This is a genomic window from Mycobacterium paraseoulense, assembly GCF_010731655.1.
Taxonomy (GTDB): Bacteria; Actinomycetota; Actinomycetes; order Mycobacteriales; family Mycobacteriaceae; genus Mycobacterium; species Mycobacterium paraseoulense.
Genome location: NZ_AP022619.1, coordinates 5,824,449 through 5,937,160, shown reverse-complemented (window position 1 = coordinate 5,937,160; position 112,712 = coordinate 5,824,449). Strand labels below are relative to the sequence as shown.

General features: G+C 69.1%; 112 protein-coding genes and 8 pseudogenes (2 of these 120 cut by a window edge). 45 read left to right on the top strand and 75 right to left on the bottom strand.

The window, feature by feature from the left end; translation table 11 throughout:
- Together G6N51_RS27930 and G6N51_RS27925 are read right to left on the bottom strand one after the other, a co-directional pair.
- Positions 1–253, bottom strand: the start of a protein-coding gene (locus G6N51_RS27930) for an NAD(P)H-dependent amine dehydrogenase family protein (RefSeq protein WP_083173919.1). Its footprint begins 827 nt before the window's first position; 253 of the gene's 1,080 nt are visible here — the first part of the coding sequence; it begins with the start codon at positions 251–253; the stop codon falls past the left edge of the window.
- Between the two features lie 6 nt (positions 254–259).
- A complete protein-coding gene (locus G6N51_RS27925; protein WP_083173920.1) occupies positions 260–1,240 on the bottom strand; it encodes a Rieske 2Fe-2S domain-containing protein in 981 nt (326 codons plus the stop codon).
- A gap of 93 nt (positions 1,241–1,333) precedes the next feature.
- Between G6N51_RS27925 and G6N51_RS27920 the strand changes: the two genes are divergently transcribed.
- Entirely contained in the window at positions 1,334–1,984 is a 651-nt protein-coding gene (locus G6N51_RS27920) for a TetR/AcrR family transcriptional regulator (RefSeq protein WP_083173921.1), read from the top strand.
- Between the two features lie 71 nt (positions 1,985–2,055).
- Positions 2,056–2,574: a GNAT family N-acetyltransferase gene (locus G6N51_RS27915; protein ID WP_083173960.1), complete on the top strand. Its 519-nt coding sequence runs from the start codon at positions 2,056–2,058 to the stop codon at positions 2,572–2,574.
- On the opposite strand, the gene G6N51_RS27910 is transcribed toward G6N51_RS27915, so the two are convergent.
- Both G6N51_RS27910 and G6N51_RS27905 read right to left on the bottom strand, forming a co-directional pair.
- Positions 2,492–3,952: a flavin-containing monooxygenase gene (locus G6N51_RS27910; protein ID WP_083173922.1), complete on the bottom strand. Its 1,461-nt coding sequence runs from the start codon at positions 3,950–3,952 to the stop codon at positions 2,492–2,494. The two genes, G6N51_RS27915 and G6N51_RS27910, sit on opposite strands and share 83 nt — an antisense overlap.
- Before the next feature lie 9 nt (positions 3,953–3,961).
- Entirely contained in the window at positions 3,962–4,423 is a 462-nt protein-coding gene (locus G6N51_RS27905; RefSeq protein WP_083173923.1) for an SRPBCC family protein, read from the bottom strand.
- Positions 4,424–4,523: 100 nt separating this feature from the next.
- Between G6N51_RS27905 and ald the strand changes: the two genes are divergently transcribed.
- Positions 4,524–5,639: an alanine dehydrogenase gene (gene ald / locus G6N51_RS27900; protein WP_083173924.1), complete on the top strand. Its 1,116-nt coding sequence runs from the start codon at positions 4,524–4,526 to the stop codon at positions 5,637–5,639.
- On the opposite strand, the gene G6N51_RS27895 is transcribed toward ald, so the two are convergent.
- The 4 genes from G6N51_RS27895 to rpsO all read right to left on the bottom strand — a co-directional run bounded on the left by G6N51_RS27895 (position 5,636) and on the right by rpsO (position 10,918).
- Complete coding sequence (locus tag G6N51_RS27895; protein WP_083173925.1) at positions 5,636–6,661, bottom strand: nitronate monooxygenase; 1,026 nt, start codon at positions 6,659–6,661, stop codon at positions 5,636–5,638. The genes ald and G6N51_RS27895 overlap by 4 nt on opposite strands.
- 4 nt (positions 6,662–6,665) lie before the next feature.
- A complete protein-coding gene (locus G6N51_RS27890; protein ID WP_083173926.1) occupies positions 6,666–8,033 on the bottom strand; it encodes a M16 family metallopeptidase in 1,368 nt (455 codons plus the stop codon).
- Positions 8,020–10,302 (bottom strand): polyribonucleotide nucleotidyltransferase, encoded by a 2,283-nt coding sequence (locus G6N51_RS27885; protein WP_083173927.1) that lies wholly within the window; start codon positions 10,300–10,302, stop codon positions 8,020–8,022. The genes G6N51_RS27890 and G6N51_RS27885 overlap by 14 nt, the downstream gene beginning before the upstream one ends.
- Before the next feature lie 346 nt (positions 10,303–10,648).
- On the bottom strand, positions 10,649–10,918 hold the full coding sequence (rpsO, locus tag G6N51_RS27880) for a 30S ribosomal protein S15 (RefSeq protein WP_067199669.1): 270 nt from the start codon (positions 10,916–10,918) through the stop codon (positions 10,649–10,651).
- Positions 10,919–11,015: 97 nt separating this feature from the next.
- Here rpsO and G6N51_RS27875 point away from each other — a divergent pair, with 97 nt between their 5' ends.
- A complete protein-coding gene (locus G6N51_RS27875) occupies positions 11,016–11,309 on the top strand; it encodes an ArsR/SmtB family transcription factor (protein ID WP_083173928.1) in 294 nt (97 codons plus the stop codon).
- Positions 11,310–11,312: 3 nt separating this feature from the next.
- Positions 11,313–11,507, top strand: a pseudogene (locus G6N51_RS27870) (SRPBCC family protein); the annotation flags it as partial.
- 42 nt (positions 11,508–11,549) lie between these two features.
- Here the strand turns inward: G6N51_RS27870 and G6N51_RS27865 are convergent.
- The gene (locus tag G6N51_RS27865; protein WP_083173929.1) at positions 11,550–12,527 is read right to left on the bottom strand and encodes a bifunctional riboflavin kinase/FAD synthetase; all 978 of its coding nucleotides are present in this window, start codon (positions 12,525–12,527) and stop codon (positions 11,550–11,552) included.
- A gap of 126 nt (positions 12,528–12,653) precedes the next feature.
- Here G6N51_RS27865 and mntR point away from each other — a divergent pair, with 126 nt between their 5' ends.
- Positions 12,654–13,364: a manganese-binding transcriptional regulator MntR gene (gene mntR, locus G6N51_RS27860; RefSeq protein WP_083173930.1), complete on the top strand. Its 711-nt coding sequence runs from the start codon at positions 12,654–12,656 to the stop codon at positions 13,362–13,364.
- On the opposite strand, the gene G6N51_RS27855 is transcribed toward mntR, so the two are convergent.
- The 5 genes from G6N51_RS27855 to G6N51_RS27835 are packed head-to-tail and all read right to left on the bottom strand — an operon-like array spanning position 13,361 to position 18,409.
- The gene (locus tag G6N51_RS27855; RefSeq protein ID WP_083173931.1) at positions 13,361–14,617 is read right to left on the bottom strand and encodes an acyl-CoA dehydrogenase family protein; all 1,257 of its coding nucleotides are present in this window, start codon (positions 14,615–14,617) and stop codon (positions 13,361–13,363) included. The genes mntR and G6N51_RS27855 overlap by 4 nt on opposite strands.
- A gap of 4 nt (positions 14,618–14,621) precedes the next feature.
- Positions 14,622–15,812 (bottom strand): lipid-transfer protein, encoded by a 1,191-nt coding sequence (locus G6N51_RS27850; RefSeq protein WP_083173932.1) that lies wholly within the window; start codon positions 15,810–15,812, stop codon positions 14,622–14,624.
- A 46-nt stretch (positions 15,813–15,858) separates the two neighbouring features.
- Positions 15,859–16,758 (bottom strand): tRNA pseudouridine(55) synthase TruB, encoded by a 900-nt coding sequence (gene truB / locus G6N51_RS27845; protein ID WP_083173933.1) that lies wholly within the window; start codon positions 16,756–16,758, stop codon positions 15,859–15,861.
- Entirely contained in the window at positions 16,755–17,435 is a 681-nt protein-coding gene (gene pptT, locus G6N51_RS27840; protein WP_083173934.1) for a 4'-phosphopantetheinyl transferase PptT, read from the bottom strand. The genes truB and pptT overlap by 4 nt, the downstream gene beginning before the upstream one ends.
- Positions 17,432–18,409, bottom strand: a complete 978-nt coding sequence (locus G6N51_RS27835) for a metallophosphoesterase family protein (RefSeq protein WP_083173935.1) — start codon at positions 18,407–18,409, stop codon at positions 17,432–17,434. Before G6N51_RS27835 ends, pptT begins: the two co-directional genes overlap by 4 nt.
- A 147-nt stretch (positions 18,410–18,556) precedes the next feature.
- Here G6N51_RS27835 and G6N51_RS27830 point away from each other — a divergent pair, with 147 nt between their 5' ends.
- Positions 18,557–19,141 carry a DUF3558 domain-containing protein gene (locus tag G6N51_RS27830; RefSeq protein WP_083173936.1) on the top strand — a complete coding sequence of 195 codons (585 nt, stop codon included), beginning with the start codon at positions 18,557–18,559 and terminating at the stop codon, positions 19,139–19,141.
- Between the two features lie 27 nt (positions 19,142–19,168).
- On the top strand, positions 19,169–20,899 hold the full coding sequence (locus G6N51_RS27825; protein WP_083173937.1) for a CocE/NonD family hydrolase: 1,731 nt from the start codon (positions 19,169–19,171) through the stop codon (positions 20,897–20,899).
- On the opposite strand, the gene G6N51_RS27820 is transcribed toward G6N51_RS27825, so the two are convergent.
- A complete protein-coding gene (locus tag G6N51_RS27820) occupies positions 20,858–21,430 on the bottom strand; it encodes a DUF1802 family protein (protein WP_083173938.1) in 573 nt (190 codons plus the stop codon). The two genes, G6N51_RS27825 and G6N51_RS27820, sit on opposite strands and share 42 nt — an antisense overlap.
- Positions 21,427–21,696 carry a DUF2277 domain-containing protein gene (locus G6N51_RS27815; RefSeq protein ID WP_083173939.1) on the bottom strand — a complete coding sequence of 90 codons (270 nt, stop codon included), beginning with the start codon at positions 21,694–21,696 and terminating at the stop codon, positions 21,427–21,429. Before G6N51_RS27815 ends, G6N51_RS27820 begins: the two co-directional genes overlap by 4 nt.
- Before the next feature lie 43 nt (positions 21,697–21,739).
- On the opposite strand from G6N51_RS27815, the gene G6N51_RS27810 reads away from it, so the two are divergent.
- Both G6N51_RS27810 and G6N51_RS27805 read left to right on the top strand, forming a co-directional pair.
- Positions 21,740–22,489, top strand: coding sequence for an enoyl-CoA hydratase (locus G6N51_RS27810; RefSeq protein ID WP_083173940.1), 750 nt, complete (start codon positions 21,740–21,742; stop codon positions 22,487–22,489).
- Positions 22,490–22,524: 35 nt separating this feature from the next.
- On the top strand, positions 22,525–23,106 hold the full coding sequence (locus tag G6N51_RS27805; RefSeq protein WP_083173941.1) for a hypothetical protein: 582 nt from the start codon (positions 22,525–22,527) through the stop codon (positions 23,104–23,106).
- On the opposite strand, the gene G6N51_RS27800 is transcribed toward G6N51_RS27805, so the two are convergent.
- From G6N51_RS27800 to rimP, 6 genes are all read right to left on the bottom strand, one after another.
- A complete protein-coding gene (locus tag G6N51_RS27800) occupies positions 23,103–24,104 on the bottom strand; it encodes a DHH family phosphoesterase (RefSeq protein ID WP_083173942.1) in 1,002 nt (333 codons plus the stop codon). The genes G6N51_RS27805 and G6N51_RS27800 overlap by 4 nt on opposite strands.
- On the bottom strand, positions 24,079–24,537 hold the full coding sequence (rbfA, locus tag G6N51_RS27795) for a 30S ribosome-binding factor RbfA (RefSeq protein WP_083173943.1): 459 nt from the start codon (positions 24,535–24,537) through the stop codon (positions 24,079–24,081). The genes G6N51_RS27800 and rbfA overlap by 26 nt, the downstream gene beginning before the upstream one ends.
- Positions 24,537–27,305, bottom strand: coding sequence for a translation initiation factor IF-2 (infB, locus tag G6N51_RS27790; protein ID WP_083173944.1), 2,769 nt, complete (start codon positions 27,303–27,305; stop codon positions 24,537–24,539). Before infB ends, rbfA begins: the two co-directional genes overlap by 1 nt.
- A 64-nt stretch (positions 27,306–27,369) precedes the next feature.
- The gene (locus tag G6N51_RS27785) at positions 27,370–27,618 is read right to left on the bottom strand and encodes a YlxR family protein (protein WP_308205336.1); all 249 of its coding nucleotides are present in this window, start codon (positions 27,616–27,618) and stop codon (positions 27,370–27,372) included.
- Positions 27,619–27,815: 197 nt separating this feature from the next.
- Positions 27,816–28,871 carry a transcription termination factor NusA gene (gene nusA / locus G6N51_RS27780; RefSeq protein ID WP_083173946.1) on the bottom strand — a complete coding sequence of 352 codons (1,056 nt, stop codon included), beginning with the start codon at positions 28,869–28,871 and terminating at the stop codon, positions 27,816–27,818.
- Positions 28,872–29,001: 130 nt separating this feature from the next.
- Positions 29,002–29,529 carry a ribosome maturation factor RimP gene (gene rimP, locus G6N51_RS27775; RefSeq protein WP_083173947.1) on the bottom strand — a complete coding sequence of 176 codons (528 nt, stop codon included), beginning with the start codon at positions 29,527–29,529 and terminating at the stop codon, positions 29,002–29,004.
- A 205-nt stretch (positions 29,530–29,734) separates the two neighbouring features.
- On the opposite strand from rimP, the gene G6N51_RS27770 reads away from it, so the two are divergent.
- Together G6N51_RS27770 and G6N51_RS27765 are read left to right on the top strand one after the other, a co-directional pair.
- On the top strand, positions 29,735–30,271 hold the full coding sequence (locus G6N51_RS27770; RefSeq protein ID WP_083173961.1) for a hypothetical protein: 537 nt from the start codon (positions 29,735–29,737) through the stop codon (positions 30,269–30,271).
- Entirely contained in the window at positions 30,268–30,714 is a 447-nt protein-coding gene (locus tag G6N51_RS27765) for a ferritin-like domain-containing protein (protein WP_083173948.1), read from the top strand. Before G6N51_RS27770 ends, G6N51_RS27765 begins: the two co-directional genes overlap by 4 nt.
- A 19-nt stretch (positions 30,715–30,733) precedes the next feature.
- Here the strand turns inward: G6N51_RS27765 and G6N51_RS27760 are convergent, their stop codons facing one another.
- From G6N51_RS27760 to mqo, 8 genes are all read right to left on the bottom strand, one after another.
- Positions 30,734–32,491, bottom strand: coding sequence for a proline--tRNA ligase (locus G6N51_RS27760; protein WP_083173949.1), 1,758 nt, complete (start codon positions 32,489–32,491; stop codon positions 30,734–30,736).
- Between the two features lie 138 nt (positions 32,492–32,629).
- Entirely contained in the window at positions 32,630–34,222 is a 1,593-nt protein-coding gene (locus G6N51_RS27755; protein ID WP_083173950.1) for an MFS transporter, read from the bottom strand.
- A 33-nt stretch (positions 34,223–34,255) separates the two neighbouring features.
- On the bottom strand, positions 34,256–35,458 hold the full coding sequence (gene cobA, locus G6N51_RS27750) for a uroporphyrinogen-III C-methyltransferase (RefSeq protein WP_083173951.1): 1,203 nt from the start codon (positions 35,456–35,458) through the stop codon (positions 34,256–34,258).
- A gap of 13 nt (positions 35,459–35,471) precedes the next feature.
- On the bottom strand, positions 35,472–36,851 hold the full coding sequence (locus G6N51_RS27745; RefSeq protein WP_163750850.1) for a cobyrinate a,c-diamide synthase: 1,380 nt from the start codon (positions 36,849–36,851) through the stop codon (positions 35,472–35,474).
- Positions 36,848–37,462 carry a cob(I)yrinic acid a,c-diamide adenosyltransferase gene (gene cobO / locus G6N51_RS27740; protein WP_083172944.1) on the bottom strand — a complete coding sequence of 205 codons (615 nt, stop codon included), beginning with the start codon at positions 37,460–37,462 and terminating at the stop codon, positions 36,848–36,850. Before cobO ends, G6N51_RS27745 begins: the two co-directional genes overlap by 4 nt.
- Positions 37,463–37,477: 15 nt before the next feature.
- On the bottom strand, positions 37,478–39,367 hold the full coding sequence (locus tag G6N51_RS27735; protein ID WP_083172943.1) for a VWA domain-containing protein: 1,890 nt from the start codon (positions 39,365–39,367) through the stop codon (positions 37,478–37,480).
- Positions 39,364–39,888, bottom strand: a complete 525-nt coding sequence (locus G6N51_RS27730; RefSeq protein ID WP_083172942.1) for a GNAT family N-acetyltransferase — start codon at positions 39,886–39,888, stop codon at positions 39,364–39,366. Before G6N51_RS27730 ends, G6N51_RS27735 begins: the two co-directional genes overlap by 4 nt.
- On the bottom strand, positions 39,885–41,387 hold the full coding sequence (gene mqo, locus G6N51_RS27725; RefSeq protein WP_083172941.1) for a malate dehydrogenase (quinone): 1,503 nt from the start codon (positions 41,385–41,387) through the stop codon (positions 39,885–39,887). The genes G6N51_RS27730 and mqo overlap by 4 nt, the downstream gene beginning before the upstream one ends.
- A 111-nt stretch (positions 41,388–41,498) precedes the next feature.
- Between mqo and G6N51_RS27720 the strand changes: the two genes are divergently transcribed.
- Positions 41,499–42,515 (top strand): alpha/beta hydrolase, encoded by a 1,017-nt coding sequence (locus G6N51_RS27720; protein WP_083172940.1) that lies wholly within the window; start codon positions 41,499–41,501, stop codon positions 42,513–42,515.
- Positions 42,516–42,519: 4 nt separating this feature from the next.
- On the top strand, positions 42,520–43,899 hold the full coding sequence (mtr, locus tag G6N51_RS27715; RefSeq protein ID WP_083172939.1) for a mycothione reductase: 1,380 nt from the start codon (positions 42,520–42,522) through the stop codon (positions 43,897–43,899).
- A 1-nt stretch (position 43,900) separates the two neighbouring features.
- Here the strand turns inward: mtr and G6N51_RS27710 are convergent, their stop codons facing one another.
- The gene (locus G6N51_RS27710; RefSeq protein WP_083172953.1) at positions 43,901–44,392 is read right to left on the bottom strand and encodes a Fur family transcriptional regulator; all 492 of its coding nucleotides are present in this window, start codon (positions 44,390–44,392) and stop codon (positions 43,901–43,903) included.
- Positions 44,393–44,560: 168 nt separating this feature from the next.
- Between G6N51_RS27710 and nicT the strand changes: the two genes are divergently transcribed.
- From nicT to G6N51_RS27615, 20 genes are all read left to right on the top strand, one after another.
- Positions 44,561–45,676, top strand: coding sequence for a Nickel transporter NicT (gene nicT, locus G6N51_RS27705; protein ID WP_083172938.1), 1,116 nt, complete (start codon positions 44,561–44,563; stop codon positions 45,674–45,676).
- A gap of 85 nt (positions 45,677–45,761) precedes the next feature.
- Complete coding sequence (locus G6N51_RS27700) at positions 45,762–46,097, top strand: hydrogenase maturation nickel metallochaperone HypA (protein WP_083172937.1); 336 nt, start codon at positions 45,762–45,764, stop codon at positions 46,095–46,097.
- Positions 46,098–46,125: 28 nt separating this feature from the next.
- Positions 46,126–46,896, top strand: coding sequence for a hydrogenase nickel incorporation protein HypB (hypB, locus tag G6N51_RS27695; RefSeq protein WP_083172936.1), 771 nt, complete (start codon positions 46,126–46,128; stop codon positions 46,894–46,896).
- Between the two features lie 230 nt (positions 46,897–47,126).
- Positions 47,127–48,182: an NADH-quinone oxidoreductase subunit B family protein gene (locus G6N51_RS27690; RefSeq protein ID WP_083172935.1), complete on the top strand. Its 1,056-nt coding sequence runs from the start codon at positions 47,127–47,129 to the stop codon at positions 48,180–48,182.
- A gap of 81 nt (positions 48,183–48,263) precedes the next feature.
- On the top strand, positions 48,264–50,063 hold the full coding sequence (locus G6N51_RS27685; RefSeq protein ID WP_083172934.1) for a nickel-dependent hydrogenase large subunit: 1,800 nt from the start codon (positions 48,264–48,266) through the stop codon (positions 50,061–50,063).
- Positions 50,064–50,119: 56 nt separating this feature from the next.
- Entirely contained in the window at positions 50,120–51,025 is a 906-nt protein-coding gene (locus G6N51_RS27680) for a NifU family protein (RefSeq protein ID WP_083172933.1), read from the top strand.
- Positions 51,022–51,648, top strand: coding sequence for a DUF5947 family protein (locus tag G6N51_RS27675; RefSeq protein WP_083172932.1), 627 nt, complete (start codon positions 51,022–51,024; stop codon positions 51,646–51,648). The genes G6N51_RS27680 and G6N51_RS27675 overlap by 4 nt, the downstream gene beginning before the upstream one ends.
- Positions 51,645–52,295, top strand: coding sequence for a DUF6084 family protein (locus tag G6N51_RS27670; RefSeq protein ID WP_083172931.1), 651 nt, complete (start codon positions 51,645–51,647; stop codon positions 52,293–52,295). The genes G6N51_RS27675 and G6N51_RS27670 overlap by 4 nt, the downstream gene beginning before the upstream one ends.
- On the top strand, positions 52,292–53,617 hold the full coding sequence (locus G6N51_RS27665) for a hypothetical protein (RefSeq protein ID WP_083172930.1): 1,326 nt from the start codon (positions 52,292–52,294) through the stop codon (positions 53,615–53,617). Before G6N51_RS27670 ends, G6N51_RS27665 begins: the two co-directional genes overlap by 4 nt.
- Before the next feature lie 14 nt (positions 53,618–53,631).
- The gene (locus tag G6N51_RS29765) at positions 53,632–53,751 is read left to right on the top strand and encodes a DUF6893 family small protein (RefSeq protein WP_372510046.1); all 120 of its coding nucleotides are present in this window, start codon (positions 53,632–53,634) and stop codon (positions 53,749–53,751) included.
- Positions 53,752–53,769: 18 nt separating this feature from the next.
- Complete coding sequence (locus tag G6N51_RS27660) at positions 53,770–54,267, top strand: hydrogenase maturation protease (protein WP_083172929.1); 498 nt, start codon at positions 53,770–53,772, stop codon at positions 54,265–54,267.
- A gap of 1 nt (position 54,268) precedes the next feature.
- Positions 54,269–54,535: a HypC/HybG/HupF family hydrogenase formation chaperone gene (locus G6N51_RS27655; protein ID WP_083172928.1), complete on the top strand. Its 267-nt coding sequence runs from the start codon at positions 54,269–54,271 to the stop codon at positions 54,533–54,535.
- A gap of 1 nt (position 54,536) precedes the next feature.
- Entirely contained in the window at positions 54,537–56,903 is a 2,367-nt protein-coding gene (hypF, locus tag G6N51_RS27650) for a carbamoyltransferase HypF (protein WP_083172927.1), read from the top strand.
- 3 nt (positions 56,904–56,906) lie between these two features.
- Positions 56,907–57,626, top strand: a complete 720-nt coding sequence (locus G6N51_RS27645; protein WP_083172926.1) for a HypC/HybG/HupF family hydrogenase formation chaperone — start codon at positions 56,907–56,909, stop codon at positions 57,624–57,626.
- Positions 57,623–58,297, top strand: coding sequence for a D-sedoheptulose-7-phosphate isomerase (locus G6N51_RS27640; RefSeq protein WP_083172925.1), 675 nt, complete (start codon positions 57,623–57,625; stop codon positions 58,295–58,297). Before G6N51_RS27645 ends, G6N51_RS27640 begins: the two co-directional genes overlap by 4 nt.
- A 44-nt stretch (positions 58,298–58,341) precedes the next feature.
- The gene (gene hypE, locus G6N51_RS27635) at positions 58,342–59,454 is read left to right on the top strand and encodes a hydrogenase expression/formation protein HypE (RefSeq protein ID WP_083172924.1); all 1,113 of its coding nucleotides are present in this window, start codon (positions 58,342–58,344) and stop codon (positions 59,452–59,454) included.
- Positions 59,455–59,525: 71 nt separating this feature from the next.
- Positions 59,526–59,798: a HypC/HybG/HupF family hydrogenase formation chaperone gene (locus G6N51_RS27630; protein WP_083172923.1), complete on the top strand. Its 273-nt coding sequence runs from the start codon at positions 59,526–59,528 to the stop codon at positions 59,796–59,798.
- 15 nt (positions 59,799–59,813) lie between these two features.
- A complete protein-coding gene (gene hypD, locus G6N51_RS27625; RefSeq protein ID WP_083172922.1) occupies positions 59,814–60,944 on the top strand; it encodes a hydrogenase formation protein HypD in 1,131 nt (376 codons plus the stop codon).
- Positions 60,941–61,684 (top strand): DUF6390 family protein, encoded by a 744-nt coding sequence (locus G6N51_RS27620; protein ID WP_264052128.1) that lies wholly within the window; start codon positions 60,941–60,943, stop codon positions 61,682–61,684. Before hypD ends, G6N51_RS27620 begins: the two co-directional genes overlap by 4 nt.
- A gap of 20 nt (positions 61,685–61,704) precedes the next feature.
- Positions 61,705–62,847, top strand: coding sequence for an alkaline phosphatase family protein (locus G6N51_RS27615; protein ID WP_083172921.1), 1,143 nt, complete (start codon positions 61,705–61,707; stop codon positions 62,845–62,847).
- A 195-nt stretch (positions 62,848–63,042) separates the two neighbouring features.
- Here G6N51_RS27615 and G6N51_RS27605 read toward each other — a convergent pair whose 3' ends face one another.
- The 10 genes from G6N51_RS27605 to dxr form a co-directional block, all read right to left on the bottom strand.
- A complete protein-coding gene (locus G6N51_RS27605; protein ID WP_232078596.1) occupies positions 63,043–63,789 on the bottom strand; it encodes a gamma-glutamyl-gamma-aminobutyrate hydrolase family protein in 747 nt (248 codons plus the stop codon).
- Between the two features lie 138 nt (positions 63,790–63,927).
- The gene (locus tag G6N51_RS27600) at positions 63,928–64,479 is read right to left on the bottom strand and encodes an alpha/beta hydrolase (protein ID WP_083172919.1); all 552 of its coding nucleotides are present in this window, start codon (positions 64,477–64,479) and stop codon (positions 63,928–63,930) included.
- Between the two features lie 130 nt (positions 64,480–64,609).
- Positions 64,610–66,121 (bottom strand): cobyric acid synthase, encoded by a 1,512-nt coding sequence (locus G6N51_RS27595; RefSeq protein ID WP_083172918.1) that lies wholly within the window; start codon positions 66,119–66,121, stop codon positions 64,610–64,612.
- Between the two features lie 14 nt (positions 66,122–66,135).
- The gene (gene map / locus G6N51_RS27590) at positions 66,136–66,993 is read right to left on the bottom strand and encodes a type I methionyl aminopeptidase (RefSeq protein WP_083172917.1); all 858 of its coding nucleotides are present in this window, start codon (positions 66,991–66,993) and stop codon (positions 66,136–66,138) included.
- A gap of 50 nt (positions 66,994–67,043) precedes the next feature.
- Entirely contained in the window at positions 67,044–67,628 is a 585-nt protein-coding gene (locus G6N51_RS27585; protein WP_083172916.1) for a DUF1707 SHOCT-like domain-containing protein, read from the bottom strand.
- A gap of 142 nt (positions 67,629–67,770) precedes the next feature.
- The gene (locus G6N51_RS27580; RefSeq protein WP_083172915.1) at positions 67,771–69,597 is read right to left on the bottom strand and encodes a penicillin-binding transpeptidase domain-containing protein; all 1,827 of its coding nucleotides are present in this window, start codon (positions 69,595–69,597) and stop codon (positions 67,771–67,773) included.
- Between the two features lie 90 nt (positions 69,598–69,687).
- A complete protein-coding gene (locus tag G6N51_RS27575) occupies positions 69,688–70,542 on the bottom strand; it encodes a GNAT family N-acetyltransferase (protein WP_083172914.1) in 855 nt (284 codons plus the stop codon).
- A gap of 56 nt (positions 70,543–70,598) precedes the next feature.
- Entirely contained in the window at positions 70,599–71,765 is a 1,167-nt protein-coding gene (ispG, locus tag G6N51_RS27570) for a flavodoxin-dependent (E)-4-hydroxy-3-methylbut-2-enyl-diphosphate synthase (protein ID WP_083172913.1), read from the bottom strand.
- 22 nt (positions 71,766–71,787) lie between these two features.
- Positions 71,788–73,002 carry a M50 family metallopeptidase gene (locus tag G6N51_RS27565; RefSeq protein WP_083172912.1) on the bottom strand — a complete coding sequence of 405 codons (1,215 nt, stop codon included), beginning with the start codon at positions 73,000–73,002 and terminating at the stop codon, positions 71,788–71,790.
- Positions 73,003–73,021: 19 nt separating this feature from the next.
- Positions 73,022–74,218, bottom strand: a complete 1,197-nt coding sequence (gene dxr / locus G6N51_RS27560; RefSeq protein ID WP_083172911.1) for a 1-deoxy-D-xylulose-5-phosphate reductoisomerase — start codon at positions 74,216–74,218, stop codon at positions 73,022–73,024.
- Between the two features lie 96 nt (positions 74,219–74,314).
- Here dxr and G6N51_RS27555 point away from each other — a divergent pair, with 96 nt between their 5' ends.
- Positions 74,315–74,569, top strand: coding sequence for a DUF2631 domain-containing protein (locus G6N51_RS27555; protein ID WP_083172950.1), 255 nt, complete (start codon positions 74,315–74,317; stop codon positions 74,567–74,569).
- Positions 74,570–74,586: 17 nt separating this feature from the next.
- Here the strand turns inward: G6N51_RS27555 and G6N51_RS27550 are convergent, their stop codons facing one another.
- From G6N51_RS27550 to pyrH, 6 genes are all read right to left on the bottom strand, one after another.
- Positions 74,587–75,456 (bottom strand): cytochrome c biogenesis CcdA family protein, encoded by an 870-nt coding sequence (locus G6N51_RS27550; RefSeq protein ID WP_083172910.1) that lies wholly within the window; start codon positions 75,454–75,456, stop codon positions 74,587–74,589.
- 4 nt (positions 75,457–75,460) lie between these two features.
- Positions 75,461–75,970 carry a protein disulfide oxidoreductase gene (locus tag G6N51_RS27545; protein ID WP_083172909.1) on the bottom strand — a complete coding sequence of 170 codons (510 nt, stop codon included), beginning with the start codon at positions 75,968–75,970 and terminating at the stop codon, positions 75,461–75,463.
- Between the two features lie 125 nt (positions 75,971–76,095).
- On the bottom strand, positions 76,096–77,190 hold the full coding sequence (gene rlmN, locus G6N51_RS27540) for a 23S rRNA (adenine(2503)-C(2))-methyltransferase RlmN (RefSeq protein WP_083172908.1): 1,095 nt from the start codon (positions 77,188–77,190) through the stop codon (positions 76,096–76,098).
- Positions 77,191–77,213: 23 nt separating this feature from the next.
- Positions 77,214–78,137 (bottom strand): phosphatidate cytidylyltransferase, encoded by a 924-nt coding sequence (locus G6N51_RS27535; protein WP_372510045.1) that lies wholly within the window; start codon positions 78,135–78,137, stop codon positions 77,214–77,216.
- Positions 78,138–78,169: 32 nt separating this feature from the next.
- On the bottom strand, positions 78,170–78,727 hold the full coding sequence (frr, locus tag G6N51_RS27530; protein ID WP_083172907.1) for a ribosome recycling factor: 558 nt from the start codon (positions 78,725–78,727) through the stop codon (positions 78,170–78,172).
- Positions 78,728–78,818: 91 nt separating this feature from the next.
- Positions 78,819–79,625, bottom strand: a complete 807-nt coding sequence (gene pyrH, locus G6N51_RS27525) for a UMP kinase (RefSeq protein ID WP_083172906.1) — start codon at positions 79,623–79,625, stop codon at positions 78,819–78,821.
- A gap of 350 nt (positions 79,626–79,975) precedes the next feature.
- Between pyrH and mbp1 the strand changes: the two genes are divergently transcribed.
- Both mbp1 and G6N51_RS27515 read left to right on the top strand, forming a co-directional pair.
- Complete coding sequence (gene mbp1 / locus G6N51_RS27520; RefSeq protein WP_067901776.1) at positions 79,976–80,212, top strand: microaggregate-binding protein 1; 237 nt, start codon at positions 79,976–79,978, stop codon at positions 80,210–80,212.
- A 224-nt stretch (positions 80,213–80,436) separates the two neighbouring features.
- Positions 80,437–81,180 (top strand): winged helix family transcriptional regulator, encoded by a 744-nt coding sequence (locus G6N51_RS27515; protein WP_083172905.1) that lies wholly within the window; start codon positions 80,437–80,439, stop codon positions 81,178–81,180.
- A gap of 54 nt (positions 81,181–81,234) precedes the next feature.
- Here the strand turns inward: G6N51_RS27515 and G6N51_RS27510 are convergent, their stop codons facing one another.
- Together G6N51_RS27510 and G6N51_RS27505 are read right to left on the bottom strand one after the other, a co-directional pair.
- The gene (locus G6N51_RS27510; RefSeq protein ID WP_083172904.1) at positions 81,235–82,170 is read right to left on the bottom strand and encodes a lysophospholipid acyltransferase family protein; all 936 of its coding nucleotides are present in this window, start codon (positions 82,168–82,170) and stop codon (positions 81,235–81,237) included.
- Positions 82,171–82,270: 100 nt separating this feature from the next.
- Positions 82,271–82,825: an MPT63 family protein gene (locus G6N51_RS27505; RefSeq protein ID WP_083172903.1), complete on the bottom strand. Its 555-nt coding sequence runs from the start codon at positions 82,823–82,825 to the stop codon at positions 82,271–82,273.
- A 380-nt stretch (positions 82,826–83,205) separates the two neighbouring features.
- On the opposite strand from G6N51_RS27505, the pseudogene G6N51_RS29760 reads away from it, so the two are divergent.
- Positions 83,206–83,881 (top strand): annotated as a pseudogene (locus G6N51_RS29760) (SDR family oxidoreductase).
- Here G6N51_RS29760 and G6N51_RS27495 read toward each other — a convergent pair.
- Positions 83,789–84,118, bottom strand: coding sequence for a DUF2795 domain-containing protein (locus tag G6N51_RS27495; protein WP_083172902.1), 330 nt, complete (start codon positions 84,116–84,118; stop codon positions 83,789–83,791). The pseudogene G6N51_RS29760 and the gene G6N51_RS27495 sit on opposite strands and share 93 nt — an antisense overlap.
- A gap of 86 nt (positions 84,119–84,204) precedes the next feature.
- A pseudogene (locus tag G6N51_RS27490) lies at positions 84,205–84,384 on the bottom strand (ChaB family protein); the annotation flags it as partial.
- A gap of 64 nt (positions 84,385–84,448) precedes the next feature.
- On the opposite strand from G6N51_RS27490, the gene G6N51_RS27485 reads away from it, so the two are divergent.
- Complete coding sequence (locus G6N51_RS27485) at positions 84,449–84,868, top strand: MarR family winged helix-turn-helix transcriptional regulator (protein WP_142275038.1); 420 nt, start codon at positions 84,449–84,451, stop codon at positions 84,866–84,868.
- 5 nt (positions 84,869–84,873) lie between these two features.
- On the opposite strand, the gene G6N51_RS27480 is transcribed toward G6N51_RS27485, so the two are convergent.
- Genes G6N51_RS27480 through rpsB form a run of 3 tightly spaced genes read right to left on the bottom strand, consistent with a single transcriptional unit; the run spans position 84,874 to position 87,977 of the window.
- Positions 84,874–86,271, bottom strand: coding sequence for an amidase (locus tag G6N51_RS27480; RefSeq protein ID WP_083172900.1), 1,398 nt, complete (start codon positions 86,269–86,271; stop codon positions 84,874–84,876).
- A 34-nt stretch (positions 86,272–86,305) separates the two neighbouring features.
- The gene (tsf, locus tag G6N51_RS27475; RefSeq protein ID WP_083172899.1) at positions 86,306–87,121 is read right to left on the bottom strand and encodes a translation elongation factor Ts; all 816 of its coding nucleotides are present in this window, start codon (positions 87,119–87,121) and stop codon (positions 86,306–86,308) included.
- A gap of 1 nt (position 87,122) precedes the next feature.
- A complete protein-coding gene (gene rpsB, locus G6N51_RS27470; protein WP_083172898.1) occupies positions 87,123–87,977 on the bottom strand; it encodes a 30S ribosomal protein S2 in 855 nt (284 codons plus the stop codon).
- Between the two features lie 223 nt (positions 87,978–88,200).
- On the opposite strand from rpsB, the pseudogene G6N51_RS27465 reads away from it, so the two are divergent.
- Positions 88,201–88,734, top strand: a pseudogene (locus tag G6N51_RS27465) (M23 family metallopeptidase); the annotation flags it as partial.
- An 80-nt stretch (positions 88,735–88,814) separates the two neighbouring features.
- Here the strand turns inward: G6N51_RS27465 and G6N51_RS27460 are convergent.
- The 4 genes and pseudogenes from G6N51_RS27460 to G6N51_RS29755 form a co-directional block, all read right to left on the bottom strand.
- Entirely contained in the window at positions 88,815–89,711 is an 897-nt protein-coding gene (locus G6N51_RS27460) for a tyrosine recombinase XerC (RefSeq protein ID WP_083172896.1), read from the bottom strand.
- A 33-nt stretch (positions 89,712–89,744) separates the two neighbouring features.
- Positions 89,745–90,908, bottom strand: a complete 1,164-nt coding sequence (locus tag G6N51_RS27455; protein WP_083172895.1) for a lactate 2-monooxygenase — start codon at positions 90,906–90,908, stop codon at positions 89,745–89,747.
- A gap of 42 nt (positions 90,909–90,950) precedes the next feature.
- Positions 90,951–91,801 (bottom strand): annotated as a pseudogene (locus G6N51_RS27450) (siderophore-interacting protein).
- 32 nt (positions 91,802–91,833) lie between these two features.
- Positions 91,834–92,738, bottom strand: a pseudogene (locus G6N51_RS29755) (DprA-like winged helix domain-containing protein).
- Between the two features lie 103 nt (positions 92,739–92,841).
- Here G6N51_RS29755 and G6N51_RS27435 point away from each other — a divergent pair.
- Positions 92,842–93,117, top strand: a complete 276-nt coding sequence (locus G6N51_RS27435) for a DUF4190 domain-containing protein (RefSeq protein WP_083172894.1) — start codon at positions 92,842–92,844, stop codon at positions 93,115–93,117.
- A 14-nt stretch (positions 93,118–93,131) separates the two neighbouring features.
- Here G6N51_RS27435 and G6N51_RS29750 read toward each other — a convergent pair.
- The 7 genes and pseudogenes from G6N51_RS29750 to G6N51_RS27405 all read right to left on the bottom strand — a co-directional run.
- Positions 93,132–93,230: pseudogene (locus G6N51_RS29750) on the bottom strand (hypothetical protein); the annotation flags it as partial.
- 189 nt (positions 93,231–93,419) lie between these two features.
- On the bottom strand, positions 93,420–94,682 hold the full coding sequence (locus tag G6N51_RS27430) for a serine/threonine protein kinase (RefSeq protein ID WP_083172893.1): 1,263 nt from the start codon (positions 94,680–94,682) through the stop codon (positions 93,420–93,422).
- 353 nt (positions 94,683–95,035) lie between these two features.
- Positions 95,036–96,166 carry a cysteine peptidase family C39 domain-containing protein gene (locus G6N51_RS27425; RefSeq protein WP_083172892.1) on the bottom strand — a complete coding sequence of 377 codons (1,131 nt, stop codon included), beginning with the start codon at positions 96,164–96,166 and terminating at the stop codon, positions 95,036–95,038.
- A 12-nt stretch (positions 96,167–96,178) separates the two neighbouring features.
- Positions 96,179–97,570 carry a radical SAM/SPASM domain-containing protein gene (locus G6N51_RS27420; RefSeq protein WP_083172891.1) on the bottom strand — a complete coding sequence of 464 codons (1,392 nt, stop codon included), beginning with the start codon at positions 97,568–97,570 and terminating at the stop codon, positions 96,179–96,181.
- On the bottom strand, positions 97,567–98,535 hold the full coding sequence (locus G6N51_RS27415) for a radical SAM protein (RefSeq protein ID WP_083172890.1): 969 nt from the start codon (positions 98,533–98,535) through the stop codon (positions 97,567–97,569). The genes G6N51_RS27420 and G6N51_RS27415 overlap by 4 nt, the downstream gene beginning before the upstream one ends.
- Before the next feature lie 550 nt (positions 98,536–99,085).
- Positions 99,086–99,380: pseudogene (locus tag G6N51_RS27410) on the bottom strand (ATP-binding protein); the annotation flags it as partial.
- A 116-nt stretch (positions 99,381–99,496) separates the two neighbouring features.
- On the bottom strand, positions 99,497–100,435 hold the full coding sequence (locus tag G6N51_RS27405; RefSeq protein ID WP_083172889.1) for a DUF6602 domain-containing protein: 939 nt from the start codon (positions 100,433–100,435) through the stop codon (positions 99,497–99,499).
- Between the two features lie 87 nt (positions 100,436–100,522).
- Between G6N51_RS27405 and G6N51_RS27400 the strand changes: the two genes are divergently transcribed.
- Together G6N51_RS27400 and G6N51_RS27395 are read left to right on the top strand one after the other, a co-directional pair.
- Entirely contained in the window at positions 100,523–100,879 is a 357-nt protein-coding gene (locus tag G6N51_RS27400) for a hypothetical protein (RefSeq protein WP_142275035.1), read from the top strand.
- Between the two features lie 364 nt (positions 100,880–101,243).
- Positions 101,244–101,780: a hypothetical protein gene (locus G6N51_RS27395; protein WP_083172887.1), complete on the top strand. Its 537-nt coding sequence runs from the start codon at positions 101,244–101,246 to the stop codon at positions 101,778–101,780.
- 46 nt (positions 101,781–101,826) lie between these two features.
- Here the strand turns inward: G6N51_RS27395 and G6N51_RS27390 are convergent, their stop codons facing one another.
- From G6N51_RS27390 to dprA, 4 genes are all read right to left on the bottom strand, one after another.
- The gene (locus tag G6N51_RS27390) at positions 101,827–102,369 is read right to left on the bottom strand and encodes a hypothetical protein (RefSeq protein ID WP_083172886.1); all 543 of its coding nucleotides are present in this window, start codon (positions 102,367–102,369) and stop codon (positions 101,827–101,829) included.
- A gap of 9 nt (positions 102,370–102,378) precedes the next feature.
- Positions 102,379–103,152 (bottom strand): hypothetical protein, encoded by a 774-nt coding sequence (locus tag G6N51_RS27385; RefSeq protein ID WP_142275034.1) that lies wholly within the window; start codon positions 103,150–103,152, stop codon positions 102,379–102,381.
- A gap of 1,128 nt (positions 103,153–104,280) precedes the next feature.
- Positions 104,281–105,132, bottom strand: coding sequence for a siderophore-interacting protein (locus G6N51_RS27380; protein ID WP_083172884.1), 852 nt, complete (start codon positions 105,130–105,132; stop codon positions 104,281–104,283).
- Positions 105,133–105,164: 32 nt separating this feature from the next.
- Entirely contained in the window at positions 105,165–106,331 is a 1,167-nt protein-coding gene (gene dprA / locus G6N51_RS27375) for a DNA-processing protein DprA (protein WP_083172883.1), read from the bottom strand.
- 113 nt (positions 106,332–106,444) lie between these two features.
- On the opposite strand from dprA, the gene G6N51_RS27370 reads away from it, so the two are divergent.
- Positions 106,445–106,720, top strand: coding sequence for a DUF4190 domain-containing protein (locus tag G6N51_RS27370; protein WP_083172882.1), 276 nt, complete (start codon positions 106,445–106,447; stop codon positions 106,718–106,720).
- 14 nt (positions 106,721–106,734) lie between these two features.
- Here G6N51_RS27370 and G6N51_RS27365 read toward each other — a convergent pair whose 3' ends face one another.
- The 4 genes from G6N51_RS27365 to G6N51_RS27350 form a co-directional block, all read right to left on the bottom strand.
- Positions 106,735–108,246: a YifB family Mg chelatase-like AAA ATPase gene (locus tag G6N51_RS27365; protein WP_083172881.1), complete on the bottom strand. Its 1,512-nt coding sequence runs from the start codon at positions 108,244–108,246 to the stop codon at positions 106,735–106,737.
- Positions 108,246–108,623 carry a YraN family protein gene (locus G6N51_RS27360; protein ID WP_083172880.1) on the bottom strand — a complete coding sequence of 126 codons (378 nt, stop codon included), beginning with the start codon at positions 108,621–108,623 and terminating at the stop codon, positions 108,246–108,248. Before G6N51_RS27360 ends, G6N51_RS27365 begins: the two co-directional genes overlap by 1 nt.
- A gap of 113 nt (positions 108,624–108,736) precedes the next feature.
- Positions 108,737–109,555, bottom strand: a complete 819-nt coding sequence (gene fdhD, locus G6N51_RS27355; RefSeq protein WP_083172879.1) for a formate dehydrogenase accessory sulfurtransferase FdhD — start codon at positions 109,553–109,555, stop codon at positions 108,737–108,739.
- A 91-nt stretch (positions 109,556–109,646) separates the two neighbouring features.
- Positions 109,647–110,627 (bottom strand): SDR family oxidoreductase, encoded by a 981-nt coding sequence (locus G6N51_RS27350; protein ID WP_083172878.1) that lies wholly within the window; start codon positions 110,625–110,627, stop codon positions 109,647–109,649.
- 271 nt (positions 110,628–110,898) lie between these two features.
- On the opposite strand from G6N51_RS27350, the gene G6N51_RS27345 reads away from it, so the two are divergent.
- Entirely contained in the window at positions 110,899–111,666 is a 768-nt protein-coding gene (locus tag G6N51_RS27345) for an ANTAR domain-containing protein (RefSeq protein ID WP_083172947.1), read from the top strand.
- 6 nt (positions 111,667–111,672) lie between these two features.
- Here the strand turns inward: G6N51_RS27345 and G6N51_RS27340 are convergent, their stop codons facing one another.
- Positions 111,673–111,978, bottom strand: a complete 306-nt coding sequence (locus tag G6N51_RS27340; RefSeq protein WP_007171389.1) for a DUF2469 domain-containing protein — start codon at positions 111,976–111,978, stop codon at positions 111,673–111,675.
- Positions 111,979–111,982: 4 nt separating this feature from the next.
- A protein-coding gene (locus G6N51_RS27335) for a ribonuclease HII (protein ID WP_083172877.1) crosses the window boundary here: on the bottom strand, positions 111,983–112,712 show its 3' portion. The gene runs 65 nt beyond the window's last position; 730 of the gene's 795 nt are visible here — the last part of the coding sequence; its start codon lies beyond the right edge, outside the window; the stop codon is at positions 111,983–111,985.

Genomic DNA, 112,712 nt, shown 5'->3' with positions numbered 1-112,712 from the left:
GGTCCTCGTCGGGGAACACGCCGTGGAAGGTGAGCACGTCCGGCCTGGCGGCGATGATTTCCTCGACGGTGCCGGTGGCCTTCACCCCGTTGGGTGCCCCGCCGGCGAGCTCACCCGCGTCCTTGCCGATCTTCTCCGGCGAATAGCAGTGCACGCCAACGAGTTCGAGATCGGGCTGGGTGGCGATCCGCTTGATCATCTCCGAGCCGACGTTTCCGGTGGCGACCTGGAAGACGCGGATGGGTGCGTTCATTCGGCTTCAGCCTTCCTGATAGAACTGCTTGGCCCACTTGCGGATTGCGGTGAAGCCCGCGTACTCATCGGTGGCCAGCGCCGGCAGCTCAGAGTAGCGCTGGTGTTGCCAGATCCCGATGTCCTGCTCGAACTGGCGGATCACTTCACGGCCGAACTCGGCCGCCTTGAGCTCGGCGCGCGCCGGGTCCTTACCCGGGTTCCGGCCGATGTAGACCATGAACCGGACGTCGGAGGTGAACTCGTCGACCGGCGTGACCGCGGAGATGGTGCGGTTGTCGATCATCCCCCAGCTCTTGGTCACCGCGATGCCCAGTCCACCGTTGATGGCCTCGACGCCGCTGTTGACGTCTTCGATCTTCTGCCCGTCGTCACCCTCGAACGTGATGGTGAAGTCGACGAACGACACCGGCTCGGCGAAGTCGTGACGGGTGAACACCGGCACGATGGGCGTCTTGTGCACGAACTTGAAATGCGCGAAGTCGACGCCGTTTTCGAGCACGTACTGCGGATGCAGCTCCAAGGCCGTCCGGTACAACCGCTGCTGTGGGTAGTAGTCGTCGGCGCCGCTGCCGTCGCGGAACGCGCCGAAGACGTCCGGCGCGTCGAAGTAGGGGTCGCGGCGCCTGACGTCGTGCCAGATGTAGACCGACTCGTTGCGTTCGACCACGGGGTAGGTGCGGATGCGCCGGCCGCGGTTGGGGCGATCCTGGTAGGGAATGCGGACGTTACGGCCCTCCCCGTTCCACTGCCACCCGTGGAAGGGGCACTGCAGCACCTCGCCGACGACCTGTCCGCCGTAACCCAAGTGCGCGCCGAGGTGTTCGCAGTAGGCGTCCATCACGGTGAGCTCTCCGGACTCGGCCCGCCACGCCACCATCTCCCGGTCGAAGTACCTCATCGTGTGCACGTCGCCCATATCGATCTCGTCGGACCAGGCGACCTGGAACCAGCCCGTGGGTTTCATCGACAGCGGCGGCTTGGCCATGCGGGATCCCTCCTTGAGAAGAGATCATAGGCCGGGCGGCCAGACCAAATCAAAGTACCCTCTATGAAAATGCGGGCGCGATAGGCTCGTCCGATGACGCGGCAGGTTAGCGCGGCCGGAACCGCGAGCCGGCGCCCCAACCGGCGTGGCAACGCGACGCGCGAGAGCATGCTCGAAGCCGCGCTCAAGTCGTTGGCGTCCGGCGACCCGGGTTCGGTGTCGGCCAATCGCATCGCCAAGGAGATCGGCGCCACCTGGGGAGCCGTGCAATACCAGTTCGGCGACACCGACGGCTTCTGGGCGGCGGTGTTGCACCGCACCGCCGAGCGGCGCGCGGCGACGTTCTCGACGCTGTCGGCGCCGATCTCGCCGGACGCGCCCCTGCGCGAGCGGGTCGGCGCCATCATCGACACCCTCTACGACGGTTTGGCGTCGCCGGACTCCCGCGCGATCGAGAACCTGCGGGCGGCGCTCCCCCGCGACCCCGCCGAGCTGGAGCGCCTGTTCCCGCGCACCGCCGCCGAGCTGTTCTCCTGGGGCAAGAGCTGGCTGGAGACCTGCCAGAACGCCTTCGCGGGGCTGGACGTCGACCCGGATCGGGTGCGCGAGGTGGCCGCCCTGATCCCGGGCGCGATGCGCGGGCTGGTGTCCGAACGCCAGCTCGGCTCCTACGCCGACCTGGATCTGGCCCGGCAGGGCCTGACCAACGCGCTGGCCGCCTACCTGGAGCAATCCCGCCCGTGATGACGGGTGACATCTTGAGTGACGTCACGATCCGCCGTGCCGGACCGAACGATTTCGCCCGCGTCGCCGAGATGCACTACCCGGTCTGGCGGCAGTCCTGGACCGGCATACTGCCCGACTCGACCCTCGACGTTCTCGGATCACCGCGGCGCTGGGCGATACTGGCGTACCCGCGAATCCTGCAACGCCGCGGCTGGAGCATGTGGGTCGCGGAATCCGCTTCCGGGACCATCGGAATGACGATCTTCGGCCCGGATCCCGCCAACCCCGAGCAGGTCGAGCTCGACTCGCTGTACGTCGCGGCGGAATGCCAACGGCACGGGGTCGGACGCCGCCTGCTCGCCACGGCTCTGGCCGAATGCCCTTCGGGTGACGTCGTCTTATGGTGCGCGGAACGCAACGCGCACGCGCGGACCTTCTACGAGAGGAACGGCTTTCACGTCGACGGCCGCACCCTGGACTGGGAGCCGCTACCCGGCGTCAAGGTCGCCCATCTGGGCTACCGGCTCAACCGGCGGCGACGCGCCGGCGCAAGTCGTACTGTCCGAGATCGGGGTTCGCCAGCATGGCGCGATGTTCGGCCGGCGTGAAGGGCCACACCTCGGGCACCCCGTCTTTGTTCAGGTACCAGCTGTGACAACCGGTGGTCCACACCGTGTCCGGCATCGCGGCGCGCAGCTTGGCGTTGAAGTTATCGGTCGCGGGCCAGGTGGGCTCCACCGTGTCGAACTCCCCACCGCGCCAACGTTGAATCCATCGCACGATGTGGTCGGCCTGCGATTCGGCGACCGTCGTCAGCGCGAGATTGCCGACCGGGCTGTGCGGCCCCAGCATCATGAAGAAGTTCGGGAAGCCCGGCAACGCCACGGTCTGGTAGGCCCGCGGACCGTCGCGCCAGACGTCGTCGGCCGCGATGCCGTCGCGGCCGATCAGCTGCATCGGCCGGAAGAACGCGTGGGTGTCGAATCCGGTGGCGAGCACGATGACGTCCGCCTCGTGCAGGACGCCGTCGTCGGTCACGATGCCGCGGCGCTCCACGTGGTCGATGGCGGCGGTCACCAGGTCGACGTCGTCGCGCTGGACGGCGCGGTAGAAGCCATTGGACATCACCAGCCGCTTGCACATCGGCGTGTAGTCGGGGGTCAGCGCCCGGCGCAACTCGGGGTCGCGGACCTCGCGCAGGCTGGCGCGGCACAGCCCTCCCATGATCTTTCGGCGCAGGCCCGGCTTGGTCAGCCCGACGGCGAACAGGTCGTAGCAGAAGCTGTAGCAACGGTAGGCCAACCGGTCGAGCCAGCCGAACCTGTTGTGGGTGATGTTGGTGAGCCTGCTGTATCGGGGGTTCGGCAGCCGCAGCACCCACTGCGGGGTGCGCTGAAAGAGCATGACCCGGCCCGCCGCACCCGTCAGGCCGCAGACGAGCTGCACTCCCGTCGAACCGTTGCCGATGATCGCGATCCGCCGGCCCCGCAGTTCGACGGAATGATCCCAGCGAGCCGAGTGAAAAGCGTTTCCGCCGAAGTCATTCAGGCCGGGGATCGACGGCAGGCGCGGGTGATGGAGCACGCCGGTGGCGCAGATCAGGAAGTCGACGGTCGACTCCGCTCCGGCCTGCGTGCGCAGCCGCCAGCGGCCGTCCTCGAATTGCGCGTGGGAGATCTCGGTGCCGAACCGGATGCGGTCGCGCAGGCCGAAGCGGTCGGCGACGTCGCGGAAGTAGTCCTGGATCTCGCCGCCGGGCGAGAATAGGTGCGACCAGTTGGGATTTCGGGCGAACGTGTACTGGTAGACCCGCGACGGGATGTCACAGACCAGACCGGGGTAGGTGTTTTCCCGCCAGGTCCCGCCGACCTCGTCGGCCTTCTCGTAGAGGGTGACGTCGGTTATCCCGGCGCGCAGCAGGGCAATCGCGACGCACAACCCCGACATTCCCGCACCGACGACGGCTACGGCGGGGTCGCGTCGCATGGTCGCCGGCTACTCGGACTCGGCGCGCTGCTTGAGGCGCTGCAAGGTGAGCCGGATGTGTTCGGCGTTGGCGGCCGCGCGATCCGGAACGCCGGTGGCCTTGCCGGCGAGCTTGCGGAACCAGCCGGGCCTGCGGTCCCAGGTGCTTTCGGTGACCCGGCAGCCGCCATCGGCCGCGACGATGTCGTATTGCCAGCGCGCGATCGGGACGACGGTGTGCCGCACGTCGAACGCGAAGACGCGACCCGGTTCGGCATCGGTGACCGTGCAGGTGGTGCGCCAGCGCCGCTTGCTGCTTGCGTTGTGACCGGTGAACACGGCCCCCCGACGGGGGGCACCGCCTTTGCGCCATTCCATCGCCACCGCCTCCTCGGCGAACGAGGCCAGCGTGGGCAGGTCGGTGATGAGTCGATACACCAGGTCGGGGCGGGCATCGACCTGCACGGTCGCCGTTACGCACGGGTCGGTCATCGGCCGATCATAGCCAGCACGCGCGCGGTTTCACCTCGATTGCGGCCCATCGGAACTTTCTCCACACTTGAGTGCGAACTTCCCAACGCGAGGGGCAACCATGCGAGTCGGCGTACCGACCGAAACCAAGACCAACGAGTTCAGGGTGGCCATCACGCCCGCGGGAGTCACCGAACTGACCCGCCGCGGCCACGACGTGCTCGTGCAGGCCGGGGCCGGTGCGGGAGCGTCCATCCCCGACGAGGAGTTCAAGGCGGCGGGCGCCCAACTGGCCGACTCCGCCGAACGGGTGTGGGCCGAGGCCGACCTGCTGCTCAAGGTGAAGGAGCCGATTCCGGCCGAATACGGCCTCCTCCGGCGCAGTCAGGTGCTCTTCACCTATCTGCACCTGGCCGCCTCGCGCGCCTGCACCGAGGCGCTATTGGCTTCCGGCACAACGTCGATCGCGTATGAGACCGTGCAGGGCGCCGATGGCACCCTCCCGTTGTTGGCCCCGATGAGCGAGGTAGCCGGGCGGCTCTCGGCGCAGGTGGGCGCCTACCACCTGATGCGCACCCACGGCGGGCGCGGAGTGCTGATGGGCGGGGTCCCGGGCGTCAAACCCGCCGACGTCGTGGTGATCGGCGCGGGCACGGCCGGCTACAACGCGGCGCGGGTCGCGGGCGGCATGGGCGCGAGCGTGACGGTTCTCGATGTCAACATCAACAAGCTGCGACTGCTGGACGCGGAGTTCGGCGGACAGGTCCGCACCCGCTACTCCTCGGCGTACGAGCTGGAGGGCACCGTCACGCGCGCGGACCTGCTCATCGGGGCGGTCCTGTTGCCGGGCGCTAAGGCGCCCGAACTCGTTTCGAATTCTCTTGTCGCGCAGATGAAACCGGGCGCGGTACTGGTGGACATCTCCATCGACCAGGGCGGCTGCTTCGCGGACTCCAGGCCGACCACGCACGACGATCCCACGTTCACCGTGCACGATAAGCAGTTCTACTGCGTGGCGAACATGCCCAGCGCGGTGCCCAAGACCTCGACCGTGGCCCTGACCAACGCGACCATGCCGTACGCGCTCGAACTGGCCGACCGGGGCTGGCAGGCCGCGTGCCGAGCGGATCCCGCTCTGGCGAAAGGTCTTTCGACGCACGACGGCGGGCTCCTGTCCGAACGGGTGGCCGCCGACCTGGGCTTGCCGTTCACGGATCCGGCGAGCCTGCTGGCCTAGTCGGTCTCAACCAGACTGGCGATGATGTCGGCCACCGGCCCGGGTTGGGCCTCCTTGAACGACGTTCCGGCCCACAGCGGTATCCCGTTCGGGTCCTCCATCGCGGCCGCCGCCTCCCGGATCGGGGAGGTCATCTGGTTGACCTCGGGGTAGCCCAGGGGCGCCACGTTGTCGAGCAGGCGGGTGAAGTTGTTCTCCAGGCCACGCGCGTAGCGACCCGAGAAGGCGCGGGTGACGACGGTGGTGCCGAAGACCGGGTTCTTCAGGGCGGTGCGGTGCGCGGTGCTGGTGCCGGCTTCGTCGCTGAGCAGCAGCGCGGTGCCGACCTGTGCGGCCACCGCGCCCCGGTGCAGCACGGCGGCGACGTCCCGCGCGTTGCCCAGTCCGCCGGCCGCGACGACCGGGACGTCATGCGCATGGCGGATGCGATCGATCAGGTGATGCAGCGACTCACTGCCGGGCTCCATGTCGGGCGCGAAGGTGCCCCGGTGCCCGCCCGCCTCCGGGCCCTGGACGATCAGGCTGTCCGCGCCGGCGGCGACGGCCACCCCGGCCTCGTACGCCGACGTCACCGTGACCATGACCAACAGGCCCAGTGCCCCCAGCCGCCGGATGACGTCGGGCGGCGGGACGCCGAAGGTGAACGACACCAGTTCGGGCCGCACGTCGGCCACCACTTCGAGCTTGCGCTCCCAGTCGTCGTCGTCGCCATATTGCGGGTGGCCGACCTCGACCTGGTAGTAGTCGGCGATCTCTTCGAGTTCCTCGGCGTAGTAGTCCAGCGCCATCCAGTCGGCCACGCTGGGCTGGGGGACGAACAGGTTGACACCCAGCGGGCCGGTGGTGGCCGCGCGGGCGGCGGCGATGTCCTCGGCGAACCGCTCCGCGCTGCGGTGGCCGCCCGGGACGAAGCCGAGCCCACCCGCGTTGGACACCGCCGCGGCCAGTTCGGGCGTGCCCGGTCCACCGGCCATCGGCGCACCCACGATGGGCACCATGATGTCCCAAAAGCCCAGTACCACGGAGCTAATTTACCATCGCCCGAAGTTGTTGGGGCAGTGACCGTTTGGAGGCATACGGCCCCAGGACGGCGGCGCCGTAGGGCTGGGTCAGCAGCCGGCGGGCCACCGCGTTGACCTCCTCGACGGTCACTTGGTCGATCTTCCGCAGGGTCTGCTCGATGCTGCGGTGTTCGCCGTAGTTCAGCTCGTTGCGGCCGAGACGGCTCATCCGGGAGCTGGAGTCCTCCAGGCCGAGGACCAGGCCGCCGCGCAACGACCCCTTGGCGATCCGGCACTCCGCCTCGGTGATGCCGTCGCGAGCCACCGACTCGAGGACGTTATTGGTCACCTGCATCACCTCGGCGAACCGCTCGGGCTGACAGGCGGCATAGACGGACAGCGCGCCGCTGTCGGCAAAGATGTCCACCGTCGAGTAGACCGAGTAGGCCAACCCACGCAGTTCGCGAACCTCTTGAAACAGCCGGGAACTCAGGCCGCCGCCCAGCGCGCTGTGCAACACCGACAGCGCCCAGCGGTGCCGCCAGCTACGGCCGGGGGTGCGCACGCCCAGGGAGACGTGGGTCTGCTCGGCATCCCGGTTGCCCAGCGTCAAACCGGGCCGTCCCCTCACCCGTCCGGCGCCCTTGCGCGGGGCGATGGGCCGGCGCCCCCGGACCAGGTGCGGCCCGAAGTGCTCGCGCACCAGCGCGACGACCTCGTCGTGGACGACATTGCCGGCCACCGCGACCACCATGCGTTCCGGCGTGTAGCGCCGCACGTGAAACGAGTGCAGCTGGGTACGGGTCATCGACGACACCGACTGGGCGGTGCCGATCACCGGCCGTCCCACCGGGTGGTCGCCGAACATCGCGCCCAGGAACATGTCCCCGAGCGCGTCCTCGGGATCGTCGTCCCGCATCGCGATCTCTTCGAGCACCACGTCGCGTTCCAGCTCGACGTCGTCGGCAGCGCAGCGACCGTTGAGCACGACGTCGGCCACCAGGTCGACGGCGAGCTCCAGGTCGCTGTCCAGGACGTGCGCGTAGTAGCAGGTGTGTTCCTTGGCGGTGAAGGCGTTCAGCTCCCCGCCGACGGCGTCCATCGCCTGCGCGATATCCACGGCGCTTCGGGTGGGCGTCGACTTGAACAGCAGATGCTCGAGAAAGTGCGCCGCGCCCGCCACGGTGGCACCCTCGTCGCGCGATCCGACGCCGACCCAGACCCCGACGGACGCCGAACGCACCGACGGCAGGTACTCGGTGACGACCCGCAGGCCGCCCGGAAGCGTGCTGCGGCGCAGCGCGGATTGGCGGTCCGATTCCGCCGTGGCAGTGTGCTTGCCCCGCCGCAACGCAGCGTCAGCCGCTGGCCTTCCCTGGTCAGCTCGCGGCATCGGCTGGCGCGGCCTCCTGCGGAGCCCCGGCCTCGGCCGGGGCGTCGGCTGGGGCGGCGCCGTCTTCCTCGACCAACACGAGGGAGATCTTGCCGCGCTTGTCGATGTCGGCGATCTCGACCCGCAGCTTGTCGCCGACGTTCACGACGTCCTCGACCTTCGCGATGCGCTTGCCCTTGCCCAGCTTGGAGATGTGGACCAGGCCGTCGCGTCCCGGCAGCAGCGACACGAACGCGCCGAAATCGGTTGTCTTGACCACGGTTCCGAGGAACCGCTCGCCCACGGTCGGCAGCTGCGGGTTGGCGATCGCGTTGATCTTGTCGATCGCGGCCTGCGCCGAGGGCCCGTCGGTGGCGCCGACGAACACGGTGCCGTCGTCCTCGATGGAGATCTGCGCGCCGGTCTCCTCGGTGATGGCGTTGATGACCTTGCCCTTGGGGCCGATCACCTCGCCGATCTTGTCCACCGGGACCTTGATCGTGGTCACCCGCGGCGCGTAGGGGCTCATCTCGTCGGGCTCGTCGATGGCCTCGGCCATCACCTCGAGGATGGTCAGGCGCGCGTCCTTGGCCTGCGCGAGCGCACCCGCCAGCACGTGGGACGGGATTCCGTCGAGCTTGGTGTCCAGCTGCAGCGCGGTGACGAACTCCTTGGTGCCGGCGCACTTGAAGTCCATGTCACCGAACGCGTCCTCGGCGCCCAGGATGTCGGTGAGCGTGACGAAGCGCCGCTCGGACTTGCCGTCGACGTCCACGTCGTCGGAGACCAGGCCCATCGCGATGCCGGCGACCGGCGCCTTGAGCGGCACGCCGGCGTTGAGCAGCGCGAGCGTGGACGCGCACACCGATCCCATCGACGTCGAGCCGTTGGAGCCCAGCGCCTCGGACACCTGACGGATGGCGTACGGGAACTCCTCGACGCTGGGCAGCACCGGGATCAGGGCCCGCTCGGCGAGCGCTCCGTGCCCGATCTCGCGCCGCTTGGGCGAGCCGACCCGGCCGGTCTCGCCGGTGGAGAACGGCGGGAAGTTGTAGTGGTGCATGTAGCGCTTGGAGGTTTCCGGCCCCAGCGAGTCGATCTGCTGGGCCATCTTGACCATGTCCAGCGTGGTCACGCCCAGGATCTGGGTTTCGCCGCGCTCGAACAGCGCGCTGCCGTGCGCCCGCGGCACCACGGCCACCTCGGCGCTCAGCGCGCGGATGTCGGTGATGCCGCGGCCGTCGATGCGGAAGTGGTCGGTGAGGATGCGCTGGCGGACCAGCTTCTTGGTCAGCGACCGGAACGCCGCGCTGACCTCCTTCTCGCGGCCCTCGTAGGTCTCGGCGAGCCGCTGGGCCACCTCGGCCTTGAGCTCGTCGGTGCGCTGGTCGCGCTCGGCCTTGCCGCTGATCGTCAGCGCCTTGGACAGCTCGTCGGTGGCCACCGAGGCCACCGAGTAGTAGACGTCCTCGCCGTACTCGGGGAAGACGGGGTAGTCGCCGGTGGGCTTGGCGGCCGCGTCGGCCAGCTCCTGCTGGGCGGTGCACAGCGCGGCGATGAACGGCTTGGCCGCCTCCAGGCCCTCGGCCACGACGCTTTCCGTCGGCGCCTGGGCGCCGCCCTCGACCAGCTCGATGACGTTCTCGGTGGCCTCGGCCTCGACCATCATGATGGCGACGTCAGCCTTGCCGTCGCGTTCGCCGACGATGCGGCCGGCCACGACCATGTCGAACACGGCGCGCTCGAGCTGCTCGACCGTGGGGAACGCGACCCAGGTGCCGTCGATCAGCGCGACCCGCACGCCCCCGACGGGGCCGGAGAACGGCAGCCCGGAGATCTGGGTGGACGCCGACGCGGCGTTGATGGCCAGCACGTCGTACAGGTCGTTGGGGTCCAGGCTCAGGATCGTCACGACGACCTGGATCTCGTTGCGCAGGCCGCTGACAAACGACGGCCGCAGCGGGCGGTCGATGAGCCGGCAGGTCAGGATGGCGTCGGTGGAGGGCCGGCCCTCGCGGCGGAAGAACGAACCCGGGATGCGGCCCGCGGCGTACATCCGCTCCTCGACGTCGATGGTCAGCGGGAAGAAGTCGAAGTGCTCCTTGGGGCTCTTGCTGGCGGTGGTCGCCGACAACAGCATGTTCTCGTCGTCGAGGTAGGCGACGACGGCGCCGGCGGCCTGCTGGGCCAGCCGGCCGGTCTCGAAACGGATGGTGCGGGTGCCGAAGCTCCCGTTGTCGATGGTGGCGGTTGCCTCGAACACGCCTTCTTCAATTTCAGCGACAGACATAGGTGTCCGTACGGCCTCTCTGGGTATTCAGCTTTTTTGCGTCGTCACGGGCAGGTGACCGGGGAGCTTCCTAAGGAGAGGAAAGAGTCTGAATGCGGCTACGGCCGTCGATCGAAGCGGCCGACCTGCCCCGGATGCGGAGAGCCCGGCAGCCACTACCGAAGACCGCCCGATACAGACCGGGCTGCTCCCTGGTGACGTGCACAGTGACACGCTGGAACGGCGCACGCGGATCTGCGTGACCGCACCGTGTGCTCGGGCCGAGCCGGCCCAGAACGCTCTCACTCTACACGGGCGGACCTGGCCCACCAGTAGGGCTGGAGCACTTGGCGGTCTCCCGCCCGGGTCAGCGGCGCAGACCCAGGCGCTCGACCAGCGAGCGGTACCGCTCCACGTCGATCTGAGCGACGTACTTGAGCAGCCTGCGCCGCCGTCCGACCAGCAGGAGCAGTCCCCGCCGCGAGTGGTGATCGTGCTTGTGCACCTTCAGGTGCTCGGTCAGGTCGGCGATCCGCTTGGTCAGCAGCGCGACCTGCGCCTCCGGGGACCCGGTGTCGGAGTCATGCAGGCCGTAGGTGCCCAGGATTTCTTTCTTTTGCTCGGCGGTCAGCGCCACGAACATCTCCATCAATCGGTGCCGCGAAAAATTTGTCAGCCGTGGCCGCCGCGGACTGCAGCGCACGCCGTATCGGGGGGCGAGTCTATCAGCGGCGGTGACGTCGGCCGAAATCGCAGGCCGGCGCCGGACGCTGGCCGGGGAACACTCGGTGTCCACGCTGGCGGGCAAGTACGAGATGAGCTTTGCGGCGGTGCAGAAGCACGTCGCCGTGCTCGAGAAGGCCGGACTGATAACCAAACGGCGCAGCGGTCGCGAGCAGTTGGCCAGCGGGGACGTGACGGCCGTGCGGTCGGTCGCTTCCATGCTGGGCGAGCTGGAACTCCTCTGGCGCGGTCGCATCGCGCGCGTCGACGAGCTCATCGCATCCGATCGAACCGAAGGGGACTGAACCTTGCCCGTCACCGACGTCCAACACGATCCCGAGAACCTGACGCTGACCATCACCGCCGAGTTCGCCGCGCCGGTGCAGCGGATCTGGCGGGTCTAAGCCGGCCCGCGTCAACTGGAGAAGGTGTGGGGACCGCCGTCGCATCCGGCGACCGTCGTCGACCACAGCCTCACGCCCGGAAGCCGCACGACGTACTTCAACCAGATCGACGACCTGGTCGCGTCCTGAACCGCGGCGAAATCAGCCCTGCGCCGAGAGCATCGTGCGGGCCCGGTCGGTGTCGTTGCCCATCGCCTCGATCAGGGCCTGCACCGAGTCGAACTTGCGCTGTCCGCGGATGCGCGCGACGAAGTCCAACGCCACATACTGGCCGTAGAGATCGGCGGTCGTGTCCAGGACGAAGGCCTCGACGGTGCGGGTGCGTCCGGAGAAGGTCGGGTTGGTGCCGACGGACACCGCGGCCTGGTAGCGCTCGCCCGGGACGACGGTCCCGGTCACCGGCCCGTGGCCGAGCAGGGTGAACCAGGCGGCGTACACGCCGTCGGCCGGGATCGCCGAATACATCGGCGGCGCGACGTTGGCGGTGGGGAATCCCAGCTCCATGCCCCGCCCCTCGCCCCGGACGACGACGCCCTCGACGCGGTGCGGTCGGCCCAGCGCCTCCATGGCGGTCACCACGTCGCCGGCGTCGACGCAGGATCGGATGTAGGTGGAGGAGAACGTGACCGTCTCGTTGCTGTGGTGTTCGGACAGCAGCGACATCGACTCCACCGCGAACCCGAAGCGCTCCCCGGCGCGCCGCAGGGTCTCGACGTTGCCGGCCGCCTTCTTGCCGAAGGTGAAGTTCTCGCCCACCACGACCTCCACCACGTGCAGGTGCTCCACCAGCAGCTCGTGGACGTAGCGCTCCGGGGTGAGCTTCATGAAATCGCTGGTGAACGGCATCACCAGGAAGACGTCGATGCCCATCTCCTCGACCAGCTCGGCGCGCCGCGCCAGCGTCGTCAGCTGTGCCGGATGGCTGCCGGGGTAGACCACTTCCATCGGGTGCGGGTCGAAGGTCATCAGCACGGTCGGCACGTTGCGCGCCCGCCCGGCCTTCACCGCATGGGCGATCAGTTCGGCATGGCCCCGGTGCACACCATCGAACACGCCGATGGTGAGCACACATCTGCCCCAGTCCGTGGGGATCTCGTCTTGGCCGCGCCACCGCTGCACGACCGCAAGCCTACGGCTCCCCGTCGCCGACCGGGAGATCCGCCGCCGCGAGGGTGGCGTGGAGCACACGATCGGGCGTGGGTTGCCTAAACTTTGTCGTTGTGAGGGGTCGTCAGGAGAGTCGTCGTGCGGGCTGACGAGGAGCGTGGCGGTCTCACCGCGGTCGGCCAGGATTACCTCAAGGTCATCTGGAACGCCCAGGAGTGGTCCCCCAAGGACGCGCCGCGAAAGGTCAGCACCAAGATGCTGGCCGAGAAGATCGGGGTGTCGGCCAGCACGGCCTCGGAGTCGATCCGCAAACTCGCCGAACAGGGCCTGGTCGACCACGAGAAATACGGGGCCGTGTCCCTGACCGAGGCGGGCCGGCGCGCGGCGCTGGCGATGGTGCGCCGGCATCGGCTCCTGGAGACCTTCCTGGTCAACGAGCTCGGCTACGGCTGGGATGAGGTGCACGACGAGGCCGAGGTCCTCGAGCACGCGGTATCGGATCGGTTGGTGGCCCGCATCGACGCCAAGCTGGGGTTCCCGCAACGCGACCCGCACGGCGACCCGATCCCGGCTTCGGACGGGCAGGTGCCCACCCCGCCGGCCCGCCAGCTGTGGGCGTGCGTCGACGGAGACACCGGAACCGTGGCCCGCATCTCCGACGCCGACCCGCAGATGCTGCGCTACTTCGCCGACGTCGGCATCAATCTCGACTCGCGGCTACGGGTGCTCACCCGCCGCGAGTTCGCCGGCATGATCTCGGTGGCGATCGAATCCGGCGACGGCGCGGAGACGACGGTCGACCTGGGCAGCCCGGCCGCGCGGGCGATCTGGGTGACTGCGTCCACCTAGCTCAACAACCCCTTGGCGATGTGGGTGACCTGGACCTCGTTGCTGCCCGCGTAGATCATCAACGACTTCGCGTCGCGGGCGAGCTGCTCCACCCGGTACTCGGCCATGTAGCCGTTGCCGCCGAAGAGCTGGACGGCCTCCATCGCGACGTCGGTGGCCGCCTCCGACGAGTACAGCTTGATGGCCGAGGCCTCGGCCAGCGTCAGCGGTTTGCCCGCCTGCTGCCGCTCGATCGTGTGAAACACCATGTTCTGCACGTTCATTCGGGCGATCTCCATCTTGGCCAGCTTGAGCTGGATCAGCTGGAACTGCCCGATGTTCTTGCCCCACAGGGTGCGCGTCTTCGCGTAATCGACGCAGAGCCGGTGACATTCGTTGATGATGCCCAGCGCCATCATCGCGATCCCGATCCGCTCGGCGGCGAAATTGTCACGCGCGCTGTCGCGACCGTCCCCGCCGGCGTGCTGCTCGCTCTCCCCCAGCAGCCGGTCGCGGCCCAGCCGCACGTTGTCGAAGAACAATTCGCCCGTCGGCGACGACATCATGCCCATCTTCTTGAACGGCTTGCCCTGCGTCAGGCCCGGCATGCCGGAGTCGAGCACGAACACCAGCACCGGCCGGTTGCGCCTGCCCTGCGTGTCCGGGGATGAGCCGTCGTCGAGTTTGGCGTACACCACCAGGACGTCGGCGTAGGGCCCGTTGGTGATGAAAGTCTTCTGCCCGTTGAGGAGGTAGTCGTCACCGTCCCGTCTGACGGTGGTCTTCATGCCGCCGAACGCGTCCGAGCCGGAGTCCGGCTCGGTGATGGCCCACGCCGCGATCTTCTCCAGCGTCATCAGCCCGGGCAGCCAGCGTTCCTTCTGGGCCAGCGTGCCGCGGCTCATGATCGTTGTCGCCCCCAGGCCGAGGCTGACCGAGACGGTGCTCAACAACCCGATGCTCACGCCGGCGAGCTCGGAGACCAGCATGGCGACCATCGACGCCTGGGCGGCCATCCCGCCGGGACTGCCTGCGCCGGAAGGCTCTTCGTCGCGCGCGTGGCCCGCTTGCCTGGCGCGCTCGCGCTCCAGCATCGACTTGACCGATTCGGCGGCCATGACGTCGAGACCGAACTGGCTGAAGAGCTTGCGCGCGATCGGGTACGGCGACATCGCACCGGTTTCCAATTCGTCGAGGTGCGGACGAATCTCTTTGTCGATGAACTGACGGACCGCATCCCGGACCATCAGGTCCGCGTCGGACCACTCGATCATCGGGTCAGCGTTCGGCGCGCTGATAGGCGGTGACGACGGCCGCGCCACCCAGCCCGATGTTGTGTTGCAGTGCGGCGCTGACGTTTTCGACCTGACGCTTGTCGGCGGAGCCGCGCAGCTGCCATGTCAGCTCGGCGCACTGCGCCAGCCCGGTGGCACCCAGCGGATGGCCCTTGGAGATCAGGCCGCCCGACGGGTTGACCACCCAGCGCCCGCCGTAGGTGGTGTCGCCGTTGTCGATCAGCTTGGGCGCCTCGCCCGGGCCGCACAGACCCAGCGCCTCGTACAGCAGCAGCTCGTTGGCCGAGAAGCAGTCGTGCAGCTCGATCACCTGGAAGTCCTCGGGACCCAACCCGCAGCGGTCGTAAACCTGTTGTGCGGCCTGAACATTCATGTCGTAGCCGATCAGGTTCTTGGCGCTGCCGTCGAAGGTCGACGCGAAGTCGGTCGTCATCGCCTGGCCGACGATCTCCACCGCCTGGCCGGCCAACCCGTGGCTGTCGACGAAGCTCTCCGAGGCCAGGATCGCCGCGCCGGAACCGTCGGACGTCGGCGAACACTGCAACTTGGTCAGCGGGTCGGAAATCATGCGCGCGGCCAGGATGTCGTCGAGAGTGTATGACTCTTGGAACTGCGCGAACGGGTTGTTGACCGAGTGCTTGTGATTCTTGTAGCCGATCTTGGCGAAATGCTCTGCGGTGGTGCCGTATTGCCGCATGTGCTCGCGGCCGGCGGCGCCGAACATCCACGGCGCGACGGGCATCGCGAACTCGTCGATCTCGGCCATCGCCTTGACGTGTTTGCCCATCGGCGATTCGCGGTCCTGGGCTCCCCCGCTCAGCGCGCCGGGTTGCATCTTCTCGAAGCCGAGCGCGATCGCGCAGTCGACGATCCCGCCGCGGATGGCCTGGGCCGCCAGGAAAAGCGCGGTCGAACCGGTCGAGCAGTTGTTGTTGACGTTGACGATCGGAATGCCGGTCATGCCGAGCTCGTAGAGCGCTCGCTGCCCGGACGTCGAATCGCCGGCGACGTAGCCGACGTAGCCCTGCTGCACCTCGCGGTAGTCCACGCCGGCGTCGGCCAGGGCATTGGTCCCCGACTCCCGTGCCATGTCCGGGTAGTCCCAGCCCTCGCGGCGGCCCGGCTTCTCGAATTTCGTCATGCCGACGCCGACCACATACACCTTGTTGGACATAGCGCGCCCCTTACTTCGACAGGCTTGAGGAGATCCGCGTCACAGCCTATTCCTCCAGCGTCGCCGGGCGGATCACGACCACCGATTTGGTGCGCGGCCCCTCGTCGCGCAGCAGCGCGATCACCCGGCCGTCGGGGCCGCGGCCGGCGTAGACGCCGTCGATGCCGGCCGGCGACAGCGGGCGCCCGTTGGCCGTCGCCTCGGCCTCGTCGGCGGTCAGGTCGCGGCGGGGAAAGGTCAGCAGGCACGCCTCGTCCAGGGTCAGCGACAGCCCGGGCCGCTCGGCCAGGTCGTCGAGCGTGCGGGCCTGCTCGAGAGTGAAGCGCCCGACGCCGGTGCGCCGCAGCGCCGTCAGGTGCCCGCCCACGCCGAGCGCGGCACCGACGTCGCGGGCCAGCGCGCGGATGTAGGTTCCCGACGAGCAGTCGACCTCCACGTCCACGTCGAGGAACCGGCCGTCGGACCGGACGTCGAGCACCTCGAACCGGTCGATGCGCACCGGCCGGGCCTGCAGTTGGACGGTCTGACCCTCGCGGACCAGCCGGTAGGCGCGCCGGCCGTCCACCTTGATCGCGCTGACCGCCGACGGCACCTGCTCGATGTCGCCGCGCAGGCCCGCGACCGCGGCGGCGATCGCCTCGCGCGTCAGGTGCGCGGCCGAGACGCTGTGCAGCACTTCGCCTTCGGCGTCCTCGGTGGAGGTGGTCTGGCCGAGCCGGATGGTGGCGGCGTAGGACTTGGAGGCCGCCGTCAACAGGCCGAGGGTCTTGGTGGCACGGTCGACGCCGATCACCAGCACGCCGGTGGCCATCGGGTCCAGCGTCCCCGCGTGGCCCACCCTGCGGGTGGCGAAGATGCGACGGCAGCGCGCCACCACGTCGTGGCTGGTCATCCCGGCCGGCTTGTCGACGACGACGATGCCGGGCCCGGTAGGGCTTTGCGTCATAGCACGATCGCGGTCAGCACCAGCCCCCGCTCCACCGACCACCGGCCCCTCAGCGCGGTCAGCGGGGGGCCGTCGAGGGCCTGGCCGTCGATCAGGATCTTGGACACGAACACCCCGGTCGTGCCCCGGTCGGGCGGGTCGAGGTCGAACACGATGTGGGCGTCCTCGAAACCCAGCCAGCGCTTGGTCAACGGAAACCAGGCCTTGTACGTCGCCTCCTTGGCGCAGAACAGGATTCGGTCCCAATGCAGGCCTTCGGGCAACGTCGCGAGTTCGTGCCGCTCCTCCGGCAGGCTGATCGCGTTCAGCACGCCGTCGGGCAGCACGTCGTGCGGTTCGGCGTCGATGCCCACCGAGCGCACCGCTTCGGCGCGTCCCACCACCGCACCGCGGTAGCCGGTGCAGTGGGTGAGGCTGCCCACCACACCGTCGGGCCAGCACGGTTCGCCCTTCTCGCCCTTGAGGATCGGCACCGGCGGCAGGCCGAGCTCGCCCAGCGCGACGCGCGCGCAGTGCCGGACGGTGATGAATTCGTTGCGCCGCTTGGCCACCGACCTGGCGATCAGCGGCTCTTCCTCGGGCAGCGGGGCAAGGTCGGGCGGATCGGTGTAGACCTCGGAGTACGCCAGACCGTCGGATGCCGGCAGCACCGAGGAAACCAGCATCTCCCCGGTCATCGTGATTGCCGCTGCCGCAACCGTTCCCGGAACTGGGCGGCCTGCTGCCGCATCTCGGGAGTGATCTCGAAGTGACCGCCGAAGTCGTTGAGGTAGCCGGGCGCGTATTGCGGATCGGGCAACACCTGGCGCAGCCAGCTGTGCGGCTTGCGGCGCCGCCACTCCCGTGGGTAGCCCACCGACACCTCCTCGAAGCGCACGTCGTCGTACCAGGTGGTGCGCGGGATGTGCAGGTGACCGTAGACCGAACACACGGCGTTGTAGCGGGTGTGCCAGTCGGCGGTCTTGGTGGTTCCGCACCACAGCGAGAACTCCGGGTAGAACAGCGCGTCGCAGGGCTCGCGGACCAGGGGGAAATGGTTCACCAGGACGGTCGGTGTCATCCAGTCGAGCTTCTCGAGACGGGCCCGCGTGGTGGCGAGCCGCTCCCGGCACCAGGCCTCCCGGGTGGGGTACGGCTCCGAGGACAGCAGGAACTCGTCGGTGGCGACCACGTTGCGCTCCCGCGCGATGGTCAGGCCCTCGGCTTTGCTCGTCGCCCCCTCGGGCAGGAAGCTGTAGTCGTACAGCAAGAACATCGGCACGATCGTCGCCGGGCCGCCGCGCTCGGTCCACACCGGGAAGGGATGCTCCGGCGTGACGACGCCCATCTCGTCGCACATGTTGACCAGGTAGTCGTAGCGGGCCTTGCCGAAGATCTGCACGGGGTCACGCGTCGTGGTCCACAGCTCGTGGTTGCCGGGCACCCAGATCACCTTGGCGAACCGCCGGCGCAGCAGGTCGAGTGCCCACCGGATCTCGTCGGTGCGCTCGGCGACGTCGCCGGCGACGATCAGCCAATCCTCCGGCGAGGACGGGTGCAGCGATTCGGTGACCGGCTTGTTGCCCAGGTGTCCGGTGTGCAGATCGGACACGGCCCACAGCGTCGGCTGCCCCCCGTTGGTCGATTCGTGCCCCGCATTTTGACCAGCCACGATTAACCAGACTAATGACCCGTGGGCGTCGGCCGGTCGGGGCGGGCCCTTGCCCGCGGCATTGGAACGTGTTCTTGTTTCACTGTGGTCTCGGCGACGCGACTTGTACACTCCCGGGCAAGGAGCGCCGAGCCGTCAGGGGGTGTCGTGTTCGCCAAGGTGCGTCTGATCGGGGCGGTCGGAGCCCTCGTCGCGGCGGCCGTAGCAGGCACGGCGGGCTGGCAGGGCGCCGCGCCGGGCCCGACGGGCGGCGGGCGCGTCGAGCTGCGCTCGACGGCGGCGCCGCTGGAAACCACCATGAAGAGCCCGATCGTGGCGACCACCGACCCGCGGCCGTTCGACGCGTGCGAGGACATCCCGTTCGACGCGGTGCAGCGGCTCGGGCTGGCCTTCACGCCGCCCGAGCACGAAGACGGCCTGCGCTGCCACTTCGACGCGGGTAACTACCAGCTGGCCGTCGAGCCCATCATCTGGCGCACCTACGAGGCGTCGCTGCCGGCCGACGCCGTCGAGACCACGATCGCGGGCCACCGCGCCGCGCAGTACTGGGTGCTCAAGCCGACGTATCACAACAGCTACTGGTATTACTCCTGCATGGTCGCGTTCAAGACCAGCTACGGCGTGCTGCAGCAGGCGCTCTACTACTCGACCGTCTACTCCAACCCCGAGGTCGACTGCATGTCCACCAACCTGCAGCGCGCGAACGACCTCACGCCCTATTACAAATTCTGACGGCGGCCCGGCCTTAACCTGGGCACCGTGAGTATCACCTCGACGCGCGCCGTCCAGCCCTCGCTGCACACGCTGCGACACCTCGGCGGCAAGGCCGTCGGCCGGCTGCTGGGCCTGCCTGCGGCGACCACCGATTACGCCGTGGAACGGGTCCGGGTGCCGATGCGCGACGGCGTCGAGCTGGTGGCCGATCACTACGCACCAACCACCGCGGCGGCGGCCGGCACCCTGCTGGTCCGGGGTCCCTACGGGCGCGCCTTCCCGTTCTCGCTGGTGTTCGCGGCGCTGTACGCGGCGCGCGGCTACCACGTCGTGCTGCAGAGCGTCCGCGGCACGTTCGGCTCCGGCGGGGATTTCGAGCCGATGGCCAGCGAAGCCGCCGACGGCGCCGACACGGTGGCCTGGCTGCGCGAGCAGCCCTGGTTCACCGGCCGCTTCGCCACCGTCGGCCTGTCCTACCTCGGATACACCCAGTGGGCGCTGCTCACCGATCCGCCGCCGGAGCTCGCCGCCGCCGTCATCACCGTGGGGCCGCACGACTTCAACGCCTCGGTGTGGGGCACCGGCTCGTTCGCGATCAACGACTTCCTGGGCTGGAGCGACATGGTCGCCCACCAGGAGGATCGGGTGCGCGCCCGGTCCGCGCTGCGCCAGCTGCAGAACCGCCGCCACGTGACCCGGGCGGCACTGGGGCTGCCGGTGGGCGAGACGGCCCGGGCGCTGCTCGGCGCCGGCGCGCCGTGGTTCGAGTCGTGGGTCGAGCACGCCGACCCCACCGATCCGTTCTGGGACAGGCTGCGCTGCGGCGACGCCCTGGACCGCGTCGACGTGCCCGTCCTGCTGATCGGCGGCTGGCAGGACATCTTCGTCAGGCAGACGTTGCAGCAGTACGGGCATCTGCGCCGGCGGGGCGTCGACGTCGCGCTCACCATGGGCCCGTGGACGCATACCCAGCTGCTCACCACCGGGCTGAGCACGTGCGTGCGGGAGTCGCTGGACTGGCTGGGCAGCCACCTCGGTGGTGCGCCCGGCCCGCACCGGCCCAGCCGCGTCCACGTCTACGTCACCGGCTCCGACAAGGGGCAGGGGTGGCGCAACGTGGCCGACTGGCCGCCCGCCACCACCGAGCGCGCGCTGTATCTGCGGCCCGGCGGCCACCTGGGCGAGACCGCGCCGACGGACCTGACGAGGTTGGCGCCGGCGACCTTCCGCTACGACCCCGCCGACCCCACGCCCACCACCGGTGGCCCGCTGCTGTCGCCGAACGGCGGTTATCGCGACGACAGCCGGCTCGCGTCGCGCGACGACGTGCTGGCCTTCACCAGCCTGACCCTCACCCACGACGTGTGCGTCTACGGCAGCCCGGCCGTCGAGCTGGCGCACGGCACGGACAACCCGCATGCCGACCTGTTCGTGCGGGTGAGCGAGGTCGACGCCAAGGGCCGGTCGACGAACGTCAGCGACGGCTACCGGAGGCTCGGGGCGATCGCCAAGAACTCGAGGAAGACCGTCCGGGTCGAACTCGACGGCATCGCCCACCGCTTCCGCGCCGGCTCACGCATCCGCGTGCTGATCGCCGGCAGCTGGTTTCCCCGCTACGCGCGCAACCTGGGCACCGGCGAGCCGACCTTGACCGGCCGGCAATCGAAGCCGGTCACCCACACCGTGCGCTACGGGCGCTCCCGGTTGCTGCTGCCCGTCGGCCCGGGTGACCTGTCAGGCAACGGCGCGGCGGACGCGGGCGGCGACCTCGGCTAGCGCGGCCTCGTCATGAACGGGGTCGCACATCGGCGGCCCCAACGGCGCGTGCACCGGCAGCTCCACCCAGCTCTTGCACCCGCCGTGGTCGGGGGTCCGGGCGATCTCCACCGGCTCGGCCAGCGGGTGCACCGACACCACCAGCACGGCCAGTTTGCGCTTGGGGCGGAAGTCGAGCCGGTCGGCCCGCACCGACTCGGCGGTCCAGATGTGCAGATCCTCGATCGCCGCGAGGCCGTCGGGCCGGTCAACCTCCACCGCCGCAACGACTTTCGCGGCCGCTCGGAGCACCAAGCGATCGTCGGTGCTGTCGGCGGCGGCCGCTTCCAGCAGATCGCGATGCTCGGGCCGGACGCGCTCCGCGTGGCTGTGCGCGACGGTCGGGAACAACAGGAACTCGCGGGCGGCCAGTTCGAACCGCTTCTCCCCGATGCCGCCCTTGCGCAGCAGCACCCGCTGGCGGCCGTCCAGCAGGGCGTGCACGGCCGCGCTCCACTCCTTGAGCGCGGGCATCGTCGCGGTGTGCGTCATTGCGCGCCGGCCAGCCGGGCGGCCACCTCGGGCCGGCGCAGGGGCGGGACGGTCTTGGGCGGCTGCCGCCGCGCGGGCAGGGTCGCGAGCAACCGCGTCGTCGCCTCGGTGACGTCGGCCACCGCCGCCTCGAAGGCCTCGGCGTTCGCCGCCGAGGGTCGGGTGATCCCGCTGACCTTGCGCACATATTGGCGCGCCGCCGCCGCGATCTCCTCGGGGGTGGCCGCCGGCTGAAGCCCGCGCAACTCGGTGATGTTCCGGCACATGCCTCAACGATAGGCGCGGCCGGCGACCCTTTACGGTGATCTCATGAGCGACGACATCCTGCTGATCGACACCGACGAGCGGGTGCGCACCCTGACCCTCAACCGGCCCCAGTCCCGCAACGCGCTGTCTTCGGCGCTGCGGGACCGGTTCTTCGGGGCCCTGGCCGACGCCGAAACCGACGACGACGTGGACGTCATCATCGTCACCGGCACCGACCCGGTGTTCTGCGCGGGCCTGGACCTCAAGGAGTTGGGGGGTTCCTCGGCGCTTCCGGACATCTCCCCGCGCTGGCCACCACTGAGCAAGCCGGTCATCGGTGCCATCAACGGCGCCGCGGTGACCGGCGGGCTGGAGCTCGCCCTGTACTGCGACATCCTGATCGCCTCGGAGAACGCCCGGTTCGCCGACACCCACGCCCGGGTGGGCCTGCTGCCCACCTGGGGGCTGAGCGTGCGGTTGCCGCAGAAGGTGGGCGTCGGCCTGGCCCGGCGGATGAGCATGACCGGGGACTACCTGTCCGCCGCCGACGCGCTGCGCGCCGGGCTGGTGACCGAGGTGGTGCCGCACGACCGGCTGCTGAGCGCCGCCCGCGCAGTGGCGGCGTCGATCGTCGGGAACAACCAGGACGCGGTGCGCGCGCTGCTGGCCTCCTACCACCGCATCGACGATGCGCAGACCGGTGCGGGGCTGTGGCTCGAAGCGACGGCCGCCCGCCAGTTCCGGACCAGCGGCGACGACATCGCCGCCAACCGCGAGGCGGTGCTGCAGCGCGGGCGGGCGCAGGTCCGCTAGGCGCGTGAACTGAGGGCAACCAATACGATCAGCTGATGCGCGCTGTCATCGACGTCATCGTGCGGGTGCTCGCGGGCGCCGCAACCCTCGCGGTGGCCGCGGTCGCGGGACCCGCACCGCACGCGGCCGCCCTGCCGCCGCCGGGATTTCCGAACCTGGACGCTTTCGCACCGGTCCCGGCGGACGGCTACGTGACCGGCACCGGGCCGGGCACGCCACCCCGGATCAGCTTCTCCACGCCCTACTCGCTGGCGTGCGACTTCTACGGCGGCCCGGCGCCGGCGCCGCAGCCGTCACAGGACATCAGGTGCAAGGGTGACATGCCCGGCATCGACGACGTCCCCGTTCTCGGCGGACGCCCGCATCCGGGCGATTGCCTGGTGGGTTCGGCCGAGTTCAAGGGTCCCGGCTACCAGTTGAGCCGCATGTCCTACGGCGGATGCGACGGCAACCCGGCCGTCCTGCCGCCGGGCGGCAAGTTGCTGGGCGCGGGGCAGAAGTTGACCTACCTGAACGTCACGTGCGCGGTCGGTGCCGACAACCTGGTCGCCTGCCTGGACACCACCAGCGGGGACCACGGGTTCGTGCTGCAACGCTCGGGCAGCTGGGCGTTCTAGCCCAGGGCCGTGCGCAGCGACGCCACGACGTCGTCGATCGGGCCGCTCGTCGAATAGCCCGCCGCCAGCCGGTGGCCGCCGCCGCCGAATGCGGACGCGACCGCCGCCAGGTCCACGTGGGCCTTGGCGCGCATGGACACCGACCACTGCTGCGGTTCGACCTCCTTGAACACCGCGGCCACCTCGGCCTGCTGCGTGGTGCGCACGACGTCGACGATGCTTTCGACTTCCTCGGGGCGCGAAGTCACCCAGTCGTGGTGTCCGACAACGGCGTACACCAGCCCACGGCCGCCCACCGCGTCGGGCAGCAACTGCGCCGAGCCCAGCACGCGGGACAGCAGCGGCAACCAGGTGAAGGGGTGGCTGTCCATCAGCGTTCGGCTGATCGCCGCGTTGTCGACGCCGGTGTCGACCAGCCGGGCCGCCAGCCGAAGGGCGCGGGCACTGGCCCAGCGGAACGATCCGGTGTCGGTCGTCAGCCCGGCGTAGATGCAGTGCGCGACGTCGGGGTCGATGGGCTTGTCCCAGGCGTCGAGGATGTCGGCGATCATCATCGTGGTCGAATCCGCCGACACGTCAACGAAGTTGGCGGTCCCGAACTCCTCGTTGGAGGCGTGGTGGTCGATCACCAGCAACTCCTGGCCCCGGCGGGCCAGGCCGCTCAACGCGCCCAGCCGCTTGACGCTCGGAACATCAACGGTGACAACCAAATCGACGTCGCGCCGCATCGCGTCCGCACCGACCAGCAGCCAGCACCCGGGCAGCGACGACAGCGACTCCGGCAGCGTCGCCGGCTCGGCGAAGCCGACCTCGACGCGCTTGCCGCACCTGTCCAGCACCAAGCCCAGCGCCAGGCCCGCGCCGATGGTGTCGGCGTCTGGGTGGACATGGGCGAGCACCGCGACCGTCTCGGCGTTCGACAACAGCTCGACTGCGCCCCAGACGTCGACGCGCGCCCCGGCGCCCGCTACCTCAGTCTTCGGGTCGATCGCCGTCATCGGCGTCCCTCACGCGATATGGATCGGCTTCACCGGCCGGCTTGGCGCCGGAGCGGACCCGCTCCAGGTCGGCGTCCGCGGCGCGCGCCCGCGCCAGCAACTCGTCCATCCGCGCCACGGTGTCCAACGTGGTGTCGCGGGTGAATGTCAGGGTGGGCGTGAAGCGCACGCCGGTGCCGGCCCCGACCATGGTGCGCAGCGCGCCCTTGGCCCGTTCCAGCGCCGACGCGGCGGCGGCGTAGTCCGGCTCGTCGTCCAGGGTGGGGCCCATCACGGTGTAGAACACCGTCGCGTCGTGGAGGTCGGCGGTGACCTTCGTGTCGACGATGGTCACCCCGTCGAGGCCCGGATCCTTGATCTCGAACTCGATCGCCGAGGCGACGATCGTGTTGATGCGTTTGGCCAGTCGGCGCGCCCGGGCCGGGTCGGCCATCAGGCGCGCTCCTTCTCGACGAGCTCGTAGGACTCGATGATGTCGCCTTCCTTGATATCGGAGTAGCCCAGCGTCATACCGCACTCGAAGCCCTCGCGGACCTCGGTCACGTCGTCCTTCTCCCGGCGCAGCGAGGTGATCGAGAGGTTGTCGACGACCACGATGTTGTCCCGCAACAGCCGAGCCTTGGCGTTGCGGCGCACCACCCCCGAGCTGATCATGCAGCCGGCGATGATGCCGACCTTGGAGGACCGGAAGATCGCGCGGATCTCGGCCCGCCCCAACTGGTTCTCCTCGTAGATCGGCTTGAGCATCCCGCGCAGGGCCTTCTCGATGTCGTCGATCGCCTGGTAGATCACCGAGTAGTAGCGGATCTCGACACCCTCGCGGTTGGCCAGCTCCGTCGCCTTCCCCTCGGCGCGCACGTTGAAGCCGATGATGATGGCGTCCGATGCCGACGCCAGGTTGACGTTGGTCTCCGTGATGCCACCGACGCCGCGGTCGATCACGCGCAACATCACCTCGTCGTCGACCTGGATGCCCATCAGGGCCTCCTCCAGCGCCTCGACGGTACCGGCGTTGTCGCCCTTGAGGATCAGGTTCAGCTGGCTGGTTTCCTTCAGCGCCGAGTCCAGGTCCTCCAGGCTGATCCGCTTGCGCGACCGTGCCGCCAGCGCGTTGCGCTTACGGGCGCTGCGCCGGTCGGCGATCTGGCGGGCGATGCGATCCTCGTCGACGACCAGGAAGTTGTCGCCCGCGCCCGGGACCGACGTGAAGCCGATGACCTGCACCGGCCGCGACGGCAGCGCCTCCTCGACGTCGTCGCCGTGCTCGTCGACCATGCGGCGGACCCGGCCGTAGGCGTCGCCGGCGACGACGGAGTCGCCGACCCGCAGGGTGCCGCGCTGCACCAGCACCGTGGCGACCGGGCCGCGACCGCGGTCCAGGTGCGCCTCGATCGCCACACCCTGGGCCTCCATGTCGGGGTTGGCCCGCAGGTCCAGGGCGGCGTCCGCGGTCAGCAGCACCGCCTCCTCGAGCGCCTCGATGTTGGTGCCCTCCTTCGCCGAGATGTCGACGAACATCGTGTCCCCGCCGAAATCCTCTGCGACCAAACCGTATTCGGTGAGCTGGGCCCGGATCTTGGCCGGGTCGGCGCCCTCCTTGTCGATCTTGTTGACGGCCACCACGATCGGCACGTCGGCCGCCTGCGCGTGGTTGATCGCCTCCACCGTCTGCGGCATCACGCCGTCGTCGGCGGCGACCACCAGGATCGCGATGTCGGTGGCCTTCGCGCCGCGGGCACGCATGGCGGTGAACGCCTCGTGACCCGGGGTGTCGATGAACGTGATCAGCCGCTCGCTGCCCTCGAAGTCGACGCCCACCTGGTAGGCACCGATGTGCTGGGTGATGCCCCCGGCCTCGGCCTCGCGCACGCTGGCATTCCGGATGGTGTCCAGCAGCCGGGTCTTACCGTGGTCGACGTGACCCATCACGGTCACCACCGGCGGCCGCGTCTGCAGGTCTTCCTCGGTGCCCTCGTCCTCGCCATAGGTCAGGTCGAAGGATTCCAGCAGCTCGCGGTCCTCGTCCTCCGGGCTGACGACCTGGACGACATAGTTCATCTCGCTGCCCAGCAGCTCGAGCGTCTCGTCGCCGACCGACTGGGTGGCCGTGACCATCTCGCCGAGGTTGAACAGCGCCTGCACCAGCGAGGCCGGGTTGGCGTTGATCTTGTCGGCGAAGTCGGAGAGCGACGCACCGCGGGCCAACCGGATCGTCTCGCCGTTGCCGTGCGGCAACCGCACGCCGCCGACGACGGGCGCCTGCATGTTCTCGTACTCGGCGCGTTTCGCCCGCTTCGACTTGCGGCCACGCCGGGGCGCACCGCCGGGACGGCCGAACGCGCCGGCGGCGCCGCCGCGCTGACCGGGACGGCCACCGCCGCCACCGCCACCGGGACGGCCGCGAAAACCTCCCGGACCGCCACCGCCGGGCGGGGCGCCGACTCCGCCGCCACCGCCGCGGTAATTGCCGCCGCCGCCGTCGCGGCCGCCGGGCCCGCCGGGCCGGCCACCGCCGGGGCGCGGGGCGCCGGGCCGGGCCGGGCGGCCCTGACCCGCGGCACCGCCGGGACGCGGCGGCATGTTGCCGGGTGACGCCCCGGGCCGCGGACCGCCGGGCCTCGGCGCACCGGGCCGCGGCGCCATGGGCCGCGGGATCGGCCGGTCGACGGGCTGCGCGGAGGAGAACGGGTTGTTGCCGACGCGCGGGGTGCGGACGCCGGGCTTCGGCGCCGGGCCGGGCCGGGGACCCGGCGTCATGCCGGGATGGGGACCGGGCTGGGCCTGGGGCTGGCCGGTCGGCTGCCCGGGAGCGGGCGGCTGCGGCTGACCGGGTGCGGGTTGGCCGGGCACCGGACCGGGACGCGCGGGCGCTTCCGCGGGCGCGGCTTGGGCGGGGGCGGTGGTCGTACCGCCGGCGGGCGCGCCGGCCGCTTCGCCGTTGCCGATGGCCTTGTCCAGGGCCTGATCGAGCGATTTGTCCGGCCCCTTGACGGGGGCCTTCGCGGCCGCCTTGGGCGCGGCCTTTTGCGGAGCCGCCTTGCCGCCCCCGAACGATTCGCGCAGTCGGCGGGCGACCGGCGCCTCCACCGTCGAGGATGCGGACTTTACGAATTCGCCCTGTTCATTGAGCCGGGCGAGAACTTCCTTGCTGCTGACACCGAGTTCCTTAGCCAACTCGTGTACGCGGGCCTTACCTGCCACTACATCTCCTGTCTAAGAGGCGACAGTCGTGGGGCCGCGCCTCGGGTTTAGCTATGACGCATGGTCATCGGGACTTCACGGTGTGCTCATGTTCTTTGCTGCCTCTTCTGTTGCCGGGCGGGTCGAGCGCTTCCACGTACTCGACCAGCGCGGATGTGTCCGGTGGACGGTCGATGCGCAGCGCTCTGGTGAAAGCCCGCCGCCGAATCGCCTGTTGCACGCATTGCGGTACGGGGTGCACCCACGCACCCCGCCCCGGCAGGCTGGTCCCGGTGTCAACGATCACGGCAAGTTCGCCGTTCCCGTCCGACACAGCCACGACGCGAAGCAGTTCGACGGCCAGCTCTCGCTTCCGGCACCCGACGCACGTGCGGACTGGTCCGTCTACACGTCTATGCGCCGAGACCGAAGGCTCACGCTGGATCACGGCTCAGTCTAGCGTCACTTATCCGATGGTCAGAACCGCCCGAGGGTCCGGCCGCTCTCCGCGACCCGCGCGGGTTTGCCACGTCAGCGGTCGTGCGCCATCCCGTGGGTGGCCCCGTGTTCGGGGTGGCCGGCCGAATGCGCATCGGATCCGCCTGGCGTGTCGCCGCGGATGTCGATGCGCCACCCGGTGAGCCGGGCGGCCAGCCGAGCGTTCTGGCCCTCCTTGCCGATGGCCAGCGACAGCTGGAAGTCGGGCACCACCACGCGGGCGGCGCGGGCGTTCTGGTCGATGATCGACACGGACACCACCTTGGCCGGCGACAACGCGTTGGCGACGAAGCGGGACGGGTCTTCGTCGTAGTCGATGATGTCGATCTTCTCGCCGGACAGCTCGCTCATCACGTTGCGGACCCGCTGGCCCATGGGGCCGATGCAGGCCCCTTTCGCGTTCAGGCCGGGGACGTTGGACTTCACCGCGATCTTGGAGCGATGGCCGGCCTCCCGCGCCACCGCAACGATTTCGACCGAACCGTCGGCGATCTCGGGGACCTCCAGGGAGAACAACTTGCGCACCAGGTTGGGATGCGTCCGCGACAGCGTGATCAGCGGCTCCCGCGTGCCGCGGGTCACCCCGATCACGTAGCAACGCACCCGGTTGCCGTGCTCGTAGCTTTCGCCGGGGACCTGTTCGGCCGCGGGGATCACGCCCTCCGAGGCTTTGGTCTCGGTCCCCATCCGGACCACCACCAGGCCGCGGGCGTTGGCGCGGCTGTCCCGCTGAATGACGCCCGCGACGATCTCGCCCTCGCGGGTGGAGAACTCGCCGTAGGTGCGCTCGTTCTCCGCGTCGCGGAACCGCTGCAGCATTACCTGGCGGGCGGTGGTGGCGGCGATGCGGCCGAAACCCTCGGGCGTGTCGTCCCATTCGCTGATCACGTTGCCGTCGTCGTCCGTCTCACGGGCGACGACGCGAACGACGCCGGTCTTGCGGTCGATCTCGATTCGCGCGTCGTTCTGGTGGCCCTCGGTGTGCCGGTAGGCGGTCAGCAGCGCCGATTTGATTGTCTCGAGCAGCTCGCTGACCGAGATGCCCCGGTCCACCTCGATGGCGTGCAGCGCGGCCATGTCGATGTTCATCAGCGCCGCTCCTCTCCCCCGCAAGCGGGTGGGGGTACCTCCCACTTGTGGGGGCGTGCCCCCACATCGCTACGTCCCCCTCGCCGCTTCGCGGCCGGGGGCGCCCCCACTGCATCGTCGCTGGCGCGGTTCATGCTCCGGCCTCCGTCCTGTCGGCCTGGCCCGCCAGGTCCAACTCCGCTTGCGCTGGGGGCGAAAACTCCACCTGAACAACGGCTTTGGCGATATCGGCGAGCGGGATGTCGCGCAGCCGATAGTCGCGGCCCTCGCGGACCACCAGCGCGACGGCGCCGCCGCGCGTCTCGCCGACCCGGCCGGTCAGCCGAGAACCATCCGCGAGGACGACGTCGACCTTGCGGCCGCGGGCGCGGCGGAAATGCTTTTCACTGGCCAGCGGGCGGTCCACCCCCGGCGAGCTCACCTCGAGCACGTAGCGGTCTGCGACGTCGTCGAGGCCGTCCAGCAAAGCGGACGCCGAGCGCGACAGCGTCGCGATGGTGTCCAGGTCGAGGGCTTTGTCACCGTCGGCGATCACCATGATCCGCGGCGGGCGCGTCCGCGCGTCGATGACCACGTCTTCGATCTCGTATCCAGCGCGCGCGAACTCATCACCGAGTAGCTCGATCACCTGCGTCTGCGAAGGTAGCCCGGTGGTCACGGCGAGCTCCTCATCTTGAGTTGTCCGGTCAGCTGGAGGGCGTCGCCGCCCCCGTTGGCCCGCGGGCGGCTCCAGTGTCCCGGCGGAACGCGAAGGCTGCCGTCCCGCGAGAGCCAGCTATCAACGATACGCCAGGAATCGCGTCTGACGGCGGGATCGCGTCCTGGCTTCGTGCCCACCTTCGCACCGATGGCAGGATGTGTTTGTGTCTAGCGCCGATCCCGTCGTCAACCGGCGGGGTGTGCTTGCCGGCGGCGCGGCTCTGGCTGCGTTCGGGGTCCTCACCTCCGCCTGCGGCGAGTCCCCGCCCAAGCCCCCGGCCGTCGAAGAGCTGCTGGGACCGTTGGACCAGGCCCGCAAGGACAGCGCGCTGGCCGGTGCCGCCGCGGCGGCCGTCGGCAATCCACCGCAGGTCGCCGCCGCGCTGACGGTGGTCGCCAGTCAACGCGCCGCGCATGCCCGCGCCCTGTCCACGGAGATCTCGCGGGCCGCGGGCAAGCTCACCACGTCGTCGACGAGTGAGACGACGACCGTCGGCCCCAGCCCGGCCCAACCGCCCGGGCCGCCGCCTCCCCCGCCGCCGGTGTCCGACGTGATCAACGCACTGCGCGCCTCGGCGGACAGCGCCAGCCGCCTGGTGGCCGGCGAATCGGGCTACCGGGCGGGGTTGCTCGCCTCGATCATCGCGTCCTGCACGGCCTCCTACACGGTCGCGCTGGTACCCGGGGGCCCGTCGATATGAGCTCCGGCAAGGACGCCGACAACGCCGCCCTGTGCGACGCGCTGGCCATCGAACACTCGACGATCTACGGCTACGGCATGGTCTCGGCGCTGTCGCCGCCCAGCGTGAACGGCCTGGTGGTGGAGGCCCTGACCCAGCACCGGCAGCGCCGCGACGACGTGATCGCGATGCTGACCGCCCGCAAGGTCAACGCGCCGGTCGCCGCCGCCGGCTACCAGCTGCCGATCCTGGTGGGCAGCGCGGCGGACGCGGCGCGGCTGGCGGCGCGGATGGAAAACGACGGCGCGTCGGCCTGGCGCGTGGTGATCGAGCATGCCGAGACGGCCGACGACCGCGCGTTCGCCGCGACCGCCCTGACCCAAAGCGCCGTGATGGCCGCCCGGTGGAACCGCGTGCTGGGCGCCTGGCCCATCACCACGAGTTTCCCGGGCGGAAACGACTAGGGCCGCAAGGGTTTTGCGGCTAGCAGGTCAGGGCCGCGGCGACATCGGTGGCCAGCGCCGGCCCGGTGGACAGCTCGCGCGTCTCGCCGCTGAAGCGGTCCCGCAGCTCGACCACGCCGTTGGCCCAGCCGCGCCCCACCACCAGAATCCAGGGCACGCCCAGCAGCTCGGCGTCCTTGAACTTGACCCCCGGCGACGCCTGCCGGTCGTCGAGCAGCACGTCGACCCCCAGCCGGTCCAGGTCGGCGGCCAGCGCGGTGGCCCCGGTGCGGGCGTCCGCGTCCTTGTTGGCGATCACCAGGTGCACGTCGAACGGCGCGATCGCCGACGGCCAGCGCAGCCCCAGCTCGTCGTGGTGCTGCTCGGCGATCACCGCCACCAACCGCGACACCCCGAGGCCGTAGGACCCCATGGTCAGCCGCACCGGCTTACCGTCCTCGCCGAGCACGTCGGCGGCGAACGCGTCGGTGTATTTGCGGCCGAGCTGGAAGATGTGCGCGACCTCGATGCCCCGCGCCGACACCAGCGGCCCGGCGCCGTCCGGGGACGGATCGCCGTCGCGCACCTCGGCGGCCTCGATGGTGCCGTCGGCGGTGAAGTCGCGGCCGGCCACCAGGCCGACGACGTGCCGCCCGGGTTCGTCCGCCCCGGTGATCCAGCTGGTACCGTCCATCACCCGCGGGTCGACGAGGTAGCGAACGCCGTTGTCCCGCAGCGCCTTCGGACCGATGTAGCCCTTCACCAGGAACGGGTACCTGGCGAAGTCGGCGTCGTCGAGCAACGCGTAGTCGGCCGGCTCGAGCGCGGCACCCAGCCTCTTGTCGTCGACCTCGCGGTCGCCGGGCAGCCCGATGGCCAGCAGCTCCCACTCCCCGCCGGGCTGGCGCACCTTGAGCAACACGTTCTTCAGCGTGTCCGCCGCGGTGACGGTGCGACCGAGGTCCGCGGTGTTGGCCCAGTCCACCAAGGCGGCGATGGTCGGGGTGTCACCGGTGTCGTGGACCACCGCCTCGGGCAGCCCGGCGACGACTTCAGCGGACGGCGGCTCCGGGCGGGCGGTGATGACGGCCTCGACGTTGGCCGCGTACCCGGACTCCAGGCAGCGCACGAAGGTGTCCTCCCCGACCGGGCTTTCGGCCAGGAACTCCTCCGACGCGCTGCCGCCCATCGCGCCCGACACCGCGGACACGATCACGTAGCGCACCCGCAGCCGGTTGAAGATGCGCTGGTAGGCCTCCCGATGCGCGTGGTAGGCGGCCTTGAGCCCCGCCTCGTCGATGTCGAAGGAGTAGGAGTCCTTCATCAGGAACTCGCGCACCCGCAGGATCCCGGCCCGCGGCCGCGCCTCGTCGCGGTATTTGTTCTGGATCTGGTAGAGCAACACCGGAAAGTCCTTGTAGGAGCTGTATTCACCCTTCACGGTCAGGGTGAACACCTCCTCGTGCGTGGGCCCCAGCAGGTAGTCGTTGCCGCGGCGGTCCTTGAGCCGGAACACGCCGTCGCCGTATTCGGTCCACCGGTTCGTCGTCTCGTACGGCGCGCGCGGCAGCAACGCCGGGAACAGGATCTCCTGCCCGCCGATCGCGTTCATCTCCTCGCGGACGACGGCTTCGATCTTGCGCAGCACCCGCAGGCCGAGCGGCAGCCAGCTGTACAGCCCGGGCGCCACCGGCCGGATGTAGCCGGCCCGGATGAGCAGCTTGTGGCTCGGCACTTCGGCGTCGGCGGGGTCGTCGCGCAATGTGCGCAAGAACAGCTCGGACATCCGGGTGATCACAGCGGGCCAGCCTAACTGGTCGGGGACGGGCACGGAGCAGCCGAGGACTCATGCGAGGCCCCACCGATGCGATATCGCGGGCGCTATCGAATCCGGCGCAAGGACATTGGAGTTGGCCGCCGTCGGCGACCCCTCGAGCTACAGCTCGCCGGCGTCGATCGCTTCCTTGACCTCTTGCGCGTGGGCCACCTGCGCCGGCGTGTAGCCGATCAGCAGCGCCGCAGCGCCGACGATGACGGCCACCCCGGCCACCCACAGCAGGCCGTAGGTATAGCCCTGGTCGAGTGCGTGCAGCTGGAGGTCGTTCATGTTCTTCACCGGGCCGGTGGTGCCGCCCATGTACAGGGTGCGGGAGGTGATGACGGCCTGGATGACGGCCAGCACCAGCGGGCCGCCGAGGCTCTGCAGCATCAACGCGATCGCCGACACCGGACCGATCTGATCGAAACCGACCCCGGCGATCGCCGACAGCGTCAGCGGGACGACGCAGATGCCGATGCCGATCCCACCGACGATGATGGGCAGCACCAGGTTGGGGAAGTAGGGCACGCCGCGGTGCATGAAAGCCCAGCCGTAGATCATCGCCCAGAACAACAGGATTCCGCCGCCGATGGTCAGCACCCGGGGCGAAAACCGCGACACCAGTTGCGAGGAGACGCCCAGGCCGATTCCCATCGCGATGACGAACGGGATGAAGCCGACGCCCGCGCGCAGCGCGCTGTAGCCCAGGATGTCCTGCACGTACAGGCCGATGCAGACGGTCAGGCTGAACATCAACCCGCCGGCGAGGAAGATCGCGGCGAAGGTGACCAGCCGGTTGCGGTCGCGGAACAGTTCGAAGGGGACGACGGGGTTTTCGGCGGTGCGCTCCACGATGATGAACGCCAGCGCGGCGGCCATCGCCACCGCTCCGGAGCCGATCGTGGTGATCGACACCCAGCCCTTCTCCGGCCCCATCGAGAACGCGAAGACGGCGGCGGTGCAGGCCAGCGTGGCCAGCATGGCGCCGGTCGCGTCGAGCTTCATCCGCTCCCTGTTGGTCTCGCGCAGCGCGGTGCGGGCCAGGTAGATCATCACCAGCCCGATCGGCACGTTCACCAGGAACGCCAGCCGCCAGGACACCTCGGTCAGCGCTCCGCCGACCACGAGGCCCATCACGGAACCGATGGCGGTCATCGCGGCGAACACCGCCGTCGCGAAGTTACGCGCGGGCCCCTTGGGGAAGGTGGTGGCGACCAGCGCCAGGCCCGTCGGGGAGGCGATGGCGGACCCGACGCCCTGCGACAGCCGGGCGATGACCATGGTCACCTCGTCCCACGCGACCGCGCACAGCACCGAGGAGATGGTGAACAGCGCGACGCCGACGATGAAGGTGCGCTTACGCCCGATCGTGTCGCCGAGCCGGCCGCCCAGCAGCATCAGCCCGCCGAAGGTCAGGACGTACGCGGTGATCACCCAGCTGCGGCCGGCGTCGGAGAGGCTCAGCTCGTTCTGGATCCTGGGCAACGCGACGATGGCGACGGTGCTGTCCATCGTCGCCAGCAACTGCATGCCGCCGATGGCGATCACGGCCGCGATGAAGCGACGCGAGGGAAGCCATGCCGGGTAGTACTTGCTGATGCGGGTGGAGGCGGTCTCCGCCGGGCGCGTGGCGCGCGCCGGGGCCGGACGATCGGGGCGCGCGGACGTGAAGTTCCGCACCGCGCGCTCACTGTCGTTGAGAGCCGTCATAAAGGGTTACCTTACAGTAATCTTAAGAACCGTTTAAAGCCCGAAAGCCGCCACCGGCCCGATCACGATGATCGCGGGAGGTCGGATGCCCTCGGCGCGGATCTTTTCCGGCGTGTCGGCGAGGGTGGCCCGCAAAGTCTGCTGCGCAGCGGTAGTGCCGTGCTGCACCACCAGCACCGGCGTATCCGCAGGTCGGCCGCCCCGTATTAGCGCATCGGCGAAAAGCTCGATGCGTTCGACGGCCATCAGCAAAACAAGGGTGCCGGACAACGCGGCCAGCGCATTCCAATTCACTAACGATTCGGGGTGATCCGGCGCCAAGTGGCCGCTGACCACGACGAATTCGTGGTTGACGGCCCGATGCGTGACCGGAACGCCGGCCAGCGCGGGCACCCCTATGGCGCTTGTCACACCCGGCACCACCGTGACCGGGATCCCGGCGTCGGCGCACGCGAGCACTTCCTCGTAGCCGCGGGCGAAGACGAACGGATCCCCGCCCTTGAGGCGGACGACGAACTTGCCGGACCGGGCGCGGTCGATCATGACGTCGTTGATCGCGTCCTGCGCCATGGCCCGCCCGTACGGGATCTTCGCGGCGTCGATGACCTCCACGTGCGGCGGCAGCTCGGCCAGCAGCTCCGGCGGCGCGAGCCGGTCGGCGACCACCACGTCGGCGTGGGCCAGCAGCCGGCGCCCGCGCACCGTGATCAATTCGGGGTCGCCGGGGCCGCCGCCGACGAGCGCGACCCCGCGCACCACGCCGGCGCTGGCGGCGCTGTCCGGGGTGATGAGCCCGGTCTGCAACGCCTCCCGGATGGCCGAGCGGATCGCCGCGGAGCGGCGGTGCTCGCCGCCGGCCAGCACCCCCACCGACAACCCCGCGTAGCTGAAGGACGCCGGTGTCACCGCCGTGCCCTCTACGGCGATGTCCGCGCGCACGCAGAACAGGTGGCGGCGTTCGGCCTCGGCGACCACCGCGGCGTTCACGCCCGCGTCGTCGGTGGCCGCGATCGCGTACCAGGCGCCGTCGAGGTCACCGTCGCGGTATTCCCGCAGGGACAACGTTATTCCGCTCATCGCCTCGACGGCCGGGGTGGCGCTGCGGGAGATGACGTGCACGTCCGCACCGCTCGCGATGAGCAGGGGCAGCCGGCGCTGGGCAACCGTGCCGCCGCCGACCACGACGACCTTCTTGCCGGCCAGCCGCAGTCCGGCGAGGTAAGCGTTCTCGGTCACCGGGCAAGCCTAGTCAACGGGCATGGTGGCGCCGACGCCCCGCGGCGGCATGCGCGACGAACCGCGCCACCGCGGCCGGCGCGGCCGCCGGGTGGGTGTGCAGGTACGAGGCGTGCACCCCGGCGTGCACGACGCCATCCGGCACGGGATCGGCGTTCGCGCTCCGGTACACCCACGCGGGCTGGTAGCCGTCGCTGAAAGTCACCGCGGTCCGGTGGAATTCGTGCCCCACCGCGCGCTGCCCGGCGGAATACAGCGGTGAATCGGCCACCGCGACGGCGTCGCGATAGGCCAGCGTCAGGTGCGGGGTGAACCGTGCCGACCCGGCCAGCACCCCGCACATCGGATAGCCGTCGAGTTCGGTGGCCAGATAGATGAGGCCGGCGCATTCGGCGTGTATCGGCGCGCCGGCGGCGGCCAGCGCGTTGACCTGCCGGCGCACCGTGTCGTTGGCCGAGAGTTCCGCGGTGAACTGTTCGGGGAAGCCGCCGGGCAGCAGCACCGCGTCGGTGCCGTCGGGCAGCGGGTCTGCCAGCGGGTCGAATTCGACCACGTCGGCCCCCGCGGCGCGCAGCAGCTCGGCGTGCTCGGCATAGGCGAAGGTGAACGCCTTGCCCGCCGCCATCGCCACGCAGGCCCGCCCGCCCGGCGTCTCCCCCACCACCGCCGCCGGGTCCCAGGCCGGGCCGGCCCGGCTCGCGGCAACCGCCGCCACGGCCCCCAGGTCGACGTGACGAGCGACCAGATCGGTCATCGCGTCGACTGCGAGCCGCGCCCGCCGCCCGTATTCGATCGCGGTGACCAGGCCCAAATACCTTGTCGGAAGCTCCAATTCGGCGGCACGCGGAATCGCGCCCAGCACCGCGACGCCGGCCTGCTCGCAGGCCTGCCGCAGCACGTGTTCGTGTCGGGGCGAGCCGACGCGGTTGAGGATCACGCCGCGGATCCGCGTCGCGGGGTCGAACGTCGAAAAGCCGTGCAGCAGCGCGGCAACGCTGTGGCTTTGGCCGCGTGCGTCGACGACCAGGACCACCGGGGCATCCAACAGGGCCGCCACGTGGGCGGTGGAGCCTTCGGCGGGCCCGGCCGCGGCGGGCGCGATCCGCCCGTCGAAAAGCCCCATCACCCCTTCGATCACCGCGATGTCCGCCCCGCGGGCGCCGTGGGCGTACAACGGGCCGACGAGATTCTCGCCGACCAGCACCGGGTCGAGGTTGCGGCCCGGACGCCCGGCCGCCAGGCCGTGGTAACCCGGGTCGATGAAGTCGGGGCCGACCTTGAACGGTGCCACCGTATGGCCCGCGCGTCGTAGGGCGCCGATCAAACCCGTTGCGACGGTGGTCTTTCCGCTGCCCGAGGCTGGCGCGGCCACGACGACCGCGGGAACACTCACCACTCGATGCCCTTCTGCCCCTTGCGGCCCGCGTCCATCGGGTGCTTGACCTTGGTCATCTCCGTGACGAGATCGGCGGCCTCGATCAACCGCTGCGGTGCGTCGCGCCCGGTGATCACCACATGCTGGTGGCCGGGCCGGGCCAGCAGGGCGTCCACCACCTCGTCGACGTCCACCCATCCCCATTTCAGCGGGTAGGTGAACTCGTCCAGCACGTAGAAGTCGTGGCGTTGTCCGGCCAGCCGGCGCGAGATCTCCGCCCACCCGTCGGCCGCGGCCGCCGCGTGATCGATCTCGCTGCCCGCCTTGCGCGACCAGGACCAGCCCGCGCCCATCTTGTGCCATTCGACGGGCCCGCCGACGTCGTGCGCGTCGTGGACCCGGCCGAGTTGGGCGAAGGCGGTCTCCTCGCCCACCTTCCATTTGGCGCTCTTGACGAACTGGAACACCGCGACGGAAAGCCCGGCGTTCCAGGCCCGCAACGCCATGCCGAACGCGGCGGTCGACTTTCCCTTGCCGGCGCCGGTGTGTACCGCCAGCACCGGGGTGTTGCGGCGCGCCTTGGTGCTCAGCCCGTCGTCGGGGACCCGCAGCGGTCGGCCTTGTGGCATGAGCGGTTACCTTCCTCAGGCCGCATCGCGCACGGCGCGCGTCAGAGAATCCGCGTGCAACTGCTCCAGGCGCACGGCCGGGGCGCCGAGCTGGCGGGCCAGTTGCTCGGCCAAACCCAGCCGCACATAGGACGTTTCGCAGTCCACGACCACAGCGGCGGCGCCCTCGGCCACCAGCCGGGCGGCCGCGGCCCGGCTGCGGCCCAACGGGTCCGGTCCCGCGGTGGCCCGGCCGTCGGTGAGCACCACCAGCAGCGGGCGCCGGGCCCGGTCGCGCGCCCTCTCCCGAACGATCAGTGCACGCGCGGCGAGCAGGCCCTCGGCGAGCGGAGTCTTACCGCCGGTGTCGAATCCCGCCAGCCGCCGGCCCGCGATGTGCGCCGACGACGTCGGCGGCAGCAACAGCCGCGCCTCGTGCTGGCGGAACGTGATCACGGCGACCTTGTCGCGGCGCTGGTAGGCGTCGCGCAGCAGCGACAGCGTCGCGCCGCTCACCGCGGCCATCCGGTCGCGCGCGGCCATCGAGCCCGACGCGTCCACAACGAAGATGACCAGGTTGCCCTCGCGTCCCTCGCGGATCGCCCGGCGGACGTCGTCCGGCCCCGGCCGCAACGGGCCGGCCACGGCGCGCTCGGCGGCCGACAACAGGGTGGCGAACAGGTGCAGCCCGTGCGCACCGGAACCGCTGTCGTCGCCGCCGGCGGCCGCGATCACGCTGCCGGTGGCATTGCGGGCCCGCGACCGCCGCCCGGGCGCGCCCGCGCCGACCCCGGGCACCGTCAGCGCCTTGGCGCGGAACGTCTTCGACGGCGGCGCGCTCGGTTTCGGCGAAGATCGCGGGCGCGGCGGGTCGTCGCCCATCGCGTTCGGTGGTTGCGGCCTCGATGACGACGATGAACCACTTTGTGGCGCTTGGCCATCGGCGGACTGCCCACCGCCCGGCGGCTCGGGCTCGGGCTCGTGGTCGGGGTCACCGTCACCGTCACCGGCTTGCGCCAGCGCCTCGTCCAGCTGCTCGGGGTCGATGCCCGGGTCGTCGAACGGGTCGCGGCGGCGCCGGTGCGGCAACGCCAGCTCGGCGGCCACCCGGACGTCTTGCTCCCCGACGGACGTGGCCCCGCGCCAGGCGGCGTGCGCGGCGGCGGTGCGGGCCACCACCAGATCGGCCCGCATCCCGTCGACGTCGAACGCCGCGCACACCGCCGCGATGCGCCGCAACTCGTTGTCCGGCAACGCCACGTCACCGACGAGCGCGCGCGCGTCGGCGATCCGCCGGGCCAGTTCGGCCTCGGCGTCGGCGTAGCGCTCGGCGAACGCGTCCGGGTCGGCCTCGTAGGCCATCCGCTGGCGGACCACCTCCACCCGCACGTCGACATCGCGCGACGCGTGCACGTCGACGGTGAGGCCGAACCGGTCCAGCAGTTGCGGGCGCAGTTCGCCCTCCTCCGGATTCATGGTGCCGATCAGCACGAACCGGGCCTCGTGCGAATGCGAGATGCCGTCGCGCTCGATGTGCACCCGGCCCATCGCCGCGGCGTCGAGCAGCACGTCCACCAGGTGGTCGTGCAGCAGGTTGACCTCGTCCACGTAGAGCACGCCGCCGTGCGCGCGGGCCAACAGCCCGGGAGAGAACGCGTGCTCCCCGTCGCGCAGCACCCGCTGCAGGTCCAGCGAGCCGATCACCCGGTCTTCGGTTGCGCCAAGCGGCATTTCGACGAGGCCGGTCCCCTCGCTGCCGTTGGCGGCCGACAGCAACGCCGCCAGCCCGCGCACGGCCGTCGACTTGGCCGTGCCCTTTTCGCCCCGGATGAGCGCGCCCCCGATCTCCGGGCGCACGGCGCACAACAGCAGGGCGAGCCGCAGCTGGTCGTGCCCGACGATCGCGCTGAACGGGTACGGCTTCACGGTAGCTCCGTCAGGCCGGAGCCCGGCCCGCCCGCCGACGATTCAGGCCGGGTATCGGCCTGAGGAGGCGGGCGTGAGGGCTTGAGCATCGGCACGTGGGGAATGCCGTCGTCGACGAAATCCTCACCGGCGCGGACGAAGCCGTGCTGGGCGTACATGTCGGCCAGATAGGTCTGCGCGTCGATGCGGCACGGGTAGTCGCCCACCTCGGCCAGGGCCGCGCGCAGCAGCCGGGTGGTGTGGCCCTGCCCGCGGGCGCTGCGTTTGGTGCACAACCGGCCGAGCCGGAACGTCTTGCGGCCCCCGGCGTGTTCCTCCATCAACCTCAACGTGCAGATCACCTCGCCCTCGGGCGTCTCGAGCCAGAAGTGTCGCGTTTCGGCGAGCAGGTCGCGCCCGTCGAGCTCCGGGTACGGGCAGGCCTGCTCCACCACGAACACCTCCACCCGCAACTTGAGCAGCTCGTAAAGTGTCTGGGCGTCAAGGTCTTTGGCCCAGGACCGACGCAACGCTTCACTCATGACCGCACCCCCGAATCGGACTTCAACCCCAGCACCTGGGTGCCCCAGGACCACACCTCGTCGTACAACGCCGGCTCACGGGCCAGCTCGACCCCCAGCGACGGCACCATCTCCTTGAGGGCGGGCAGCCAGGAACGGTACCGGTCGCCGAAGCACCGCTGAAGCACCTCGAGCATGGCCGGCACCGCCGTCGACGCCCCCGGGGAGCCGCCGAGCAGCCCGGCGATGCTGCCGTCGGCGGCCGCCAGCACGGTGGTGCTGAAGTCCAGCACGCCCCCCCTGCGCCGGTCCCGCCGGATCACCTGCACGCGCTGCCCGGCCACGGTCAGCTCCCAGTCGGAATCAACCGCGCTGGGCGCGAATTCGCGCAACGCGTGGATGCGGTCCGGCTCCGACAGCCGCAGCTGGCCGAGCAGATAGTTGACCAGCCGCAGCTGCGTGAGGCCGGCGCCGAGCATGGACACCGCGTTGTCCGGCTTGACCGAGCGGGGCAGGTCGCTGAGGCGGCCGTATTTGAGGAACTTCGGTGACCAGCCGGCGAACGGCCCGAACACCAGCCACGGCTTGCCGTTGACGAACCGGAGGTCCAGGTGCAGCGCGCCCAGGGGCGGGGCTCCCGGCGCCGGAACCCCGTACACCTTTGCCCGGTGCGCGGCGGTGAGCGCCGGGTTGTCGGTGCGCAGGAACCGGCCGCCGATGGGGAATCCGGCGAAGCCCCTGACCTCTTTGATGCCGGACTTCTGCAGCAATGGCAGCGCGTCACCGCCCGCCCCGACGAAGACGAATTTGGCTTTCAGCCGGTGCTTTTCGCCGGTGCGGCGATTGCGGACCAGCAGCGTCCAGCCGCCGTCGGATCGCCGGGTCAGATCGCGGACCTCGTGGCCGAACAGCGCGGTCGCGCCGCCCCGCACGCAGAAGCCGATGAGCTGGCGGGCCAGCGCACCGAAATCGACGTCGGTGCCGTGGGGGGCCCAGTTGAGCGCGGTCGGTTCGGAGAAGTCGCGCTTGGCGGCCATGAACGGCAGCCGGCGGGCGAACTCGTGCGCGTCGTCGATGAATTCGGTGCCGGCGAACAGCGGGTTACCGGCCAGGGCCCGCTGCCGGCGGCGCAGGAAATCCACGCGCTGCGCGCCGCGCACGAAGCTCACGTGCGGCAGCGCGTTGAGAAAGCCGGTATCGGTCAGGATCCCGTGCTCGACGGCGTAGGCCCAGAATTGCCGGGTCACCTGGAACTGCTCGTTGATGCGGACCGCTTTCGTGATGTCGATCGAGCCGTCGGAGCGTTGCGGCGTGTAGTTGAGCTCACAGAGCGCGGAGTGCCCGGTGCCGGCGTTGTTCCAGGGACTGCTGCTTTCCGCGGCGACGGCGTCCAGCCGCTCGACAACGGTCATGGACCAGTCCGGTTGCAGCCGCCGCAGCAACGCACCCAGCGTGGCGCTCATGATGCCCGCACCCACCAGCACGACGTCCGTCCGTGCGGTTCGGGCTAGCGATGACACCTGCTCCTAGGTCCTTCCCTCGACTGCGCCGGTCCCCAGGCTATCCCGAGGCAAACCGGGCACGAACGGCGTGCGCCTCCCCATGGCCAGCAAAACCTCTAAGCTGGCCTCGTGACTGGCTGGGAGCCCGACGTCCTGCCCGGTTATTGGCAGCGCACCATCCCCCTGGGGCCCGACCCGGTCGGCGAGGGGGAGATCGTCGCGACGCTGATCCGGCGGGGCGAGCCCGCCGGGCCGACCGGCGCGGGCCACGCCGTGCTGGCGGTGCACGGCTACACCGACTACTTCTTCAACACGGCGCTGGCCGATCACTTCGCGGATCGCGGCTTCGCCTTCTACGCGCTGGACCTACAGAAGTGCGGCCGGTCGCGCCGCGACGGTCAGACACCGCACTTCATCACCAGCCTCGACGACTACGACGCCGAACTCGAGCACGCCCTGGCGGGGATCCTCGAGCACGACCGGCCCGCCAGTGTTCTGGTGTACGGCCATTCCTCCGGCGGGCTCGTCGTGTCGCTCTGGCTGGACCGGCTGCGCCGGCGGGATCCCGCGGCCCACGGCGGCGTCGGAGGCTTGGTGCTCAACAGCCCGTTCCTGGACCTGCACGGTCCGGCGGTCCTGCGCCTTCCGGTGACCTCGGCGCTGATCGCCGGCCTGTCCCGGGTGCGGTCCAAGGGGGTGGTCCGCGCGCCCACCGAGGGCGGTTACGGGACCACCCTGCATCGCGACTATCACGGCGAGTTCGACTACGACCTGCAGTGGAAACCGGTGGGCGGCTTCCCCATCACGCTCGGCTGGCTCAACGCCATCCGCCGCGGCCACGCCCGGTTACACCGCGGCCTCGACGTCGGGGTGCCGAACCTGATCCTGCGCTCGGATCACACCGTCCGAGAGACCGGCGACGCGGCGTCCATGCAACGCGGCGACGCGGTTCTCGACGTCACCCAGATCGCCAGGCGGGCCGGCTGCATCGGCAATCGCAGCACCATCGTTCCGATCCGCGACGCCAAACACGATGTATTCCTGTCGCTGCCGGAGCCGCGACAGGCCGCCTATCGTCAGCTGGATCGCTGGCTGGACGACTACCTGCGCTCCGATCGCACCGAGTCATCCTCGAGGAAGGGATGACGGGGTGGAGACATACGACATCGCGATCATCGGAACCGGTTCGGGCAACACGCTTCTCGACGATCGCTTGCTCGGCAAGCGGGCGGCGCTGTGCGAGCAGGGCACGTTCGGCGGCACCTGCCTGAACGTCGGGTGCATCCCGACCAAGATGTTCGTCTACGCCGCCGAGGTCGCCATGACGATCCGCGACGCGGCGCGCTACGGGGTCGACGCGCACGTCGACCGGGTGCGTTGGGACGACATCGTCTCGCGCGTCTTCGGCCGGATCGATCCGATCTCGATGAGCGGCGAAGATTACCGGCGCGCCGCCCCCAACGTCGATTTGTACAGCCGGCACACCCGGTTCGGACCGGTTCAGCCCGACGGTCGCTACCTGTTGCGCACCGACGCCGGTGAGGAATTCACCGCCGACCAGGTGGTGATCGCGGCGGGGTCGCGCCCGGTGATCCCGCCCGCGATCATCGACTGCGGGGTCGGCTACCACACCAGCGACACCATCATGCGCATTCCCGAGCTGCCCGAGCACCTGGTTATCGTTGGAAGTGGTTTCGTGGCAGCCGAATTCGCTCATGTCTTCTCGGCTCTTGGCGTGCGGGTGACGCTGGTGATCCGGGGGGCCACCATGCTGCGGCACTGCGACGACACCATCTGCAAACGCTTCACCCGCATCGCCGCGGCCAAATGGGAATTGCGCACGCACCGCAACGTCGTGGCCGGCACCGACAACGGCTCCGGCGTCTCCCTGCGGCTCGACGACGGATCCACGCTGAACGCCGACCTGCTGCTGGTCGCGACCGGGCGGGTGTCCAACGCCGACCTGCTGGACGCCGAACAGGCCGGTGTCGATCTCGAGAACGGCCGGGTGCTGGTCGACGAATACCAACGGACCTCCGCGCGTGGGGTTTTCGCCCTCGGCGACGTCTCCTCGCCGTACCAGCTCAAGCACGTCGCCAACCACGAGGCGCGCGTCGTGAAGCACAACCTGCACTGCGACTGGGACGACACCGAGTCGATGGTGTTGACCGATCACCGCTACGTGCCCTCGGCGGTGTTCACCGACCCGCAGCTGGCGTCCGTCGGCCTGACCGAAAACCAGGCGATCGCAAAGGGGTTCGACATATCGGTCGCGATACACGACTACGGCGACGTCGCCTACGGTTGGGCGATGGAGGACACCACCGGGATAGTCAAGCTGATCGCCGAGCGGAACACCGGTTGCCTGCTGGGCGCCCACGTCATGGGCCCCCAGGCGTCGTCGATCATCCAGCCGCTGATCCAGGCGATGAGCTTCGGGCTGACCGCCCCGGAGATGGCCCGCGGCCAGTACTGGATTCACCCGGCGCTGCCCGAGGTGGTGGAGAACGCGCTACTGGATCTGCAGTAGGTCAGCGCCCTGAGCGTTTCGGCGGGCGCTTGGCCTCTTGGCATTGCGGACACAGGCCGTGCAGCGTCAGGCCCGCGGCCTCCGACAGCGCGAAGGAACTTCCCGCCATCGCGTGTTCGAGCGCCGAACTGAGCCGCCCGGCCGGCACCTCGATGATCGAGCCGCATTCGGTACACACGGCATGGTGGTGCGGCGCGGTGGCCATCCCGTAGGTGGTGACGCCGCCCTCGAGGGTCAACGGGTGCAACACCCCCTGCCCGACCAGCGTGGTCACCGTGCGATAGATCGTTGCCACGTCGGGAGGGTGGGCGCCGTGCGGCAGGCACGCCCGCACCCGCTTGTGGATCTCGGCCACCGGCAGGTGCCCGTGCACCGGCTCGAGCACCGCCAGCACCTGTATCCGCGACGACATCCGCCGCAGCCCCCGGTCGCGCAGCAGATCGCCGATCCGGGCGGTGACGGACGGGTCCAGCGCCGACGGGTTGGGCGTCACCCGTTCAGTGTCGCGCGCCGTCAGCCGGGCGCGCCAGTTTTCGGCCGGATTCGGCCCCCTGGCGGGTGCCGGCGATTCCTGCAATCCATTTGCATCTGGTTGACCGTGGCGCGTACCGGCACATACAGTCGTGCCGGTGGTTCCCCGCCCGAGGCTGGAAGGACCCCGGTGACCGGTACTGAGCTCGACTGGCGCCCGTCATGGACGACCAGGCTTCGCGCCGCCTGCACGCCGGCGGAGTGGTGGCGGCTCGCGGCGATGTCGGCGGTCATTGTCGCGCTGCACGTGGTCGGTTGGTTCACCCTGACGGCCTTGGTGGCCCCGGCGCAATTCAGCTTCGGCGGCAAGGCATTTGGCGTCGGCGTCGGGGTGACGGCCTACACCCTGGGAATGCGGCACGCGTTCGACGCCGACCACATCGCCGCCATCGACAACACCACCCGCAAGCTGATGAACGACGGGCAGCGCCCGCTGGCCGTCGGATTCTTCTTCTCGCTGGGTCATTCCACGGTGGTCTTCGGGCTGGCGGTCCTGCTGGCGTGCGGGGTCAAGACGATCGTCGGGCCGGTCCGGAACGATGCGTCGGCGCTGCACCACTACACGGGGCTGATCGGCACCGGCGTCTCCGGTGTGTTCCTCTACGCGATCGGCCTGCTCAACGTCATCGTGCTGGTGGGCATCCTGCGGGTGTTCGCCCGGCTGCGCCGCGGCGACTACGACCACGAAACCGACGGGGCCGAACTGGAACGGCAGCTGGACAACCGGGGCCTGATGAACCGATTCCTGCGCCGCTTCACCAAATCGATAACCAAGTCGTGGCACTCCTACCCCGTTGGGGTGCTGTTCGGTCTCGGCTTCGACACGGCGACCGAGATCGCGCTGCTGGTCCTGGCCGGCACCAGCGCGGCCGCCGGGCTGCCGTGGTACGCGATCCTGTGCCTGCCCGTGCTGTTCACCGCCGGCATGTGCCTGCTGGACACCATCGACGGCTCGTTCATGAACTTCGCCTACGGCTGGGCCTTTTCCAACCCGGTCCGCAAGATCTACTACAACATCACCATCACCGCCCTGTCGGTGGTGGTCGCGCTGCTGATCGGCAGCGTCGAACTCCTCACCCTGTTCGCCGAACAGTTCGGCTGGCGGGGCGCGTTCTGGACCTGGATCGGCGGGCTCGATCTCAACGCCGTCGGCTATTTCATCGTCGGGACGTTCGTCGTCACCTGGGCGGTGGCTCTGCTGGTCTGGCGTTACGGGCGTCTCGAACAGAAGTGGACGTCCTCCTGAGCGGGTACCCAACACTGCTGCGCGCTCGGGGCGTTCGGGTGTAGAACAGTGCTCATGAGCCTGGGGCGGACGCCGGTGATCGGCGGTGCATGAGCTGTCGCTGTGCGAGGCGATCGCCGGTGTGGCCAAGACGCATGCCGATGGCCGCCACGTCGACGTGGTGCGGGTTCGGATCGGGGCGCTTCGCCAGGTGGTGCCCGAGTCGCTGTCGTTCTGCTGGACCCTGGTGCGGGACGCCGAGGACATGCCGGAGGCCGAGCTGGAACTCGAGTGCGTCGCCGCCGAGGTGCGCTGCCGGGCGTGCGGCAGGCGATCGGAGATCACGTCGGCCTGGTCGATCTGGTGTCCGCAATGCGACAGTTCGGACGTCGAGGTGTTGCGCGGCAACGAATTCTTGGTGACGTCGCTGGACGTCTCGTGAAAAGCGCCTGCTCCGAACGGATTTGACCATGGGTAGATTTCATCGGCATGACGACGGAACCGTGCACACCCACGAGCACGACGATCCCGATCATCGGCACGGCGATCACGGCCAGTACCAGACCGGCAGGCAGCGCGTCGACGTGCTGGAGGCGATCTTCGCCGAGAACGACCTGCTCGCCGACGCCAACCGGGCGGCGTTCGAGAGCAACGGGGTGCGCACCGTCAACCTGATGAGCTCACCGGGTTCGGGCAAGACGACCGTCCTGCAGGCCACGCTCGACGAGCTCGCCGGTGAGATCGCGATCGGGGTGATCGAGGGTGACATCGCCACCGATCTGGACGCGGCCAAGCTCAGCGGTCGTGGCGCCCAGGTGTCACTGCTCAACACCAGCAACGGTTTTGGCGGCGAGTGCCATCTCGACGCGCCGATGGTGAACCGGGCACTGCCGGGGCTCGACCTGCCCGCCCTGGACCTGGTCATCATCGAGAACGTGGGCAACTTGGTGTGCCCGGCGGAGTTCGACGTCGGCGAGCACGCCAAGGCCATGGTCTACTCCGTGACCGAGGGCGAGGACAAGCCGCTGAAGTACCCGGTCATGTTCCGGTCGGTGGATGTGGTGTTGATCAACAAGATTGACTTGGTTCCGTACCTCGACGTCGACGTCGACACCTACATCTCCCATGTGCGCCAGGTCAATGCGGCGGCGACGATCCTGCCGCTCAGTGCGCGCACCGGCGCCGGGATGGGCGCGTGGTTCGGCTGGCTGCGACGTTTCGCCGCCGAGCCGCGAGCCTAACCGGTCCGTCTTGCAAGGGTTTTGCAGGACGCCGGAACTTTTCGCATGGCGCCGGGTGCGCGTGCGGCGGCACGGCAGGGCGATGCAACGGTTGTCTAACCAGTTGGTGCCGCGGAACCGTTGACACGCCCGGTGGTGAGGAGTAGACCCGGAAATTAGCGCCGCGCAAGTGGGCCGACGGTCGACTCCGGCGGCGCAGGGGCCCCAGCCCGGTCCCGGAAAGCTGCAGCATGCCAACAGAAGCAGCAGTCAAAGCGGAAGAAACATTGATTCATGTTCTATGGATCAATGCTGGGCTCAGTTGTGACGGCGATTCGGTGGCGTTGACTGCCGCCACCCAACCCAGCGTCGAGGAGATCGCCTTGGGCGCTCTGCCGGGGCTGCCGAAGGTCGCCGTGCACTGGCCGCTCATCGATTTCGAGTGCGGACCCAACGGGGGGGCGGACGACTTCCTGTCCTGGTTCTTCAAAGCCGATCGTGGCGAGCTGGAACCCTTCGTGCTCGTCGTCGAAGGATCCATCCCCAACGAGAAGATCAAGGACGAGGGCTATTGGTGCGGGTTCGGCAACGACCCGGCCACCGGCCAGCCGATGACCACCAGCGAGTGGCTCGACCGGTTGTCGCCCAAGGCCACCGCGATCGTCGCGGTCGGGACCTGCGCCACCTACGGGGGCATCCACGCAATGGCCGGCAACCCGACGGGGGCGATGGGGGTACCCGACTACCTCGGCTGGGACTGGAAGAGCAAGGCCGGCATCCCGATCGTGTGTGTGCCCGGTTGCCCGATCCATCCCGACAACCTGTCGGAGACGCTGACCTATCTGCTCTACATGGCGACCGGCCAGGCGCCGATGATTCCGCTCGACGACGCGCTGCGCCCCACCTGGTTGTTCGGCGCCACCGTCCACGAAGGCTGTGACCGGGCGGGCTACTACGAGCAGGGCGACTTCGCCACCGAATACGGATCGCCGAAATGCATTGTCAAGCTTGGCTGTTGGGGCCCAGTGGTCAAATGCAACGTGCCCAAGCGGGGATGGATCAACGGTGTCGGCGGCTGCCCCAACGTGGGCGGGATCTGCATCGGATGCACGATGCCGGGCTTCCCCGACAAGTTCATGCCGTTCATGGACGAACCGCCGGGGGGCAAGTTCTCCAGCGCCGCATCGGGCCTGTACGGCACCGTGATTCGCAATTTGAGGGGTATCACGGCGCGCACCGTCGACAAGGAACCTCGGTGGCGCCACACCGGTAACCAACTCACCACCGGGGCGCGCCGCACCTGGTAGGCGACTACCAGGTCGGGTGCGCGTCGTCCCCATCGCCTGAACCCTCAGGCCGAACAGCCCACAGCGGGAAGAAGAAGCGCGATGACAACCATCATTCCGGAGCCCACCCACGCCAACCGGGAACCCGGCCAACTGGTCGACATGGCCTGGGACCCGATCACCAGGATCGTCGGCAGCCTGGGCATCTACACCAAGATCGACTTCGAGAACAAGGAAGTCGTCGAGTGCCACAGCACCTCGTCGATCTTCCGCGGCTACTCGATCTTCATGAAGGGCAAGGACCCTCGCGACGCCCACTTCATCACCAGCCGGATCTGCGGCATCTGCGGCGACAACCACGCCACGTGCTCGTGCTACGCGCAGAACATGGCGTACGGGGTCAAGCCGCCACACCTGGGCGAGTGGATCGTCAACCTCGGCGAGGCCGCGGAATACATGTTCGACCACAACATCTTCCAGGAGAACCTGGTCGGCGTGGACTTCTGCGAGAAGATGGTCTCCGAGACCAACCCGAGCGTGCTCTCCCTGGCGGAGAAGACTCAGGCGCCGCACGCCGACGCGCACGGGTACCGCACCATCGCCGACATCATGCGCTCGCTCAACCCGTTCAGCGGCGAGTTCTACCGGGAGGCGCTGGTGGTCAGCCGCTGGACTCGGGAGATGTTCTGCCTCATGGAGGGTCGCCACGTGCACCCGTCCACGCTGTACCCCGGCGGGGTGGGCACCGTCGCGACCATCCAGCTGATGACCGACTACATGACCCGGCTGATGCGCTACGTCGAGTTCATGAAGAAGGTCGTGCCGATGCACGACGACCTGTTCGACTTCTTCTACGACGCGCTGCCCGGCTACGAGAAGGTCGGGCTGCGCCGCACGCTGCTGGGCTGCTGGGGCTCCTTCCAGGACCCCGAGGTGTGCAACTTCGAATACAAGGACATGGAGCGCTGGGGCAACGCGATGTTCGTCACCCCGGGTGTGGTGGTCGACGGCAAACTCCTCACCCACTCGCTGGTGGACATCAACCTCGGCATCCGGATCCTCTTGGGCAGTTCGTATTACGACGACTGGACCGACCAGGAGATGTTCGTCAAGACCGACCCCCTCGGCAACCAGGTGGACCGGCGCCACCCCTGGAACCAGCACACCAACCCGCACCCGCAGAAGCGCGACATGGACGGCGGCAAGTACAGCTGGGTGATGTCGCCGCGCTGGTTCGACGGCACGGACCACCTGGCGCTGGACACCGGCGGCGGCCCCCTGGCCCGGTTGTGGGCGACCGCGCTGGCCGGCCTGGTCGACATCGGCTACGTCAAGGCGACCGGCAACAGCGTCAAGATCAACCTGCCCAAGACCGCGCTCAAGGGCCCGGTCGAGTTCGAGTGGAAGGTGCCCAAGTACGGCAGCAACACGATCGAACGGGACCGGGCGCGCACCTACTTCCAGGCCTACGCGGCGGCGTGCGCGCTGCACTTCGCGGAGAAGGCGCTCGCCGAGATCCGTGCCGGCCGCACCAAGACGTGGGAGCGCTTCGAGGTGCCCGACGAGGCGATCGGCTGCGGCTTCACCGAGGCGGTCCGCGGCGTGCTCAGCCACCACCTGGTGATCCGGGACGGCAAGATCGCCAACTACCACCCGTACCCGCCCACGCCGTGGAACGCCAACCCGCGCGACAGCTACGGGACGCCGGGGCCCTACGAGGACGCGGTGCAGGGCCAGCCCATCTTCGAGGAGAACAGCCGCGAGAACTTCAAGGGCATCGACGTCATGCGCACGGTGCGCAGCTTCGACCCGTGCCTGCCCTGCGGCGTGCACATGTACCTGGGCAAGGGCAAGACCCTCGACAGACTGCACACGCCAACACAGTCACCCGTCGGGGAGTGACGATCGCAAGCGCGGCGAAGCCGGGCGCAGGGGGTCGTCACATTAACGGAGGACGCATGGCGGATCGCCCGGAGGAACCCCCGATGACATCGGACAACGACGCGAAATGGCGCACGGCGGGCGATCGGATCCAGACCCTGCTGGATTCCTGCGCGGCGGGCGGCGCGGCCGCGCAGGAACGCGCGAGGGAGTTGGTCCGCGAGGTGGTCGGGCTCTACGGGGCCGGGCTGGAGCGGATCATGCTGCTGGTTCAGGACGGACCAGGCCCCGGCCTGGCCGAGCGGCTGGCCACCGACGACCTGGTGGCCAGCCTGCTCCTTGTCCACGGCCTGCACCCGCACGACGTGCACCGCCGGGTGTCCGAGGCGCTCGACCGGGTGCGGCCCTACCTGGGCTCGCACGGCGGGGACGTCGACCTGATCGGAGTCGACGGCGACACGGTGCGGTTGGCGTTCACCGGCAGTTGCAAGAGCTGCCCGTCGTCGGCGGTGACGTTGGAACTGGCGGTCCAGGACGCGGTCCGCGCGGCGGCGCCCGAGGTCTCGTCGATCGAGGTGGTGCCCGCAGACGCCGCCACCGCGGGCGTCATCCCCGCCGAATCCCTGCTGACACACCTGCATTCGAACGGCCCCGGCACCTGGCACGGAATGCCCGAGCTGGCCGAGCTGTCGCCCGGCGAGGTCGCGGGCTATCAGGTCGACGGAACGACGCTGCTGGCCTGCCGCGTCGACGACCGGACCTTCGCCTACCGCGACCACTGCCCCGTCTGTGACGACACGCTCGCCGGTGCGGCGCTGCGGCAGTCGCTACTCGAATGCCCCCGCTGCGGATCGCTGTTCGACGTCGTGCATGCGGGCGCCGGGGTGAACGTCGCGGCGCACCTGGATCCCCTGCCGCTGTTGGCGCGCGACGGCGTGCTGTCGGTGGCGTTGCGGCCCGAGACGATGGGCGCCCCGGCATGACGACCCCGTACGAGGTGCTCACCCAGATCCGCAGCAACCGGCCGGCCCCCGAACCGGCCGGCGAGCGGTGCGAGATGTGCTCGGAATCGATCGCCGACGAACACCAGCACGTGGTCAATGTGGCCGACCGCCAGCTGATGTGCGTGTGCCGCGCCTGCTACCTGCTGTTCACCGACTCCCGGGCCGAGCTCCGCTACCGCGCGGTGCCCGACCGATATCTGTCCTTCCCCGACTTCGCGCTGGACCGGCGCGCCTGGGAGGCGCTGCAGATCCCGGTGGGCGTCGCCTTCTTCTTCACCAACTCCGCGCTCGGGCGCACCGTCGCCTTCTACCCCGGGCCGGCCGGGGCCTGCGAATCCGAGCTGGCGCTGGATGTTTGGGACGCGCTCAGGGGCGCCGACGCGCGGGTGGGCCTGCTGGCCGACGACGTCGAGGCGCTCTTGGTCCGGGTGCCCGAATCGGGTCCGCCGCAGAGCTACCTCGTCCCCGTCGACGCCTGCTACGAATTCGTCGGGCGGCTCCGCCTGCTCTGGCGTGGGTTCGACGGCGGGCAGCAGGCGCGCGAGTTCATCGACGACTTCTTCGCCCACCTCGAAGCGCGCGCAGTGATGACACCGCCATGATGGACATCGACTTCTCCGTGCTGGACGTGGCGCCCGAACCGTACACCGTCACCCCGGTGCTGACCGCCCGGGTCGCCGTGGCCACCGGCGGATCGCAGGTGATGGACCCCGTGCACGCGATCGCCCTGCGCTGCCAGGTCCGCATCGAGCCGCTGCGGCGGTCCTACTCCGACGACGAGGCCGCCGGGTTGACGGACCTGTTCGGGCCGCGCGAGCGGTGGGCGAGCACCCAGCGCACCTTCCTCTGGCAGCACTGCACCGCGATGGTGCAGGGGTTCACCGGCAACACGACGGTGGCGCTGCCGCTGGATTGCACCTACGACTTCGAGGTCGCCGCGGCCAAATACCTGCACGCGCTGCGCGACGGCGCCATGCCCCTCCAATTCCTGTTCAGCGGAACGATTTTCGTCAAATCCGACCGCGGGTTTTCCGTCCAGCAAGTCCCGTGGGACTGCGAAGACCGCTACGACATGCCCGTCGCGGTCTGGCGGCAGCTGATCGCCCAGCACTACCCGAACGCCGGATGGCTGCGGTTGAGTCACGAAACCATCGCCGCGCTGGCCGCCTACAAGTCGGCGCACGGTCTGCTCGACCTCGACCACGCGATCACCTCGCTGCTCGACGCGGACCGGGAGACGGCGCTGTGACCGGGGATCGGGACCGGGCCCGCGCCGTCGCCGACGCGGTGCTCTACGAGGGCTACCTGCTCTACCCGTACCGCGGGACGTCGAGCAAGAACCAATCACGCTGGCAATTCGGCGTTCTGGGACCGCCCGGGGCCGCCGAAGCCGGCCTGGGAGAGGACGCCACCCTGTCGGCGCAGTTCCTGGTCGACGGCGCCCGGGAGCTGAGCCTGGCGGTGCGGTTCCTGCAGTTGCAGCACCGCCGCGCCGAGCGCGAAGTCGCCCCCGGCGAATACCGGCCCGTCGAGCAGCTGACGACCGCCGGCGGGTCCTGGCTCACCTGGGACGAGGCGGTCGAATGCGAAAGGTCCTTCGGCCCTGTCGCGTTGGACGGCCGGCCGTGGACACTGTCGGTGACGGCGGATGGGGGCACCGACATCGAGCTCCTCGATGGTGGTCGCCTGGTGCGCCAACGACGGGAGGTGCGCGGCGTGCTGACGGTCGCGAGCGAGGCGGACGGCGACCTGTGCCGGGTGTCGGTGCGGGTCAGCAACGTCGGCGACGGCGCGGTCGACAAGAACGACTCGATCGCGCGGTCCATGATCGGAACGCACCTCATCGCCGAGATCGCCGAAGGGCAGTTCGTCTCGCTGCTCGAGCCGCCCCCGGCGGCGTCCGACGCGGTGTCCCGCTGCGGTCAGCACCGCTGTTTCCCCGTGCTGGCCGGCCCACCCGGCGCCCGGAACCTGCTGCTGATCTCGCCGATCATCCTCTACGACCACCCCGAGGTCGCCGAACAGAGCGACACCGCCCTGTACGACTGCACGGAGATCGACGAGATCCTCACCCTGCGCGTGATGACCATGACGGACGAGGAGAAGGCGCAGGCCCGCGCCACCGACCCGCGCGCGGCGCGGATCATCGACCAGTGCGACGCAATGTCACCCGAGGCGATGGCGCGGCTGCACGGCGTGCTGCGCGATCCCCACGCGATCTCGGGCCTGGTCCCGGAGATCCCGGAGGGGGTCGACTGGTGGGATCCATTGGCCGACAACGCGGTTCGTCCGGAGATCGATGCCGTGCTGGTGAACGGGATTCGGGTGGCGCGCGACAGCCGGGTACGGTTGCGGCCGAGACGCAACGCCGACGCGCAAGACATCTTCGTGGCCGGCAAGACCGCCCGTGTGACCTCCGTGCACTCCGACGTCGAGGGCAACAAGCACGTGGCGGTCGTCGTCGAGGACGACCCCGCCGCCGACCTGCACGACTGGTACGGCCGTTACCTGTATTTCTCCCCCGACGAAATCGAACCCCTGGACGCTCACCGCAGCCCTGCAAACTCGTGAAAGGAGTGTTCGAGATGGAAATCCTCGGTTGGATATTCCTCGCTATCATCGCGTTGGTGCTCGCGATCGGATTGGCGCTGGGGGTGGTATCGATACCCGACGCCCGCCGCTACCTCAGGCTGAGGCGGATGTAACTTGCTCGGACGACGGAGATGACGGCGCGCATCCTGGTTGCGGGCATCGGCAACATCTTCCTGGGCGACGACGGTTTCGGATCGGAAGTGATCCGCAATGCCGACATCGCGCAGGACGACCCGAGCGTCCGCGTCACCGACTACGGCATCCGCGGCATGCACCTGGCCTACGACCTGCTCGAGGAATGGGACACGCTGGTGCTCGTCGACGCGGTCCCCAGCCGCGGCAACCCCGGCACGTTGCACGTCTTCCAGGCCGACCATGAATCCGGTTCGGCCGCCGCGGGTTTCGACGGCCACAGCATGGATCCGGCGGCGGTGTTCGCCAGCCTGCGGGCGCTGGGCGGCACGCCGCCGTACACGGTCGTCGTCGGGTGCGAGGCGGGCTGCGTCGAGGAGGGCATGGGCCTCACCGAGGCCGTGGCCAAGGCGGTTCCCCGCGCCGCGCGGGCCGTCGAGGAGATCGTCGCGGCGTTGCAGCTGCACCCGGTCGCAACCACCCGAGGGGAACCCTGACATGTGTCTGGGGATCCCCGGTCAAGTGATCCGGATGCTGGACGGCTTCGAAGGGCAGCTGGCCCTGGTCGACGTCACGGGCGAACAGCGCAGGGTCAACGTCGGCATGCTGCCGGAAGAGACGTTCAATCCCGGCGACTGGATCATCATCCACATGGGCTTCGCCGTCGAAAAGACCGACCGCGCGGGCGCCGAACAGGCGATGGCCGGGCTGGAGCTGATGGGCAGGGGCCGCACGGATCCTTCCGACTTCCCGGAGGGCGGCTGAGATGACCCGGCCGCCCCTGCTGCTGCGGCATGACCCCGCTCATACCCGGGTTCGGCAGCGCATCACCGTGACCGGTGTCGTGCAGGGGGTTGGCTTCCGGCCCTTCGTGCACCGCGTGGCGACCGAGCTCGGCCTGTCCGGCTTCGTCGGCAACGACTCCGGCGCCGTCTTCCTCGAGGTGCAGGGCGAACCCGCACGCCTGGCCGAGTTCGGCAGGCGCCTGCGCGCCGACGCCCCGCCGCTGGCCCGGGTCACCGGCGTCACGGTCGACGAGATCGCCCCCGACGCCGGCCACGGACCCGAGTTCCGGATCGTGGACAGCCGCACCGCCCCCGGCGCCACGACGCCGATCCCGCCCGACATCGCGGTCTGCGACGACTGCGTCGCCGAGCTCTTCGACCCGCGCGACAGGCGCTACCGGCACCCGTTCGTCACCTGCACCAACTGCGGGCCGCGGTTCACCATCATCCGCGAGCTGCCCTATGACCGCCCGGCCACCACCATGTCGGCCTTCGCCATGTGTGCGCGCTGCGCCGACGAATACCACGACCCGGCGGATCGCCGGTTCCACGCGCAGCCGATCGCCTGCCCCGATTGCGGTCCGACACTGTGGTTTCGCTCGCCGGCCGGCCGGATCGACGGCCCGGACGCCGCGCTGTCGGCCACCCAGCGCGCGCTAACCGCGGGTGCGGTGGTCGCCATCAAGGGCGTCGGCGGCTACCACCTGGCCTGCTCCGTCAGCGACAGCGCCGCCGTGGCCGCGCTGCGCGCGCGAAAGGCCCGTGGCGCCAAGCCTTTTGCCGTGTTGGTCCGCGACCTCGCGGTCGCGCGCCGCTACGCCTACGTCGACGACACCGAGGCCGCGGCGCTGCTGGGTCCCGCCCGCCCGATCGTGCTGCTGCGCCGGCTGCCGAGTGCCGACACCGCGCCCGTCGCCGACGCCGTCGCACCCCGCAGCCCACTGCTCGGCCTGATGCTGCCGTACTCCCCCATCCACCACCTGCTGCTGGCGCCCGTCCCCGGCGCCGCCGAGCCGCCCCCGGCCGCGCTGGTGCTCACCAGCGCCAACCGATCCGACGAGCCCATCTGCTTCACCGATGACGATGCGGCGCAACGACTCCCGGCGCTGTGTGACGCGGTCCTCGACCACGACCGCCCGATCCACGTCCCCTGCGACGACTCGGTGGTGCGCATCGTGAAAGACGCCGGACGCGGCGCCGAACTGCCGATCCGCCGGTCACGCGGCTACGCGCCGCTGCCGGTCGAGTTGAATGTCAGCGGGCCGGCGGTGCTGGCGGTCGGCGGCGAATTGAAGAACACCTTCTGCCTCACCGACGGCGCGCGCGCCTACCTGTCCGGGCACATCGGCGACATGGGCACCTGGGAGACGCTGCGCGCATTCGTGCGGGCGGTGGGCCAGCTCAGCGAGATTCGCGGCGAGCCGGCCCGGTTGGCCGCCGACCTGCATCCCGGGTATCACACCCGCAGCTGGGCCGAGCGCCACGCGGAGGGTCGGCCGCTGGACCTCATCCAGCACCATCACGCGCACGTGGTGTCGCTGCTGGCCGAGCACGGACGCCTCGGCGAACCAATCGTCGGAGTCTCCTTCGACGGCACCGGGTACGGATGCGACCAGTCCGTCTGGGGCGGTGAGATTCTGCGGCTCGGCCGCGACAGCCACCGATTCGTCCGCGCCGGCCACCTGCTCCCGGTGCCGCTGCCCGGCGGCGACGCGGCGGTCCGCAACCCGTGGCGGATGGCGCTGTCCCAGTTGTGGTCGGCCGGCATCGACTGGACCACCGACCTGGCCCCCGTCGCCGCGGTCACCCCGGACGAATTACGCGTCACCCGTTCCCAATTGGAGACGGGAACCGGCTGCGTGCCGTGTTCGAGCATGGGCCGACTCTTCGACGCGGTCGCCTCGTTGCTCGGGGTGCGGCACCGCATCGACTACGAAGGCCAGGCCGCCATCGAGCTGGAGGCGCTGGCGGAGTCGGCGGCGGACGAAGCCGGGCCGTCGCTGCCGCTCACGGTGCACGCCGACGGGGTGATCGATCCCGCCCCCATGGTGCAGACGCTGGTGTCGGCGCTCTACGCCGGCACGCGGCCCGCGCCGCTGGCCGCGGCGTTCCACCGGGCCGTCGCGGATGCCGTCGCCGAGGTGGTCGGCCGGGTGGCCGGCGCCATCCGGCTGGTAGGGCTGACCGGCGGGGTGTTCCAGAATGTGTTGTTGCTCAACGCGTGTCGTCAGCGGTTGCAGCCGGCGGGCTTCGAGGTGCTGACCCACCGCACTGTTCCGCCGAATGACGGCGGGCTCGCCCTGGGTCAGGCCGCGATCTCCATGCTGACCGCGCTGAAGGGGGACTGAGAAATGACCACCACGGCCATCGATCGCGGCCTGGGCGCCGAACTGACCTCGGACCTGGCCGCCACCGCGTTCACACTCGCCAAGCGCTTCGCCGCGGGCGCCACCATGTGGTCGATCGCGCCGTCGTGGGAACCGCACGCCCTGCACATCGCGGTCGAGTTCGTCCACCCGGTGATCATGGGCAAACGTGCGCTTCCCGCGGTGGCGCTGACCGGACCCGATCTGGTGGACCTGGTCCGGGTGTCCGTGCGCCCGGGGGACGTCGTGGTCGCGGTCTCCGGCGCGGACGACGCGCAGGTCCGCTCGGTGATGCGGCGCGCCCCCGCGTGGGGCGCCACCACCATCTGGATCGGTAGCGCCGAGCGCCCGGCGCCGGGCATGGCCGATCACGTGCTGTGGCTCGACGACCCCGACCCGCGCGTGCCCGCCACGGGTGGCTTCGTGCTGTTCTACCACCTGCTGTGGGAGCTGACCCACGTGTGTTTCGAACACCCCGGGCTGCTGAAACCCGAGTCCCCCGAGTCGGTTTGCGTCACCTGCAGCGACGAGGGCCGCCCGGGCGAGGCGGTGACGGCGTCGGCCGACGGCCAGGCCACGGTCCGCACCGCGCGGGGCATCGAAAACGTGGTGACCACGCTGATCGACCCGGTCGCCGCCGGGGACCTGGTGCTGGTGCACGCGGGCATGGCGATCGGCAGACTGGAAGACGAGGAGGGGCGATGAGTGCCGCGGACGAACCCACCAACTTCCTGTACCCGTTCATCGACGCGCAGGAAGACGATGCCGGCTCGCTGCTGGCCGACCTGGCCGCGTCGGCGCAGGCGAAGGCGGCCGAGAGTCTGGCGCTGCGGCGCTCCACGCTGGAAGCCAACGCCGCGTTGCTCGGTCAGGCCGCCGCCGAGCTGGCGCGCCGCTTCGCGGCGGGCGGACGCATGTTCAGCTTCGGAAACGGCGGCAGCTGCACCGATTCCACCACCCTGGCGACGCTGTTCGCCCGGCCGCCGGTCGGCAAGCCGTTGCCCGCGTGGCCGCTGACCACCGACCAGGCCATCCTGACCGCCCTGGGCAACGACGTCGGATTCGAGTTGGTGTTCGCCCGGCAGTTGATCGCCCGCGCCTGCGCCGGTGACATCGCGATCGCCATGTCGACCAGTGGCGGCTCGCCCAACCTGCTCGCCGCGCTGGCCGAGGCGCGTCAACGCGGCCTGTACACCGTCGGATTCGCCGGCTACGACGGCGGGGCGTTCGCGGACAACCCGAATGTGGACGCCTGCTTCGTCGTTCGCTCGCAAAGCGTGCACCGGATACAGGAAGCGCAGGCACTGCTGGGCTATCAGCTGTGGCTGAGCGTGCATCAACACCTCGGCGGCGAGCAGGGGTTGGGGGCGGCATGAACCGCGCCGGCGACGATGCAGAGCGAGCGATGAGGAGCGGCGCAGTGAGCACGACCGCGGGTGAATACCTTTCGTCGGGGCCGCGGTTCGCCGAGGGCGAGGTGATCGAGCGGATCGAATCGTTCCGCAGGCGCCGCCCCCGGTTACTGGACGACCATGTGACGCTGGCGCACGGCGCGGGCGGCAAGGCCTCGGCGGCGCTGGTGGACGCGGTGTTCATGGAGGCGTTCCGCAACCCGATGCTGGAGTCGCTGGGTGACAGCGCGGTCCTGACGTTGCCCGGTGGCGAACGCCTGGCGATGTCCACCGATTCGTTCGTGGTGCAGCCCAGGCGCTTTCCCGGGGGCTCCATCGGCGCGCTCGCCGTGCACGGCACCTGCAACGACCTCGCGATGGCCGGTGCCGTGCCGTCGTGGATCTCGGCGGCGTTCGTGCTCGAAGAGGGTTTCCCCATCGGCGAATTGAAGGAGATCGTCGCCGACATGGCGGCGGCGGCCGCCACGGCGGGCGTGCGGATCGTCACCGGCGACACCAAGGTGGTGCCCAAGGGAGCCGCCGACGGGGTGTTCGTCACCACCGCCGGGGCCGGTGTCATCCCCGCGGGGCGTGCACTGTCCGCGGCGTCGGTGCGGCCCGGCGACAAGCTGCTGTTGTCGGGGTCGATGGGCGACCACGGCATGGCGGTGATGCTGGCGCGGGGCGATCTGGCCATCGAGGCCGACATCCACTCCGACACCGCCTGCCTCAGCCCGCTGGTGGAGCTGTTGATGGCTGCCGCGCCGTCCACCCGCTGGATGCGCGACGCGACGAGGGGCGGGGTGGGCACGGTGTGCAACGAACTGGCCCAGGCCTGTGGCCTCGGGGTGCTGCTCGACGAGGATCGGCTCCCGGTGGCGCCCATGGTGAACGGCGCCTGCGAGCTGCTCGGCATCGACCCGCTCTACGTCGCCAACGAGGGCAAGTTCGTCGCCGTCGTCGCGCCCGAGGAGGCGGCGGCCGGGCTCGAGGCACTGCGGTCGCATCCGCTGGGTGCCGATGCGGCCGAGGTCGGGGAGATCGTCACCGAACCGGCCGAAAGCGTGGTGTTGCGCACGGGATTCGGCGGAACAAGGATCGTCGACATGCTCGTCGGCGACCCGCTGCCACGAATCTGCTAGGGCGTGGCGATCGCAAGCGCGGCGTAAGCCGGGCGCGGCGGATTGCCACCGGAAAGGAAGGGAGGCCGCACATGTGTCTGGGGATTCCGGGCCGGATCGTTGAAATCACCGATCCTGCCAACTATTTGGCGAAGGTCGACGTCAGCGGTGTGCAGCGCACCATCAGCGTCCGGCTGCTCGAGGACGAGATGCCCGAACCCGACGACTGGGTACTGGTGCACGTCGGTTTCGCGATGGCCAAGATCGACGAGACCGAGGCCCTGCTCACCCTGGCCGCCGTCAAGAAACTCGGCGAAGCCTACGACACCGAGATCCAAGCCTTCGACTCCTCATCGATCGTCTGAGAAGGAAGGACCGTCATGAAATTCGTTGACGAGTTCCGTGACCCGGCCGCCGCCCGCAAGCTGCTGGGCGCCATCGGGCGCTTGGCCGGCACCGACGGCGATCACTTCAAGTTCATGGAGGTGTGCGGCGGGCACACGCACACGATCTACCGGCACGGCATCGAGCACCTGCTGCCCGACAACGTCGAACTGGTACACGGGCCCGGGTGTCCGGTCTGCGTGATCCCGATGGGCCGCATCGACGACGCGATGTGGCTCGCCGGCCAACCCGACGTGATCTTCACCTGCTTCGGTGACATGATGCGGGTGCCCGGGTCGGCCGGCAGCCTGCTGGACGCCAAGGCGCGCGGCGCCGACGTCCGGTTCGTCTACTCCCCGCTGGACGCGTGCAAGATCGCGGTCGACAATCCCGGCAAGCACGTGGTGTTCTTCGCCATCGGTTTCGAGACCACCGCGCCGTCGACCGCCGTGACGCTGGTGCGGGCGCGCGATCTGGGCCTGACCAACTTCAGCGTGTTCTGCAACCACGTGATGATCGTGCCGCCCATCAAGGCCATCCTGGAGTCGCCGGACCTGCGACTGTCGGGGTTCATCGGTCCCGGGCACGTCTCGACCGTGGTCGGCAACCGCCCCTACCGGTTTGTGCCCGAGATTTACCGAAAGCCGTTGGTGGTGGCCGGTTTCGAGCCGCTGGACATCCTGGCCGCCGTCGCCATGCTGCTGACGCAGATCCGCGAGGGCCGCTGCGAGGTGGAAAACCAGTACAAGCGCGTGGTGCCCGAGGGCGGCAATCCGGCCGCTTTGGCGTTGATGGGCAAGGTTTTTGCGCTGCGTCCCCATTTCGAGTGGCGCGGGCTGGGTTTCATCTCCCAAAGCGCACTGCGACTGCACGACGACTTCGCGGAGTTCGACGCCGAGCTGCGGTTCGCGATGCCGGGCGTGCGGGTCGCCGACCCCAAGGCGTGTCAGTGCGGCGAGGTGCTCAAGGGCGTGCTCAAACCTTGGGAATGCAAGGTTTTCGGCACCGCGTGCACCCCGGAGACCCCGATCGGCACGTGCATGGTGTCCCCCGAGGGGGCGTGCGCGGCCTACTACAACTTCGGACGCCTGCACCGGGACGCGGTCAAACTGGTGGAGCACGCTTGACCGGTGGAAGCTCGGAAGGCGGCGTGGAGATGTTCGCGCGCTACGCCTACGCGCCCAACGCCCTGGGCTATTGCGGGCCGCCGCTGGGAGCCACCCTGCGCGACGGTTCGATTGACGAAGTGCGCAGGGCCGCAACGACGTTCTCCGGGGCGTGGCCGTACCTGCGGGTGCTGTCGACGCTGACCGGGATCGCGGATCCGCTGGATTACCGGCTCGTCGAGTCGTACTGGCTGGGCGGCGGAGTCGGAGCCGACCTCGACCCGCGGGACTTCTTGGATGCGTTGCTGGCGATCATCGGCCCGCAGGCGGGCCGCTACTGGTCACACCTGACGCCGGACCTCGCCCCCGAGGCCGCCGCCAACCACTGCTTCCACGTGTTCGGCGTGTACCCGTGGACCCGGTTTTTGGGCCGTGGCATGGATGAACATCCGCTCAACGTGCTGGACAGCTGCCGCATCACCTGGGGGACCGTGGTTTCCCGCGATCACGACCGTATCGAGGTGCAGCGCCGGAGGCTGGTGCTCGACGGCGGGGCGCTGGCGCTCTCCGAAGCGTCGGCCGGCGTGTTCGACGTCTGGACCGACGGGTACAGCGCGGTGCCCGACGTGGCCGCCGGTGATGAGGTCGCACTGCACTGGGGGCGGCTGTGCGGCCGGCTCTCGCCGCGGCAGGTTCGCGCGCTCGCCGACGGCACCGATCGCCAACTGCGCGTGACGAGCGACCGACTGGCGCGTGTCTAATTTCGTGCCAGACTGGCCCAGTGCCCGGCTCCCTCTGCGACGTGCTGCCCGCCGTCGGAACGCTGCTCGGCGCGCCGGGCGCCGTCGACGAGCTGGGCCTTGTCGGCTGGATAGGCGGGGCCGACCAGCTCGATCGCGTGGCGCTCGTGCTGGTGGATGGACTGGGCTGGCACCTGCTGCCGGAGCTGGCCGGCAGCGCCCCGCTGCTCGCCGCGGTGCTCGCCGGGCAAACCGGGCGCCTCACGGAGCTGGCCTGCACGTTCCCGTCGACCACCCCGACCAGCCTGGTGTCGCTGGGGACCGGGGCGCGGCCCGGGGAGCACGGGATCCTGGGCTTCACGCTCAACGTCCCCGGCACCGACCGGGTGCTCAACCACATCCTGTGGCGTGACGATCCCCCGCACGCCGAGTGGCAGCCGTTACCCACCTGGTTCGGACGGCTCAACAACGCCGGCGTCAGCGCCCGCGCCGTGCTGCCGGCCGCGTTCATGGGCAGCGGGCTGACCGACGCCGCGTATCGCGGCGCCGAATTCCGCCCGATTCAACCGGCCGACGACAACGCGCGGAAAGTGGCCGAGGAGCTGAAGGCGGCGCCTGGTCTGGTCTACGGCTACACCGCCGCCCTGGACACCGCGGCGCACGCATTCGGCATCGGATCCTCCCAGTGGCACGAGGCGGCCGCCCGTGTCGACGCGCTGCTGAGCCGGCTGGTCGAGGCGCTGCCTCCCAGCGCGGCGCTGCTGGTGACGGCCGACCACGGCGGTTTCAACGCGCCGCCGGACGCGCGGGTCGACCTCGACACCGACCCGCGGCTGGCCGCGGGGGTCCGGGTGGTCGCCGGCGAGCCGCGGGTGCGCTACCTGCACACCGAGCCGGGCGCCACGGCCGACGTGCAGGCGGCCTGGACTGAGGTACTCACCGGCAAGGCGGATGTGTACAGCCGGGATCAGGCGGTGGCCAGCGGGATGTTCGGGCCGGTCAAGCCGGCGCACCTGGCGCGAATCGGCGATGTCGTCGTCGTGTGCACCGGCGATGCCGCCGTCCTGGCGACCGGGCACGAGCCACCGGAAACGGCCCGCCTCATCGGCTTTCACGGCGCGGCGACACCCGCCGAGATGGCCATCCCCCTCATCGCGTTCAAATCCCCTGCCACAACCGACTAGTCGCCGGCGCGGGCCTCGCTCAACAAGGCGGCGGCGCTGCGGTGCCTGCTGCCCAACCGGCGTGGTGTCCTCGGCGCGGCGATCACCGCGCGGGCCGGCCACGCTACGTCGGTCGGGGCGCTGTCGGTGCCACGGAGCTGGGCGGCGGCCGCGACGCCCATGGCCGTCCGCGCGGAACGGTCGCCCAGCGCCGGGTCAGCCCGCGTACGAGCGCGCGGCTTCCACGACCGCAGTGAAGAGGCGCACATCGTCCAGGGACTGCTCCGGATGCCATTGCACCGCAAGCACAAACCGGTCCCCCGGTAACTCCAGCGCCTCGACCACGCCGTCGGGATCCCACCCGCTGACCACCAGGCCCTCACCGACTTTGTCGATCGCCTGATGGTGGTAGCACGCCGCGTCGGTGGACTCCCCCACCAAACTGGCGAGCCGGCTGCCCTCGGCGGTGCGCACCGGCAGCCTGGTGAACACTCCGTTGCCCGCCCGATGCCCGTCGTGCCCGAGGACGTCGGGCAGGTGCTGGTGCAGGGTGCCGCCGAGCGCCACGTTGAGCACCTGCGCGCCGCGACAGATGCCCAGCACCGGCAGGCCCCGATCCAGCGCACCACGCAACAACGCGAACTCCCAGGCGTCGCGGGCGGCCCGCGGCTGATCGGTGGTCGGATGCGGCTGCTGGCCATACGCGGCCGGGTCCAGGTCGTAGCCGCCGGTAATGACCAGCGCGTGCAAGCTGTCGAGGACCGGGCCCACGGTCTCGGGTTCCGCCGGTTGGGGTGGCAGTAACACCGCCGCCCCGCCGGCCAGGAGGACACCCTGGAAGTAATCGGCCGGCAGATAACCCGCGGGCATGTCCCACATCCCCGTCCGCACCCGCTCCAGGTAACAGGTCAGGCCCACCACCGGGCGCCCAGAGGCGTTCACCACCGCGCATCCCTTCCCGATCGATGACCGCCGTCAATCCCCGCGCCCCGCTCGACACGTTACCGCCCCGGGGCGGTCGGTGCCGACGGCGGCGGATGACGCGCGGAACCGCCGGCAAACCGCTTGTACGCGTGGGGGTTCGGCGCACCAAGCCGGGGATCACCAGGTGCTGGTACGCAATACGATCTCGGCGGCCAGCTGTGCCGTCGACTCCTGTACCGTGCGCCTGCCCAGGTGCACCACCCGGTATTCGGCGTAGACATACTGCTGGCTGGCGCGGGCCACCGCCCGCGCGGCCGGGGAGCTGAACAGCACCGTGGTGCCGATCTCCACCGGCGGGCAATGCTCGTCGCGAACCTCGCCGTCACGGTCGGCCACCCGCGGATGTCCGCGGTCGATCACCACCAGGCCGACGAACCGGCCCAGCTTCGTGGCCGCCAGTTCCCAGGCCAGGTCGCCGCCGGCGCGGTCGCCAACCACCACGGCCCAGCCGATCGCCAGGGCGTCGAGGATGCCCACCACCGATTTGGGGGTCAGGCGCGCGTCGATGCCGATGACGACGGTGCGAAGCGACGCGGTGTGCAGACGCTCGCACACCGCGTCGTAGGCGGTGGGAAGACGCTGCTCGTCGCCCAGGATGACGACCACGACGCCTTGCTCCGGGCCGGCCACGGCTACCGGGACGGGGAACCCGTCGAGCGTGGTCATCATGGAGGGCACCTACGCACGCTACAGCGGGTCGGCGCGCCCGCGCGACGATTTCTCCAATTTCCGTGCGCGCTCGACGGGCTTTGCGTGACCGTAAATTCCGCCTTCACGCCGCGCCGGCCCGGCGAAAGCCTCAGGGCCGCAAGCGGCTTGCGATGTGCGGCCGGGGTGGCGGCGGACCGTCGAGCAGGCCGAGGACGGCGTCGACGTCGAGATGGGAATCCAGCAGCTCGGCGATCTTGTCGAGCTGGGCATCGCGTCGCGCGGCGACGTCGGTGTCGGCGACGACGAACCCGCCGCGGCCGGCCGCCGCCGCGACGCGGGTGAGCCACGCGCGGCGGAAGTCGTCGTTGTCGAGCAGGCCGTGCCAGTGCGTGCCGAAGACCGCGCCGCGCATTAAGCCGTGCGGCTGCCAATCGCGCGCGCCCTCCGCGGCGAACCAGCTGTCCTCGGCGCACCGCGACACGCGGCCGTGGTGAATCTCGTATCCGGCCAGCGGCGGCGGCCACCGGCGCAGCACCTTGGACTCACCGAAGGCGATGTCGGCGTCCAACAGCCCCAGGCCGGCGACCTCGCCGGCCCCCGATTCCACGGTGTCATCGATGCGCCGGCACAGCATTTGAAAGCCCCCGCAGATACCGAGCACCGGCTTGCCGGCCGCGGCGTGCGCGGTGATCGCCCCGGCCAGACCCTGCTCGCGCAGCCAGGCCAGGTCGGCCACGGTGGATTTGCTCCCGGGGATCACGATCAGGTCGGCCCCGGCCAGGTCTGCCGCGTCGGTGCTCCAGCGCACCATGACGCCCGGTTCGCAGGCCAGCGCCTCCACGTCGGTGGAGTTGGAGATCCGCGGCAGCCGGATCGCGGCCACCCGCAGCCACTCGCGCCCGCGCGGCGGTGCCGGGGTGCCGACGACGCGGCGCGCGACCACCGACAGCGAATCCTCGGCGTCCAGCCAGAGTTCGTCGGCGTAGGGCAACACCCCGTAGGTCGGACGGCCGGTCATCGCGTGCAGCTGCCACAGTCCGGGTTCGAGCAGAGCGGGGTCCCCCCGGAACTTGTTGACCACGAAGCCGGCGATCAGCGCCTGGTCGTCGGGCGCGAGCACCGCGACCGTGCCGAAGAGATGCGCGAGCAACCCACCGCGGTCGATGTCACCGACCAGGATCACCGGCAGGCTCGCCGCCCTGGCCAGGCCCATGTTGGCCAAATCCGTGGAACGCAGGTTGATTTCGGCCGGAGAGCCGGCACCCTCGCAGATGACCGCGTCGAATTCCGCACGCAGGCTGGACAATTCGTCCGCGACGATCCCCGCGAGGCGGTCGCGGTGGCGCACATAGCTTGCCGCCGTGACCGAATCGGCGACCTGGCCCCGGATCACCAGCTGTGACGTCCGGTCGCTGCCCGGTTTGAGCAGGATCGGGTTGAACCGCACGCTGGGCTCCAACCCCGCCGCCCGCGCCTGCAGCGCCTGGGCCCGGCCGATCTCGCCGCCCTCGACGGTGACCACGGAATTGTTGGACATGTTCTGGGCCTTGAACGGCGCCACCCGGACCCCGCGGCGCGCCAGCAACCGGCACAAGCCCGCGGCCACCACCGATTTCCCGGCGTCGGAGCTGGTGCCGGCGACCAGCAGCGCCCCGCTCAAGGGTTCACGGCTGCTTAGATCGAGGTGAGGATTTCCACGCCGGTGTCGGTCACCAGCAGGGTGTGCTCGAACTGCGCGGTCCACTTGCGGTCCTTGGTGACCACCGTCCAGCCGTCGTCCCAGATCTCGTAGTCCAGGCCGCCGAGGTTGATCATCGGTTCGATGGTGAACGTCATCCCCGGCTGCATGATCGTGGTCACCGACGGCTGGTCGTAGTGCAGCACCACCAGCCCGTTGTGGAACGTGGTGCCGATGCCGTGGCCGGTGAAGTCGCGAACCACGTTGTAGCCGAACCGATTAGCGTAGGCCTCGATGACGCGGCCGACGACCGACAGCGCCCGCCCCGGCTTGACGGCGTTGATCGCGCGCATCGTCGCCTCGTGGGTGCGCTCCACCAGCAGCCGGTGCTCTTGCGAGACATCGCCGGCCAGGAACGTCGCGTTGGTGTCGCCGTGCACGCCGTCGATGTAGGCGGTGACGTCGATGTTGACGATGTCGCCGTCTTCGACCACGGTCGAGTCGGGGATCCCGTGGCAGATGACCTCGTTGAGCGACGTGCAGCACGACTTCGGGAAGCCCTTGTAGCCCAGGGTGGACGGGTAGGCGCCGTGGTCGATCATGTACTCGTGGGCGATCCGGTCCAGTTCGTCGGTCGTCACCCCGGGCGCCACGGCCTTGCCCGCCTCCTGCAGCGCGCCGGCTGCGATCCGGCCGGCGACCCGCATCTTCTCGATCACCTCCGGTGTTTGCACCCACGGCTCGCTGCCTTCGCGGACGGTGGGCTTCCAGGCGTATTCCGGGCGGGGGATGCGGCTGGGCACCGGCAGTGTGGGGGACAACTCTCCGGGGGAAAGCGCGGTGCGGGCGGGCATGGGGCCAGCTTAGCGACGCCGCGCGGCGCCGGCTCGGCCCCGAGCCCCGATCAGCCGAAGCGGCCGCGGATCAACGAGCGCCGCGGCCCCCGGATGGTCACCGAGCCGCACACCACCCGCCCCGTCAGCACGACGTGTGGCCGCCCTTCGCCCGGCGCGTCCTTGCGGCGGTCGGTGGCGCTGCCCACGTAGACCTCCACGTCGTCGATCGACGCGCTGGCGCCGTCCGGCAACCGGATCTCCACCGAGCCGAACCGCATGTCGAGTTCGATGACCACCACCGGGCCCGCGAACCGCGCCCTGGTCAGGTCGAGTTCGATCGAGCCGAGCCGGCGCACCAACGCCAGGCGGGTGGGCACCGTCCACTCCCCATGGCGTTTCAGCGAGCCGGCCCAGCCGCGCAGCTCCACCCGGTCGGCCGCGGACGTGACGATGGCGCCCGGACCCGGCAGGTCGCCGACCAGCGCGTCCAGCTCGCCGCGGGTGCGGGCGTAGGACACCTGCGACGAACGCTGCTCGAACTCGTCGATATCGATCAGACCGAGCGCGACGGCGTTGTGCAGTCGACGCATCGTGCCGTTGCGGTCGGCGTCCGAGACCCGCAACGCCACCATCTCTCCACCGGTCTCAGTCATGGCCTTTCCTGACGCTGAAAACCCTCGGCCCACCCTCGCAACTTACCGCTGCCGGGAGCCTCGCGAGCGTGCGTGTCGGTACGCCGACACGCCGTTGCGGGCGGCATTCCGTGCACGCTCGCCTGGGCGCCCGCAACGGGCGTCAGGCCAGGAAGTCCGGCGGCAGCGATTCGAACATCACCTTGGTCATCCGGACCGCGTATTCCGAGCTGCCGCCCCCGACGATCAGCGCGGCGAACGCCAGGTCGCCGCGGTACCCGGCGAACCAGGAATGCGATCCGCCCGGGAACTCGGCCTCACCCGTCTTTCCGTAGACGGCGCCGCAGCCGGCGATCTCCTTGGCCGTCCCGTTGGTCACCACCAGCCGCATCATGGGCCGCAGGGCGTCCACCATCTTCGGGCTGATCGGCGTGGTGTCGCCCTGCACCGCGGTGGGCCGGCCGGCAATGAGCTGCGGCGTCGGGGTCCTGCCGGCGGCGACGGTCGCCGCCACCAGGGCCATGCCGAACGGGCTGGCCAGCACCTTGCCCTGGCCGAAGCCGTCTTCGGTGCGCTCGGCGAGGTCCACCGTCGGCGGCACCGACCCGGTCACCGTGGTGATGCCGTCGACCTGGTAGTCCAGCCCGATCCCGTACCGGGTGGCCGCCTGCGTCAGGCCCCGGGGCGGCATCCTGCTGCTGAGCTCGGCGAACGTGGTGTTGCACGAACTGGCGAACGCCCGCGACATCGGCACCACGCCCAGGTCGAAGCCGCCGTAGTTGGGGATGGTGCGGTGCCCGATGTCGATATGGCCCGGGCAGCCCAGCATGGTGTTCGGGGTGGCCATGTCGCGCTCGACGGCGGCGCCCGCGGTCACCATCTTGAACGTCGACCCCGGCGGGAAGAGGCCGGTGGTGGCCACCAGGCCGTCCTCATCGGCGCCGCCGTTCTGGGCGATCGCCAGGATCTCCCCGGTGGACGGCTTGATCACGACCATCATGGCTTTGCCGCCCCGGGTGTCCACCGCGTGCTGGGCGGCGTTCTGCACCACCCGGTCGAGCGTGATCGAGACCGACGGTGCCGGCGACCCCGGCACCTCGTGCAGGACTTCGACCTCGACACCGTTCTGGTTGACGCTGACCACCCGCCAGCCGGCCTCGCCGTCGAGCTGGTCGGCCACGGCCTTCTTCACTTCGGATATGACGGCCGGCGCGAAATGCGGGTCGGTCGGCAGCATCTCCGGCTGCGGGGTGACCACGACGCCGGGCAGCCGCCCGATCGCCGGGAAGACCTTGTCGTTGTCGTCGGGATGCAGCGTCACCAGATCCAGCTGCTGCGTCGCCGAGCTGGCCTGCTCGGCGAGCAACTGCGGGTCGTTCAGCGCCCCGTTGAAGGGGTGCAGGACGTCGACGATCGCGTGTGCCGTCCCGATCAGGGCGGCCCCGGATCCGGCCTGGGTGGCGTCCAGCGTGTAGTGGTACAGGTAGCCGGGGACCAGCACGTCACTGCCGCCGAGCTCGTTCACCGAGGCGCGCCGCGGCGCGTCGGCCCGCAGCGCGAACGTCTGATGCTCGCCAAGTTTGGGGTGCAGGTCGGTGGTGGTCCAGCGGACCTCCCAGCGTCCCTCGTCGCGCGCCATTTTCAGCTGGCCGTCGTAGGTCCAGGTCCGGTTCTTGGGCAGGTGCCAGGTGAAGCGATAGCCGACCGTGCCGGTGTCCTCGGCGTATTTGGCGTTGAGGATCTGCGCGTCGAGGTGGCTCGTCTGCAGCCCCGCCCACGCCGCGTTGAGCGCTTCGCGCGCCTCGTTGGGGTTGTCGCTGAGTTGGGCGGCGGTGGCGGTGTCGCCGACGGCCAGCGCGCCGAAGAACCGCTCCGCCGCGGGGCCGGGGCCCTCGGGCCGCGGGGTGCAGCCGGACAGGGCCACGGCCGCGACGAGCAGCACACCGGAGATCCCCGACGCTGCTGATACCAGTGTGCTTCTTGTTGCCATCGTTACAGATGTTATGAACGGTGGCGGCGGCATCGGCGCAGACACACCGAGACCGAAGCGTTACGGCCGCGTACCGCGTCCGAGAGAACGCTAGTCGAGCAAGACCGTCGCGAACGTGCCCACCTCGGCGAAGCCCACTCGGGCGTACGCGGCGCGGGCCACGGTGTTGAAGCTGTTCACGTACAGGCTGGCGGTGCGCCCGCTGCCGACGATCACGGCGGCCACGGTCGCGGTGCCGGCGGTGCCGAGGCCCAGGCCCCGCCACTCCGGGTGCACCCAAACCCCTTGGATCTGGCCGACACCCGGCGACTGCGAGCCCACCTCGGCCTTGAAGACGACCTGGCCATGCTCGAAGCGGGCCCAGGCACGGCCGGCCGCGATGAGGCTCGCGACGCGCCGCCGGTACCCGCGGCCACCGTCGCCGATGCGGGGGTCGACGCCCACCTCGCCGATGAACATGTCCACGGCCGCCACCAGGTAGGCGTCCAGCTCGTCCGGCCGGACCTGGCGCACGTCGGGGTCGATGTCGCAGTCCGGGTGCCGCGACAGCGCCAGCAGCGGCTGGTGGTCGCGCACGTCGCGGGCCGGGCCCCACGCGGACTCGAGCCGCTCCCACATCCGCATCACCAGGTCGGCCCTGCCGACCAGCGACGAACAACGGCGCGTCCCGCTCATCGCCTCGTCGGCGAAGGCGTCCATGTCGGCCGGCGCGCCGCGCAGCGGGATCAGGTTGGCGCCGGCGAAGCACAGCGACTCCTGGGCACCGCGCAGGGTCCACAGCTCGCCGCCGATGGAATTCGGGTCGATGCCGTGGTCCGCCACCCGGGCCGCGACCATGCACGACCCGACCGGGTCCTCCTCGAACACCCGCCAGACGGCGGCGGCGTCGCGCACCACGGACACCCGTCGCTCGCCGACAAGGCGGAACAGGGGCGGAGCCGACATCTGGCGAACTCTCTGTGCTGCGAACTAACGGACCGGCAGCCGGAAACCGGCCCCCATCAGCTTACGGTCACGATCGGCGAACCGCTTGATGTTGTGTCAGGACCGTGATCGGCGCCCATCTCCGAGGCGAGCCGCATGGCCTCCTCGATCAGGGTCTCGACGATCTGGGCTTCCGGTACGGTCTTGATCACTTCGCCGCGAACGAAGATCTGCCCCTTGCCGTTTCCCGACGCGACGCCCAGGTCGGCCTCGCGGGCCTCCCCCGGGCCGTTGACGACGCACCCCATCACCGCGACCCGCAGCGGCACGTCGAGGCCGTCCAGCCCGGCGGTGACCTCGTTGGCCAGGGTGTAGACGTCGACCTGCGCGCGACCGCAGGACGGGCAGGACACGATCTCCAGGCCGCGCGGCCGCAGGTTCAGCGACTCCAGAATCTGGATGCCGACCTTGACCTCTTCGACGGGCGGCGCGGACAGCGACACCCGGATGGTGTCGCCGATCCCCCGCGACAGCAGCGCGCCGAAGGCCACCGCGGACTTGATGGTGCCCTGGAACGCGGGGCCGGCCTCGGTGACGCCGAGGTGCAGCGGGTAGTCGCATTGGGCGGCCAGCTGTTCGTAGGCGGCGACCATCACGACGGGATCGTTGTGCTTGACGCTGATCTTGATGTTGCCGAAGCCGTGGTCCTCGAACAGCGAGGCCTCCCACAGCGCGGACTCGACCAGCGCCTCGGGGGTGGCCTTGCCGTACTTCTCCAGGAAGCGCTTGTCCAGCGAGCCCGCGTTGACGCCGATGCGGATCGGGATGCCGGCCGCGGCGGCCGCCTTGGCCACCTCGCCCACCCGGCCGTCGAATTCCTTGATGTTGCCGGGATTCACCCGCACCGCGGCGCACCCCGCGTCGATGGCGGCGAAGATGTACTTGGGCTGGAAGTGGATGTCGGCGATCACCGGGATCTGGCTGTGCCGGGCGATCTCGGCCAGCGCGTCGGCGTCCTCCTGCCGCGGGCAGGCCACCCGCACGATGTCGCAGCCGGCGGCGGTCAGTTCCGCGATCTGCTGCAGCGTCGTGTTCACATCGTGGGTCTTGGTGGTGCACATCGACTGCACGGAAATCGGATAGTCGCTGCCCACCCCGACGTCGCGGACCATGAATTGGCGCGTCTGGCGCCGGGGGGCGAGCGTGGGCGCCGGAGCGTCCGGCATGCCCAGGCCAACGGTCACAGTCTTGGTTTCCTTTGGTCGATTACTGGAAGAGGGTGATCGGATTCACCAGATCCGCGGTGACGGTCAGCAGCATGTACCCGACCACGAACACCAGCACCACGTACGTGGCGGGCATCAGCTTGAGATAGTTCACCGGCGCGGCCGCGACCATGCCGCGGGCCGACCGGATCATGTTGCGGACCTTCTCGAACAGCGCGACGGCGATGTGCCCGCCGTCGAAGGGCAGCAGCGGCACCAGGTTGATCGCGCCCAGGATCAGGTTCAGCTGGGCCAGGAAGAACCAGAACGCCATCCACAGCCCGTGATCGACGGTCTCGCCGCCGATGATGCTGGCTCCCACGACGCTCATCGGCGTCTGCGGGTCGCGCTGCCCACCGCCGATCGCGTGGACCAGGGCGCCCACCTTGGTCGGGATCGTGACGAGCGCCTTACCCACCTCTGCGGTCAGGTCGGTCGCGAAGGCGACGGTCGCGGGAACCGCGGTGAGCGCGTTGTAGTGCGTGGGCTGAAGCCTCTGCGCGCCGACGCCGATGGCGCCGACCGTGGCAGATTCGGGCTTGGCGCCCTCTGCCTTGGAGATGTAGCGCTGGGTGGGCGTCACGTCGACGTAGGTGGTGATCGGTGTGCCGTTGCGCTCGACCACGACGGGGACGCTGCCGTGCAGTTTGCGAACCGCGGCCGCCATGTCATCGAAGCTGGAGACCTTGGTGCCACCGACCTTGACCACGACGTCGCCGGGGCGGATCCCGGCCAAGGCCGCCGGACCCGGTCCGGCGCAGTCGGCGAGCTTTCCGGGACTCACTTCCGGTGCGACGCAAGCGGTTTCGCCAACGACGGCCCGGGTGTCGGGGTGCAGGTTCGGCAGCCCCCAGACCAGGGCGATGCCGTAGATCAGGACCAGGCAGATCACGAAGTTCATGCCGGGGCCGGCGAACAGCACCGCGACGCGCTTCCAGACGGCTTGCTTGAACATCGCCCGGTCGGTCTCGTCGGGGGCCAGCTCCTCGACCGAGGTCATCCCGGCGATGTCGCAGAAGCCGCCCAGCGGCACGGCCTTCAGCCCGTACTCGGTCTCACCACGCCGCGTCGACCACAGCGTGGGCCCGAACCCGACGAAATAGCGTCGCACCTTCATGCCGGTCGCACGGGCGACCCACATGTGGCCGCACTCGTGCAGGGCCACCGAGATCAGGATGGCAACGGCGAACAGCGCAATGCCGATAACGAACATCATCTCCGCTGCAGGACCTTTCTCACACCATTCCGGAGGCGTTGACGGAGGCCTCGGTGGGCCGTGCGTGTGCGACGGCGCGTCGCGCCCGCTCCCGCGCCCAGCGCTGCGCGTCTAGTACCTCATCCACGTTAGCGGGTGAAACCGCCCATTGGTCGGCGGCGTGCAGCACCTCGGCGATGGTTTCGACGATGACGGGGAATCCCACCCGGCCCTCCAGGAACGCCGCCGCCGCCTCCTCGTTGGCCGCGTTGTACACGGCGGTCATGCAGCCGCCGGTCCGGCCGGCGTGCCGCGCCAGGTCGACGGCGGGGAAAACCTCGCTGTCCAGCGGTTCGAATTCCCAGCTAGAGGCGGTGGTGAAGTCGCAGGACGCGGCCACCCCGGGGACGCGGCGGGGCCACCCCAGGGCCAGCGAGATGGGCAGCTTCATGTCCGGCGGGCTGGCCTGGGCGATGGTCGACCCGTCGATGAACGTGACCATCGAGTGAACAATCGACTGCGGGTGCACGACGACCTCGATGCGGTCGTACGGGATGCCGAACAGCAGGTGCGTTTCGATGAGTTCGAGCCCCTTGTTGACCAGCGAGGCCGAGTTGAGCGTGTTCATCGGGCCCATCGACCAGGTCGGGTGGGCGCCCGCCTGTTCGGGGGTGACCCCCTCGAGCTGGGCGGCGGTCCAGCCTCGGAACGGCCCGCCCGAGGCGGTCAGCACCAGCTTGGCGACCTCTTCCGGGGTGCCGCCGCGCAGGCATTGGGCCAGCGCGGAGTGCTCGGAGTCGACGGGCACGATCTGACCCGGTCGCGCCGCCCGCAACACCAGAGGACCACCGGCGATCAGCGATTCCTTGTTGGCCAGCGCCAGCCGGGCCCCCGACTCCAGCGCCGCCAGCGTCGGACGCAGGCCCAGTGCGCCCACCAGCGCGTTGAGGACGACGTCGGCCCGGGTGTCTTCGACCAGGCGGGTGACGGCGTCGGGGCCGCGGTACGGGGCGTCGGCGATCTGCGCCGCGCGTTCGTCGGCGACTGCGATGTTGGTGACCCCCGTCTCGGCGCGCTGACGCAGCAGGGTCTCCAGGTTCGCGCCCCCCGCGGCCAGGCCGACCACCTCGAAGCGGTCCGGATGGGCCGCGATCACCTCGAGCGCCTGGGTGCCGATCGAGCCGGTGCTGCCCAGCACCAGCACGCGCAGGCGGCCGTCGGGTGTCGCGGTTGTCACCCACCCATTGTGCCCCGCTCGAAGAGTCCGCGACGGGTGCGGGACCGCGCCGCGGGTATGCCAGAATCGCTGCAGAAGCGACGAAAGGGGTTCACCGTGGCCAGTACCGAGGTGGAACAGTTCACCGGCGTCGACACCGTCGAGGTGCCGTCGGCGGCGTGGGGTTGGAGCAGGATCAACCACCGCACGTGGTACCTCACCGGTCTGGTCATCATCGTGTTCCTGCTGGCGATGCTGCGCGGCAACCACGTCGGCCACATCGAGAACTGGTACCTGATCGGGTTCGCCGCGGTGGCCCTGTTCGCCCTGGTCCGCGACCTGTGGGGCCGCCGCCGCGGCTGGATCAGGTAGCCGCCCACCCCGATGCTCTAGCGTTGCGCCCGCCGGTACCAGGCGCCGCCGAGCACGACGGCGGCCAAGGCGAACAGGGCCGCCAGCCAGGGCCACATCCCGTGCTGATGCACCCAGCCGGCCAGCGTTCCCTGCACGCGCCCGGCCGCGGTGATCACCGCGTCCTGCGGATTGGCGTCCGGCCCCAATAGGCGTAGCTCGTAGCAGCCGTAGTAGGCCACGTAGAGACCGACGAGCAACAGCAGCGCGCCACTGATCCGGTCGACGAATGGCAGGATGCGCCGCAGCCGGTCCACCACCGCCGAGCTCGCGGTAGCGGCGGCGACCGCGAGTACGCCGACGACCAAGGTCAGGCCCCCTGTGTAGGCGAGGTAGATCGACACCTCCGTGACGATCGATCCACCCCGCAGGCCGGCCGCGGTGACCGCCAGAAACGGCCCGATCGTGCACGACAGGGAAGCGAGCGCGTAGCTGACGCCGTACCCGTACATCGAGCCGAGCCGCACCGTGGGTGCCCGCCGCGGGCCCAACGGCCGAGGGGTGAGCGCCGACAGCCGGCGACCCGACATCAGCCATACGCCGAGCGCGACGAGCACGACGCCGACGATCACCGTGGCGTACGGCAGGTACCGCTGTACGGTCGTGGCCGCCGATACCGTCAGCGCGCCGAACAAGCCGAACACCGTCAGGAAGCCGAGCGCCATCCCGGCGGTGGCTGCCAGCGCCCGCCCGGCGGCCGTCAAAGCCGACGACACGCCCGCTCGCTCGCCGGACCGCTGACCTCGCACCACCAGCAGCAGGTAGGCGGGCAGCATGGCAAAGCCACACGGGTTCAGGGCCGCCACCAACCCGGCGGCAAAGGCCAGGCCGACGAGGCCCCGATCCACGAGGTCAGGACCTCAGCGCGGCTACCCGCTCGGACAGCTCCTGCTGCGACATCGCCGCGGTCGGGTTGTTCACGAAGGTCGAGCTGCCGTCCGCCCGGTAGAACACGTAAGCGGGCTGCCAGGGGACGTTGTACCGGGCCCAGAGCGCGCCGTCGGTGTCGTTGAGATTGGTGAAATTCAGGTTGTACTTGGCGACGAAGTTCTGCATCGCAGCCACGTCGGAGTGGGCCGCGACGCCGACGAAAGTGACGCCGGGGTTCGCGGCTGCCACCTGGCTGACGCCCGGGGCTTCGGCGTTGCAGAACGGGCACCACGGCGTCCAGAACCACAACACCGCGGGTTTGCCCTGCAGGCTGGCCCCGTTGAACGGCGCACCACTGAGGGTCGTTGCCGTGAATTGCAGACGGTCGTCCGCCGCCGCCGCCCGGGTCGCGCTGCCCACGCCGATAGTCCACATGACCGCGATGAGCGCCGCGGCAAACGCTTTGCTCAGGGTTGAACGGTGAATCCTCATGGCACACCTCGTTTGCTGGAGTCCTGCCCTACTCGACGGGGCAGAAGCTCGCCCGGTTCACCGGAGCTACCCGCCTTCGGCGGCCAGCTGTCCGCAGGCGGTAGTGGGATTCGCCTGCGCTCCAGCTACCCGCCTTCGGCGGCCAGCTGTCCGCAGGCGGCGCTGATCTCACGTCCGCGCGTGTCCCGCACCGTGCACGACACCCCCTGCGCCCGCACCCGCCGGACGAACTCGCGCTCCACAGGCTTGGGGCTGGCGTCCCACTCGCTGCCCGGCGTCGGGTTGAGCGGGATCAGGTTGACGTGCACCAGCGGGCCCAGCGCCCGATGCAGGCGTTTACCCAGCAGGTCGGCCCGCCACGGCTGGTCGTTGACGTCGCGGATCAACGCGTACTCCACCGATACCCGGCGCCCGGTGACGTCGGCGTAGTAGCGGGCGGCGTCGAGCGCCTCGGTGATCTTCCACCGGTTGTTGACCGGCACGAGGGTGTCGCGCAGTTCGTCGTCGGGCGCGTGCAGCGACAGCGCCAGCGTCACGCCGAGCCGCTCGTCGGCCAGTTTGCGGATGGCGGGGGCCAGGCCGACCGTCGAGACCGTGACCGAGCGGGCCGAGATGCCGAAGCCGTGCGGCGGCGCCTCGGTGATGCGACGCACCGCGGCAACCACCCTCGCGTAGTTGGCCAGCGGCTCCCCCATGCCCATGAACACGACGTTGGAGAGCCGGTCGCCGAAGTCGTCGCGCAGGGCCACGGCGGCGGAGCGCACCTGCTCCAGAATCTCCGCGGTCGACAGGTTGCGGGTCAGTCCCCCCTGCCCCGTCGCACAGAACGGGCAGGCCATGCCGCAGCCGGCCTGCGAGGAGATGCACACGGTGTTGCGCTGCGGGTAGCGCATCAGCACCGACTCGAAGGTCGTCCCATCGGTGCCGCGCCACAACGTCTTTCGGGTCTGCCCGGCATCGCAGGTGACTTCGGCGGCCGAGCTCAGCAGGCGCGGGAACATCGCCTCGGCGACCCGGTCCCGCACGGCGGCCGGCAGGTCGGTCATCTCGCGGGGGTCGGCGATCAGGCGGCCGTAGTACTGATGCGCCAGCTGCTTGGCGCGGAATGCCGGCAGGCCCAGCTCGGCGACGGCCGACGCGCGGCCTTCCGCGTCCAGGTCGGCCAGGTGCCGCGGCGGCCTGCTGGGGCGGGGTTCGGTGTAAACCAGTTGTTGGACCATGACCAGTCCAGTATCGGCCTTGGTCAGGGTACGAGCGTCAGCACCGTCCACGCGGCGACCGCCGACGGGAGTACACCGTCGAGCCGGTCCATCAGACCGCCGTGGCCGGGCAGCAAGCGGCCCATGTCTTTGATGCCGAGGTCGCGCTTGATCTGGGACTCGACGAGATCGCCGAGCGTGCCGGTCAGCACGAGGACGACGCCCAGCAGCGCTCCGATCCAGGGCGGCTTGCCGGCCAGGAACGTGGCCGTCAGGATCGCCGCGGTGATGCCGAAGAAGAGCGAGCCGGCGAACCCCTCCCAGGACTTCTTCGGGCTGATCGCGGGGACCATCGGGTGCTTGCCCAGCAGCACGCCCACGGCGTAGCCGCCCACGTCGGAGGCGACGACCGTGACCATCAGGCAGAACACCCGGCCCGCGCCGTCCTTCGGGTAGACCAGCATGGCGCCGAAGGAGGCGAACAGCGGCACCCACGCGGCCAGGAACACGGTGGCCGAGGCGTCACGCAAATAATTCGCCGACGGCGAACCGGCGAACGGCTCCGGCCGCTTGCTGTTGTCCTGCATGAACAGCCGCCACACGTTGCACACCACCACGGTGGCGGCGAACCCGGCCAGGGCGCCGGCGGCGTGATAGGGCCACGTCAGCCAGAGGGTGACCTGCCCGCCGATCAGCAGCGGGATGAGCGGGATGACGTACCCGGCCTCGCCCAGCCGCCGCGACACCTCGAGGGTGGCGACGAAGATGGCGAGCGCGACGATGGGAACCCAGAAGCGCGGCGCAAACATGAGCGTCACGATCAGCACGCCGCCGATCCCCGCGCCCACCGCGATCGCGGCGCGCAGGTCGCGTCCGGCGCGGGACGTCTTCTTGGCCGGCTGCTGCATGGTGTTCCTGCCCTCACGCCGCGGCTCGTCGGGCGGGCTGGCTGCGCCGGTGGTTGCCACGGACCTGGGTGAACTCAGCTACTGGGCGGTCGCTAGACCTCCAGCAGCTCGCCTTCTTTGTGCTTGACCAGGTCTTCGATCTGGGTGATGTACTGGTGCGTGGTCTTGTCCAGGTCTTTTTCCGCGCGACCGACCTCGTCCTCGCCGGCCTCGCCGTCCTTGCGGATCCGGTGCAACTCCTCCATCGCCTTGCGCCGGATGTTGCGCACCGACACCTTGGCGTCTTCCCCCTTGCCCTTGGCCTGTTTGACCAGCTCCCGGCGCCGCTCCTCGGTCAGCTGCGGCACCGCCACCCGGATGAGGGTGCCGTCGTTGGTCGGGTTGACGCCCAGATCGGAGTTGCGGATCGCCGTTTCGATCGCGCCGAGCTGACTGGTTTCGTAGGGCTTGATCACCACGAGTCGCGCCTCGGGCACGTTGATGCTGGCCAGTTGCGTGATGGGGGTGGTGGCGCCGTAGTAGTCGATGACGACCCGGGAGAACATGCCCGGGTTGGCGCGCCCGGTCCGGATGCTTGACAGGTCGTCACGGGCCACCGCTACGGCCTTCTCCATTTTCTCTTCCGCGTCGAAGAGAGCCTCGTCAATCATTGCGCCGCTCCTTTCCCCCGCAAGCGGGAGGTGCCCCCACATCACTGCGTTCTGCATCGTCGCCAGCGCGAATCATCGTTCGCTCTTCCCCTCAGGTGGTGACCAGTGTCCCGATTTTCTCACCGGCGACCGCGCGGGCGATATTGCCATTGGTCAGCAGGTTGAACACCAGGATCGGCATGCCATTGTCCATGCAGAGGCTGAACGCGGTGGCGTCGGCCACTCGCAGGCCCCTGTCGATGACCTCACGATGGCTGATCGCGGCGATGAGCTCGGCTTGCGGATCGTGCCGGGGGTCCGCGGAGAACACCCCGTCGACCGCCTTGGCCATCAAGACGACCTCGGCGCCGATCTCGAGCGCCCGCTGCGCGGCCGTGGTGTCGGTGGAGAAGTAGGGCAGTCCCATGCCGGCCCCGAAAATCACCACCCGCCCCTTCTCCAGGTGGCGGACGGCGCGCAGCGGCAGGTACGGCTCGGCGACCTGACCCATGGTGATCGCGGTCTGCACACGGGTGACGATGCCCTCCTTTTCCAGGAAGTCCTGCAGCGCCAGGCTGTTCATGACCGTGCCGAGCATGCCCATGTAGTCCGAACGGGTGCGTTCCATGCCGCGCTGCTGCAGCTGCGCGCCCCGGAAGAAGTTGCCGCCGCCGATTACGACGGCAACCTGCACGCCGTCGCGAACCACCTCGGCGATCTGGCGGGCCACCCGCGCCACGACATCGGGGTCCAGGCCGACCTGGCCGCCGCCGAACATCTCGCCGCCAAGCTTGAGCAACACCCTGGAGTACTTGGGCCGCGTTCGCGGCTGCCCGGCAGCTGATCCGTTCTCCCGCGCCGTCGGCTCCGGCTGTGGAGCCGACGCGCCGGCGGCTTGGGGCTCCCTGGACTCCGTCATCAGGCTCCTCGCATGAAGGTGCCATCCCGGGTGACCACATCCGGAACGGCATTTCACATCCTGCCTCATCGCAGCACAACGCGGCGTCGGCGGGGTGCGTTATGCGCAGAGTTCGCGGCGCGGGCGGTCTTTCGCGGCCATCAGCCAAGGTAACGCCGACGGCGGCGGCGGCTGCGCCGACGTCGGGATGTTTGAGCGGTGGGCGACACGGGGAATCCGCACCATCGCGGCGGGAATTCACGGCCTTGAGAAACAAGGGCCAGCCTGGCCGCAGAACCGGACCGGTCGCTTTCGGCGATCGGCGGTGAGCACGGATCGCTCAACGTACGCCAACGAGAGGAACTAATTCCATGGCGGACAACAACTCGGGACCTGCTGAAGCAGTCAAGGGCGTCGTCGAGGACGTCAAGGGCAAGGCCAAGGAGGCCGTCGGCGCGGTGGCTGGTCGTGACGACCTCACCCGCGAGGGCCAGGCCCAGCAGGACAAGGCAGAAGCACAGCGCGACGCGGCGAAGAAGGAAGCCGAGGCCGAAGCGGCGCGAGGCGGCGCCGAGGCCGCTGAGGAGCGCCAGAAGGCCAATCAGTAGCTTGCTGGGAGGATGGGTCCGGTCTGTGAAAACGGACCGGACCCATCGACTTTTCCACGGCGAGACGATTCCGTCCGGTGAGCCCGGCCGGACGCGGGGCGGACCGCGCCGAAGCAGTTTGCTTAATTTGGCGGCGAGCGGGTAATCACCGCTGCGCTGGCAGACATCTCCCCGTGAGGTGCCTACGAGCCGGGGGAAGAGACCCACCGAGAGTTTTTCGGGAGATGTCGTTGGACGTTCTACTGCTCACCGACGCGGAGGACTTCGACCGGGCTCTGCCGGCCCTGGCATCAGTCGCGCGCATCAAGGGGCGCGCACCCCTGACCGGCTCGGCCCACGGGCCCGACCATGGCGGAGACGTCGCGATCGTCGACGCCCGCGGCGACCTGGCGGCGGCCCGGGAGGCCTGCCGGCGCCTGACAACCGATACCCCCGGCACCGCGGTGGTGGCCCTGGTGGCGCGCGCCGACGACGGGGCGAGGGTCGACGACTGGAACGTCGACGACGTTATGCCGCCCGTCACCGACGGCGACGAGCTGCAGGAGCGGCTGCGACGGGCGATTGCGCAGCGACGCAGCGCAATCGACGGCAGTTTGCGATTCGGCGCGCTGCTCCTGCACCCGACCAGCTTCTCCGGCTCGCTGGAGGGCAAGGACCTGGCGCTCACGCTCACCGAGTTCAAACTGCTGAGTTTCCTTGTGCAGCACGCCGGGCGGCCTTTTACCCGTACCCGCCTGATGCACGAGGCGTGGGGCTACGACAGCAACGGCCGGGTCCGTTCGGTCGACGTTCACATCCGACGGCTGCGCGCCAAGCTGGGAGCCCACCACCAGTCGATGGTCGACACGGTCCGGGGCGTGGGTTACATGGCGGCGACCCCACCGCATCCGGAATGGATCGTCAGCGACCCGACGCTGACACCGATGTGGCCGACGGCGACGGCGGCCCCGGACCCGGTCGCGCGTTAACGCAACCTCCATCGATCCCGAATATCGTTGCCGCACAGCGGCTTCGCGGATAGCTCAGCCGAATAGCGGGAAAGCGCGCTTGCGCGCGAGCGCATCCATTCCTTGCTGGATGGCGTCCTGGATCTCCCGGTACTTGCGGTCCACGTAGGCGTCGTCGTCCGCGCGCGCGGGATCGTGGTCCAGCTCGACCGCGGGCATGAACCGGGTCCTGATCTTGGCCGGGAGTGGCAGCTGCGGCAGCGCCGCCGGCGCGATCCCCCATGGCAGTGAGATCGCCAACGGGAACACCTTGAGGCGCAGCAGCCGGTCCAGTTGCAGGGCCTTCGACAGCTTGTCACCGCGGATCAGCACGGGCATCGCGTCCGCACCGCCGACCGTCGCGATCGGCACGACGGGGACTCCCGCCCGAATCGCCATTTTCACGAACCCTTTTCGTCCGGCCAGGTTGGCGTGGTCGCGCTCGGTCCAGGGGCGCAGCGAGTCCACTTCCCCGCCGGGCCACAGCACGACGTCACGGCCTTCGGCGAGGGCGGTGGCGATCGCGTCCGGGGCGGCCGGGAGCACGCCCATCGATCGGAAGTACCGGCCGATCAACGGGATGGCCATCAACGCATCGTGGGCGGTACCGTGCAGCGGGCGGTCCTGGCCGAAGCGGCGCCACCACTGCAGGCCCACGGTCCAGGCGTCCCAGACGAACGGGGCTCCCGAGTGGATCCCCACCAGCAACGCCGGTGGTTCCGGGATGTTCTCCCAGCCATCGATTTCCATGCGAAACCAGTAGTCCACCAGCACATTCCACAGATATTTCTGCCGCTGAAGGGTGGTCTCGTCCTGCCCGCTGAGGTCCCACTTGCCGGCGCGCTCGGCGACCCAGCCGCTCAATCCGCCGCCCTGGTCGCTGCGCCGTTCGTCCATCGTTGCCCGCGCTTGCTCGGCGTGGAGCTCCGCTTGCTGGCGCACTTCGGCTGGCCTGTGATCCGGGTTACTCATGAGTTGCGGGTACCCGATTCGGGCCCGCACGACGCAACACCGACAAAAAACGGAACTCCCCGCGTCGCGCGCGACGCGGGGAGATATTCCGCAAGCCGGACTACGTGTGGGCCGGGCTGGGCGGTGTGCCCGGAGCGGGGCTCGCGCTCGGGCCACCGGGCGCAGCGCTGCTCGGCACGTTCGACGTCCACATCAGGATGTCCTGCATTCCGTCGTTGTAGACGACACCGTTCGGCGGCGCGCCCGTCACGTCGAAGTACAGCGTCCCGGTCGACTCGCTGCCCTGCGGGATCGGCGCGGGGTTCAGACCGTTGGGGACCCCCACCTTGTCGATCACCCGGTAGTTCTGGCCATTAGGCCCACGAGCGATGAAGTCGTTGACCATCGGGGTCACGACCCCGCCGTCCGAGCGGGCGGTGACGTCGGCCTGGTAGAGCGTCCCCTTGGGCGTGTAGCCGGGAATCGTGACGTTGCTCGGCTGCAGGTTGCTCACGGTGTAGTCGGTGATCAGCGGCCCGTCCACAAGTTTTTCGCTGGTGCCGAAACCCTGAATGTTGGGCGGCGGTGCGGCGAACGCCGGTGCCGCTGCGAATATGCTCGCCGCTATCCCCCCGGCGGCGGCTGCTGTCTTGACGGCCGTCTTGGTGACCTTCATTGTCCATTCCTTTCGTGTTGAACAATCGCCCCCCAGAAGGGCAATACGCACATAAGGCGCCCATAGCCGTTTGTCATGCGCCTTAAACATGTTGCGCGACTATATGACGAATACGTGCCGCTTAGCGGCCTAAAACCGATTTTTTTGCCGGACAGGATCTTTCGCATCAATTCTTAACATCTGTATCGCTATTCACGTCGTATCACTAATACGCCTATGCCCGGCCAGGGCCCACACGGCGATTAGCGCCCGCCCTGGCGGGTAGTCGCATCCGGTTGTAACCGACGAGGGCGAAAGGGGCCGCCCATGGAACGCGGAGGCGCCAAGCACAGTCCGCCCGAGACGACCAGCCCAAGCACGAATGAGACGGCACGCTAAGCCTGGGCTTCGCCCCTCAACAACAGGACGTCCCGGGTGTGCAGGGGCGGATGAACCCGGTTCAGACCGCAGCGAAAACACTTACCGCGGTATGGGAAAGCGATCTCCTATCTCAACGAGGACGACGACGCCCGCGACGTCGCGCGCCTCGTACAGGACGCCGGAAGCAATTGCGTGCTGCTCCCCGGCGACCTTTCCGACCCAGCGCATTGCCGCGCCGTCGTCGACACAGCCGTCCAGGAATTCGGCGGGATCGACGTCCTGGTCAACAACGCCGCCTACCAGATGATGCACAAGAGCCTCGACGAAATCAGCGACGAGGAATGGGATTACACCTTCCGGGTCAACGTCGGTGCGTACTTTTACCTCGCCAAGGCCGCCATCGCGAATTCGTCGGCCGAACTGCCGGCGTCCGACGACGCGAGTTACATCCTCGGCGCGCGGGTGGCCGTGACCCGGGGGGCCGCCCGGTGCTGTGACCCCTGCGCCGCCTCGGTCGCGGGCGGAAAGTTCTCGACGGGCCCAGCCCTTCCGGGCCGAAAAGCCCGCTGGCTACCGGTGATTCGACGCCCGGCCGCGCCGCGTTCAGGGGCCCCGGTTCTCGCCCAGCTCGTCGACGATCGGGCTCCGGGCGGGGATGTCCTTCGCGGTTTCGGCAAGCCCCGGCTTCGTGTGTGACCGACGCGCCGCGGCCTTGTCGCCGTCCCGGATGTCGTGTTCGTCGGCGATGGTGACCGATGCGGCGACTTGGGCGGCGTTGTTGTAGGTCTCTGGCGGGATGGCACGTACGGCGCGGATCGTGTCGTCATCGCAGCCGTTGCGACCGGCGGCGTCGAGCAGATCCTGCTTGTTCACCGGGAAATCCACGTCGCTGAGGCACTGGCGTAGCTGGCTGGAGGTGGTGGAAGCAACCATGGCTGTCGGGATTTCCCGCCGGCTGGGCCTAAAACCGGGTCGGGGCCGGTGTTTTGAGTCACATCGGCGGCCGACGGACGCACCTCTCAGCGGCCCCGCACTCGCCGATTGTGCTTCACGATCGCGTCGACCAACTCCGGCTTGCTCATCGTCGAGCGGCCCCGCACGTCGAGTCGGCGGGCCAGGCCGAGCAAGTGCTTCTTGCTGGCGTTGGCGTCCACGCCTTCGGCGGTCGGGCCGGATGCTCGCGGACCGCCGCTCTGGGCCGCAATCACATCTTCGCGGCCCGAAGTCGCATCCAAACCGCCGAAATATGTCAAGATGATTGACATGGTTCAGGCCGAAGACGCACCGCTTGGTTACCTGCTCTACCGGGTGGCGAGCCTGCTGCGACCGGAGGTGTCCGCCGTGTTGGGCCCGCTCGGCCTGACCCTGCCCGAATTCGTCTGCCTGCGTATGCTTTCCATGTTCCCCGGAACGTCGAGCGCCGAGCTGTCCCGGCAGGCGGGCGTCACGCCGCAAGCCATGAATACGGTGCTGCGCAAGCTGCAAGACATTGGCGCCGTGGCGCGTCCGACGTCGGTGTCCAGCGGTCGCGCGCTACCCGCCACGCTGACCGGCCAGGGCCGGGCCCTGCTCAAGCGCGCGGAAGGCGCGGTCCGGACCGCCGACGCGCGCATCCTGGCCAAGTTGACCGAAACTCAGCAGCGCGAGTTCAAGCGGATGCTCGACAGGCTCGGATCCGACTGACTTACCTACGAGACTTGGATCCGGGCCCACGGCCGGGCCTCTTCGAGCTCGTAGGCCAGCTCGAGCAGAAGCGCCTCCTGCCCGAGGTCGGCCGAGAACATCATGCCCACCGGCATGCCTTCATCGGACTGTGCCAACGGAAGTGAGATCGCCGGCTCGCCCGTGACGTTCTGCAGCGGGGTGAACGAGACCCAGTCGATCAGTCGTTCGATGACCTGGTGGTAGTCGGTGGGTGCCAGGTAGCCGATGCGCGGCGTCTCGTCGGCGAGCGTCGGGGTCAGCACGACGTCGTAGGTGCCGAAGAATTGTGCGGTACGCCTGCGGATACGGCGCAGGCGCATGATCGCCAGAGGCAGTCGGTGAATGTTGCGGGCGGTGTGCCGCTCGAGACCGAGCGTCAGGCTGTCCAACCGGGCGCGGTCGAACGTCTTGCCGAACATGTGCCGCCCGCTGCGCACCTGGGCCAGCGCGAGAAATCCCCAGTAAAGGACGAAATCGTCGACGAAGCTGGCCGGCACGGGGGGCTCGTCGAGGTATTCGACGCGGTGCCCCAGTTCCTCGAGGAGGCCGGCGGACTTGAGCGCGAGCTCGCGCACCTGGGGGCTGCAGTCGCGTTGTACCGACCGGGTCAGAACTGCGATCCGCAGCCGCTGCCGGCCCGGCCCGGTGACGTCCCCGACCGGCGCCAGTTTCGGGTTGCGCCAAATGCGTTCGGCCTCCCGGTAGAACGCCGCGGTGTCCCGCACCGAACGGGTCACCACGCCGTTGGCGACGATGCCCACCGGCATTCGGCGCAGGTGGGCGTCCAGTGGCAGCCGCCCGCGCGACGGCTTCAGCCCGACGAGCCCGTTGCAGGCGGCGGGGATGCGGATGGAGCCGCCGCCGTCGTTGGCATGGGCGATCGGCACCACGCCGGCGGCAACGAACGCACCCGAGCCCGATGAGGATGCGCCGGCGCTGTAGTCGGTGTTCCACGGGTTGCGGACCGGCCCGAGCCGGGGGTGTTCGGCCGACGCGCTGAAACCGAATTCCGACAACTGCGTCTTGCCCACCGGGGCGAGCCCGGTGGCCAGGAACACCCGGGTGAATTCGCCGTCGGAGGTGGCGTTCCATGGCGTCCACGCATCGGTGCCGTGCATGGTGGGCTGGCCGGCGATGTCGACATTGTCCTTGAGGAACGTCGGCACGCCGTCGAAGAAGCCGTTCGCCGGCACGGCGGTCCGCGCCTGCTGGAAAGCCGCATACGCCAGGCCGTTGAGGACCGGATCGACGGCCTCCGTACGGGCGATGGCGGCCTCGATGACCTCGGCCCTGGTCACCCAGCCGGCTTGGATGGCGTGGGCGAGCCCGACCGCGTCCAGGTCACCGAGGGCGTCGTCGCCGAACGCATGCATGTGTCGCATGTAACCGACGCTAACCCGTCGCCCGCGTCGGGGCTTAGGCCTGGCCCACTTCGAAGCGCACGAACCGGGTCACCGTCACGCCGGCCTCGTCGAGCAGGGCCTTGACCGTCTTCTTGCTGTCGGACACCGACGGCTGTTCGAGCAGCACCGCGTCCTTGAAGAATCCGTTCAGCCGGCCTTCGACGATCTTGGGCAGCGCCTGCTCGGGCTTGCCCTCGGCCTTGGCGGTCTCCTCGGCGATGCGGCGCTCGCTGGCCACCACGTCCTCGGGGACATCGTCGCGGGACAGGTAGCGAGCCTTGAGCGCGGCAATCTGCAGGGCGACGGAATGCGCCGCTTCCGAGTCGGAGCCGCTGTACTCCACCAGCACACCGACGGCCGGCGGCAGGTCCGCCGCACGCTTGTGCAGGTAGGCCTCGACCGTGCCGTCGAAGAACGCCACGCGGCGCAGCTCGAGCTTCTCGCCGATCTTGGCCGACAGGTCGGCGATGGCCTGCTCGACCGTCTTGTCACCGGCGCTGGCCGCTTTGAGGGCGTCGACGTCGGTGGCCTTGGCGCTCAGCGCGGAGTCGACGATCTGGTCGGCCAGGGCCTGGAACTCGGCGTTCTTGGCGACGAAGTCGGTCTCGGAGTTCAGCTCGATCAGGGCGCCGCCCTTGGCCGCGACCAGCCCCTCGGCCGTCGCGCGCTCGGCACGCTTGCCGACGTCCTTGGCGCCCTTGATGCGCAGCGCCTCGACGGCCTTGTCGAAGTCGCCGTCGCTCTCGGCCAGCGCGTTCTTGCAGTCGAGCATGCCGGCGCCGGTGAGCTCCCGAAGCTTCTTGACGTCGGCGGCGGTGAAGTTGGCCATGTCAGCCCTCCGTGGGGTTCGATTCGGGTGCGCCCGCAGCTGCGTCGGTGGGGCCAGAAGATGGAGCGGTTGCGGCGGCGGAGGCCAACAGTTCCTGTTCCCATTCGGGCAGCGGCTCGGCGGCCAGCGAGTCCGAAGCCTCGGGCTTGCCGTCGCCACGGCCGACCCCGGCGCGGGCCTGCAGGCCCTCGGCGACCGCGGAGGCGATCACCTTGGTCAGCAGCGCGGCCGAACGGATCGCGTCGTCGTTGCCCGGGATCGGGTAGTCGACCTCGTCGGGGTCGCAGTTGGTGTCCAGGATCGCGATGACCGGGATGCCGAGCTTGCGGGCCTCGCCGACGGCGATGTGCTCCTTGTTGGTGTCGACGACCCAGATCGCCGACGGCACCTTGGCCATGTCGCGGATACCGCCGAGGCTGCGCTCGAGCTTGTTCTTCTCCCGGGTCAGCATCAGGATTTCCTTCTTGGTGCGACCCTCGAAGCCGCCGGTCTGCTCCATCGCCTCGAGTTCCTTGAGGCGCTGCAGCCGCTTGTGCACCGTGGAGAAGTTGGTGAGCATGCCGCCCAGCCAGCGCTGGTTCACGTACGGCATGCCGACGCGCGTCGCCTCGGCCGCGACCGATTCCTGCGCCTGCTTCTTGGTGCCGACGAACAGCACCGAGCCCCCGTGGGCGACGGTCTCCTTGACGAACTCGTACGCCTTGTCGATGAAGGTCAGCGTCTGCTGCAGGTCGATGATGTAGATGCCGTTGCGGTCGGTGAAGATGAACCGCTTCATCTTGGGGTTCCAGCGACGGGTCTGGTGCCCGAAGTGAGTGCCGCTGTCGAGCAGCTGCTTCATGGTTACTACGGCCATGCTTATGCCTTTGTGTGTCGGTTGTCGCCCGGCATCGGGTGAAGCCGGGCCCTGGCGCCTGCTGCGATGCCGGACCCAGTTAAGGGACCGCCCGGCATGCGATGCGAACTCCTAGTGGAACGGGAGACGCGGGGCAGACGCGCGAAGTCAGCCCGCGAACGAGCTGCGACCAGGAGTTTACACCGAATCAGCAGGTGGTTTTGCACAGCACCGGTACACGTGAGTGGTGCCGGCGCCCGCGCGGCAATGGACTGAGCCGATGCGACGGGTTCTGTGGCTTTTAGCGGGCCTGGCAGTCCTCAGCGCGGCGCCGGCGGTTGCGGACGACGCGCGGCTGGATTGGCCGTTGCGCCCGCCGCCGGCCGTCGGGCGTGGATTCGACGCTCCGTCACCGGACTGGAAGCCCGGGCATCGGGGTGTGGACCTGCCCGGCGCCCCCGGTCAGCCGGTGTTTGCGGCGGGCAGTGCCACGGTGGTGTTCGCCGGGCGGCTGGCCGGCCGGCCGGTGGTGTCGCTGGCCCATCCCGGCGGTCTGCGCACCAGCTACGAGCCCGTGCGGGCCGCGGTGCGGGTGGGTCAGCCGGTGACGGCCCGGACCGTGCTCGGCTCGTTGGAGCCCGGGCACGCCGGCTGCCGGGCCTCGGGAGCAGGAGGGGCGTGCCTGCACTGGGGCGCGATGTGGGGTCCCGCGTCGGGCGCCCACTATGTCGATCCGCTCGGCCTGGTGAAGTCGACTCCGATCCGGCTCAAGCCGCTTGGCGAATGAGTGTGCGTCCAGGGCTTTGCGCGTGCCTCCAGGGCGGGAATTCTGCGGCGGATTCCCCGCCGTGATCGCACTCACGCCCGCGGGTGGGCCTGCTCGTGCACCGCCCGCAACCGGGAGACGGCGACGTGGGTGTACAGCTGGGTGGTCGCCAGGCTGGAATGGCCGAGCAGCTCCTGCACGACCCGCAGGTCGGCCCCGCCTTCCAGCAGATGCGTCGCCGCGCTGTGCCGCAGCCCGTGCGGGCCCATGTCGGGGGCGCCGTCCACCGCGGACACCGTCTGATGCACGACGGTGCGGGCCTGGCGTACGTCGAGCCGCCGCCCCCGCGCGCCCAGCAGCAGCGCCGGGCCCGACTCCGCGGTCACCAGGGCCGGACGTCCGTCGTGAAGCCAGGCGCGCAGCGCCTCGGCGGCCGGCATCCCGAACGGGACGGTGCGCTGCTTGTTGCCCTTGCCGAGCACCCGCACCAGCCGGTGCCCGGTGTCCACGTCGTCGACATCGAGGCCGCATAGTTCGCTCACCCGGATGCCCGTGGCATACAGCATCTCGACGATCAGCCGATCCCGCAATGCCATCGGATCGCCTTGCTGCGCACCGGATTTCGCGGCGGCCATCGCGTCGAGCGCCTGGTCTTGGCGCAGCACCGCCGGCAGGGTGCGGTGCGCCTTCGGCACCTGCAGCCGGGCGCCCGGGTCCGCGACCAGCAGGCCACGCCGCGCCGCCCACGCGGTGAAGGCCTTGACCGCCGAGGTGCGACGGGCCAGGGTCGTGCGGGCCGCGCCGGCCGTGGCCGCGGCCGACAGCCAGGACCGCAGCAGGGGCAGGCTCAAACCGTCCAGCCCGGCGCCGCGGTCCGCGAGGAACGTCAGCAGTGAGCGCAAGTCGCCGAGGTAGGCCCGACGGGTGTGCGCCGACCGGCCGCATTGCAGCGACAGGTATTCGTCGAACTCCTCGAGGATGGCCTCCACGCCTGAAACGTTCGCAGGCGCCGCGGGCTCGACTCAGTCGACGCGCCGGAGCGTGTCCGGGGTGAGATCTTTCAGTGTCGGATAGCCGTCGACGGCCATGATCAGGTCCGCTTCGGCCAGCAGCGAACGCAGCACGTGCACGATGCCGTCGACGCCGCCGAGCGCCAGGCCGTACGCGTAGGGACGGCCGACGCCCACCGCGGTCGCGCCCAGCGCGAGCGCCTTGACGATGTCGGCGCCGCTGCGGATCCCGGAGTCGAACAGCACCGGAAGCCCGTCGGCCGCCTCGACCACCCCCGGCAGGCAGTCGAGCGCGGGCAGACCGCCGTTGGCCTGGCGCCCGCCGTGCGTCGAGCAGTAGATGCCGTCGACGCCACCGTCCTTGGCGCGGCGGGCGTCGTCGGGATGGCAGATGCCCTTGACGATGAGCGGCAGCTTGGTCAGCGATCGCAGCCAGGGCAGGTCGTCCCAGGTCAGCGGGTTGCCGAACGTCGTGATCCACTGCAGCACAGTGGCTTGCGGGTCCTCCTCGGGCGGGCGCGACAGGCCGGCGCGGAAGACCGGGTCGCTCGTGTAGTTGCTCAGGCACAGCCCCCGCAACTGCGGAAAATTCGCCGTGCTGAGGTCGCGCGGACGCCACCCGGGAATCCAGGTGTCCAGGGTGACGATGATGCCCTTGTAGCCGGCGGCCTCCGCCCGCTGCACCAGGCTGGCGGCGAGCTCGCGGTTCTTCGGCGTGTACAGCTGGAAAAAGCCAGGCGTGTCGCCGAACTGGGCGGCGACGTCTTCCAGCGGGTCGGCGGTCAGCGTGGAAACGACCATCGGGACGCCGGTGGCCGCCGCGGCGCGCGCGGTGGCCAGGTCGCCGTGGCCGTCCTGGGCGCAGATGCCGATGACGCCGATCGGGGCCATGAACATCGGCGACGGCAGCGTCAGGCCGAACATCTCGACCGACAGGTCACGCTCGGCGGCGCCGACGAACATCCGGGGCATCAAGCCCCAGCGGTCGAACGCCTCGCGATTGGCCCGTTGGGTGCGCTCGTCGCCGGCACCACCGGTGACGTAGGACCACACCGACGGCGACATCGCCCGCTCGGCCCGGGCCTCCAGCTCCGCGAAAGCCATCGGCAGCGCGGGCGCGACCCCACCCAGACCCTTGAAGTAGATCTCGTTCTGGTAGTCCCCGAAATGCGCCATGGAAGTAGAGAATGCCAGCCGCCCGTCCGGCCGACGAACCGGCTACGACGGCCCGGCCTCGGCCTCGGCGAGTTCCCTCTTCCACTGCCGGAACGTCTCTTCGGTGCGGCCGCGCCGCCAGTAGCCCGAGATGGACGATGCCCACTTGGCGTCCACGCCACGCTCCTTGCGGATGTAGGGCCGCAGGTTGTGCATGACGCTTTGCGCCTCGCCATGAATGAAGACGTGCACCTGCCCGGGCAGCCACGGCGTGGTGGTGACCGCCTCGATCAGCGGGGCGTGGTCGCCGGCACGGTCCTCGGGGACCAGGTCGGCGCGGCCTCCCGGTACACCCAGTGCACCTCGACGCCTTCCGGCGCGGTCAGCGGGATCTCGTCTTCCTGGCCCACCACCTCGATGAACGCCTTGCCGACGGCATTGGGGGGCAGCGCTTCCAGAGCCGCGGCGATGGCGGGAAGCGCGGATTCGTCGCCGGCCAGCAGGTGCCAGTCGGCGGCCGGGTCGGGCGTGTAGGCACCGCCGGGGCCCATCAAGAAGATCCGCTCGCCGGGCTCGGCCGCCGCGGCCCATTGGCCCGCGATCCCGTGCTCGCCGTGCACGACGATGTTCAGCGTGATCTCGCCCGCCGCCGCGTCGACGCGGCGGACGGTCATCGTCCGGACCGACGGCCTCTTCTCCGGCGGCAGGCCGGAGAAACTGTCCAGGGTCAACGGCTGGGGCAGGCCCGCGACGTCGACGTCGTCCGCGACGAACACCAACTTGACGTAGGAGTCGGTGAATTCGCTGGGCACGAAGGCGTCGAAATCCTCGCCCCTCAGCACCACCGCGACCATGTGCGGTGTGAGTTCTTTCGTATCGACAACCTCGAAGCGTTGCAGAGGTCGACCCGCCACTTGTCCTCCTGTCCCCACCCGGCCCCCGTCGACTATACGAGCCGCGTCGTCGCCGCCGGCTGGCCGCCGACGGCCCGGACAAGCCGCCACCTGCCCTCCTGGCGCTGCACCAACCCGGTCAGCTCGAGGATCGCCAGCGGCCCCAATACCCGCTCGGGCGCCAGGCCCGACGCGACCGCGAGCTGCTCGATGGTGGCCGCGCCGCGGCCGGGCAGCGCCTCATATACCCGGCGCTCGGCGTCGCCGAGCCCGTCGAGCGCCGTGGCCGGGTGGGGTTCCTCGACCGCCAGCTCGCCGATGCGGCCGATGAGCTCGACGACGTGAGTCAAAGCGAACTTGAAAGCGAAGAGCAAGCCCGATATCCCTGTGGCGTCGACCCCGATAGCAAAGAATTTTGAACAGTGGCGCGCCATCCAGGACAATTCTCATGAGCCCGCACAGCGGTTTCGCGCTCCAGGAGAACATCGTGCACCGCGCGCTACATCGGAGAATGCGCCACGATTACGAAACCGCTCACCTGCTCGCCATATGCCGTCGCGGCCCGAGTTCCCACCACGGCGGCCGCGCGGTGCGCCGCCTCGTCCAGCCGGGTCGGGCCCTGCGCCCACAACACCATCGGCGCCCCGCCGCGGCCTTGCGCCGAGGCGCTTCCGAATGCAGTGAACGCCAGCAGCGGCCACTCGTCATCGCCGGGTGTGATCAACCGTCCGCCGCGATTTGCAAGCAGCTCGAGATCGGCTGCCGCTCAGTCGATTTCGTGCCTCGCTTCGGTGTGTCGCGCCAGGGCCTCGTCCACGATGCCGCGGCGGACCCGGTCGGCCGCCTCGACCGGGCCCACGCGTCACACCAGGGTGGCGAGCTCGGCGCAGGGCGGCTCGGCCACCCGGGACAGGTACGCCCACGCGCGCAGCGCGGGATCGTCGACCGCGGTCAGCATTGCCGCGGCCCCGGGTTTCAAGAATTCGCCAAGCCCCGTACGCGAATGTGTTGTCGTCGAACCCCATTCGCCCTCGCGCAGGCGGCAAGGAACGGAGCGAACCATGATCATCTGCCAGCCCAGCCAGCTCGCCGCGCCTGCCCGCCCCGTAAACCCCTGGGCGATCGCGGCCTTCGCCCTGAGCCTGGTCAGCTGGTGCGGCTTGCCCATTCCCATCCTGAGCGGCGCCCTCGCGTCCGTCGCATTGCGCGACATGGAACAGCGCGGCGAAGGCGCCCGCGCGATGGCGCAGTCCGCCAGCGCGTTCGCCATCCTGGTGATCGCGGCGATTGTGGTCCGGGGCGGGCACAACGACTGGCTGACCAAGGCCTGCTGGTGAACCGAGGCCGCCGGTCATCGCTGCGCCCCCGGTTGCCGGAAGCTGAGCGCGGCCCCGACCTCCTCGGGGCCGGGCGATTAGCCGCCGGCCAGGTCGGTCAGGCTCCACGCGACCGCATGGACACCGGTCTAGCAGAACTCTTTGTCCCCGAAGATAGGGATCGGTCTATGACATGGCATAGGGGGCCAGGATTGCCACGGCGGACCGGTGCCCCACGTGCGTTACGCCACAGAAGGTTCGCTCTCCTGAACCGAGAGCATCCCGGGTGTAGATCGCGCGTCCGATGCGTCCGGCCCGAGTCGTCAGCGGGTGAGGTCAGCTGCCGAAATCACAGCCCATACGACCTCGGCGTGGCGGATGTCGCTGTGCGCGCCCCCAAACTCAGATTGCCTCGCCTTAATGACGGCGTTGGAATCGAGCGAATAGAACCTGCCTCGTGCAAAGTCATATGGTTGTCCCATCGCGGCCAAAGGCATGATGATCGGGGTGGGAGATTGCTGATAGCCGTCGTGGCCCATAGCGCCCCAGCGGTACACGAGTTCTGAGGCGAGTCGGCTATCTTGGCGTGCAAGCATGCTCGCCGCCGGATACCACCAGCCGAGAGCTCTGTCGGCACCGCTGAACGTTGCCAGCAGTGGCCCATCAACGCAGACGCCTCGGTCAGCGAGTTCACCAGAACGGCCAGCATCGATCGGCAACGGTGAGGCAAAGGTGAAGTGCGAGAAGGCACCTTGGATCAATGTCACCGACTTGATGGGGCTCGCCGATCCGGTGAATCGTTCAGGAACACCGGCGAGCGCATATGCGACGAGACGGGCGCCGAAGCTGTGGCCCAACAGGTGAATGCGGGGCGGGCCGGCGAGGCTGGCCAGCAGCGGACCCAGCCCATTCTTGCCCACAACCCCAGCGCGGTTCTTCATTTCGTAGTAGCTCAGAGTGCGCAGCAATTCTCTTGCGCCGGACCAGAGTCCAGCGAATGGGCCCCCGGACTCCTCGACCTTGGTAACGGGGGGTAGCGCCATCGCAGCAGCCTGGCCCAAGGCCGTTACGGTATCGGCAGTGAGAAACGCTGATTCGCCGGAGTCTTCGCTTCCCTGCGGGACTGTCGTGACGAGTTCTGCCGCGAGAGAATGGAATTCGATAAGTTTCTTCACTTCTTGCGGCTTTTCGTCTAGCAGACTGCCGAGTGTCTCGAGCTGCCATTTCTTATCTGGGAATGCTGGGGCCAGCGCAGCGGCAAGCTGTAGCCCCGTCGAGGGGGCCTGCGGAGCAGTGGCCGGATCGTCCTCAGGAAATAGGAGGGACGGCCAGAAGATGCTGGCGGCTGCGCTGGTGGACCGGTGCACACCCAGTTGATTGGCCAACAAGCCGAACATCGCTCGATAGAGATCACGGGCGGAGTTGACGCCGCTGTTCCAGCCGTGGGAAAGGACAAAGAGATCGCTGATCCCCCCGGCGGCTACAGCGGCCCGCAGCCCGCCGTCGCCGTTGCCGGTCACGGTGTTCAGCGCGCCATTGGCATTGAAATCGATTTCGTAATAGCGGAGCCCGTTGATCGTCGTCAATTCTTTTCCACTCCCCTAGGTCGCTTACAAAGCTCGCGGAGTCGATGGGGCCAGCCGCCTTGGAAGAATCCGTGCCGGCGTGAAAGCACACCCGCAGCGGTGGAAGTTCTCGCATGGTGTATCTAACAGTGCACCAAGCGCGCCCGAGTTGGTTGGCCGCAGTTCCATGGAACTACCAGGACGTACCGATTGTTGATGATGACTCGCAGATGGCGTGGGACGGGCAGCGCGAGTACGGCTTGACCTTCGGCGACTCGATTGACTTAGGTATGTAGGCCGGGAGTGCCCGGGCCTTCGTGATTGTTCATCGCGACAGCTCAGCCGTGTTGAAATAACCGCTGCACGAGGAATGTTCACGGCGTCGGCGCTAGGTTAAGCATGTTCTGGTAGAAATCGCTGATCGGCTTAACCGTGTTCTCAAGTACTATCTGACCAGACCCTACTGGGTAGGGGTCATTGATAATGTAGAACGATTCCCGGTGCGACGTCTCGCCCGTGCGTGCCTTTCGGTACACGTACTCGCGCCAACCCCGCAACACGCGTGCGTGGCCGGGAATACCAGATTTCGCCGGCCACAGATGCTGAAGGTAGTCGACCTGTAACTCGAACGTCGGCTTGCTGACGACCATGCCGCCCCACGCTCCGGCTGTCAGCGCGTTTAGGCCCGCCTTCATGCCCCCGTTGGTCGTCCCCGCCGGCCCGGTGCCCAGCGCGCGCGCAACGTCGAGCTGCTCCAACCGACCGAAGCCGAGGTAAGACAAGATCATTACTGTAGAGGCCACGGCGCAGTAGACAGGGGTCTCCTGCGCAATCAGTTCCACCGGAAGCAACGAGCCACGGATTGATGGCATGTCCTCCGGCGCGAGCTTGGTCTTGGCTGAGGACAACCGTTCTTGCGCGAACGCCAGGCTACGGTCCCACGCCTCGCTCGTCTCGCCGGCGCCCTCAGGTATTCGATCCAGACACGAGTAGAAAGGCTCGCCCTCGCGGTCTCCAGCCTCGCTGCCTTCGGGCAGTGCGTCGCCCTTCCACGCCCGTACCTTATGTAGGGTGAACACGTCATAGACAACCGACAATAGATTGCTCGCCTGAGCGACTTTGACGGCGACGCCTATTCGGGGATAGCCGTAACAGACCACCATGTCAGCACTGACGCTTGCACCTGGAAAGTCGTTGCGCGCCTGCTCAATCACCGCCGCTGTCATCGTTGGGCCATCGATAGGGAGCGCTCCGATCATGATCGAGTCGACGACCGCGAAGCTGCCGTCGCGCGCGGAGCTACGAATGACGCCGATGTGCTTGCCGTGCCCATCGGTGATCTGGAAGTCCTTGAACAGCGGTTCGCCGGAGAGGTCGGCGATCTCCATCGGCGGGCCTTCGGCCACGTCCGAGTCCCGTAGGTCACGTCCCGTGAGCAGTCCGATGTCGTTGGCAAAGCTCCGGTAGTAGAAGCTCAGGACTTCCCGTTGTGCGGTATCGTCCAACGCTGGCCGCGCTTAGCTCCGGATCACCGAGATCGCGGACAGTGGCACGAACGCAGTCGTCCCAGGCTGCGAGGGGGGTGCCATCGGAAGTGCCAATTCGTCGATGTCCTCGGGATGTGTTTTCTGGTACTCCATACGGACACGGTCTTTGACGTTCCAGCGGATCTGGTTGCAGGTGAACTCCTCTGGCGCCCCGTCCACGTGGCGGTGCGGACAGCTGCCGAAGCACACGGGTAGGACCGGACAACTCTTGCAGGGGTCGTTGCGCGTGGGGTCGAATCGCATCCAGCGCATGTTCTCGGGACTAGCCACGTTGACCGCGGAAGTTATATGGCCGATGCGCTTGTCATCCTCGCCAACCTCGATCCAGCAGCGCTGAAGCGAACCGTCTGGCTCAACAACGTAGGAATGTGAGCTGACAGCCTGACACTGCTGCAGCCAAGGCTGCTTGAACGGAGCAGCAGTACGGAAGCCCAGCGCCTCCGCGTGGGTGATCAAGTCGAGCTCGATGCGCGCGAAGTCGCGGTTGGTGCCAACCTTGACCGTCTTCGCTTCGGCGATATCCCGGCAGCCCTTGCCAAACGGGTGGATCGGCGCAAAGTAGACACGAATGCGCGCCGCCGCGCCGGAAGCGGCTAGATGGTCGAGCAATTTGTGGCAGCCGTCGGGGTTTATCAAGTCTACGTTCATCCGCAGCGTCACCGGTAGGACGCTCGAAGCGTGAATCAGATTGCCGCACACGCGGTCAAAGGTTGGCATCCCGGCCTTCGTTGGGCGCTTGGCGTCATGGTCGGCACGGAAGCCGTCGATCGTAAACTGGATGTTCGCCCAGTGCCCGAGGTTAGCGAGTTCGGCCGCCACCTCCTCGGTCAAGATCCAGCCGTTCGTGACCATGAAGGCCTCATAGCTTGCCCCGTTAGCGTCCGAAATCCGGATGAATTCCCGGCTCAGCCGGCAGATTGTCTCCTTACACATCAGAGGCTCGCCGCCATACCAAGTCACTGAGAAAGATGTCTTGCCCGGAAGTGTCCGCTCGACGTAGTCGACTACGTGCTGCTCGACCTCAGCCGTCATTCGGCCTGGCCGCTTGTCCTCATAGCAGTAGGCGCAGCCGAAGTTGCAATCGATCGTTGGCGCAATCGTCAGGCCTAGCACCTTCGGTGAGAATCGGCCGTCGTCGTACTTACGTTGGATGAAGCTCAGCTCGTCGAAGCCGTCGTCAATGAGCATCTTGTTGTCGAGGAGGCTGGCGCGCATGCTGTCTGGAAAGGCAGCGAAGTTGTCACTGCCGCGCCAGATTTCCGCCTCGGCAGGCGTCAATCGCGCGAAGGTGCGCCAGAGGAGGTTCGTTAGGACCACTGCAGAGCCCGACGAGAACTCTTGGACATAGTCGGAACGCTTCATGTCTGAGCCTCCACCCTCGCAGTTTCAGCAGCGGTGTAAGCGCGACAGACGTCGCGGCAAGCGCTGCAGGGGTCGGTATAACGAGCCTTAGGGGCGAATGCAAACAAGCGCGTTCGCCCCATCTCATTCAACGCCGCCGCCAGCGGGCCAGCGCTTTGTATGTCCTGGAAAAAGGGCAGAGCGCCCAGCTGATCGGCGAAGCGCCGTAGGGCACCCGCCTCATAGGTCCCCCCGCACAACGGGCTGTCATGACCGAAGCGGATCGAGGCCGCGCAACATGCGTATAGGTGGCCGTCCGGCGTCAGTGCCAACTGCCCGATGACGGGGCACGGGCGCATATGGCCGGTGAAGTCGAACGCCGAAGCGTCTAGGCCCTCAGCGCGGCCGACTTGCGAGACGCCGTGTATCTTCACTGCAACGCCCGCGATGGCTCCCGCCCTCGCGGCGAGCGCGTCGTTGTCGGTGCCTGGTCGCCGGGTGATTGCGACTTGGCAACGCATTCCCAGCGTGGCCGCTGCTCGTGCGGCCGCCAGCACCTGCGCCTCGCTCACATACGGGAGGTGGAAATAATCCAGACTAAGCAGAAGCGTGTCGACCCCTGCATCTTTGAGGCGCGCGACGCGCTTGGTAGCAACTGCGTCTGACTTCGCCCAGAAGCCGTTGGTCGCCACCGCGACCGAGACACCGAACGGCTTCGCTGCACGCGCTACCAATTCAACTGTGCCCGGGTCGATCATCGGCTCGCCGCCTGACACATTAACGTTCCATCCAGCAGCGGCCGCTTCACGCGCGGCTTGTTCGGCCACCGACCGCGATAGGCTCTCGCCACGCTCCGGTGACGAATCCGTGACGCAGTGTGCGCAGCGCGCGTTGCAACGGAGTGTGGAGAGAATCGTGAGGCTTTGGATGCGGAGCACTCGGCTACGTTCTAACCAATCTGGCCTTGGCAACCGCCGACGCACCATCGGGCCGGTTCTTCCGCGCCCTCCTGGCTTTGGAGCCGGTAGAAAGCGACGACCATCTCAAGAACCTCAGGTGGAACAGGCTGGCCCTCCGGGACGGAGATTCCATCGGGCAGTCTGATGGTCAACGTGTTGGACCCCGTGGCTGTAACCTCGACTTGTTGTGGCATACGGCCTCCTACGCGGAGTTAACCGATCAATCAGAGATTCAGGTTCGCACGTTATCCGCCAGCCGCTTGACATGTCAAGGGAAAATTTGGTAAGCCCCCTGCGAATACAACATGAGCACTAGGGAATGGGCGCGACGCTGCTAGCAACGTTACTACCGCAACAACAGCACTGCTCGCATCTCTGTGGCCGGATGATCACGTCATATTCGACCGCCGGGTGGCACGCGGCCGCGAATGCGCTACGCATTCACGCAGGCTTACGACCTTCCAAGAGTGTGGAAGTCGAGATTTCGAGGGCGAAGCCGCAGCAGGCGGACTTCGGTGACTATGCGACGGTACGCGGTGGGCTACGCAACCTCGACTTCCCCTTGGTCACTTCAGAGTTCGGTGCCCGAGAACGCGCCCGCGCGCACCGAATGCATCTGGACCCGCAGGTCCACTCGGTCGAGCAACGGCCCGGGCAGCTTGCCCAAGTAGCGACGCTTGGCCGCCGCACAGATGCAGTCCTGCGGATCGGCGGGCGCGCATGGACACAGGTTGGCCGCCAACACCAGCTGGAACCGGGCCTGGTAACAGGCCACCCCATCGCGGCGGTCGAGACGAATCTCCGCGTCTTCCAACGGAGTTCGCAAGGCCTCCAGCGCACTGGCGGCTGATCCCGGCGCATTCGAGTTCCAACACCACCCCACATCTTTGACGCGCCGTCAAAGTCAGGGCGAAATAGGTTGGGAGACAGTCTATCTCAGCTGTACGCCGCTACGTAGATCGACTAGATAAGGGACGCCGACCCCGGGTCAGTAGTGGTAGTTTCCGTGATTCCGGTATCGAGCAGCGATCTCCGGAGTAGCCATGTCGGCGAATCTGAATGAGCGCATCGGAAAACTACCTAGTGCGTCAGTGGTGTTCGTAATGCGAAGTCCGTCCGCGAAGGGCTTAAGTGTCGGATCGTTGATAGCCAGCTTTCCCCACAGCGAGCCGACGAAGTTGGTCAGAGGGGACAGATTTTGTTGTTGGTAATCGTGACGAAGGCCGGTCACGACGAGAGATTCGATACCCGATGTTCCGCTGGCAAACCCTAGCCAGGGGGCGAGCTGTTGATTTTCTCGTAGAAACCTCTCGGTTACGACGATGGACAAGCGACTCCAAGCTCCAAGGTCAGCAATGCAGATAAAATCAAGCCCTTCGCGTGGAGACATGACCAGATCGCGATCGAAATCAGTTGTGGCCGACTTTATATTTTCTTTCGGATCGCTACCCGGAGCCTTCCACTCGTGGGATTCGCCCAGCAGTCCAAAGAACACAGGCGGCACCAAGTAATCCTTCTCTTTGGTCGCATCCCGTATCTCCATCCCGCGGCGAAGAATTATCGCCTCTTCGTATGCATTTTTGATGTCCTGACGATCGACCGTGCGCCGAGAACTGAATGCTGCTGCGACGCCCGATGCGAGAACGGACTCTTTGACCCGCAACTTCTCTGGGTAGTGCGGATGGAAGACGACCAGGTCAGTTTCCTGCGTAAGCGGTGGGCCATCCTCGGTTTCGAGTAGCAGGTACTTCCGCTTCCCAATCTCATACTGCGGCGGCAGCCAGTCGCGCAAGACCTCATCCCAGCGTGACTCGACACGGTGCCCCGTCCGCTGGCCTTGCCGGCGAGCTATCTCCTGATCGCGCTCGTGCGATTCCACGATCGACCTGTTCAAGTCCGCAAGCCACTGGTGATGTTCGTGAGGCATCCTTCGAGCGTAGCCAGAGGGTTCGACATCTTTATTTATTTTCGAACATATGTGCGATAATGAATGCGAATAATGGCGCTCTGATGAATGGAGAAACTGGAAGGTCACGCAGCGCAGGAACGCGCCTTGAAACCTCCCCCACCGACTGATCCCACCGACCCCGGCCTCATGATCGCTTTTAACAAGGTAAATACGAGTTGCTTCTCGCCGCCCCTTCTGCCCCTGGACGGTGACGAGGCAGAGAAATTCCACGCTCAGGCATTTGTGGTCTTTGGCGCCTGGGTCGCATCGAACATGGATATGGGCGCTCGCGATTGCACAAGCTATGAGGAAAGCATGTTGCAGGGGGCGCACAACTATTTCGCCAAGAAACTTCCCGATACGATCTACGACCTGCCCGAACCGACTCTGTTGGACAGCTTTAGCGCGCTATGGCCTGGCTAAGCAGGCCAGATCATCCACCTCGCCCGATATCCTCGAACGCATCTCAAAGAGCCGCCCCCTCGTGATGCACAGCCCCCGACACCGTCGCGGCCCGCGCTCGGCCCGCGCCGGTCCGCGGCCGACCGAAATTATGCGACCACCCCTTTGGTGCTGACTCCGCCCGTAGTCAGGGTTTTCTTTTTCCGGCGGGCGGAAGAAACGGCCTAGGCGGGGCGAATAGGCCCGCGTGAGGGTGCTGTACGGCGGGTCAGGTAGACCGACAGTGGGTGCGGCGCAACAGAATCGGGGATGCACCGGATGGACGCCAGCGGGGGAACATGCCGCGTCGTTCGCCCTACCAGTTGCGGCGGGTACGGTCACGGTTATGCGAATCGTGGCCGATGAACTGCAAGCGTTGCAATCCCGACTCCAGGCCCCGGTTGGTCAAAGCACCGAGGTCGCACAGCCGCCGGTGACGGTGGTGACTCTCGTCGCTAGCTTGATCGCGCCGGACGCGCTCGTCGCCTCGACCTCGAACTATCGGGGCGGTCCACCGACCGTATGGACGGTTTATGCGGCCAGCCGCGTTGCGCTGGCGTATGTCGAAGTGGAGTTCGATCAGCAGCTGTACACAGCCGACGTCGAGCGTGATGTCGCGAAGTATCGCGGCGAGTACGCGGCGGCGAATGTGCGCGTCGCGTGGGTCCGGCCGTTGAGCCGGATTACTGAGCTGACGGTTAGTCGCAGCGTGGTATTCGCCGACACAGGCCGGTTGAACGTCGCCGCATCAGTGCGGTTCGCGGGTGTAGACGAGCCGCTGGTCCTGCCCGACCAATGCGTGATGATCAATGATCAACAGTGGGAACGTGCCGACGAGTTGCTCGGCATAATCCGGGATGGGGTCGGCGCATCCCGGCAGTAGCCCGATCAGCCATTGCACCGCCTAACCTGCCGCCAAACCACGCCAATCAGGGAGCATCGTTCGACTGCTCTTCAAGCATCGTGACGATCTCGGGCGGGAGCGGCCTGCTCTTGTAGTCGCGCCCGCCGCTGGACACCCACGCGTACACCGTTCGGGGCTCGACGCCCTTGGCCCTGGACCCCTTAACCGCTGCCACGACGCCACCCGGCTCAGTGACGAATGTTTTGCTCGCACCGGCGCCAACTTCACAGGGCGGTCGCTGTCCCTGGGGATCCTTTTCTACCGCCGCAATGCCGGAGGGATCGGTCCGCCACGCCCATCCGATCACGTGGAACGGAGATCGTCCGGCGTTCACCACTTCGACGCCGACAACGATCTTGCCACCAAGATGGGCTAGCGAACCCTGGATGTCTTCGCGGACGTTCTTGGTCGCCGGCATGGCGTACAGCTTGCCGCCGCTAAGAATGCACACGACCGGCGTCAGTTTGGGGCGCGCACCCGTCAGCACGAATTGGGCGATGCCCCAACCGAAGGATAGGCAGCCGGTCAGGGTGCCGATGATGCCGAGGATGAACGCGGCGACAGTCACTTCGTGCCGCTATCCGCCGCCGCTCGGTGGTGGCGCTATCGGGCCGGGCGGGGCTGGCGGTAGCGGCGTGGGGCCGGGCGGGGCCAGCGGTAGTCCTGGCGGCGCGGCACCGCCGCTAAGACCCAGAACCGACAGAATCGCACCGCCCGTGACCTGTGCGAGTGTGCCTACGACGAACGGGTAAACGAAAGTGTTCACAACCACGGTCACCTTGTCGCGGAAGGTGCTGCTGTGCTGGGCACTCTGCCCGACCGTGATAAGTAGGCGGTCAATCGCGACCTTGAGCTCGAAGTCACCGGTCTGTGAGTACCCGTCTAGGCACCACCGCAGCTGGTCACACATTTGGCGAAGGTGGATCTTCATGTCGGCGGGTAGAGAGTCGTCGTCGTTGACTGCGTTGAGCACGTCATCGACCAACCTGCCAGTGCGTTCAAGCCCGGCCGCGTCGGCCTTGGGCAAATAATCGTCCAGCCAACTTGCCAGCGTTTGAAGATGATCGAGCGAAGTCTTATCGATCCCGCCCGTGTTCTGGCCGCCCCAGCCGCGCGGCCACGCGAATACCACCTGAGACCAGATGGCGAATGCGCCTTCCCATACTCTGACGTCCTTACCGCGGGCGCTCATTTCCCGCAGGATCTCCTCAAGCGCGCCGATGTGTCGCACCGCTAGGCGGTGCAGGATCCACACCTCGGCACTATTTGTTGCGCGGGCTTGGTCCGCAGACCGATTGGGATGGTTCCACGCATGGAACTGCGTAAGTAATAGCGCGGCTGGGTTCGCCATAGCGCGGACGCTACGACGCATAGCAACCCGCACCGCTGCGGCGCGCCGCGCGACGCGATAAGGGTTCGTTGAGAATCGGCAAGAAGCATAGTGGACAAATCGTTAACTGCGGCAAAGACGCGCCGAGAGCTCGCAATTTGCTCATCGGCAACAACAGCGTCACCAGTAGCACTGGTCAGGCTTATGGCGCTATTAGCGCGGAGGGGCCGGCGCGCCCAACCGTTCGTCTAGTAGCGAGTCCGCCACGGCCATCGACGGCAGCGGTCCGCCCCGCGCCCGTGCCGCACGTCGAAGCGGTGCCATTAAACGGAGCTCGGAATCGATGGTTCCGGTGTTGCGCATGCGACGAAGGTAGAAGTAGCGCAGATCGCCGGCAACTCACCACTATCAGCCGTCGCCGGTTCGTGGCGTCCACCCCGGAGTCTTGTCGGGGTGCCGCACGACGGGGAGGCCAGTGTCTGCGCCGGGTGGGCATGAGCCTTTGCACTCTGGCCCCATCAACACCGTCTTCTTTCCGTCGCTCTGAGGTTCCTCACCTACGTACCACCACTCGACTCGTCCGCCGCACTTCGGGCACTGCTTTGTGTGGCGCCCAGGGTCGATGCCTACGTAGTCCGGCATGTCGTTGATCCTAGTCATCGTGGGCCGATAAGACGGTTGTAGTTGCAGTTTTGCTATCGCGCTTGCGGCAGCCGTGCCCCCTTGTCGGCGCAGCAGTCTCGGAACAGGTCGAGATCCCCTTTGTGCGGCCTCGTCCCGGCACCAAACTTGCCTCAGGGCTCTTCCACAGGGCGACGTACTCGCCTGGGGACCGGAGACAACAAAACGGCCCGCAGAAAAACGGCCTCAAGACTGCGCGATGAGAGCCGTTTTTGATCGTGGCGGTATTCCCAAGATCCACGAGGAGGGCTGCAGCGTTGGCAGTATCCCCCAAGAGCGGCTGGTGGCTTCATCGTGAAGTCCTCCCCGATTCGCCAATGGCGAAGATACCGCAAGTCACAGCACTGGCTTCTGACCTCGTTTTCGCAGGTCATAGCACACCGTTTACTCGTCTCTACCGTTCTGGTAGTCCCCGAAATGCGCCATGGAAGTAGAGAATGCCAGCCGCCCGTCCGGCCGACGAACCGGCTACGACGGCCCGGCCTCGGCCTCGGCGAGTTCCCTCTTCCACTGCCGGAACGTCTCTTCGGTGCGGCCGCGCCGCCAGTAGCCCGAGATGGACGATGCCCACTTGGCGTCCACGCCACGCTCCTTGCGGATGTAGGGCCGCAGGTTGTGCATGACGCTTTGCGCCTCGCCATGAATGAAGACGTGCACCTGCCCGGGCAGCCACGGCGTGGTGGTGACCGCCTCGATCAGCGGGGCGTGGTCGCCAGCACGGTCCTCGGGGACCAGGTCGGCGCGGCCTCCCCGGTACACCCAGTGCACCTCGACGCCTTCCGGCGCGGTCAGCGGGATCTCGTCTTCCTGGCCCACCACCTCGATGAACGCCTTGCCGACGGCATTGGGGGGCAGCGCTTCCAGAGCCGCGGCGATGGCGGGAAGCGCGGATTCGTCGCCGGCCAGCAGGTGCCAGTCGGCGGCCGGGTCGGGCGTGTAGGCACCGCCGGGGCCCATCAAGAAGATCCGCTCGCCGGGCTCGGCCGCCGCGGCCCATTGGCCCGCGATCCCGTGCTCGCCGTGCACGACGATGTTCAGCGTGATCTCGCCCGCCGCCGCGTCGACGCGGCGGACGGTCATCGTCCGGACCGACGGCCTCTTCTCCGGCGGCAGGCCGGAGAAACTGTCCAGGGTCAACGGCTGGGGCAGGCCCGCGACGTCGACGTCGTCCGCGACGAACACCAACTTGACGTAGGAGTCGGTGAATTCGCTGGGCACGAAGGCGTCGAAATCCTCGCCCCTCAGCACCACCGCGACCATGTGCGGTGTGAGTTCTTTCGTATCGACAACCTCGAAGCGTTGCAGAGGTCGACCCGCCACTTGTCCTCCTGTCCCCACCCGGCCCCCGTCGACTATACGAGCCGCGTCGTCGCCGCCGGCTGGCCGCCGACGGCCCGGACAAGCCGCCACCTGCCCTCCTGGCGCTGCACCAACCCGGTCAGCTCGAGGATCGCCAGCGGCCCCAATACCCGCTCGGGCGCCAGGCCCGACGCGACCGCGAGCTGCTCGACGGTGGCCGCGCCGCGGCCGGGCAGCGCCTCATATACCCGGCGCTCGGCGTCGCCGAGCCCGTCGAGCGCCGTGGCCGGGTGGGGTTCCTCGACCGCCAGCTCGCCGATGCGGCCGATGAGCTCGACGACATGGTCGGCCCGGGTGACGAGCTCGGCGCCGTTGCGCAGCAGCGCGTGGCAGCCGGCCGACGCGGACGACGTCACAGGCCCGGGCACCGCGGCCACCACCCGTCCCAGCGCCCGCGCCCAGGCGGCGGTGTTCGCGGCGCCGCTGCGCAGGCCCGCTTCCACCACCACCGCCGCCCCCGCGACCGCAGCCACCAGGCGGTTGCGCGTCAGGAATCGGTGCCGGGCCGGCCGCACCCCGGGCGGGTATTCGGTGAACAGCAGACCGTGTTGGCCGACTCGGTGCAGCAAGGCCGAGTGGCCGCTCGGATAGGGAACGTCCAGGCCGCCGGCGAGGACGGCGACGGTGATTCCGTCGGCGTTCAGCACCGCCCGGTGCGCCGCGCCGTCGATGCCGTAGGCGCCCCCGGAGACGACGGCCACCTCCCGTTGCGCCAGCCCGGCCGCCAAGTCCCCGGCCACCTGCTCGCCGTAGGACGTCGCCGCCCGGGTTCCCACCACGGCGGCCGCGCGCTGTGCCACCTCGTCGAGCCGGGCCGGGCCCTGCGCCCACAAGACCATCGGCGCCCCGGCACGAGCCTTCGCCGAGGCGTTCGCGAACGCGGCAAACGCCAGCAGCGGCCACTCGTCGTCGTCGGGCGTGACCAGACGTCCGCCGCGCTGGGCGAGCAGCTCGAGGTCGGCCGCCGCGCGGTCGATTCCGCGCCGCGCCTCCGTGAGCCGCGCGAGGTCGTCGCCGACCAGCCCGCGGCACACCCGCTCGGCCGCCTCCACCGGGCCGACGCGCCGCACCAGCATGGCGAGCTCGGCGCAGGGGGGCTCGGCCACCCGGGACAGGTACGCCCACGCGCGCGCCACGGGATCGTCGACCGCGCTCAGCATCGCGGTGTCACCGGCCGCAAAGATCCGCCAAGAATCCGTTTAGCCCCGTAGGCGAATGTGTTGTCGCCGGGCCCCATTCGCCATCGCGCAGCCGGCGAGGAACGGAGCGAACAATGATCATCTGCCTGCCGGCCCAGCTCGCCGCGCCCGCCCGCCCGGTGAACCCGTGGGCGATCGCGTCCTTCGCCCTGAGCCTGGTCAGCTGGTGCGGGTTGCCGATTCCCGTGCTGAGCGGCGTCCTCGCGTCGGTCGCGTTGCGCGACATGGAACGGCGCGGCGAAGGCGGCCGCGCGATGGCGCAGTTCGCCCGGGCGTTCGCCATCCTGGTGACGGCGGCCCTCGTGGTCCGGGGCGGGCACCACGACTGGCTGACGAGGGCGTATTGGTGACCCGCGGCGGGCGCTCATCGCTGCGCGCCCGGCTGCCGGAAGCTCAGCGCGGCCGCGACCTCGTCGGGCCCCGGCGATACGCCGCCGGCCAGGTCGGTGAGGCTCCACGCGACCCGCAGGGTGCGGTCCAGGCCGCGGATGCTGAGCAGCCCACGGTCGAGCGCTCGTTGCAGCGGGGTCATCGCGGCGTTGCCGGGGCGGAACTTCCGGCGTAACAGCGCCCCGTTGACCTCGGCGTTGGTGCGGAAACCGTGCGGGCGCCAGCGCTGCGCGGCGGCCGCCCGGGCCTGCGCCACCCGGTCGCGGACCTGCGCGGTGGACTCGGCTTCGCCGCCGGAGAATGCCCCCGCGCGCACCGAATGCATCTGAACCCGCAGGTCCACCCGGTCGAGCAGCGGCCCGGACAGCTTGCCCAGATAGCGACGCTTGACCGCCGCCGCGCAGATGCAGTCCTGCGGATCGGCGGGCGCGCACGGACACAGGTTGGCCGCCAGCACCAATTGGAACCGGGCCGGGTAACAAGCCACCCCGTCGCGCCGGGCGAGACGGATCTCGCCGTCCTCCAACGGAGTTCGCAATGCCTCCAGCGCGCTGACGCTGATCTCGGCGCATTCGTCCAGGAAGAGCACGCCCCGGTGGGCGCGGCTGATCGCGCCCGGGCGCGCCATGCCCGAGCCGCCGCCGACGAGCGCCGCCACGGTGGAGCTGTGATGCGGCGCGACGAACGGCGGTGTGGTGATCAGCGGCGTGTCACCCGACAGCAACCCGGCCACCGAATGGATCGCGGTGACCTCCAGTGACTCGCTCTCCGTCAGCGGCGGCAACAGGCCCGGAAGGCGTTGCGCCAGCATGGTTTTGCCGACTCCCGGCGGGCCGGTCAGCATGAGGTGGTGCGCACCGGCGGCGGCCACCTCCACCGCGAACCGCGCCTGCGTCTGCCCCACCACATCGGCCAGATCCACCGACGGCTCCGGCGCGGGGGCCGTCCCGGTGATCCTGCCGTCCAGGGCGCCGGACCCGCTGAGCCACTTCTGCAACTGCCTCAGCGTGCGCACGCCCCAGACATCGATGCCGTCGACCAGGCTGGCCTCGGCCAGGTTGTCCACCGGGACGACGACGGCCGGCCAGCCGTCGCGTTTGGCGGCCAGCACCGCCGGCAGCACGCCGCGCACCGGGCGGACCCGACCGTCCAGCGACAGCTCGCCCAGCAGCACCGTTTTCTCCAGCCGGTCCCACGGATTCCTGCGCTGCGCCGACAGGACGGCCGCGGCCAGGGCGATGTCGTAGACGGAGCCCATCTTGGGCAGGGTCGCCGGTGAGAGCGCGAGCGTGAGCCGCGCCTGCGGCCAGCTGTTGCCGCAATTGGCGACCGCCGCCCTGACCCGGTCGCGGGACTCCTGCAGGGCGGCGTCGGGTAGCCCGACCAGATGCACGCCCGGCAGCCCGGAGGAGATGTCGGCTTCGATTTCCACGATTTGTCCGTCCACCCCGCGCACGGCGACCGAAAACGCGCGACCCAGCGCCATCAGCCGATCCCCTGCAAATGGGTGATTTCGGGGGTGCGCCGGCGCCCGATCCGCACCCGGATCACGTCGATGCGCAGCACCGCCCAGCGCGTGTCCTGGCCGGCCAGCCACAGCGCGGCCAGCCGGCGCAGGCGACGAACCTTGCGCTCGGTGACCGCGTACGCCAGCCCGCCATAGCCGTCGCCGGTACGAGTCTTCACCTCCACGAACACCGCCGTGCGGGTGGCCTCGTCGCAGGCGATGACGTCGAGTTCGCCGTAGCGGCAGCGCCAGTTCCGGTGCAGAATCCGCAACCCCATCCTCGTCAGATGGTCCACGGCGAGGGCCTCGCCCATCGCGCCGAGCTGCACCCTGGTCATCGTCGTCTCGGTGGTCATGCCGGTCACTGTGCGAGAGGGCCCCGACAGGGCGGTCACCGCCAGGCTTCCGACGGGCCCACGAGGAGCGGTTATCCCCAGTGCCGGATTCATGCACACCCGGCCGCAACCGACTAGCCGATCCGGTCCGCCCTGGTGTAGACGTTCATCGAGTCCTGCCGCAGGAACGCCACCAGGGTGATCCCCGACTCCTCGGCCAGCGAGACCGCCAGGGACGACGGCGCGGACACGGCGGCCAGCACCGGGATCCCGGCCAGCACCGCTTTCTGCGTCAACTCGAAGGAGGCCCGCCCGCTGACCAGCAGTACCGAGCCGGCCAGCGGCACCCGCCGATTTTCCAGCGCCCAGCCGATGACCTTGTCCACCGCGTTGTGCCGGCCGACGTCCTCGCGGACCGCCAGCATCGTGCCGTCGACCCCGAACAGCGCCGCGGCGTGCAACCCGCCCGTGCTGTCGAATACCTTCTGCGCGCCCCGAAGTTGGTCGGGCATCGCCCGCAGCGTCGTCGCCGCGACGGTGGTTTGATCCGCGCCCGGCGAGAAGCGCCCGGCCAGCCGCACCGCCTCCAGCGAGGCCTTACCACAGACCCCGCACGACGAGGTGGTGTAGAAGTTGCGGTTCACGTCGAGGCTGGGGAGTGCGACGCCGGCGGCCAGAGTCACGTCCAAGACGTTATAGGTGTTGGTCCCGTCGACGGCACCGCCGCAGTACCGGATGGCGAGCACGTCATCGCGGCCGGTGATGACCCCCTCGGTCAACAGAAAGCCTTGCGCGAGTTCGAAATCCGCTCCCGGCGTGCGCATCGTCACGGTGACCGCTGCACCGTTCACCCGGATTTCCAGCGGCTCCTCGACGACCAGCGTCTCCGGCCGGCTGATCGCATTCCCGGCCGTGAGATGCTTCACCCGCCGCCGTGCAGTTACGCGCCGCACTAGGCGAATTCACCGTCAGCCGGGATCGCGGCGCGACGCGGGGACCTCACTTAGCCAAACTACCTCGGTTGCCGGTCGGTCGCCCGGGCCGTCAGACCGCCGCAGCCAGTGCCGCCAGGGTTTCCGCCGACGAGTGCACCGGCCGCCAGCCGAGCTGGGTGCGCGCTTTGGTGGTGTCCATGACCATCGACGTGCGCGCGGTGTGCAGCCATTCCAGCATGGACGGGACCAGCGGCACCCGCGAGAGCGCCGCCGACGCCGCCGCGGCAGCGGCCGCAGGCACCCGCACGGGGCGGCCGCCCAGGGCCCTGGCCACGTCCCCCACCGTCACCACGCCCTCACCGGCGATGTTGTAAGCCCCGGGCGGCGCCGGGGTGGTGGCGGCCAGCGCGATCGCGCTCGCGACGTCGTCGTGGTGCACCAGCTGCAGCGGGATGCCCGGATCCGGAACGACCGGCTTCAATATCGGAACCGCCCTGACCACCGCGCGCATCGGGCCGGGCAGCTGATTCCACGGCATCGCGTCGGCCAGGACGGTGGCGTTGGGCCCGGCGACGATGCACGGCCGCAACACGAACACCTCCAGCGGCGAGTCCTTCGTGATCTCGCCGAGCAGCGCCTCACACGCCGCCTTCTGCGCCGAGTAGTAGTGCTCCTCGGACCCTCGCGCCGGAACGTCCTCGGTCAGCGGGGCGGGGTTGTCGGCGTGATAGCCGTAGGCCGCCACCGACGAGGTGTACACCAGGCGCCGCGTCCGCTCGCTGGCGGCGGTCGCCTCGAACACGTTGCGGGTGCCCTGCAGGTTGACGCGCGCGCTCTCTTCGCGTGAGCCCATGATGATGAACGCCAGGTGGATCACCACGTCCGCCCGCGCCACCAGGGCGTCGACGGCCTCGCGGTCCAGGATGTCGCCCTGCTGGTAGGTGGTCTTCAGCCAGCCGCGGGTCGACGGGTCGAACGGCCGTCGCGCCATCCCGATGATGGCGTCCACGGCGGGTTCGCGCTCGAGCGCCGTCACGGCCGATATCCCGATCTCGCCGGTCGGCCCGGTCACCGCGACGGTAATTCCCATCCCAAGGCTCTAGCCCGCCCGGGGCTCGCCGAAACCACGGGTGGGAAACATCACCGCTCGGGCCACCGCGGGGCGCCGGCAGTCGTCGCCGCTGAACGCGCGGGCACCCGTATTGTCGGCGGATGCCTTCGCCGGCCCGTGGCGGCCCGCCGAGGGCGTACATTTCGTCGCAATCGCACCGAACAGCGTGTGAGGCTCGCACGGAGGACCGATAATCGACGGCGATCGAACGCGGGTCAGACTGCCGACGGCGCAGGAAATGAGGCACAGCATGGGGGACGAATCGACGGCCGGTGGCGGGCCGATGCCCGGCGGGGAGAAAGCCGACCCGGGGACCGTGTTCGCCGCGCTGGCCGAGATCATCTATCAGGGATCGGACGCCGGCCAGATGTATGCCGCCATCTGCATCGCCGCCACCCTGGTCGTCCCCGGCTGCGACCACGCCAGCCTGTTGCTGCGCGACGGCGACCGCTACATCACGGTGGGCGCGAGCGACCGCTTGGCGCAGCAGATCGACGAGCTGGAACGGCGTTCCGGTGACGGACCCTGCATCGACGCGATCGAGGAGGAAACGCCGCAGATCGAGCCGGACCTCACCACGCCGTCGCTGTGGCCCAAGCTGTCCAAGATCCTGCTGGCCGAAACGCCGGTGCGCGGGGCGATGGGCTTTCGGCTGCTGGTCGACAAGCGCAAAGGCGCCGCGCTCAACCTGTTCAGCGACAGCGCCAACGTGTTCGACGCCGAGGCGGCCGGGAGCGCGGCGCTGCTGGCCGCGTTCGCCAGCGTGGCCATCAACGCAGTCGCCAAGGGCGAGGACGCCAGCAGCCTGCGCCGGGGGCTGTTGAGCAACCGCGAGATCGGCAAGGCGGTCGGCATGTTGATGCTGCTGCACGAGATGACCGAGGAACAGGCTTTCGACCTGCTGCGGCGCCACTCCCAATCACTGAACATCAAGCTGGCCGACGTGGCGCGGGAGGTCATCGAGAGACGCGGCGCACTGCCGGCCCCGGAGGACAAGGCGCCTCCGGCGGAGGGCTAGCCACGGCTACTCGGGCAGCCGCAACTCGGGCTTCTCGACCTCTTCGATGTTGACGTCCTTGAACGTCACGACCCGCACCTGCTTGACGAACCGCGCCGGCCGGTACATGTCCCACACCCAGGCGTCGGACAGTCGCAGCTCGAAGTACACCTCTCCGTCGGCGTTGCGCGGCACCATCTCCACGCTGTTGGCCAGGTAGAAGCGCCGCTCGGTTTCCACCACGTAGCTGAACTGGCCGACGATGTCCTTGTATTCGCGGTACAGCGAGAGCTCCATCTCGGTTTCGTACTTTTCGAGATCCTCGGCACTCATCTGGTCAGACGTCCTTCTCGGAGAAACACTTCCCCGGCGTTCCGCTCGGGAAATCCTGGCTCCATCTTTCCTCACCATATCCGCCGCGCGCGGCCGGCGGGTCCGGTCTGCATTCGGCCACCACGCGGCCGCCCGAGGCCCCTGACCCTGTGGCCACGCGCCGGACGTTGATGAACGAATGCCGGTGTTCGGGGCAGGGACCGAGCTGGGTGAGCGCGGCGCTGTGCGCCGGCGTGCTGTAGCCCTTGTGCTCGGCGAAACCGTACCCGGGGTGATCGGCGTCCATGGCGACCATCAGCCGGTCCCGGCTGACCTTCGCCAGCACGCTGGCCGCGGCGATGCACGCCGCCACCGCGTCCCCGCCGATGACCGGCAGCGACGGCACCGGCAGGCCGGGCACCCGGAACCCGTCGCTGAGCACATAGCCGGGCCGCAGCGACAGGCCCGCCACGGCGCGGCGCATGCCTTCGATGTTGGCGACGTGCACGCCGCGCCGGTCCACCTCGGCCGGCGGGATGAACACCACGTGGTAGGCCAACGCGTACCGACGGATCAGCGGGAACAACTTCTCCCGGGCGCCCTCGGTCAGCTTCTTCGAATCATCAAGTGCAGCAAGGCTTTCCAGCCGACCCGGCCCGAGCACGCAGGCCGCCACCACCAGCGGGCCCGCGCACGCGCCGCGGCCGACTTCGTCGACGCCGGCGACCGGCCCCAAACCGCTGCGGTACAGCGCG

What these genes read in the sequence shown, in the direction of transcription:
- G6N51_RS27455 (WP_083172895.1), bottom strand. Translation starts at nt 90,908, where the DNA reads ATGGCGCATTTCGGGGACTACCAGAACGAGATCTACTTCAAGGGTCTG.
- G6N51_RS27600 (WP_083172919.1), bottom strand. Translation starts at nt 64,479, where the DNA reads ATGATGACCACGCTCGACGGGTTCCCCGTCCCGGTAGCCGTGGCCGGC.
- G6N51_RS27890 (WP_083173926.1), bottom strand. Translation starts at nt 8,033, where the DNA reads ATGCCGCGAGCTGACCAGGGAAGGCCAGCGGCTGACGCTGCGTTGCGG.
- nusA (WP_083173946.1), bottom strand. Translation starts at nt 28,871, where the DNA reads ATGAACATCGACATGGCCGCGCTGCACGCCATCGAGGTGGACCGGGGC.
- G6N51_RS27485 (WP_142275038.1), top strand. Translation starts at nt 84,449, where the DNA reads ATGGTTCAGGCCGAAGACGCACCGCTTGGTTACCTGCTCTACCGGGTG.
- pptT (WP_083173934.1), bottom strand. Translation starts at nt 17,435, where the DNA reads ATGACCGGGGAGATGCTGGTTTCCTCGGTGCTGCCGGCATCCGACGGT.
- G6N51_RS27580 (WP_083172915.1), bottom strand. Translation starts at nt 69,597, where the DNA reads ATGGCAACAAGAAGCACACTGGTATCAGCAGCGTCGGGGATCTCCGGT.
- G6N51_RS27405 (WP_083172889.1), bottom strand. Translation starts at nt 100,435, where the DNA reads ATGCCTCACGAACATCACCAGTGGCTTGCGGACTTGAACAGGTCGATC.
- G6N51_RS27820 (WP_083173938.1), bottom strand. Translation starts at nt 21,430, where the DNA reads ATGACGCACACCGCGACGATGCCCGCGCTCAAGGAGTGGAGCGCGGCC.
- G6N51_RS27415 (WP_083172890.1), bottom strand. Translation starts at nt 98,535, where the DNA reads ATGGTGCGTCGGCGGTTGCCAAGGCCAGATTGGTTAGAACGTAGCCGA.
- G6N51_RS29765 (WP_372510046.1), top strand. Translation starts at nt 53,632, where the DNA reads ATGGAAATCCTCGGTTGGATATTCCTCGCTATCATCGCGTTGGTGCTC.
- G6N51_RS27420 (WP_083172891.1), bottom strand. Translation starts at nt 97,570, where the DNA reads ATGAAGCGTTCCGACTATGTCCAAGAGTTCTCGTCGGGCTCTGCAGTG.
- G6N51_RS27510 (WP_083172904.1), bottom strand. Translation starts at nt 82,170, where the DNA reads ATGAGTAACCCGGATCACAGGCCAGCCGAAGTGCGCCAGCAAGCGGAG.
- rlmN (WP_083172908.1), bottom strand. Translation starts at nt 77,190, where the DNA reads ATGGTCCAACAACTGGTTTACACCGAACCCCGCCCCAGCAGGCCGCCG.
- G6N51_RS27575 (WP_083172914.1), bottom strand. Translation starts at nt 70,542, where the DNA reads ATGTCGGCTCCGCCCCTGTTCCGCCTTGTCGGCGAGCGACGGGTGTCC.
- G6N51_RS27755 (WP_083173950.1), bottom strand. Translation starts at nt 34,222, where the DNA reads ATGACGGCTCTCAACGACAGTGAGCGCGCGGTGCGGAACTTCACGTCC.
- pyrH (WP_083172906.1), bottom strand. Translation starts at nt 79,625, where the DNA reads ATGACGGAGTCCAGGGAGCCCCAAGCCGCCGGCGCGTCGGCTCCACAG.
- G6N51_RS27850 (WP_083173932.1), bottom strand. Translation starts at nt 15,812, where the DNA reads ATGTCCAACAAGGTGTATGTGGTCGGCGTCGGCATGACGAAATTCGAG.
- hypF (WP_083172927.1), top strand. Translation starts at nt 54,537, where the DNA reads ATGACCCGGCCGCCCCTGCTGCTGCGGCATGACCCCGCTCATACCCGG.
- G6N51_RS27505 (WP_083172903.1), bottom strand. Translation starts at nt 82,825, where the DNA reads ATGAAGGTCACCAAGACGGCCGTCAAGACAGCAGCCGCCGCCGGGGGG.
- G6N51_RS27815 (WP_083173939.1), bottom strand. Translation starts at nt 21,696, where the DNA reads ATGTGCCGGAACATCACCGAGTTGCGCGGGCTTCAGCCGGCGGCCACC.
- G6N51_RS27350 (WP_083172878.1), bottom strand. Translation starts at nt 110,627, where the DNA reads ATGGGAATTACCGTCGCGGTGACCGGGCCGACCGGCGAGATCGGGATA.
- G6N51_RS27385 (WP_142275034.1), bottom strand. Translation starts at nt 103,152, where the DNA reads ATGGCGAACCCAGCCGCGCTATTACTTACGCAGTTCCATGCGTGGAAC.
- G6N51_RS27670 (WP_083172931.1), top strand. Translation starts at nt 51,645, where the DNA reads ATGATGGACATCGACTTCTCCGTGCTGGACGTGGCGCCCGAACCGTAC.
- dprA (WP_083172883.1), bottom strand. Translation starts at nt 106,331, where the DNA reads ATGCTGAGCGCGGTCGACGATCCCGTGGCGCGCGCGTGGGCGTACCTG.
- G6N51_RS27885 (WP_083173927.1), bottom strand. Translation starts at nt 10,302, where the DNA reads ATGTCTGTCGCTGAAATTGAAGAAGGCGTGTTCGAGGCAACCGCCACC.
- rbfA (WP_083173943.1), bottom strand. Translation starts at nt 24,537, where the DNA reads ATGGCCGACCCGGCCCGGGCGCGCCGACTGGCCAAACGCATCAACACG.
- map (WP_083172917.1), bottom strand. Translation starts at nt 66,993, where the DNA reads ATGCCCGCCCGCACCGCGCTTTCCCCCGGAGAGTTGTCCCCCACACTG.
- G6N51_RS27690 (WP_083172935.1), top strand. Translation starts at nt 47,127, where the DNA reads ATGCCAACAGAAGCAGCAGTCAAAGCGGAAGAAACATTGATTCATGTT.
- G6N51_RS27400 (WP_142275035.1), top strand. Translation starts at nt 100,523, where the DNA reads ATGGAGAAACTGGAAGGTCACGCAGCGCAGGAACGCGCCTTGAAACCT.
- G6N51_RS27545 (WP_083172909.1), bottom strand. Translation starts at nt 75,970, where the DNA reads ATGAGGATTCACCGTTCAACCCTGAGCAAAGCGTTTGCCGCGGCGCTC.
- hypB (WP_083172936.1), top strand. Translation starts at nt 46,126, where the DNA reads ATGGGTAGATTTCATCGGCATGACGACGGAACCGTGCACACCCACGAG.
- cobO (WP_083172944.1), bottom strand. Translation starts at nt 37,462, where the DNA reads ATGCCACAAGGCCGACCGCTGCGGGTCCCCGACGACGGGCTGAGCACC.
- G6N51_RS27435 (WP_083172894.1), top strand. Translation starts at nt 92,842, where the DNA reads ATGATCATCTGCCAGCCCAGCCAGCTCGCCGCGCCTGCCCGCCCCGTA.
- G6N51_RS27655 (WP_083172928.1), top strand. Translation starts at nt 54,269, where the DNA reads ATGTGTCTGGGGATCCCCGGTCAAGTGATCCGGATGCTGGACGGCTTC.
- G6N51_RS27675 (WP_083172932.1), top strand. Translation starts at nt 51,022, where the DNA reads ATGACGACCCCGTACGAGGTGCTCACCCAGATCCGCAGCAACCGGCCG.
- G6N51_RS27765 (WP_083173948.1), top strand. Translation starts at nt 30,268, where the DNA reads ATGAGCTCCGGCAAGGACGCCGACAACGCCGCCCTGTGCGACGCGCTG.
- G6N51_RS27910 (WP_083173922.1), bottom strand. Translation starts at nt 3,952, where the DNA reads ATGCGACGCGACCCCGCCGTAGCCGTCGTCGGTGCGGGAATGTCGGGG.
- G6N51_RS27630 (WP_083172923.1), top strand. Translation starts at nt 59,526, where the DNA reads ATGTGTCTGGGGATTCCGGGCCGGATCGTTGAAATCACCGATCCTGCC.
- G6N51_RS27360 (WP_083172880.1), bottom strand. Translation starts at nt 108,623, where the DNA reads ATGACCACCGAGACGACGATGACCAGGGTGCAGCTCGGCGCGATGGGC.
- G6N51_RS27365 (WP_083172881.1), bottom strand. Translation starts at nt 108,246, where the DNA reads ATGGCGCTGGGTCGCGCGTTTTCGGTCGCCGTGCGCGGGGTGGACGGA.
- G6N51_RS27640 (WP_083172925.1), top strand. Translation starts at nt 57,623, where the DNA reads ATGAGTGCCGCGGACGAACCCACCAACTTCCTGTACCCGTTCATCGAC.
- G6N51_RS27810 (WP_083173940.1), top strand. Translation starts at nt 21,740, where the DNA reads ATGAGCGACGACATCCTGCTGATCGACACCGACGAGCGGGTGCGCACC.
- G6N51_RS27565 (WP_083172912.1), bottom strand. Translation starts at nt 73,002, where the DNA reads ATGATGTTCGTTATCGGCATTGCGCTGTTCGCCGTTGCCATCCTGATC.
- G6N51_RS27800 (WP_083173942.1), bottom strand. Translation starts at nt 24,104, where the DNA reads ATGACGGCGATCGACCCGAAGACTGAGGTAGCGGGCGCCGGGGCGCGC.
- tsf (WP_083172899.1), bottom strand. Translation starts at nt 87,121, where the DNA reads ATGGCCAACTTCACCGCCGCCGACGTCAAGAAGCTTCGGGAGCTCACC.
- ald (WP_083173924.1), top strand. Translation starts at nt 4,524, where the DNA reads ATGCGAGTCGGCGTACCGACCGAAACCAAGACCAACGAGTTCAGGGTG.
- truB (WP_083173933.1), bottom strand. Translation starts at nt 16,758, where the DNA reads ATGACGCAAAGCCCTACCGGGCCCGGCATCGTCGTCGTCGACAAGCCG.
- G6N51_RS27915 (WP_083173960.1), top strand. Translation starts at nt 2,056, where the DNA reads ATGCACTACCCGGTCTGGCGGCAGTCCTGGACCGGCATACTGCCCGAC.
- G6N51_RS27370 (WP_083172882.1), top strand. Translation starts at nt 106,445, where the DNA reads ATGATCATCTGCCTGCCGGCCCAGCTCGCCGCGCCCGCCCGCCCGGTG.
- G6N51_RS27645 (WP_083172926.1), top strand. Translation starts at nt 56,907, where the DNA reads ATGACCACCACGGCCATCGATCGCGGCCTGGGCGCCGAACTGACCTCG.
- hypD (WP_083172922.1), top strand. Translation starts at nt 59,814, where the DNA reads ATGAAATTCGTTGACGAGTTCCGTGACCCGGCCGCCGCCCGCAAGCTG.
- G6N51_RS27345 (WP_083172947.1), top strand. Translation starts at nt 110,899, where the DNA reads ATGGGGGACGAATCGACGGCCGGTGGCGGGCCGATGCCCGGCGGGGAG.
- G6N51_RS27340 (WP_007171389.1), bottom strand. Translation starts at nt 111,978, where the DNA reads ATGAGTGCCGAGGATCTCGAAAAGTACGAAACCGAGATGGAGCTCTCG.
- frr (WP_083172907.1), bottom strand. Translation starts at nt 78,727, where the DNA reads ATGATTGACGAGGCTCTCTTCGACGCGGAAGAGAAAATGGAGAAGGCC.
- G6N51_RS27685 (WP_083172934.1), top strand. Translation starts at nt 48,264, where the DNA reads ATGACAACCATCATTCCGGAGCCCACCCACGCCAACCGGGAACCCGGC.
- G6N51_RS27585 (WP_083172916.1), bottom strand. Translation starts at nt 67,628, where the DNA reads ATGACTGAGACCGGTGGAGAGATGGTGGCGTTGCGGGTCTCGGACGCC.
- G6N51_RS27905 (WP_083173923.1), bottom strand. Translation starts at nt 4,423, where the DNA reads ATGACCGACCCGTGCGTAACGGCGACCGTGCAGGTCGATGCCCGCCCC.
- G6N51_RS27680 (WP_083172933.1), top strand. Translation starts at nt 50,120, where the DNA reads ATGGCGGATCGCCCGGAGGAACCCCCGATGACATCGGACAACGACGCG.
- mbp1 (WP_067901776.1), top strand. Translation starts at nt 79,976, where the DNA reads ATGGCGGACAACAACTCGGGACCTGCTGAAGCAGTCAAGGGCGTCGTC.
- G6N51_RS27495 (WP_083172902.1), bottom strand. Translation starts at nt 84,118, where the DNA reads ATGGTTGCTTCCACCACCTCCAGCCAGCTACGCCAGTGCCTCAGCGAC.
- G6N51_RS27480 (WP_083172900.1), bottom strand. Translation starts at nt 86,271, where the DNA reads ATGCGACACATGCATGCGTTCGGCGACGACGCCCTCGGTGACCTGGAC.
- G6N51_RS27920 (WP_083173921.1), top strand. Translation starts at nt 1,334, where the DNA reads ATGACGCGGCAGGTTAGCGCGGCCGGAACCGCGAGCCGGCGCCCCAAC.
- G6N51_RS27855 (WP_083173931.1), bottom strand. Translation starts at nt 14,617, where the DNA reads ATGATCGAGTGGTCCGACGCGGACCTGATGGTCCGGGATGCGGTCCGT.
- G6N51_RS27805 (WP_083173941.1), top strand. Translation starts at nt 22,525, where the DNA reads ATGCGCGCTGTCATCGACGTCATCGTGCGGGTGCTCGCGGGCGCCGCA.
- G6N51_RS27925 (WP_083173920.1), bottom strand. Translation starts at nt 1,240, where the DNA reads ATGGCCAAGCCGCCGCTGTCGATGAAACCCACGGGCTGGTTCCAGGTC.
- G6N51_RS27730 (WP_083172942.1), bottom strand. Translation starts at nt 39,888, where the DNA reads ATGAGTGAAGCGTTGCGTCGGTCCTGGGCCAAAGACCTTGACGCCCAG.
- G6N51_RS27395 (WP_083172887.1), top strand. Translation starts at nt 101,244, where the DNA reads ATGCGAATCGTGGCCGATGAACTGCAAGCGTTGCAATCCCGACTCCAG.
- rpsB (WP_083172898.1), bottom strand. Translation starts at nt 87,977, where the DNA reads ATGGCCGTAGTAACCATGAAGCAGCTGCTCGACAGCGGCACTCACTTC.
- G6N51_RS27660 (WP_083172929.1), top strand. Translation starts at nt 53,770, where the DNA reads ATGACGGCGCGCATCCTGGTTGCGGGCATCGGCAACATCTTCCTGGGC.
- G6N51_RS27515 (WP_083172905.1), top strand. Translation starts at nt 80,437, where the DNA reads ATGTCGTTGGACGTTCTACTGCTCACCGACGCGGAGGACTTCGACCGG.